This is a genomic window from Streptomyces sp. NPDC051109 (assembly GCF_044455885.1).
Classification (GTDB): domain Bacteria; phylum Actinomycetota; class Actinomycetes; order Streptomycetales; family Streptomycetaceae; genus Streptomyces.
Window position 1 is genome coordinate 1 of sequence record NZ_JBITFF010000022.1, and the last position, 113,156, is coordinate 113,156.

104 protein-coding genes, 1 tRNA gene and 1 pseudogene (1 of these 106 running past the window's edge) are annotated in these 113,156 nt (G+C 72.5%); 61 read left to right on the plus strand and 45 right to left on the minus strand.

Annotated features, from left to right (window positions below; translation table 11 throughout):
* The first annotated feature begins 210 nt into the window (after positions 1–210).
* Both ACIBAD_RS30505 and ACIBAD_RS30510 read left to right on the plus strand, forming a co-directional pair.
* A complete protein-coding gene (locus ACIBAD_RS30505; RefSeq protein ID WP_398909854.1) occupies positions 211–924 on the plus strand; it encodes a response regulator transcription factor in 714 nt (237 codons plus the stop codon).
* On the plus strand, positions 921–2,312 hold the full coding sequence (locus ACIBAD_RS30510) for a sensor histidine kinase (protein ID WP_398909856.1): 1,392 nt from the start codon (positions 921–923) through the stop codon (positions 2,310–2,312). Before ACIBAD_RS30505 ends, ACIBAD_RS30510 begins: the two co-directional genes overlap by 4 nt.
* Before the next feature lie 65 nt (positions 2,313–2,377).
* Here ACIBAD_RS30510 and ACIBAD_RS30515 read toward each other — a convergent pair whose 3' ends face one another.
* Positions 2,378–3,430 (minus strand): mechanosensitive ion channel domain-containing protein, encoded by a 1,053-nt coding sequence (locus tag ACIBAD_RS30515; RefSeq protein ID WP_134075055.1) that lies wholly within the window; start codon positions 3,428–3,430, stop codon positions 2,378–2,380.
* A 64-nt stretch (positions 3,431–3,494) separates the two neighbouring features.
* Here ACIBAD_RS30515 and ACIBAD_RS30520 point away from each other — a divergent pair, with 64 nt between their 5' ends.
* Entirely contained in the window at positions 3,495–4,064 is a 570-nt protein-coding gene (locus ACIBAD_RS30520; RefSeq protein WP_134075054.1) for a dienelactone hydrolase family protein, read from the plus strand.
* A gap of 81 nt (positions 4,065–4,145) precedes the next feature.
* Here ACIBAD_RS30520 and ACIBAD_RS30525 read toward each other — a convergent pair whose 3' ends face one another.
* The 5 genes from ACIBAD_RS30525 to ACIBAD_RS30545 form a co-directional block, all read right to left on the minus strand.
* Positions 4,146–5,090 (minus strand): zinc metalloprotease, encoded by a 945-nt coding sequence (locus ACIBAD_RS30525; protein ID WP_134075804.1) that lies wholly within the window; start codon positions 5,088–5,090, stop codon positions 4,146–4,148.
* A gap of 233 nt (positions 5,091–5,323) precedes the next feature.
* On the minus strand, positions 5,324–6,991 hold the full coding sequence (locus ACIBAD_RS30530) for an alkaline phosphatase D family protein (protein ID WP_398909859.1): 1,668 nt from the start codon (positions 6,989–6,991) through the stop codon (positions 5,324–5,326).
* Between the two features lie 108 nt (positions 6,992–7,099).
* Positions 7,100–7,894, minus strand: coding sequence for a thioredoxin domain-containing protein (locus ACIBAD_RS30535; RefSeq protein WP_398909861.1), 795 nt, complete (start codon positions 7,892–7,894; stop codon positions 7,100–7,102).
* A 51-nt stretch (positions 7,895–7,945) separates the two neighbouring features.
* Complete coding sequence (locus ACIBAD_RS30540; RefSeq protein ID WP_134075051.1) at positions 7,946–8,635, minus strand: hypothetical protein; 690 nt, start codon at positions 8,633–8,635, stop codon at positions 7,946–7,948.
* Between the two features lie 94 nt (positions 8,636–8,729).
* Positions 8,730–10,055 (minus strand): DUF2252 domain-containing protein, encoded by a 1,326-nt coding sequence (locus ACIBAD_RS30545; RefSeq protein ID WP_398909863.1) that lies wholly within the window; start codon positions 10,053–10,055, stop codon positions 8,730–8,732.
* Between the two features lie 221 nt (positions 10,056–10,276).
* On the opposite strand from ACIBAD_RS30545, the gene dnaE reads away from it, so the two are divergent.
* On the plus strand, positions 10,277–13,819 hold the full coding sequence (gene dnaE, locus ACIBAD_RS30550) for a DNA polymerase III subunit alpha (protein ID WP_398909865.1): 3,543 nt from the start codon (positions 10,277–10,279) through the stop codon (positions 13,817–13,819).
* Positions 13,820–13,925: 106 nt separating this feature from the next.
* Here the strand turns inward: dnaE and ACIBAD_RS30555 are convergent, their stop codons facing one another.
* The gene (locus ACIBAD_RS30555) at positions 13,926–14,093 is read right to left on the minus strand and encodes a hypothetical protein (protein WP_166663183.1); all 168 of its coding nucleotides are present in this window, start codon (positions 14,091–14,093) and stop codon (positions 13,926–13,928) included.
* Between the two features lie 223 nt (positions 14,094–14,316).
* On the opposite strand from ACIBAD_RS30555, the gene ACIBAD_RS30560 reads away from it, so the two are divergent.
* From ACIBAD_RS30560 to ACIBAD_RS30575, 4 genes are all read left to right on the plus strand, one after another.
* Positions 14,317–15,627, plus strand: coding sequence for an NYN domain-containing protein (locus ACIBAD_RS30560; RefSeq protein WP_398909867.1), 1,311 nt, complete (start codon positions 14,317–14,319; stop codon positions 15,625–15,627).
* A gap of 175 nt (positions 15,628–15,802) precedes the next feature.
* Positions 15,803–16,804, plus strand: coding sequence for an ABC transporter ATP-binding protein (locus ACIBAD_RS30565; protein ID WP_134075802.1), 1,002 nt, complete (start codon positions 15,803–15,805; stop codon positions 16,802–16,804).
* Positions 16,801–17,598: an ABC transporter permease gene (locus tag ACIBAD_RS30570; protein WP_398909869.1), complete on the plus strand. Its 798-nt coding sequence runs from the start codon at positions 16,801–16,803 to the stop codon at positions 17,596–17,598. The genes ACIBAD_RS30565 and ACIBAD_RS30570 overlap by 4 nt, the downstream gene beginning before the upstream one ends.
* A gap of 100 nt (positions 17,599–17,698) precedes the next feature.
* Positions 17,699–18,376, plus strand: a complete 678-nt coding sequence (locus tag ACIBAD_RS30575) for a hypothetical protein (protein WP_398909871.1) — start codon at positions 17,699–17,701, stop codon at positions 18,374–18,376.
* 95 nt (positions 18,377–18,471) lie between these two features.
* On the opposite strand, the gene ybaK is transcribed toward ACIBAD_RS30575, so the two are convergent.
* From ybaK to ACIBAD_RS30590, 3 genes are all read right to left on the minus strand, one after another.
* Positions 18,472–18,963, minus strand: coding sequence for a Cys-tRNA(Pro) deacylase (gene ybaK / locus ACIBAD_RS30580; protein ID WP_398909872.1), 492 nt, complete (start codon positions 18,961–18,963; stop codon positions 18,472–18,474).
* A gap of 13 nt (positions 18,964–18,976) precedes the next feature.
* On the minus strand, positions 18,977–19,717 hold the full coding sequence (locus ACIBAD_RS30585) for an LON peptidase substrate-binding domain-containing protein (protein WP_134075047.1): 741 nt from the start codon (positions 19,715–19,717) through the stop codon (positions 18,977–18,979).
* A 62-nt stretch (positions 19,718–19,779) separates the two neighbouring features.
* Positions 19,780–21,381: an oxidoreductase gene (locus ACIBAD_RS30590; protein ID WP_398909875.1), complete on the minus strand. Its 1,602-nt coding sequence runs from the start codon at positions 21,379–21,381 to the stop codon at positions 19,780–19,782.
* Between the two features lie 124 nt (positions 21,382–21,505).
* Between ACIBAD_RS30590 and hisD the strand changes: the two genes are divergently transcribed.
* Genes hisD through hisF form a run of 8 tightly spaced genes read left to right on the plus strand, consistent with a single transcriptional unit; the run spans position 21,506 to position 27,213 of the window.
* The gene (gene hisD, locus ACIBAD_RS30595) at positions 21,506–22,828 is read left to right on the plus strand and encodes a histidinol dehydrogenase (RefSeq protein WP_134075045.1); all 1,323 of its coding nucleotides are present in this window, start codon (positions 21,506–21,508) and stop codon (positions 22,826–22,828) included.
* The gene (locus tag ACIBAD_RS30600; RefSeq protein ID WP_134075044.1) at positions 22,825–23,934 is read left to right on the plus strand and encodes a histidinol-phosphate transaminase; all 1,110 of its coding nucleotides are present in this window, start codon (positions 22,825–22,827) and stop codon (positions 23,932–23,934) included. Before hisD ends, ACIBAD_RS30600 begins: the two co-directional genes overlap by 4 nt.
* Positions 23,931–24,524: an imidazoleglycerol-phosphate dehydratase HisB gene (hisB, locus tag ACIBAD_RS30605; RefSeq protein ID WP_099893196.1), complete on the plus strand. Its 594-nt coding sequence runs from the start codon at positions 23,931–23,933 to the stop codon at positions 24,522–24,524. The genes ACIBAD_RS30600 and hisB overlap by 4 nt, the downstream gene beginning before the upstream one ends.
* A gap of 2 nt (positions 24,525–24,526) precedes the next feature.
* Positions 24,527–24,694, plus strand: coding sequence for a hypothetical protein (locus ACIBAD_RS30610; protein WP_030155934.1), 168 nt, complete (start codon positions 24,527–24,529; stop codon positions 24,692–24,694).
* Positions 24,691–25,341, plus strand: coding sequence for an imidazole glycerol phosphate synthase subunit HisH (hisH, locus tag ACIBAD_RS30615; RefSeq protein ID WP_134075043.1), 651 nt, complete (start codon positions 24,691–24,693; stop codon positions 25,339–25,341). Before ACIBAD_RS30610 ends, hisH begins: the two co-directional genes overlap by 4 nt.
* The gene (gene priA / locus ACIBAD_RS30620; RefSeq protein ID WP_134075042.1) at positions 25,341–26,072 is read left to right on the plus strand and encodes a bifunctional 1-(5-phosphoribosyl)-5-((5-phosphoribosylamino)methylideneamino)imidazole-4-carboxamide isomerase/phosphoribosylanthranilate isomerase PriA; all 732 of its coding nucleotides are present in this window, start codon (positions 25,341–25,343) and stop codon (positions 26,070–26,072) included. The genes hisH and priA overlap by 1 nt, the downstream gene beginning before the upstream one ends.
* Positions 26,069–26,461 (plus strand): RidA family protein, encoded by a 393-nt coding sequence (locus ACIBAD_RS30625; RefSeq protein WP_134075041.1) that lies wholly within the window; start codon positions 26,069–26,071, stop codon positions 26,459–26,461. Before priA ends, ACIBAD_RS30625 begins: the two co-directional genes overlap by 4 nt.
* Complete coding sequence (gene hisF / locus ACIBAD_RS30630) at positions 26,458–27,213, plus strand: imidazole glycerol phosphate synthase subunit HisF (protein ID WP_134075040.1); 756 nt, start codon at positions 26,458–26,460, stop codon at positions 27,211–27,213. The genes ACIBAD_RS30625 and hisF overlap by 4 nt, the downstream gene beginning before the upstream one ends.
* A 90-nt stretch (positions 27,214–27,303) precedes the next feature.
* Here hisF and ACIBAD_RS30635 read toward each other — a convergent pair whose 3' ends face one another.
* A complete protein-coding gene (locus tag ACIBAD_RS30635) occupies positions 27,304–27,936 on the minus strand; it encodes a TIGR03085 family metal-binding protein (RefSeq protein ID WP_134075039.1) in 633 nt (210 codons plus the stop codon).
* 84 nt (positions 27,937–28,020) lie between these two features.
* Between ACIBAD_RS30635 and hisI the strand changes: the two genes are divergently transcribed.
* From hisI to lgt, 11 genes and pseudogenes are all read left to right on the plus strand, one after another.
* Positions 28,021–28,383 carry a phosphoribosyl-AMP cyclohydrolase gene (hisI, locus tag ACIBAD_RS30640; RefSeq protein WP_053786912.1) on the plus strand — a complete coding sequence of 121 codons (363 nt, stop codon included), beginning with the start codon at positions 28,021–28,023 and terminating at the stop codon, positions 28,381–28,383.
* A 19-nt stretch (positions 28,384–28,402) separates the two neighbouring features.
* A complete protein-coding gene (locus tag ACIBAD_RS30645) occupies positions 28,403–29,893 on the plus strand; it encodes an anthranilate synthase component I (RefSeq protein ID WP_398909880.1) in 1,491 nt (496 codons plus the stop codon).
* A 22-nt stretch (positions 29,894–29,915) separates the two neighbouring features.
* Entirely contained in the window at positions 29,916–30,554 is a 639-nt protein-coding gene (locus tag ACIBAD_RS30650) for a TIGR02234 family membrane protein (RefSeq protein WP_398909882.1), read from the plus strand.
* A gap of 81 nt (positions 30,555–30,635) precedes the next feature.
* On the plus strand, positions 30,636–30,887 hold the full coding sequence (locus tag ACIBAD_RS30655; protein WP_134075036.1) for an HGxxPAAW family protein: 252 nt from the start codon (positions 30,636–30,638) through the stop codon (positions 30,885–30,887).
* A gap of 60 nt (positions 30,888–30,947) precedes the next feature.
* Complete coding sequence (locus tag ACIBAD_RS30660) at positions 30,948–31,448, plus strand: DUF2752 domain-containing protein (protein ID WP_134075035.1); 501 nt, start codon at positions 30,948–30,950, stop codon at positions 31,446–31,448.
* A 172-nt stretch (positions 31,449–31,620) separates the two neighbouring features.
* The gene (gene trpC, locus ACIBAD_RS30665) at positions 31,621–32,430 is read left to right on the plus strand and encodes an indole-3-glycerol phosphate synthase TrpC (protein ID WP_134075034.1); all 810 of its coding nucleotides are present in this window, start codon (positions 31,621–31,623) and stop codon (positions 32,428–32,430) included.
* Between the two features lie 8 nt (positions 32,431–32,438).
* Positions 32,439–32,663: a tryptophan biosynthesis modulator TrpM gene (trpM, locus tag ACIBAD_RS30670; RefSeq protein WP_398909885.1), complete on the plus strand. Its 225-nt coding sequence runs from the start codon at positions 32,439–32,441 to the stop codon at positions 32,661–32,663.
* 222 nt (positions 32,664–32,885) lie between these two features.
* Positions 32,886–34,130: a tryptophan synthase subunit beta gene (gene trpB / locus ACIBAD_RS30675; RefSeq protein WP_134075033.1), complete on the plus strand. Its 1,245-nt coding sequence runs from the start codon at positions 32,886–32,888 to the stop codon at positions 34,128–34,130.
* On the plus strand, positions 34,127–34,942 hold the full coding sequence (trpA, locus tag ACIBAD_RS30680; protein WP_134075032.1) for a tryptophan synthase subunit alpha: 816 nt from the start codon (positions 34,127–34,129) through the stop codon (positions 34,940–34,942). Before trpB ends, trpA begins: the two co-directional genes overlap by 4 nt.
* A gap of 122 nt (positions 34,943–35,064) precedes the next feature.
* Positions 35,065–35,856 (plus strand): annotated as a pseudogene (locus tag ACIBAD_RS30685) (thioredoxin domain-containing protein); the annotation flags it as partial.
* A 347-nt stretch (positions 35,857–36,203) separates the two neighbouring features.
* A complete protein-coding gene (gene lgt / locus ACIBAD_RS30690; protein WP_398909887.1) occupies positions 36,204–37,283 on the plus strand; it encodes a prolipoprotein diacylglyceryl transferase in 1,080 nt (359 codons plus the stop codon).
* A gap of 71 nt (positions 37,284–37,354) precedes the next feature.
* On the opposite strand, the gene ACIBAD_RS30695 is transcribed toward lgt, so the two are convergent.
* From ACIBAD_RS30695 to ACIBAD_RS30725, 7 genes are all read right to left on the minus strand, one after another.
* Entirely contained in the window at positions 37,355–38,176 is an 822-nt protein-coding gene (locus tag ACIBAD_RS30695) for a CoA ester lyase (protein ID WP_134075030.1), read from the minus strand.
* Positions 38,173–39,405 (minus strand): CaiB/BaiF CoA transferase family protein, encoded by a 1,233-nt coding sequence (locus ACIBAD_RS30700; RefSeq protein ID WP_398909890.1) that lies wholly within the window; start codon positions 39,403–39,405, stop codon positions 38,173–38,175. Before ACIBAD_RS30700 ends, ACIBAD_RS30695 begins: the two co-directional genes overlap by 4 nt.
* On the minus strand, positions 39,402–40,373 hold the full coding sequence (rbsK, locus tag ACIBAD_RS30705; RefSeq protein ID WP_134075028.1) for a ribokinase: 972 nt from the start codon (positions 40,371–40,373) through the stop codon (positions 39,402–39,404). Before rbsK ends, ACIBAD_RS30700 begins: the two co-directional genes overlap by 4 nt.
* On the minus strand, positions 40,370–41,785 hold the full coding sequence (locus ACIBAD_RS30710) for an ADP-ribosylglycohydrolase family protein (protein WP_398909987.1): 1,416 nt from the start codon (positions 41,783–41,785) through the stop codon (positions 40,370–40,372). Before ACIBAD_RS30710 ends, rbsK begins: the two co-directional genes overlap by 4 nt.
* Positions 41,786–41,856: 71 nt before the next feature.
* Entirely contained in the window at positions 41,857–43,002 is a 1,146-nt protein-coding gene (locus ACIBAD_RS30715) for an ADP-ribosylglycohydrolase family protein (RefSeq protein WP_398909892.1), read from the minus strand.
* Between the two features lie 7 nt (positions 43,003–43,009).
* Positions 43,010–44,275 carry an ADP-ribosylglycohydrolase family protein gene (locus tag ACIBAD_RS30720; RefSeq protein ID WP_398909894.1) on the minus strand — a complete coding sequence of 422 codons (1,266 nt, stop codon included), beginning with the start codon at positions 44,273–44,275 and terminating at the stop codon, positions 43,010–43,012.
* Positions 44,272–45,258, minus strand: coding sequence for an ADP-ribosylglycohydrolase family protein (locus ACIBAD_RS30725; protein WP_134075026.1), 987 nt, complete (start codon positions 45,256–45,258; stop codon positions 44,272–44,274). The genes ACIBAD_RS30720 and ACIBAD_RS30725 overlap by 4 nt, the downstream gene beginning before the upstream one ends.
* Positions 45,259–45,538: 280 nt before the next feature.
* On the opposite strand from ACIBAD_RS30725, the gene ACIBAD_RS30730 reads away from it, so the two are divergent.
* From ACIBAD_RS30730 to ACIBAD_RS30750, 5 genes are all read left to right on the plus strand, one after another.
* A complete protein-coding gene (locus tag ACIBAD_RS30730) occupies positions 45,539–46,270 on the plus strand; it encodes a VIT1/CCC1 transporter family protein (protein ID WP_398909897.1) in 732 nt (243 codons plus the stop codon).
* Between the two features lie 344 nt (positions 46,271–46,614).
* Entirely contained in the window at positions 46,615–51,156 is a 4,542-nt protein-coding gene (gene gltB / locus ACIBAD_RS30735) for a glutamate synthase large subunit (protein ID WP_398909989.1), read from the plus strand.
* Positions 51,149–52,609 carry a glutamate synthase subunit beta gene (locus tag ACIBAD_RS30740; protein WP_134075024.1) on the plus strand — a complete coding sequence of 487 codons (1,461 nt, stop codon included), beginning with the start codon at positions 51,149–51,151 and terminating at the stop codon, positions 52,607–52,609. The genes gltB and ACIBAD_RS30740 overlap by 8 nt, the downstream gene beginning before the upstream one ends.
* 212 nt (positions 52,610–52,821) lie before the next feature.
* Entirely contained in the window at positions 52,822–53,658 is an 837-nt protein-coding gene (locus ACIBAD_RS30745; RefSeq protein ID WP_398909899.1) for a Scr1 family TA system antitoxin-like transcriptional regulator, read from the plus strand.
* Entirely contained in the window at positions 53,643–53,843 is a 201-nt protein-coding gene (locus ACIBAD_RS30750) for a DUF397 domain-containing protein (protein WP_398909900.1), read from the plus strand. The genes ACIBAD_RS30745 and ACIBAD_RS30750 overlap by 16 nt, the downstream gene beginning before the upstream one ends.
* Positions 53,844–53,878: 35 nt before the next feature.
* Here the strand turns inward: ACIBAD_RS30750 and ACIBAD_RS30755 are convergent, their stop codons facing one another.
* A complete protein-coding gene (locus ACIBAD_RS30755) occupies positions 53,879–54,295 on the minus strand; it encodes a hypothetical protein (protein ID WP_398909902.1) in 417 nt (138 codons plus the stop codon).
* A gap of 286 nt (positions 54,296–54,581) precedes the next feature.
* Here ACIBAD_RS30755 and ACIBAD_RS30760 point away from each other — a divergent pair, with 286 nt between their 5' ends.
* Positions 54,582–55,904 (plus strand): DUF1906 domain-containing protein, encoded by a 1,323-nt coding sequence (locus ACIBAD_RS30760; protein WP_398909904.1) that lies wholly within the window; start codon positions 54,582–54,584, stop codon positions 55,902–55,904.
* On the opposite strand, the gene ACIBAD_RS30765 is transcribed toward ACIBAD_RS30760, so the two are convergent.
* From ACIBAD_RS30765 to ACIBAD_RS30775, 3 genes are read right to left on the minus strand one after another with little or no spacing between them, the layout of a single operon-like run.
* Entirely contained in the window at positions 55,897–56,409 is a 513-nt protein-coding gene (locus ACIBAD_RS30765) for a pyridoxamine 5'-phosphate oxidase family protein (protein WP_134075020.1), read from the minus strand. The two genes, ACIBAD_RS30760 and ACIBAD_RS30765, sit on opposite strands and share 8 nt — an antisense overlap.
* Before the next feature lie 36 nt (positions 56,410–56,445).
* A complete protein-coding gene (locus tag ACIBAD_RS30770; RefSeq protein ID WP_134075019.1) occupies positions 56,446–57,174 on the minus strand; it encodes a VWA domain-containing protein in 729 nt (242 codons plus the stop codon).
* Between the two features lie 14 nt (positions 57,175–57,188).
* Positions 57,189–57,773, minus strand: a complete 585-nt coding sequence (locus tag ACIBAD_RS30775; RefSeq protein WP_398909991.1) for a PadR family transcriptional regulator — start codon at positions 57,771–57,773, stop codon at positions 57,189–57,191.
* 89 nt (positions 57,774–57,862) lie between these two features.
* Between ACIBAD_RS30775 and ACIBAD_RS30780 the strand changes: the two genes are divergently transcribed.
* Both ACIBAD_RS30780 and ACIBAD_RS30785 read left to right on the plus strand, forming a co-directional pair.
* Complete coding sequence (locus ACIBAD_RS30780; protein WP_398909907.1) at positions 57,863–58,588, plus strand: glucose 1-dehydrogenase; 726 nt, start codon at positions 57,863–57,865, stop codon at positions 58,586–58,588.
* Positions 58,585–59,544 (plus strand): alpha/beta hydrolase, encoded by a 960-nt coding sequence (locus tag ACIBAD_RS30785; protein WP_398909909.1) that lies wholly within the window; start codon positions 58,585–58,587, stop codon positions 59,542–59,544. The genes ACIBAD_RS30780 and ACIBAD_RS30785 overlap by 4 nt, the downstream gene beginning before the upstream one ends.
* A gap of 102 nt (positions 59,545–59,646) precedes the next feature.
* Here the strand turns inward: ACIBAD_RS30785 and ACIBAD_RS30790 are convergent, their stop codons facing one another.
* The gene (locus tag ACIBAD_RS30790; protein WP_398909911.1) at positions 59,647–60,537 is read right to left on the minus strand and encodes an NAD(P)H-binding protein; all 891 of its coding nucleotides are present in this window, start codon (positions 60,535–60,537) and stop codon (positions 59,647–59,649) included.
* Positions 60,534–60,995, minus strand: a complete 462-nt coding sequence (locus ACIBAD_RS30795; protein WP_134075014.1) for a nuclear transport factor 2 family protein — start codon at positions 60,993–60,995, stop codon at positions 60,534–60,536. Before ACIBAD_RS30795 ends, ACIBAD_RS30790 begins: the two co-directional genes overlap by 4 nt.
* Positions 60,996–61,172: 177 nt before the next feature.
* On the opposite strand from ACIBAD_RS30795, the gene ACIBAD_RS30800 reads away from it, so the two are divergent.
* The 3 genes from ACIBAD_RS30800 (at position 61,173) to ACIBAD_RS30810 (ending at position 62,848) form a co-directional block, all read left to right on the plus strand.
* Positions 61,173–61,505, plus strand: a complete 333-nt coding sequence (locus ACIBAD_RS30800) for a hypothetical protein (protein WP_398909913.1) — start codon at positions 61,173–61,175, stop codon at positions 61,503–61,505.
* A gap of 49 nt (positions 61,506–61,554) precedes the next feature.
* A complete protein-coding gene (locus ACIBAD_RS30805; RefSeq protein WP_134075012.1) occupies positions 61,555–61,929 on the plus strand; it encodes a hypothetical protein in 375 nt (124 codons plus the stop codon).
* Between the two features lie 184 nt (positions 61,930–62,113).
* Positions 62,114–62,848, plus strand: coding sequence for a class I SAM-dependent methyltransferase (locus ACIBAD_RS30810; protein ID WP_398909915.1), 735 nt, complete (start codon positions 62,114–62,116; stop codon positions 62,846–62,848).
* Here ACIBAD_RS30810 and ACIBAD_RS30815 read toward each other — a convergent pair.
* Both ACIBAD_RS30815 and ACIBAD_RS30820 read right to left on the minus strand, forming a co-directional pair.
* On the minus strand, positions 62,841–63,917 hold the full coding sequence (locus ACIBAD_RS30815) for an acyl-CoA dehydrogenase family protein (protein ID WP_398909917.1): 1,077 nt from the start codon (positions 63,915–63,917) through the stop codon (positions 62,841–62,843). The two genes, ACIBAD_RS30810 and ACIBAD_RS30815, sit on opposite strands and share 8 nt — an antisense overlap.
* Positions 63,917–65,062, minus strand: a complete 1,146-nt coding sequence (locus tag ACIBAD_RS30820; RefSeq protein WP_134075009.1) for an acyl-CoA dehydrogenase family protein — start codon at positions 65,060–65,062, stop codon at positions 63,917–63,919. Before ACIBAD_RS30820 ends, ACIBAD_RS30815 begins: the two co-directional genes overlap by 1 nt.
* 105 nt (positions 65,063–65,167) lie before the next feature.
* Here ACIBAD_RS30820 and ACIBAD_RS30825 point away from each other — a divergent pair, with 105 nt between their 5' ends.
* The 5 genes from ACIBAD_RS30825 (at position 65,168) to ACIBAD_RS30845 (ending at position 69,994) form a co-directional block, all read left to right on the plus strand.
* Complete coding sequence (locus ACIBAD_RS30825; RefSeq protein WP_398909920.1) at positions 65,168–65,956, plus strand: SDR family oxidoreductase; 789 nt, start codon at positions 65,168–65,170, stop codon at positions 65,954–65,956.
* A 15-nt stretch (positions 65,957–65,971) separates the two neighbouring features.
* Complete coding sequence (locus ACIBAD_RS30830; RefSeq protein ID WP_398909922.1) at positions 65,972–66,607, plus strand: TetR/AcrR family transcriptional regulator; 636 nt, start codon at positions 65,972–65,974, stop codon at positions 66,605–66,607.
* 20 nt (positions 66,608–66,627) lie between these two features.
* Positions 66,628–67,785 (plus strand): acetyl-CoA C-acetyltransferase, encoded by a 1,158-nt coding sequence (locus ACIBAD_RS30835; protein WP_134075007.1) that lies wholly within the window; start codon positions 66,628–66,630, stop codon positions 67,783–67,785.
* A 215-nt stretch (positions 67,786–68,000) separates the two neighbouring features.
* Positions 68,001–68,207 (plus strand): cold-shock protein, encoded by a 207-nt coding sequence (locus ACIBAD_RS30840; protein ID WP_030292052.1) that lies wholly within the window; start codon positions 68,001–68,003, stop codon positions 68,205–68,207.
* A gap of 101 nt (positions 68,208–68,308) precedes the next feature.
* Positions 68,309–69,994 carry a DEAD/DEAH box helicase gene (locus tag ACIBAD_RS30845; RefSeq protein WP_134075006.1) on the plus strand — a complete coding sequence of 562 codons (1,686 nt, stop codon included), beginning with the start codon at positions 68,309–68,311 and terminating at the stop codon, positions 69,992–69,994.
* A gap of 114 nt (positions 69,995–70,108) precedes the next feature.
* Here ACIBAD_RS30845 and ACIBAD_RS30850 read toward each other — a convergent pair whose 3' ends face one another.
* Genes ACIBAD_RS30850 through ACIBAD_RS30870 form a run of 5 tightly spaced genes read right to left on the minus strand, consistent with a single transcriptional unit; the run spans position 70,109 to position 74,552 of the window.
* Positions 70,109–71,050, minus strand: a complete 942-nt coding sequence (locus ACIBAD_RS30850; protein ID WP_134075005.1) for a tyrosine-protein phosphatase — start codon at positions 71,048–71,050, stop codon at positions 70,109–70,111.
* Between the two features lie 29 nt (positions 71,051–71,079).
* Positions 71,080–72,147: a nitronate monooxygenase gene (locus ACIBAD_RS30855; protein WP_134075791.1), complete on the minus strand. Its 1,068-nt coding sequence runs from the start codon at positions 72,145–72,147 to the stop codon at positions 71,080–71,082.
* Positions 72,148–72,169: 22 nt separating this feature from the next.
* On the minus strand, positions 72,170–72,934 hold the full coding sequence (locus ACIBAD_RS30860; protein WP_398909924.1) for a CoA-transferase subunit beta: 765 nt from the start codon (positions 72,932–72,934) through the stop codon (positions 72,170–72,172).
* The gene (locus tag ACIBAD_RS30865) at positions 72,931–73,782 is read right to left on the minus strand and encodes a CoA-transferase (RefSeq protein WP_134075004.1); all 852 of its coding nucleotides are present in this window, start codon (positions 73,780–73,782) and stop codon (positions 72,931–72,933) included. Before ACIBAD_RS30865 ends, ACIBAD_RS30860 begins: the two co-directional genes overlap by 4 nt.
* Positions 73,779–74,552: an enoyl-CoA hydratase family protein gene (locus ACIBAD_RS30870; RefSeq protein ID WP_398909927.1), complete on the minus strand. Its 774-nt coding sequence runs from the start codon at positions 74,550–74,552 to the stop codon at positions 73,779–73,781. Before ACIBAD_RS30870 ends, ACIBAD_RS30865 begins: the two co-directional genes overlap by 4 nt.
* Positions 74,553–74,608: 56 nt before the next feature.
* Here ACIBAD_RS30870 and ACIBAD_RS30875 point away from each other — a divergent pair, with 56 nt between their 5' ends.
* Together ACIBAD_RS30875 and ACIBAD_RS30880 are read left to right on the plus strand one after the other, a co-directional pair.
* Positions 74,609–75,373 (plus strand): SDR family oxidoreductase, encoded by a 765-nt coding sequence (locus ACIBAD_RS30875; protein ID WP_134075002.1) that lies wholly within the window; start codon positions 74,609–74,611, stop codon positions 75,371–75,373.
* Position 75,374: 1 nt separating this feature from the next.
* Positions 75,375–76,283, plus strand: a complete 909-nt coding sequence (locus ACIBAD_RS30880; protein WP_134075001.1) for an SDR family oxidoreductase — start codon at positions 75,375–75,377, stop codon at positions 76,281–76,283.
* A 55-nt stretch (positions 76,284–76,338) separates the two neighbouring features.
* On the opposite strand, the gene ACIBAD_RS30885 is transcribed toward ACIBAD_RS30880, so the two are convergent.
* Entirely contained in the window at positions 76,339–76,821 is a 483-nt protein-coding gene (locus ACIBAD_RS30885) for a MarR family transcriptional regulator (protein WP_134075000.1), read from the minus strand.
* A 109-nt stretch (positions 76,822–76,930) separates the two neighbouring features.
* Here ACIBAD_RS30885 and ACIBAD_RS30890 point away from each other — a divergent pair, with 109 nt between their 5' ends.
* Positions 76,931–78,424 carry an MFS transporter gene (locus ACIBAD_RS30890; RefSeq protein WP_134074999.1) on the plus strand — a complete coding sequence of 498 codons (1,494 nt, stop codon included), beginning with the start codon at positions 76,931–76,933 and terminating at the stop codon, positions 78,422–78,424.
* Positions 78,425–78,631: 207 nt separating this feature from the next.
* On the opposite strand, the gene ACIBAD_RS30895 is transcribed toward ACIBAD_RS30890, so the two are convergent.
* Entirely contained in the window at positions 78,632–79,525 is an 894-nt protein-coding gene (locus ACIBAD_RS30895) for a hypothetical protein (RefSeq protein ID WP_134074998.1), read from the minus strand.
* An 86-nt stretch (positions 79,526–79,611) separates the two neighbouring features.
* Between ACIBAD_RS30895 and ACIBAD_RS30900 the strand changes: the two genes are divergently transcribed.
* From ACIBAD_RS30900 to ACIBAD_RS30935, 8 genes are all read left to right on the plus strand, one after another.
* Complete coding sequence (locus ACIBAD_RS30900) at positions 79,612–80,430, plus strand: serine protease (RefSeq protein WP_398909930.1); 819 nt, start codon at positions 79,612–79,614, stop codon at positions 80,428–80,430.
* A 223-nt stretch (positions 80,431–80,653) separates the two neighbouring features.
* Entirely contained in the window at positions 80,654–81,310 is a 657-nt protein-coding gene (locus tag ACIBAD_RS30905; protein ID WP_398909932.1) for a response regulator, read from the plus strand.
* On the plus strand, positions 81,307–82,470 hold the full coding sequence (locus ACIBAD_RS30910) for a histidine kinase (protein WP_134074996.1): 1,164 nt from the start codon (positions 81,307–81,309) through the stop codon (positions 82,468–82,470). The genes ACIBAD_RS30905 and ACIBAD_RS30910 overlap by 4 nt, the downstream gene beginning before the upstream one ends.
* A gap of 68 nt (positions 82,471–82,538) precedes the next feature.
* Positions 82,539–82,892 carry a chorismate mutase gene (locus ACIBAD_RS30915; protein WP_134074995.1) on the plus strand — a complete coding sequence of 118 codons (354 nt, stop codon included), beginning with the start codon at positions 82,539–82,541 and terminating at the stop codon, positions 82,890–82,892.
* A 248-nt stretch (positions 82,893–83,140) separates the two neighbouring features.
* Complete coding sequence (gene pepN, locus ACIBAD_RS30920) at positions 83,141–85,642, plus strand: aminopeptidase N (RefSeq protein WP_398909935.1); 2,502 nt, start codon at positions 83,141–83,143, stop codon at positions 85,640–85,642.
* Between the two features lie 279 nt (positions 85,643–85,921).
* On the plus strand, positions 85,922–87,364 hold the full coding sequence (locus ACIBAD_RS30925; protein WP_398909937.1) for a pyridoxal phosphate-dependent decarboxylase family protein: 1,443 nt from the start codon (positions 85,922–85,924) through the stop codon (positions 87,362–87,364).
* Positions 87,361–88,770 (plus strand): lysine N(6)-hydroxylase/L-ornithine N(5)-oxygenase family protein, encoded by a 1,410-nt coding sequence (locus ACIBAD_RS30930; RefSeq protein ID WP_398909939.1) that lies wholly within the window; start codon positions 87,361–87,363, stop codon positions 88,768–88,770. The genes ACIBAD_RS30925 and ACIBAD_RS30930 overlap by 4 nt, the downstream gene beginning before the upstream one ends.
* A 180-nt stretch (positions 88,771–88,950) precedes the next feature.
* On the plus strand, positions 88,951–90,111 hold the full coding sequence (locus tag ACIBAD_RS30935; protein ID WP_398909941.1) for an ALF repeat-containing protein: 1,161 nt from the start codon (positions 88,951–88,953) through the stop codon (positions 90,109–90,111).
* A gap of 91 nt (positions 90,112–90,202) precedes the next feature.
* On the opposite strand, the gene ACIBAD_RS30940 is transcribed toward ACIBAD_RS30935, so the two are convergent.
* A complete protein-coding gene (locus ACIBAD_RS30940; protein WP_398909943.1) occupies positions 90,203–92,014 on the minus strand; it encodes a bifunctional metallophosphatase/5'-nucleotidase in 1,812 nt (603 codons plus the stop codon).
* Between the two features lie 180 nt (positions 92,015–92,194).
* Here ACIBAD_RS30940 and ACIBAD_RS30945 point away from each other — a divergent pair, with 180 nt between their 5' ends.
* From ACIBAD_RS30945 to pyk, 4 genes are all read left to right on the plus strand, one after another.
* Complete coding sequence (locus ACIBAD_RS30945) at positions 92,195–93,445, plus strand: ricin-type beta-trefoil lectin domain protein (RefSeq protein ID WP_398909994.1); 1,251 nt, start codon at positions 92,195–92,197, stop codon at positions 93,443–93,445.
* 685 nt (positions 93,446–94,130) lie between these two features.
* Positions 94,131–94,835 (plus strand): SIMPL domain-containing protein, encoded by a 705-nt coding sequence (locus ACIBAD_RS30950; protein ID WP_134074989.1) that lies wholly within the window; start codon positions 94,131–94,133, stop codon positions 94,833–94,835.
* On the plus strand, positions 94,832–95,347 hold the full coding sequence (locus ACIBAD_RS30955) for a GNAT family N-acetyltransferase (RefSeq protein ID WP_398909945.1): 516 nt from the start codon (positions 94,832–94,834) through the stop codon (positions 95,345–95,347). Before ACIBAD_RS30950 ends, ACIBAD_RS30955 begins: the two co-directional genes overlap by 4 nt.
* Before the next feature lie 150 nt (positions 95,348–95,497).
* Positions 95,498–96,925, plus strand: a complete 1,428-nt coding sequence (gene pyk, locus ACIBAD_RS30960; protein WP_134074987.1) for a pyruvate kinase — start codon at positions 95,498–95,500, stop codon at positions 96,923–96,925.
* A 60-nt stretch (positions 96,926–96,985) separates the two neighbouring features.
* On the opposite strand, the gene ACIBAD_RS30965 is transcribed toward pyk, so the two are convergent.
* Positions 96,986–97,735 carry a helix-turn-helix domain-containing protein gene (locus ACIBAD_RS30965; RefSeq protein ID WP_134074986.1) on the minus strand — a complete coding sequence of 250 codons (750 nt, stop codon included), beginning with the start codon at positions 97,733–97,735 and terminating at the stop codon, positions 96,986–96,988.
* A gap of 110 nt (positions 97,736–97,845) precedes the next feature.
* Positions 97,846–97,920, minus strand: a tRNA-Leu gene (locus tag ACIBAD_RS30970).
* Between the two features lie 99 nt (positions 97,921–98,019).
* On the opposite strand from ACIBAD_RS30970, the gene ACIBAD_RS30975 reads away from it, so the two are divergent.
* The gene (locus tag ACIBAD_RS30975; protein WP_208329134.1) at positions 98,020–98,670 is read left to right on the plus strand and encodes a response regulator; all 651 of its coding nucleotides are present in this window, start codon (positions 98,020–98,022) and stop codon (positions 98,668–98,670) included.
* Positions 98,671–98,743: 73 nt separating this feature from the next.
* Here the strand turns inward: ACIBAD_RS30975 and ACIBAD_RS30980 are convergent, their stop codons facing one another.
* From ACIBAD_RS30980 to ACIBAD_RS31015, 8 genes are all read right to left on the minus strand, one after another.
* A complete protein-coding gene (locus tag ACIBAD_RS30980; RefSeq protein ID WP_134074984.1) occupies positions 98,744–99,460 on the minus strand; it encodes an ABC transporter ATP-binding protein in 717 nt (238 codons plus the stop codon).
* Positions 99,457–100,524, minus strand: a complete 1,068-nt coding sequence (locus tag ACIBAD_RS30985; RefSeq protein ID WP_398909948.1) for an ABC transporter ATP-binding protein — start codon at positions 100,522–100,524, stop codon at positions 99,457–99,459. The genes ACIBAD_RS30980 and ACIBAD_RS30985 overlap by 4 nt, the downstream gene beginning before the upstream one ends.
* Positions 100,525–100,529: 5 nt before the next feature.
* Positions 100,530–102,263 (minus strand): branched-chain amino acid ABC transporter permease, encoded by a 1,734-nt coding sequence (locus tag ACIBAD_RS30990; RefSeq protein ID WP_134074983.1) that lies wholly within the window; start codon positions 102,261–102,263, stop codon positions 100,530–100,532.
* Between the two features lie 5 nt (positions 102,264–102,268).
* Positions 102,269–103,201: a branched-chain amino acid ABC transporter permease gene (locus tag ACIBAD_RS30995; RefSeq protein WP_030155821.1), complete on the minus strand. Its 933-nt coding sequence runs from the start codon at positions 103,199–103,201 to the stop codon at positions 102,269–102,271.
* Positions 103,202–103,312: 111 nt separating this feature from the next.
* A complete protein-coding gene (locus ACIBAD_RS31000; RefSeq protein ID WP_134074982.1) occupies positions 103,313–104,551 on the minus strand; it encodes a branched-chain amino acid ABC transporter substrate-binding protein in 1,239 nt (412 codons plus the stop codon).
* Positions 104,552–105,083: 532 nt separating this feature from the next.
* Positions 105,084–105,494, minus strand: coding sequence for a hypothetical protein (locus tag ACIBAD_RS31005; protein ID WP_398909951.1), 411 nt, complete (start codon positions 105,492–105,494; stop codon positions 105,084–105,086).
* A gap of 228 nt (positions 105,495–105,722) precedes the next feature.
* A complete protein-coding gene (locus ACIBAD_RS31010; protein ID WP_134074980.1) occupies positions 105,723–106,193 on the minus strand; it encodes a hotdog fold thioesterase in 471 nt (156 codons plus the stop codon).
* 58 nt (positions 106,194–106,251) lie between these two features.
* Entirely contained in the window at positions 106,252–108,522 is a 2,271-nt protein-coding gene (locus tag ACIBAD_RS31015) for an FdhF/YdeP family oxidoreductase (RefSeq protein ID WP_398909953.1), read from the minus strand.
* A 133-nt stretch (positions 108,523–108,655) separates the two neighbouring features.
* Here ACIBAD_RS31015 and polA point away from each other — a divergent pair, with 133 nt between their 5' ends.
* The gene (gene polA, locus ACIBAD_RS31020) at positions 108,656–111,376 is read left to right on the plus strand and encodes a DNA polymerase I (RefSeq protein WP_134074979.1); all 2,721 of its coding nucleotides are present in this window, start codon (positions 108,656–108,658) and stop codon (positions 111,374–111,376) included.
* A gap of 27 nt (positions 111,377–111,403) precedes the next feature.
* Here polA and ACIBAD_RS31025 read toward each other — a convergent pair whose 3' ends face one another.
* Positions 111,404–112,267, minus strand: a complete 864-nt coding sequence (locus tag ACIBAD_RS31025) for a DUF4184 family protein (RefSeq protein WP_398909956.1) — start codon at positions 112,265–112,267, stop codon at positions 111,404–111,406.
* A gap of 164 nt (positions 112,268–112,431) precedes the next feature.
* Between ACIBAD_RS31025 and ACIBAD_RS31030 the strand changes: the two genes are divergently transcribed.
* On the plus strand, positions 112,432–113,156 hold the 5' portion of the coding sequence (locus ACIBAD_RS31030) for a lytic transglycosylase domain-containing protein (RefSeq protein WP_398909958.1). 538 nt of this gene lie beyond the right edge of the window; 725 of the gene's 1,263 nt are visible here — the first part of the coding sequence; its start codon is at positions 112,432–112,434; its stop codon lies off the right edge, out of view.

The window sequence follows — 113,156 nt, forward strand, 5'->3', positions numbered from 1 at the left end:
ACGGGACAGACCCGGGCGTCCTGGAATGAGACAGGCGCAAGCAGGCCTCTGCCCCACCCGTCACACCACTGGCCTCACCAGGCAGAGTCGCCACTGCAGCCCCCACCGGCAACACAGCGACGGAGAGGACAAACAGTTCCAAACAATGATACTCAAGATGAAAACGACCTCTAAGAGGTTCTCTCAGAACTGTTTGGCAGGCTTTGCCCCATGAGCAGCACGAGCAGCGCGGGCGGCACGGGCGCGCAACGGATCCTGGTCGTGGACGACGAGCCCGAGGTACGCGCCGCCGTCCAGGACGGGCTGGCCGTCGAAGGGTACGAGGTACGGGGAGCCGGCGACGGCCTGGCCGCACTGTCGGAGGTGGCGGCCTGGCAGCCCGACGCGGTGGTCCTCGACGTGATGATGCCCGTGCTCGACGGGCTCGGGGTCTGCCGGCGGCTGCGGGCCCTTGGCGACCGTACGCCCGTGCTCGTCCTGACCGCGCTGGACTCGGTGAGCGAGCGGGTCGACGGCCTGGAGGCCGGCGCCGACGACTACCTGGTCAAGCCGTTCGCGCTGGACGAGCTGGTGGCCCGGGTCCGGGCCCTGCTGCGGCGGGCCGCGCCCGATCCGGCCGGTACGGCCGTACTCGGCTTCGCGGACCTCGTACTGGACCCCGAGACGCGCACCGGACGGCGCGGCGGGCGGCCGCTGGAGTTCAGCCGGACCGAGGCGGCGCTGCTCGAGCTGCTGCTGCGCCACCCCGGCCAGGTGCTGCCGCGGGAGCTGATCCTGGAGCTGGTGTGGGGGCGGGACTTCGGCCCGGACTCCAATTCCCTCGCCGTGTACGTCGGCTACCTGCGGCGGAAGCTGGAGGCGGCCGGCGAGCCGCGGCTGGTGCACACCGTCCACGGGGTCGGCTACCGGCTGGGCCCGGCGTGAGCGCCGCCCGGCGGGGGCGGCGCCGGCTCGGGGCGCCCTGGCGCAGACGCCGCCCGCTGCGGACCCGGCTGGCGCTGGCGGCCACCGCGGCGGTGGCGCTGGTCGCGGTCGGGGTGTGCACGGCGGCGTTCTTCGTCGTACGGAGCGCCCTGTACGAGCAGCTGAACCTGAGCCTGACCCAGTCCGCGCGGCTCGCGGCGCAGCGCAACCCGGACTCCGGGCCGGACACCCTGGCCGGGGAGTGCCGGTTCCTGGCGGCGCCCGCCTGCGCGGAGGTGGTGCCGGCCGACCCGTCGAACGACCCGGCCGCGCCCTACCTGCTGCCGGTGGACGCCGCGACGCGGGCGGTGGCGGCCGGGCGGCGCGCGCCCTTCTACACGGACATCGTGCACGCGGGGCACCCGACGCGGATGCTCACCACCGACTACGCGAAGGGGCGGGCGCTCCAGGTGGCGCTGCGGGCCGACACCGTCGAGGACGGGATCGAGGAGGCGGCGTGGTGGCTGGCACTGATCGGCGCGGCCGGCGTGCTGGTCGCCGCCGGGCTGGGGTACTGGGTGTCGCGGACCGGCCTGGCCCCGGTGACCCGGCTCACGGCCACCGCCGAGCGGATCGCGGCGACGCGGGATCCGCGGCACCGGATCGAACTGCCGCCGCCGGGGAGGGAGGACGAGATCACGCGGCTGGCCGGGAGCTTCAACACCATGCTGGGCGAGCTGGAGCAGTCGGTGACGGCGCAGCGGCGGCTGGTCGCCGATGCCTCGCACGAGCTGCGGACCCCGCTGACGGCCCTGCGGACCAACGCGGAGCTGCTGGCGCGGGGGGAGCGGCTGACGGCGGAGCAGCGCGAGCGGGCTTCGCTCGCGCTGGGGCGGCAGCTGAGGGAGGTGACGGGGCTGGTGAACGACCTGATCGAGCTGGCCCGGGACGAGGAGCCGCAGCCGCTGGTGGAACAGGTGCGGCTGGCTCCGCTGGTGGAGCACTGCGCTGAGGCGGCCCGGGCGCACTGGCCGTCGGTGCCGGTACGCGTCCGCGTGGACGAGGTGGTGGTGCCGGGGGTGCCGGCGCGGCTGACCCGACTGGTGTCGAACCTGCTGGACAACGCGGCGAAGTTCAGCCCCGCCGGGGCTCCGGTCGAGGTGGAGCTGGCGGTCCTGGGCGGCGGCGCCGGCCGGGCCGAGCTGACGGTACGGGACCACGGACCCGGCATCGCGGCCGAGGACCTGCCGTACGTCTTCGACCGCTTCTACCGGGCCGGGGCGGCGCGCGCCCTGCCGGGCTCGGGGCTGGGCCTGGCGATGGCCCGCCAGATCGCCCGGGCGCACGCCGCGGAGCTCGTGGCCGAGCCGGCCCCGGGCGGCGGAGCCCTGTTCCGGCTGACGTTCTGACCCGGGATCCGGCCGTCAGGACGCGACGGGGCGCGACGGGGCGCGCCGGGACGCGCCGGGACGCGTCAGGTCGCGTCCGGGCGGGGGTCCGCCGGGGAGGTGGCGATGCGGGGCAGGGCGTACGGGTGGTGGGCCAGGAGCCAGGCGATCAGGCGTTCGCGGACCTGGCAGCGGACCGTCCAGATGTCCGTCGCGTCCTTCGCCGTGACCACCGCCCGGACCTGGATGGTGTGCGGGGTCGTGTCCGTGACCGCGAGGCTGCCGGTGCGGCCGTCCCATTCCGGGACCGCCTTCAGGATCTCCTGGAGCTGCTCCCGCATCAGGTCCAGCGGTGCGCTGTGGTCCAGGTGCCAGAACACGGTCCCGGTCATCTGCGCGCCGCCGCGCGACCAGTTCTCGTACGGCTTCCCTGTGAAATACGACACAGGCATCGTGATCCGGCGCTCGTCCCAGGTGCGGACCACCAGGAAGGTCAGGGTGATCTCCTCGACCGTCCCCCACTCCTCGTCCACGACCACCGTGTCCCCGATCCGCACCGTGTCGCCGAAGGCGATCTGCAGTCCGGCGAACAGGTTGCCGAGCGAGGACTGGGCCGCGATGCCCGCCACGATGCCGAGCAAGCCCGCCGACGCCAGCATCGAGGCGCCCACCGCCCGCATCGGCGGGAAGGTGAGCAGCATCGCCGCCACCGCGACCACCACGACCACCGCCGTGACCACCCGGTGGATCAGCGTCACCTGGGTGCGGACCCGCCGCACCCGCGCGTCGTCCGGGTTCTGGGCCGCGTAGCGGGCGTACGAGGAGTCCACGACCGCCGTCGCGATGCGCACCAGCAGCCATGCCGCGGAGCCGATCAGAACGAGGGTCAGGGCGCGGCCCACGGCGAAGAGGTACTCCGGCGCGATGCCCGCCCGCCGCTGGGACCCGTACAGCAGCGTCGTGCACAGCACGAGCTGGAACGGCAGGCGGCAGTGGCGCAGCAGCCCCCACAGCGGGGTCTCGCTGTGCCGGGCGTCGGCGCGGCGCAGCAGCAGGTCCAGCAGCCATCCGGCCAGCAGGGTGACGACCAGGGCGCCGCCGACGACGGCGATCGGGCGCAGAACGGTGTCCGTGTCCATGCACGTCAACGTAACCGGAACGAGCCCTCGGGCCCTCCCGTTCGACGAATGGCACGATGGGTGCATGAACATCGTGCTCTTCCATTCGACGTACGGGCTGCGGCCCGCGGTGCACGCGGCGGCCGACCGGCTGCGCGCGGCCGGTCACCGGGTCCAGGTGCCGGATCTCTTCGAGGGGCGCACCTTCGAGACCGTCGAGGAGGGCATGGCACACCGGGACGAGATCGGCCGCGACGAGCTGCTCAAGCGTGCGGTGCTGGCCTCCGCCCCCTACTCCGACCAGGGTCTGGTCTACGCGGGCTTCTCCTTCGGCGGCTCCGTCGCCCAGCACCTGGCCCTGGCCGACGAGAAGGCGCGCGGGCTGCTGCTCCTGCACGGGACGGCGGACCTGGAGGAGGACACTGCCGTCGACGAACTGCCGGTGCAGCTGCACATCGCCGATCCGGACCCGTTCGAGCCGCACGACTGGCTGACGGCCTGGTACCTGCGGATGCAGCGCGCGGGTGCGGACGTGGAGGTGCACCGCTACCCGGGCGCCGGGCACCTGTTCACGGACCCGGACCTCGACGACTACGACGCACAGGCCGCGGAGCAGACCTGGAGGGCCGCGCTCGCCTTCCTCGACTCCCTGTAGCCGCAGGCGCGGACGCCGGAGGGAACGGTGAGGGGCGGGGCACCAACCGCGTGCCCCGCCCCTCGACGCTCCGCGCGGTGACTAGCCGCGGTAGGCGCTCCACATGCTCTTCATGCGGGACACCTGACCAGCGGTGAACTGGTACATGCAGGAGTCGTACGTGTAGTCCATGAAGTTGTGGATCGGGTCGACGCCCGTCTTGTTGGTGCAGCTGTCACGGCCGGTCGGGCACTCGAACGCGGCGCTCTTCTCGGCCGGGGTGTCGGAGACGGAGTCGCCGCTGCCCGAGCAGCCGCCCTGGAAGGTGTGGTAGAGGCCCATCCAGTGGCCGACCTCGTGGGTGGCGGTGTCGCCCTCGTTGTAGTTGGCGGCGGAACCGCCCGGCAGCGAGGTGTTGAGGATGACCACGCCGTCCATCTTGGGCTGCGAGGCGTAGGAGCTCGGGAAGGTCGCCCAGCCGAGCAGGCCGCCGCCGAGGTTGGCGGTGTAGAGGTTGAGCGCGTTCGCGCCGCCCTTGCGCAGGGCGTTCTTCATGTCCTTCTCGGCCTGGGTGCCGTCCGAGACGTTGTACCAGGCGGCGTTGTCGGTGTAGTCGGTGGAGACCAGCGAGAACTGGTAGCCCGAGTCGACGTTGCCGGTGCCGTTGCCGCTGTACGCGGCGTTGAGGACCGCGATCTGGTTGTTGACGTCCGTGGCGGTCAGCTTGCCGGCGGTGCCGGAGGTGATGACGTGGACGTAGACCGGGATGGTCGTCGCCGCGGTGGCCTCTGCGGCGCGCATCTGGCGCTGCGGACCGAGCTCGGCGCTCTTCTTGGCCAGGTCGGCGTCCATGGCCTTGACCTGGGCGTCCGTCACCTCGTTGGGGTCGGCCGCGTGCTGGTCCTTCGGACGGGCGACACGGGCGTTGGCGGAGGCGGCGGTGGCCTCGGCACAGGCCTCGGAGCCGGTCTTGGGCGCCGCGGCCACGGTGGTGGGGGCCGTGAGCGGGGCGAACGCCAGGGTTCCGGCCAGAACGGCCGTACCCATGAGGCGGCGGCGGAGCATGGGGGATATGCGGGCGGAAGCGCGCACGTTGACTCCTCGCGAAGCGTGGTGGGGGGTGAGGGTTTTCCTCACGCTGGCGCGAAGCTTATGTGTCCATGTCATGCACTGAGCAAGCCCTTTGCGTAAAAGATTTGTTGCTTCTGATGCCGGAGGGGTGCCTGGTCTGCACCAGGCACCCCTCCGCGCGAAAGATTTGACATACAGTCAGGAGATCGTCAGCCCACCGGCTGGTACGCCCGCTCCACCTTCTGCGTGCCGTTCGGCGTGCGGTACGAACGGGCCCACGCGGTGGTGGCGGCCGGATTCCGCTTGTCGGACACCACGTAGTAGTCCATCTGTGACCGCTCGGCCGTCACGTCCAGCACCCCGTAGCCGTGTGCGTCCATGTCCAGCCACTTCACGTGCCAGTTGGCGGCCTTGACCGCCGCTTCCGCTACGAGCGACGCGGTGTCGGCCGGCACGTGCAGGAGGTCGTCGATGTTGTCCGAGGTCACCGACGTCACGACGAACTCAGTGGCCGCCGTACCCGAGCCCGGATACGTCGCCATGTTCATCGGGACCTCGTTCGCCCACGCCATGTGGATGTCGCCCGTGAGGAAGACCGTGTTCTTGATCTTCTGGTCCTTGAGGTGGGCCAGCAGCTCCTTGCGGTCGTCCGTGTAGCCGTCCCACTGGTCCACGTTGACCGCGAGGCCGCCCTCGGGCAGGCCCAGCAGCTTCGTCAGCGGCGCCAGCAGATGGGCGGGCAGCGAGCCGAAGGCCACCGGCGAGATCATCACCGAGGTCCCGACCAGCTTCCAGGTCGCGTTCGAGTTCGCGAGGCCCGACTTGAGCCAGTCCAGCTGGGCCCGCCCGGTGATGGTGCGCTCCGGGTCGTCGACCGAGCCGCTGCCTATCTTGACCTGCTGGGAGCGGAAGGTGCGCAGGTCCAGCAGGTGCAGGTCGGCCAGGTTGCCGAAGCGCAGGCGCCGGTAGACGGTGCCGGCCGTGGAGGTGCGGACCGGCATCCACTCGAAGTACGCCTGCTTGGCGGCGGCCGCGCGGGCCGCCCAGTCGCCCTCGGCGCCCGGGGTGTGGTTCTCGGCGCCGCCCGACCAGGCGTCGTTGGCGAACTCGTGGTCGTCCCATATCGCGACGATCGCGTGCGCGGCGTGCAGCGCCTGGAGGTCGGCGTCGGTCTTGTACGTGCCGTGCCGGGTCCGGTAGTCGGCGAGGGTGAGGATCTCGTGCCGCGGCTCGTGCGCGCGCACGACGTACTTCGCCTCGGGGTAGGCCCCGTTCGCGTACTCGTAGATGTAGTCGCCGAGGTGCAGGATCGCGTGCAGGTCGCTGCGGGCGGCCAGGTGGCGGTACGCCGAGAAGTAGCCGGCTTCCCAGTTGGCGCAGGAGACCACGCCGAAGCGGACCCCGGGGGTCGTCGCGTCGTGGCCCGGGGCGGTCAGGGTGCGCCCGACCGGGGAGACGGCGCCGCCGGCGGTGAACCGGTAGAAGTACGCGGTCTGCGGCCGCAGTCCGCGGACGTCCGCCTTGACCGTGTGGTCGGAGGCGGCGGTCGCCGTGACGGAGCCGCTCAGCACGATCCGGGAGAAGGCCTTGTCCTCGGCCACCTCCCAGGTCACCGGGGTGGCCGGGCCGACGCCGGAGCCGGGCACGGCCTCGGGGGCCGGGGTGACGCGGGTCCACAGCAGGATCCCGTCGGGCAGCGGGTCGCCGGAGGCGACACCGTGCAGGAAGGCGGGCCCGTTCGAGGCCGCCGACGCGGGGGAGATGCCCAGGGCGGCCGTCGCGAAGGGCGCGAGGGCGGCGGTGGCCGCAGCGGCCTTGACGACCGTACGGCGGCGCGGAGTTGCCGCAGCGGAGGGGGAGGGGAGATGACTGGTCACGGACCGGCATATTACTGACCGGTATAACCGCCGGTACACCCCTGGGAAGGCAACGGGCAGGCGAACTCTCGGAGTTCGCCTGTCCGTGTGCGGGTCCGGTGTGCCGGGTCAGCCCGCGATGGCCTTGTCGACCTCGGCCGTGAACTCCCCCGGGGTCATCTTGACCTCGATCTTCTTGCCGCCCATCTTCAGCGACGGGGTGCCCGTCATCCCGCTCTTGTCGAAGACCTTCGACATCTCGATCGCCCAGCGGTTGTACGTGCCGTCCTCGACGGCCTTCTTGAACTCGGCGTTGCCCTTGAGCGCCGGCACCTGGTCCGCGATCTTCAGCAGGTAGTCGTCCTTGCCGAACTTGTCGTCGCGCTCCTCCGGGTGGTTCTCCTTGGAGTACAGGGCGGTCTTGTACTCCAGGAACGCCTCGGGGCTGACGTTCAGCGCCGCGCCCAGCGCGCTCAGCGCGTTCTTCGCGCCGGTGCCGCCGAAGCCCTTGTCGAGGAAGGTGGCGCCGATGTACTGGATCTTGTACTTGCCGGCGTCGACGTCCTTCTTGATCTGCGGGCCCACGGCCTGCTCGAACTGGGAGCAGACCGGGCAGCGCGAGTCCTCGTAGACCTCCAGGGTCTTCTTGGCCTCCGCCTTGCCTATGACGACCGTGGTGCCGTTGTCGCCCGTGGTGTTCTTCGGGGCGACCAGCGTCGCGTCGGCCGCCTTCTCCCACTCGCTCGGCTGGTTGGCCTGTACGACCAGGTAGCCGACGCCGCCGGCCAGGGCGAGGACGGCGACGACCGCGCCGGCCACCAGCACCTGGCGGCGCGCCTTGGCCTTCTTCGCCTGCTTCTCGCGCTCGGCGCGCAGCCGCTCGCGGGCCGCCGCCTTGTTGGCCTGGCTGTTGCGTGAACTCATGGTGATCTCCGTGGGGTGCGACTCAAGGGAAAGGGGACTGCGTACGCGGGGTCAGGCGCAGACGAGTGCGCCGCGTACGGGAGGCCCCCGGCGTCCCACGGAGTGGGCGGGGAAGCGGGTACGGGCCCCCGCGCCCGCAAGGGCCGGGCGCGGCATCCGCCGCACCGGACCGCAGGCCGCGGCCACCGAGGCCGCGGCCAGCAGAAGCGGCCGGAAGGCGGAGGCGGCCACCGCGCGCAGCAGCTGGCCCAGCGCCCGCTCCCCGTACCGCAGCCAGGCCGCGGCAAGCAGCCCGACCGAGACGTGGGCGCCGAGCAGCAGCCACGGGGTCCAGGGGCCGGGCGAGGCCAGCAGGGCCACCGGGTCGGGGACGGCCCCGGGCACCTCGGCCAGCGGCCCGCCCAGCGGCGGGCCGCCGCACAGGGCGTCGAGGCCCAGCGCCCGCAGCGGCCCGGCGACGGGCCCGCCGGCCGGTCCGTAGCAGACGTGCTGCCCGGTGGTGAAGACCGTGTCGGCCGCCAGCTCCAGCGGGACCAGCAGTCCGGCGATGGGGCCGAAGCCCCGCTCGCGGCCGGCCAGCGCGTACGTGAGCAGGAACACGCCGGCGAAGGCCCCGGCCACGGTGGCGGGGGGCAGCGGGACGCGGGACATCAGGACGTGCGAGCCGGCCGAGAGCAGCACGACGAGTGCGCTGAACAGCGCGGCTCGCAGCCCTCTCAGTCCTGCCCTCGATATGTCCATCGGCGCGAGTCTGCCACGAGACCCTGTGAAGAGGGGTCCCCGGTCCCGGAACGGCCGGTTCCTGCGGCCCCGCCCGTACCGGCCGGTGGTCCGGTCAGCGCATGATGCGGCCGTTGCGGAACAGGTCCACGAAGATCTGGTGGTCGGCGCGCGCCCGGGCCCCGTACGCGTGCGCGAAGTCGACCAGCAGCTCGGCGAAGCCCTCCTCGTCGGCGGCGATGGCCGCGTCGATGGCCCGCTCGGTGGAGAACGGCACCAGGGATTGCCCGCTCTCGGCCTCGTCGGCAGAGGCGTGCATGGTCGCCGTCGCCCGGCCGAGGTCCCCGACGACGGCCGCGATCTCCTCCGGGTCGTCCAGGTCCGACCAGTCCAGGTCCACCGCGTACGGGGAGACCTCGGCCACCAGCTGCCCGGACCCGTCCAGCTCGGTCCAGCCCAGCCACGGGTCGGCGTGGGCCTGGAGGGCGCGCTGGGAGATCACCGTGCGGTGCCCCTCGTGCCGGAAGTAGTCCCGGACGGCCCGGTCGGTGATGTGCCGGGAGACGGCCGGCGTCTGCGCCTGCTTGAGGTAGATCACGACGTCGTTCTCCAGGGCGTCGCTGTGCCCCTCCAGCAGGATGTTGTACGAGGGCAGGCCGGCCGAGCCGATGCCGACGCCGCGGCGGCCCACCACGTCCTTGACCCGGTAGGAGTCGGGCCGCACCAGGGACTCGTCCGGCAGGGTCTCCAGGTACCCGTCGAAGGCGGCGAGCACCTTGTAGCGGGTGGCCGCGTCCAGCTCGATCGAACCCCCGCCGGGGGCGAAGCGGCGCTCGTGGTCGCGGATCTCGGTCATCGAGTCCAGCAGGGAGAAGCGGGTGCGGGAGCGGGCCGAGCGCAGGGCGCCCAGCAGCGGGCCCTCGGCCGTGTCCAGGGTGAAGGAGGGGACCTCCTCGTTCTTGGCGCCGGTGGCCAGGCGGTGGATCCGCTCCCGGTAGGCGCCCGCGTAGGTCCGCACCAGCTCGCTGATCTGCTCGTCGCTGAGGGCCTTGGTGTAGCCGATCAGGGCGACGGAGGCCGCGAACCGCTTGAGGTCCCAGGTGAAGGGGCCGACGTACGCCTCGTCGAAGTCGTTGACGTTGAAGATCAGGCGGCCGTTGGCGTCCATGTACGTGCCGAAGTTCTCGGCGTGCAGATCGCCGTGGATCCAGACCCGGCCGGTCCGCTCGTCCAGGTAGGGCCCGCCGTGGCGGTCGCGCTCCAGGTCGGCGTAGAAGAGGCAGGCCGTACCGCGGTAGAAGGCGAAGGCCGAGGCCGCCATCTTGCGGAATTTGACCTGGAAGGCCGCGGGGTCGGCGGCGAGCAGCTCACCGAATGCGGTGTCGAACACGTCGAGTATCTGCTCGGCGCGCTGCTCGTTCGTCGTCTCGGGGACCGCCATGGCGGGTGCCTCCTGGTGCACGGGGTGGTACAGGTTCTGACCGACTGGACGTCGGGCGGGTCGTCCTGGTTCTGCAACGCCCGACCGTACCCGTCCGTGCCCGCCCACCCGTCACCCGACCGCCACCCCCCATCGAGCGCTTCGCGCGCCCCCGCTGTCTGTCACTCCCGGGACGTAGGATTCATAGCTGCCGCCGCCCCCACCGTCAGGAGCCACCCGCCGTGACCAAGCCGCCGTTCACGCACCTGCACGTTCACACCCAGTACTCGCTGCTGGACGGTGCCGCGCGGCTGAAGGACATGTTCAACGCGTGCAACGAGATGGGCATGACGCACATCGCCATGTCCGACCACGGCAACCTGCACGGTGCGTACGACTTCTTCCATTCCGCCCAGAAGGCCGGGGTCACCCCGATCATCGGGATCGAGGCGTATGTCGCCCCCGAGTCCCGGCGCAACAAGCGGCGCATCCAGTGGGGCCAGCCCCACCAGAAGCGCGACGACGTGTCCGGTTCCGGTGGTTACACGCACAAGACGATCTGGGCGGCGAACGCCACCGGCCTGCACAACCTCTTCCGGCTGTCCTCCGACGCGTACGCCGAGGGCTGGCTGACCAAGTGGCCGCGCATGGACAAGGAGACGATCAGCAAGTGGTCGGAGGGCCTGATCGCCTCCACCGGCTGCCCCTCCGGCGAGCTCCAGACCCGCCTTCGCCTCGGCCAGTTCGACGAGGCCCTGAAGTCGGCCTCCGAGTACCAGGACATCTTCGGCAAGGACCGGTACTTCCTGGAGCTGATGGACCACGGCATCGAGATCGAGCGCCGGGTCCGCGACGGGCTGCTGGAGATCGGCAAGAAGCTCGGCATCCCGCCGCTGGTCACGAACGACTCGCACTACACCTACGCCAGCGAGGCCGGCGCCCACGACGCCCTGCTCTGCATCCAGACCGGCAAGAACCTCTCGGACCCCGACCGCTTCCGCTTCGACGGCACCGGCTACTACCTGAAGTCGACCGACGAGATGTACGCGATCGACTCCTCGGACGCCTGGCAGGAGGGCTGCGCCAACACGAAGCTGGTCGCGGACCAGATCGACACCGAGGGCATGTTCAAGTTCCGCAACCTGATGCCGAAGTTCGACATCCCGGAGGGTCACACCGAGGTCAGCTGGTTCCGCGAGGAGACCATGCGCGGCATGCACCGCCGCTACCCCGGGGGCATCCCGGACGACCGGATGAAGCAGGCCGAGTACGAGATGGACACGATCATCTCGATGGGCTTCCCGGGCTACTTCCTCGTGGTCGCCGACTTCATCATGTGGGCCAAGAACCAGGGCATCGCGGTGGGCCCCGGCCGAGGCTCCGCGGCCGGCTCGATCGTCGCGTACGCCATGGGCATCACCGACCTCGACCCGCTCACCCACGGCCTGATCTTCGAGCGGTTCCTGAACCCCGAGCGCGTCTCGATGCCCGACGTCGACATCGACTTCGACGAGCGTCGGCGCGTCGAGGTGATCAGGTACGTGACCGAGAAGTACGGCGCCGACAAGGTCGCCATGATCGGCACGTACGGCACCATCAAGGCCAAGAACGCGATCAAGGACTCGGCGCGCGTCCTCGGCTACCCGTACGCCATGGGCGACCGGCTCACCAAGGCCATGCCCGCCGACGTCCTCGGCAAGGGCATCCCGCTCTCCGGCATCCTCGACCCCTCGCACCCCCGCTACGGCGAGGCCGGCGAGATCCGCGGGATGTACGAGAACGAGCCGGACGTGAAGAAGGTCATCGACACCGCCCGCGGTGTGGAGGGCCTGGTCCGCCAGATGGGCGTGCACGCGGCCGGCGTGATCATGTCCAGCGAGACGATCACCGACCACGTACCCGTCTGGGTGCGGCACACCGACGGTGTCACCATCACCCAGTGGGACTACCCGAGCTGCGAATCGCTCGGCCTGCTGAAGATGGACTTCCTCGGCCTGCGCAACCTCACGATCATGGACGACGCCGTCAAGATGGTGAAGGCCAACAAGGGGATCGACATCGACCTCCTGGCCCTCCCGCTCGACGACCCCAAGACCTTCGAACTGCTCGGCCGCGGCGACACCCTCGGCGTCTTCCAGTTCGACGGCGGGCCCATGCGCTCCCTGCTGCGCCTGATGAAGCCCGACAACTTCGAGGACATCTCCGCCGTCTCGGCCCTGTACCGGCCGGGTCCGATGGGCATGAACTCGCACACGAACTACGCCCTGCGCAAGAACAAGCAGCAGGAGATCACCCCGATCCACCCGGAGCTGGAAGAGCCGCTGCGGGAGGTCCTGGACGTCACCTACGGCCTCATCGTCTACCAGGAGCAGGTCCAGAAGGCAGCCCAGATCATCGCCGGCTACTCGCTCGGCGAGGCCGACATCCTGCGCCGCGTGATGGGCAAGAAGAAGCCCGAGGAGCTGGCGAAGAACTTCGTCATCTTCGAGGAGGGCGCCAAGAAGAAGGGCTTCAGCGACCAGGCGATCAAGGCCCTCTGGGACGTCCTGGTCCCCTTCGCCGGGTACGCCTTCAACAAGGCGCACTCCGCCGCGTACGGCCTCGTCTCGTACTGGACCGCCTACCTCAAGGCGAACTACCCGGCCGAGTACATGGCGGGCCTGCTCACCTCGGTCAAGGACGACAAGGACAAGTCCGCGATCTACCTGAACGAGTGCCGGCGCATGGGCATCAAGGTGCTCCCGCCGAACGTCAACGAGTCCGAGCCGAACTTCGCGGCCCAGGGCGACGACGTGATCCTCTTCGGGCTGACCGCGGTGCGCAACGTCGGCCAGAACGTCGTCGAGTCGATCATCAAGACCAGGAAGGCGAAGGGGAAGTACTCCACGTTCCCCGACTTCCTGGACAAGGTCGAGGCCGTCGTCTGCAACAAGCGAACCGTCGAGTCGCTCATCAAGGCCGGCGCCTTCGACGAGATGGGCCACACCCGAAAGGGCCTGGTCGCCCACCACGAGTCGATGATCGACAACGTGGTCGCGGTCAAGCGCAAGGAGGCCGAGGGCCAGTTCGACCTCTTCGGCGGAATGGGTGACGAGGGCGCGAGCGACGAGCCGGGCTTCGGCCTCGACGTCGAGTTCTCCGACGTGGAGTGGGAGAAGTCCTACCTGCTCGCCCAAGAGCGCGAGATGCTCGGCCTGTACGTCTCCGACCACCCGCTCTTCGGCCTGGAGCACGTCCTCTCCGACAAGACGGACGCCGGCATCTCCCAGCTGACCGGCGGCGAGCACTCCGACGGCGCCGTCGTCACCATCGGCGGCATCATCTCGGGCCTCCAGCGCAAGATGACCAAACAGGGCAACGCCTGGGCCATCGCCACCGTCGAGGACCTCGCCGGATCCATCGAGTGCATGTTCTTCCCCGCGACCTACCAGCTCGTCTCCACCCAGCTGGTCGAGGACACCGTCGTCTTCGTCAAGGGCCGCCTCGACAAGCGCGAGGACGTCCCCCGGCTCGTCGCCATGGAGATGATGGTTCCCGACCTCTCCTCGGCCGGGACGAACGCACCCGTCGTCCTCACCATCCCGACGGTCAAGGTCACTCCTCCGATGGTCACCCGGTTGGGGGAGATCCTGCGGCACCACAAGGGCAACACCGAGGTCCGGATCAAGCTCCAGGGGCCGCGGTCCACCACCGTGCTGCGCCTCGACAAGCACCGGGTCCAGCCCGACCCGGCGCTCTTCGGCGACCTCAAGGTGCTCCTCGGGCCGTCCTGCCTGGCCGGATGACGCCGGTCGCGGGGGCCCTCGGACCGGCCCCCGCCCGCGGCCGAGCGTGAAGAAGGGCGCGCCCAGAGCTCTGGGCGCGCCCTCGTGCGCGGTGCTCGCGGAGGCGTCAGTTGTGGCCGAACTTCTTCTGCTTGCCCTTGCGAGCCATGTCCATCGGACTCGGGGAGCCGCCCGAGGGCTCGGACACCGATTCCGTCGAGCTCTTCGACGGATCCTGCGAGGACGAGCGGGCCTGCTGCTTCTGTTCGTGCTGGCGGTTCTTGTTCTTGGCCATGGTGGAGCCTCCGTGAGGGTCTAGGGGCCAGGACCGCCTTCACCCTCACACGGCGCCGCAAACCGCGCATTTTGGATCTTTACTGCGCGTAGCCGGCCGCCCGTCCCGTCGGTGCGGGTGAAACATCCGCCACGCCGATGATCGAGTTCCGGCCGTCAACACCCTTGCGGTCGGGCAGACTCGGGGAACCCGCGACACACACAGAGGATCCCCAGGGAAGAGGGTGGTACGCGTGGACCGCTGCGTCGTCCTGGTGGACGCCGGCTATCTGCTGGGCGCCGCCGCCAGTCTTCTCGCCGGGGAGCCCTCCCGCTCCCGCATCACCGTCGACCATGCGGCCCTCATCCAGGGCCTGCGCGAGCGCGCCGAGGCCGACACCGAGCAGCCCCTGCTGCGCATCTACTGGTTCGACGGTGCACCCGACCGGGTGCCCCAGCCCGAGCACCGGCGGCTGCGCGTGATGCCCCGCGTCACCGTCCGCCTCGGCGCGCTGACCCGCAGCGACGGCCGCTGGGCGCAGAAGGGCGTGGACGCCGCCATGCACGCCGAGCTCACCGAGCTGGCCCGCAACCGCGCCTGTTCGGACGTCGTGCTCGTCACGGGCGACGGGGACCTCCTGCCCGGCCTGATGTCCGCCAAGGAGCACGGCGTCGCCGTCCACCTGTGGGCCGTCCAGGCCGCCGACGGCGACTACAACCAGTCCGAGGACCTCGTCGCCGAGGCCGACGAGCGCCGCGTCCTGGACCGGGCCTGGATCACCCGGGCCGTCCGCGCCAAGGACCTCGCCGGACTGTGCGCCCCGCCGCCCGCCCCGCGCCCCGAGATCGCCGCCATCCTCTCCGCCCCGCTCCCCGAGGCGGCCCTCGCCGAGGCCGCCCGCAGCGCCGGTGCCAACGGAGCCGCGGCCGCCGCCCCCGCCGAGCCCGAGGGCGGCGGCGCCCCCGTGCCCGCCCCCACCCTCGGCGGCAAGACCGTACCCACGCCCAAGGACCTCGCCGGCTCGCTGCGCGCACCCGGCCAGCAGCCCGGCTCCGCGGGCGGCCACGGCCACGCCGGCGCCCAGCCCCCGGCCGGCAGCGCCCTGCGCTGGTCCTCCGACAAGGGCTGGATCGACCGGGCCGGACCGCTGGGCGAGCCCGCCGAGACCGCCTCGCTGCCCACCCTCGCCCAGCTCACCAGCGCGGAGCAGCGCTGGGCGGACCGCGAGGAGGACATCACCACCGTCGGCGGCGACCCCTTCGAGGTGGGCCAGGTGTTCGCCCGGCGCTGGATGGAACGCCTCCCGGAAACCGTCCACCTGCAGAAACTCGCCACGATGTACCCGCGGATCCCGCACCGCATCGACGGGGAGCTGCTGCGCTACGCCGCCCGGTTCGGGCTGCTCGCGCACAAGGACGACCAGATTGACGAGCACGACCGCTACGCCATCCGCGCCGGGTTCTGGCGGGAGATCGACGTCCGCGCGGCCGCCGAACACGTCGCCGGCACCCCCGCCGCCGTGCCCGCGGGACCGACGGGACCGGCGGCCGAGTAGGACGCGGGCCGGGCAGCCGGCAGGGCGGCCGGCGGGGCGCGGGGAGGCGCGGGCGGGGCGCGCGCATCCGTGCCACCGGGGCGTCGGCGGCACCTCCCGGCGGTGGCCGGACGAAAGCCGCGTAGGCTGCTCCCTCGTGAGTACGGGCACAGCATCAGCACAACCGAACACGGCAGTGGCCGCGGACGCGGCCTCGGACGTGGTCTGCGCGGTGCGTGACCTGGTCAAGACGTATCCCGCGGTACGGGGTCGGCGCGGGGCTCCCGCCCTGCCCGAGACCCGGGCCACCGACGGGGTCTGCCTGGACGTCCGGCGCGGCGAGATCTTCGGCCTGCTCGGCCCCAACGGCGCCGGCAAGTCCACCCTGGTCCGCCAGCTCACCGGCCTGATGCGGCCCGACTCCGGCTCCGTGACCCTGCTCGGCCACGACCTCGTACGCCACCCCGAGCGGGCCTCCCGGCTGCTCGCCTACCTGGGGCAGGAGTCCACCGCCCTCGACGAGCTCACGGTGGCCCTGGCCGCCGAGACCACGGGGCGGCTGCGGGGGCTCGACGTACGGGCGGCGCGCGCCGAGCGGGACGCCGTACTGGAGGAGCTCGGGCTGACCACGATCGCCGGGCGGCCCCTGAAGAAGCTCTCCGGCGGACAGCGGCGCCTCGCCTGCTTCGCCGCCGCGCTCGTCGGGGAGCGGCCGGTGCTGGTCCTCGACGAGCCCACCACCGGCATGGACCCCGTGGCCAGGCGGGCCGTGTGGGCGGCCGTGGACCGGCGGCGCGCCCGGAACGGGGCCACCGTCCTGCTCGTCACGCACAACGTCATCGAGGCCGAGACCGTCCTGGACCGGGTCGCCGTCATCGACCAGGGCCGGGTCATCGCCTGCGACTCCCCGGCCGGACTGAAGGCCCGGGTCTCCGGCGAGGTCCGGCTGGAGCTGGTGTGGCGCACCGCCCCGCCGCTGGAGGTGGCGGAGGTCGCGGCGCTCGCGCCGGCGGCGGCCGGGGCCGGGCGCCGGTGGGTGCTGCGGCTGGCGCCCGACGAGGCGCGCGCGGCGGTGGCAGCGGTGACCGGCGGCCCGGCCTTCGCCGCCCTCGACGACTTCACGCTGGCGACCCCGAGCCTGGAGGACGTCTACCTCGCGCTGGGCGGGCGTGCCTCGAAAGGTCTGGTGAAGTCGTGAGCACGACTGCCGTCGGCACCGCTGCCGGCACCCCTGCCGCAGGGGTGCTCGCACCTCAGGCGCGGCTGTTCCCCGCGCTGGCCGCCGTCTACCGGGCGCAGCTGTCCCGGGCGCGGGTGTCCCGTATCCCGCTGCTGTTCGTGGCCACCTTCCAGTCCGTCGGGATCATGATCCTGATGCGGGGCGTGGTGGACGGGGGCTCGGAGGCCCGGGCCGTCGTCGCGGGTTCGTCCGTCCTGGTCGTCGCCTTCGTCGCGCTGAACCTGCTCGCCCAGTACTTCGGGCAGCTGCGGGCCAGCGGGGGGCTCGACCACTACGCCACGCTGCCCGTGCCGCCCGCCTCGGTGGTGCTGGGCGCGGCCGCCGCGTACGCCTCCTTCACCCTGCCGGGCACGCTGGTCACGGCGGTGTTCGGATGCCTGCTGTTCGGGCTGCCGATGGGCGGGCTGTGGATCCTGGCCGCGGTGGTGCCGCTGGCCGGCGCCGCGCTGGCCGGGCTGGGGGCGGCCCTCGGGCTGCTGGCCCCGCGGCAGGAGCTGGCCACACTGGCCGGGCAGCTCGGCATGTCGGCGGCGCTGCTGCTGGGTGTGCTGCCGCCGGAGCGGATGCCCGAGGTGATCGTGTGGGCACGGGACCTGCTGCCGTCCACGTACGGGGTGGAGGCGTTCGCGCGGACCTTCGCCCCGCGTCCGGACTGGGCGGCGGTCGGGCTGGACCTGGGGGTGTGCGCGGCGGTGGGCGTGCTCTCGCTGGCCGTGGCGACGTGGGCGTACCGGCGCGCGGCCGTTCGCTGAGGCGGTGCTCGTCCGCCGGAGCGGCGGCCGCCGCAGGCGCGGTCGGCCCAAGCGGCGGTCCGCTGACGCCGGCGCCGTCGGCACCTGGCACGATGTGGGGGTGACCGAAGCCGTGACCACGCCCTCCCCGCACGAACCTCCGCCGCCGCCCGAGAAGCGGAGCGGCTCCGTCGGGGGCATCACCCTGGCGGACATCCGCGACGGGGCCGCCACGGCCCTGGTGATCGGGGTGGCCGGCGTGCTGCTCGGAGTGCTGTGGGCGTGGCTGGCGCCGAAGGCGCAGTACGTCTCGAACGGCGAGGCCGTCTTCCTGCGGAACTCCGAGAGCGAGGCCCGGATCGGGTCCGACGGGACGTTCTTCCTGCTGTCGGTGGGATTCGGCGTGCTGAGCGCGGTGCTCTTGTTCCTGTGGCGGCGCCGGGGCGGTGTCCCGCTGGTCGTCGGGCTGGTGCTCGGATCCTGCTTCGCCGCGCTGGCGGGATGGCGGACGGGGCTGTGGCTGGGGCCGTCCTCGGACGTGGCCGCCGCCGCGGTGAAGGCGGGCAAGGGGGTGCCGTTCGATGCGCCGCTGCAGTTGCTGGCGCAGGGGGTGCTGCTGGTCTGGCCGATGGTCGCCGTGGCCGTCCACCTCGGCCTGACGGCCCTGTGGACCCCGCACGACCCGGACCCGTCCGCGGAGGCGGACTGGGCGTCCTACCCCCCGCCCCACGTCCACGCGACCCCCTCGGCCCCGTCGGCCCCGTCGGACCCCTCCGCGCCGGAGCCTCCGCGAGCCTGAGCGCGGGGCCGGGCCCGCCCCGGCGGGAGCGGTGAGCAGGACCCGGGCTCGGGTCGCGTCGTCGGCGTCCCGTCCGGCCGGCGGGGTCGGCACTCCTAGGAGCGGCCGATGGGGGCCAGGGTGGCGTCCGTCAAGGCCGTCAGGGTGGCGGGCGGGAGTTCCACCTCCAGGCCGCGGCGGCCGGCCGAGACGCAGATCGTGGTGTGCGCCGCCGCCGACTCGTCCACCACAGTGCGGAGCCGCTTGCGCTGGCCCAGCGGGGAGATGCCGCCCCGTACGTAGCCCGTCGTGCGCTCCGCGAGCGCCGGGTCGGCCATCGCCGCCCGCTTCCCGGCGACCGCGGTCGCCAGCGCCTTCAGGTCCAGGCTTCCCGACACCGGGACCACCGCCACCGTCAGCACCCCGTCCACCTCCGCGACCAGGGTCTTGAAGACCCGGTCCGGGGAGACACCCATGGCCTGCGCCGCCTCCTCGCCGTACGAGGGGTGCGCCGGGTCGTGCTCGTACGCGTGCACCGTGAACTCCGCCCGCGCGGAGGTCAGGGCCGCGATCGCCGGCGTCCCCGCCGGGGCCTTCTTCTTCGCCATCAGTCCTTCGCCGTCAGTTCGGGCTCGTGGGCGCGCGCGTCAGGTCCACCGCCGGCAGCGACGGCAGGTGGCGGATGACCGCCGTCTCCGCGCGCAGCAGCTTCAGTTCCTCCGCGAGCCGCGTCGCGGTGTCCGGCGCCTGGAGCAGCCGCTGCTTCGCCGGGATGTCCAGTACGGCCGCGGCCGCCACCAGGTACGAGACCACCGACGGCTCGTCCGGCAGGTCCGCCCCCGAGGTCAGGGACCGCTCCCGGGCTCCGGCCAGCCGCTTCTGGTAGTTCCGGAAGGCCCGCAGGACCCCCTCCGCCAGCGCGCCCGCCCCGTCGCCCGAGTCCTCCGGGAGCTCCTCCAGCTCCGCGACCAGGTACGGGCCCGAGGCGTCCACCGACAGCAGGCGCACCCGCGCCGTACCGGTGGCCAGGACCTCGAAGCTGCCGTCCTCCCGTTCCCGGATCGTCGCCGCGTCCGCGATGCAGCCCACCCGGTGGAAGGCCTGGACGGGGTCCGGGCCGAAGCCCGCCGTCGGGCCCCGCTCGGGCAGCGCCGTCTGGTCCGGCAGGCCCGGCGCGGTCGGCGCGACCTCCCGGCCGTCTCGGATCGCGACGACCGCGAAGCGGCGCGGCTCGTCATCGCCCGTCTTCAGCAGCTCGCGCATCATGGCGCGATAACGCTCCTCGAAGACGTTCAGCGGGAGGACGAGTCCCGGGAACAGCACCGAGTTCAGCGGGAAGAGGGGCAGGCGAACGGTGGTCACGAGGCACAGGGTAGTGGCCGGGGCCCAGGGCCTGTCACCTCCGTTGTTCGCGCTCCTCCCGGTCACCCCCGCCGCAGCAGCCGCGAGGCTCCCGCCGCCACCGTCGTCGCCAGGGTCCAGCCCAGCAGGACCAGCGCCGCCGAACCCCACTGCCAGCCGCCCTCCACGTCCCACTGGCCGTCCTGTCCGAGATCGATCACGGGGAGCAGCAGGTCCAGGGCGTAGAGCGCCGGGTCCCAGTGCGGGTGCTCGTCCGCTTTGATCGGGGGCGGCTGGTGCCCGAAGAAGAGCAGGGCGCCCGCCGCCCACAGCACCGCCATCCACAGCGCGGCCCGCCCGGGGCGGTACCCGTACGCCACCGTCCAGTCCTGGAGGTACCCCCAGGCCTTGAGCGCAGGCGGCAGCGTGGCCCGGCGCCGGCGCTGCTTGGCCAGCAGCACCTCGCGGGCGTCCGCGTCCTCGCCGCTGGCGCGCAGTACGGAGGCCAGCCGCTCGTACGGCTCCGGCGAGTACTCGGGCGTGGCCGCCGCCACCCAGTCCAGCCGGCGCGCCAGCGGGAAGTGGCCGCGGGGCGCGAGGTTCTCGTACACGAACCCCTCCATCGACACCCCGCCGGGGCCGGGCCAGCTGGTGGAGGTGTCGACCAGCTTGACCACCTTCGCCCCCGACAGCACCACCCGCCCCCGCTCCGGCCGCTCCCCGACGAACCGCAGCTCCGGGGTCTGGATCCGGCGCAGCGAGACCTCCTGCTCCTCGGTGAGGACGAACCGGGCGCCGTAGAAGTCGACCGCGTCGCCGAAGCGGCCGTCGTCCAGGCGCAGCCCGCCCCGGCACTCGAAGCGCTGGGCCCGCTGCCCGCGCGTGGGCGTCTGACCGAGCCCGTACGGGGGAGTGGAGGAGCCCGAGTCGCCGGGGACGTAGTCGAGGGCGATCGAGGTCAGGTACAGGGTCCGCTCGACGGTCAGCTGCGGGGCGTTCAGCGCGCGCCGCCCGTGCGGATTGCGCAGCCGGGCCCCGCGCAGGTTCATCGACACGCCGACCTTCGCGCCGCGCAGGCTCACCTCGCCGTCCGTCTCCAGCAGCTCGCCCTGGAAGTCCTGGGCGACCGACATCCCGTCCGCGGCGATGGCCCGCCCCTTGCTGTCCCGCCGCACCACGGCCTGGCTGATCAGCAGGTCGGTGCCGATCTGGGCGTCGGTCAGCCGGATCCCGCGGGCGACGCGGCAGCGCGGCAGGTGCAGATCGCCCTCGGTGTGCAGCCGGGAGGCGTCCAGCCGCGGTATCGCGCAGTTGACCAGGCGCAGGGTGATGAACCGGGTCTCGGACAGCTGGATCTCACTGTCGAAGCGACAGGACTGGAGTTCGACGTACGGCTGTACGGTCCCGCCGGACAGGTCAAGCCGCCCCGTGATCCGCACGCCGCGCAGCTTCAGCGAGGCCACCCGGCCCGGCACCGGCGGCGGCCCGTGGAGCAGCAGCAGCGCCACCACCTGGGCGCGGACGCTGCGCCCGGAGCCCCAGATCCGCCCGCTGTCGTGCGGATCGTCCTCGTTGGCGGCGCGGGCGCTCAGATCGCACAGGCTGCCCGTCCGGTACGCCTGCCACATGCGGCGTTCGGGATCGGTGAGATCCGCGGGCTCCTCGCCCGCCCGTGGCTCCGCCATGGCGGCCCCCCCTCCGCTGTGGATACGTGTAGGGGAACGCTAGTGGGCGCCGGTGACAGCGCGGCGTGTATCAGCCAGTGATACGGGCGAACGGTGGCGGGAGACGGTCTGAGAGAATTGGGAGGTGATCTCTCGTATCGACCTGCGCGGTGACGCCCTCCCCGAGGGCGGCGCCCTGCGCGATCTGCTGCCCCGTGCCGAGTTCGACGTGGAAGCCGCCCTGGAGAAGGTGCGGCCCATCTGCGAGGACGTCCATCATCGCGGAACGGCGGCGTTGATCGAGTACGCGCAGAAGTTCGACGGCGTCACGCTGGAGCAGGTCAGGGTGCCCGCGGAGGCCCTCAAGACCGCCCTCGCCGAGCTCGACCCGGCCGTCCGCGCCGCGCTGGAGGAGTCGATCCGGCGTGCCCGGATCGTCCACCGCGAGCAGCGCCGCAGCGAGCACACCACCCAGGTGGTCCCCGGCGGAACCGTGACCGAGAAGTGGGTTCCGGTCGAGCGCGTGGGCCTGTACGCCCCGGGCGGCCGCTCCGTGTACCCGTCCTCCGTCGTCATGAACGTCGTACCGGCACAGGAGGCGGGCGTCGAGTCGATCGCGCTCGCGTCCCCGCCGCAGAAGGAGTTCGGCGGGCTGCCGCACCCGACGATCCTCGCCGCCTGCGCGCTCCTCGGCGTGGACGAGGTGTACGCGGCCGGCGGGGCCGTGGCCGTCGCGATGTTCGCGTACGGCACGGAGGACTGCCTGCCGGTCAACATGGTGACCGGCCCCGGCAACATCTGGGTGGCCGCCGCCAAGCGCTACTTCACCGGGAAGATCGGCATCGACACCGAGGCCGGCCCCACCGAGATCGCGGTCCTCGCGGACTCCACGGCGGACCCGGTGCACGTCGCCGCCGACCTGATCAGCCAGGCCGAGCACGACCCGCTGGCCGCCGCCGTGCTCGTCACGGACTCCGCGGAGCTCGCGGACGCCGTCGAGAAGGAGCTGGAGCCGCAGGTCGCGGCCACCAAGCACGTCGAGGACCGGATCAAGCCCGCCCTCGCCGGCAAGCAGTCCGCGATCGTCCTGGTCGACAGCCTGGAGGACGGCCTCAAGGTCGTCGACGCGTACGGCGCCGAGCACCTGGAGATCCAGACCGCCGACGCCGCGGCCTGGGCCGCCCGCGTACGGAACGCCGGCGCGATCTTCGTCGGCCCCTGGGCGCCGGTCTCCCTCGGCGACTACTGCGCCGGGTCGAACCACGTGCTGCCCACCGGCGGCTGCGCCTGCCACTCCTCCGGCCTGTCCGTGCAGTCCTTCCTGCGCGGCATCCACATCGTCGACTACACGCGCGACGCCCTGGCCGAGGTCACCCACCACGTGGTGACGCTGGCCGAGGCCGAGGACCTGCCGGCGCACGGCGCGGCCCTCAAGGCGCGCTTCGGCTGGAAGGTGCCGACCCGGTGAGCTTCGGAATCGACGACCTCCCCATCCGGGACGAACTGCGCGGCAAGACCCCGTACGGCGCCCCGCAGCTCGACGTGCCCGTCCAGCTGAACACCAACGAGAACCCGTACGAGCTCCCCGAGGCGCTGGTCCGGCGCATCGCCGAGCGCGTCGCCGAGGCCGCCCGCACGCTCAACCGCTACCCCGACCGGGACGCGGTCGAGCTGCGGACCGAGCTGGCCGCGTACCTCACCCGCACCGGCAAGCACCCGGTCGCGCGGGAGAACGTGTGGGCCGCGAACGGCTCCAACGAGGTCATCCAGCAGCTGCTGCAGACCTTCGGCGGGCCCGGGCGCACCGCGATCGGTTTCGAGCCCTCGTACTCCATGCACGCGCTGATCGCGCGCGGCACCGGCACGGGCTGGATCTCCGGCCCGCGCCGCGAGGACTTCACCATCGATCTGGAGGCGGCCGAGCAGGCCATCGCCGAGAACGCACCCGACGTCGTCTTCATCACCTCGCCCAACAACCCCACGGGTACCGCGGTCGAGGCGGAGACCGTCCTCGCGCTCTACGAGGCCGCGCAGGCGGCCAAGCCCTCCCTGGTCGTCGTGGACGAGGCGTACGTGGAGTTCAGCCACCGGGACTCGCTCCTGCCGCTGATCGAGGGCCGGCCGAACCTGGTGGTCTCCCGGACCATGTCCAAGGCCTTCGGCGCCGCCGGGCTGCGCCTGGGCTACCTGGCCGCGCACCCGGCCGTGGTCGACGCCGTCCAGCTCGTACGCCTGCCGTACCACCTGTCGGCCGTCACCCAGGCGACCGCGCTGGCCGCCCTGGAGCACACCGACACCCTGCTCGGCTACGTCGAACAGCTCAAGGCCGAGCGGGACCGCCTGGTGACCGAACTGCGGGCCGCCGGCTACGAGGTCACCGAGTCCGACGCGAACTTCATCCAGTTCGGGAAGTTCGAGGACTCGCACACCGCCTGGCAGAAGATCCTCGACCAGGGTGTCCTGGTCAGGGACAACGGCGTACCGGGCTGGCTGCGGGTCACCGCCGGCACCCCGGCCGAGAACGACGCGTTCCTGGAAGCGGTTCGCGCACTGAAGAAGGAGCAGCACGCATGAGCCGCATCGGACGGGTCGAACGGACCACGAAGGAGACCTCGGTCCTCGTCGAGATAAACCTCGACGGCACCGGCAAGGTCGACGTCTCGACGGGCGTGGGCTTCTACGACCACATGCTCGACCAGCTCGGCCGCCACGGCCTCTTCGACCTCACGGTCAAGACGGACGGCGACCTGCACATCGACAGCCACCACACCATCGAGGACACCGCGCTCGCGCTCGGCGCCGCCTTCAAGCAGGCCCTCGGCGACAAGGTCGGCATCTACCGCTTCGGCAACTGCACCGTGCCGCTCGACGAGTCCCTCGCCCAGGTGACCGTCGACCTGTCCGGCCGCCCGTACCTCGTGCACACCGAGCCCGAGAACATGGCGCCGATGATCGGCGCGTACGACACGACGATGACCCGGCACATCTTCGAGTCCTTCGTCGCGCAGGCCCAGATCGCCCTGCACATCCACGTCCCGTACGGCCGCAACGCCCACCACATCGTGGAGTGCCAGTTCAAGGCCCTGGCCCGGGCCCTGCGCTACGCCGCCGAGTTCGACCCGCGCGCCGCCGGAATCCTGCCCTCCACGAAGGGCGCCCTCTAGCCGTGAACGGCCTGAACACCATCCTGATCGTCGTCGGCCTCTTCCTGGCCGGCGGCGTCTACTCCTTCCAGAAGCAGAAGATGCCCGCATCGGTCGTCATCCTGCTCGCCATCGGCTCCGCGATGTGCCTCGCCGCCGGAGTCCTGCGGATCCAGGGGATTTGGGAATGAGCGCAGCCCGTCCGACCAAGACGGTCGTGGTCTTCGACTACGGCTTCGGAAACGTACGTTCCGCCGAGCGCGCGCTGGCGCGGGTCGGGGCGGACGTCGAGATCACCCGCGACTACGACAAGGCCATGGACGCCGACGGGCTGCTCGTGCCCGGCGTCGGGGCCTTCTCGGCCTGCATGCAGGGGCTCAAGGACGTCCGCGGCGACTGGATCATCGGCCGCCGGCTCTCCGGCGGGCGGCCCGTCATGGGCATCTGCGTCGGCATGCAGATCCTCTTCGAACGCGGCATCGAGCACGGCGTGGAGACGGAGGGCCTCGACGAGTGGCCCGGCACCGTCGAGCCGCTGCGCGCCCCGGTCGTGCCCCACATGGGCTGGAACACCGTGGACGCCCCGGCCGACAGCCAGGCATTCAAGGGCCTGGACGACGAGGCCCGGTTCTACTTCGTGCACTCGTACGCGGTGCGCGGCTGGAGCCTGGAGGTCACCAACCCGGTGATCCGCGCCCCGAAGGTCACCTGGGCCACCCACGGCGAGCCCTTCGTCGCGGCGGTGGAGAACGGGGCACTGTGGGCGACCCAGTTCCACCCCGAGAAGTCCGGCGACGCCGGAGCCCAGCTCCTCACCAACTGGATCGAGACCCTCTGATGACCGCCAGCAAGCTCGAACTGCTGCCCGCCGTCGACGTCCGCGACGGCCAGGCCGTCCGCCTCGTGCACGGGGTGTCCGGCAGCGAGACCTCCTACGGGTCCCCGCTCCAGGCCGCCCTCGCCTGGCAGGCCTCCGGCGCCGAGTGGCTCCACCTCGTCGACCTCGACGCCGCCTTCGGCACCGGTGACAACCGTGCGCTCGTCGCCGAGATCACCGGCGCCATGGACATCAAGGTCGAGCTGTCCGGCGGCATCCGCGACGACGCCTCGCTCGCCGCGGCCCTCGCCACCGGCTGCACCCGCGTCAACCTCGGCACCGCCGCCCTGGAGACCCCCGAGTGGGCCGCCAAGGCCATCGCCGAGCACGGCGACAAGATCGCGGTCGGGCTCGACGTACGCGGTACGACGCTCAAGGGCCGCGGCTGGACCAGCGAGGGCGGGGACCTCTACGAGACCCTCGCGCGCCTGGACTCCGAGGGCTGCGCCCGGTACGTCGTCACCGACATCGGCAAGGACGGCACGCTGACCGGCCCCAACCTGGAGCTGTTGAAGAACGTCTGCGCCGCCACCGACCGGCCGGTCGTGGCCTCCGGAGGCATCTCCTCGCTGGACGACCTGCGGGCGCTGGCCGGGCTGGTGCCGCTGGGCGTCGAGGGCGCGATCGTCGGCAAGGCCCTGTACGCGAAGGCCTTCACCCTGGAAGAAGCCCTGAAGGTGGTCTCCGCATGAGCACCGACGTACGCCGCATCTCCTCCGGCGGCGCCTACGAGGACGTCATCGGCTACTCGCGCGCCGTGCAGCTCCCGAACGGCCTCGTGCTGGTCTCCGGCTGCACCGCCGCCGACGCCAACGGCCCGTACGACCAGGCCATGGGCGCCTTCGGCGTCGCCTTCAAGGCCCTCGCCCAGGCCGGTCTCGGCCCCGAGCACGTGGTCCGCACCCGGATGTACCTCACGCACGCCCGGGACGTGGACGACGTGGGCCGCGCCCACAAGCAGCTGTTCGACGCCGTCCGCCCCGCCGCATCGATGATCATCGTTTCCGGCTTCGTCGACCCCAGCATGGTCGTCGAGGTCGAGGTCGAGGCGTACGGCCCGGTGCAGGAGGCATCCGCATGACCCTCGCCGTACGAGTGATCCCCTGCCTCGACGTGGACAACGGCCGCGTCGTCAAGGGCGTCAACTTCCAGAACCTGCGGGACGCCGGCGACCCGGTGGAGATGGCCAAGCTGTACGACGCCGAGGGCGCCGACGAGCTGACCTTCCTCGACATCACCGCGTCGTCCGGGAACCGCGAGACCACGTACGACGTGGTGCGGCGGACCGCCGAGCAGGTGTTCATCCCGCTGACCGTGGGCGGCGGCGTCCGCACCGCGCAGGACGTGGACAGGCTGCTGCGGGCCGGTGCGGACAAGGTCGGCGTGAACACCGCCGCCATCGCGCGGCCCGAGCTGATCCGGGAGATCGCGGAGCGCTTCGGGCGGCAGGTGCTCGTGCTGTCCGTGGACGCCCGGCGCACCGCCGCCGGCTCCTTCGAGGTCACCACGCACGGCGGCCGCCAGGGCACCGGAATGGACGCGATCGAGTGGGCGCACCGGGCGGCCGAGCTGGGCGCCGGGGAGATCCTGCTGAACTCGATGGACGCGGACGGCACGAAGGACGGGTACGACACCGAGATGATCGCGGCCGTGCGCAAGCACGTCACGGTCCCGGTGATCGCCTCGGGCGGCGCCGGGCGGCTGGAGCACTTCGCCCCGGCGATCGCGGCCGGCGCCGACGCGGTGCTCGCCGCCTCGGTGTTCCACTTCGGCGACCTGCGGATCGGCCAGGTCAAGGGAGCCCTGCGCGAGGCGGGCCACCCGGTCCGCTGACGCCCTGGCCGGCGGACGGGGTCCGACGCCGGCCGCCCGGAGCCCGGCCGGCCCGCAAGGGGCCGGCCGGGCTCCGGGCACCGGGGAGGATCAAATGCCGAGCTTGGCCACCGTCAGCTTGGCGACGGCCTCCTTCGGGCCGTCCAGCTCCACCGCGGCCGCGTCCTGGCGGCCGAAGCAGAAGAGGGTCAGCTCGCCGGGCTCGCCGGTGACCGTCACCACCGGGGTGCCCTTGTGCGCCACCGCCGTCTGGCCGTTCGGGCGGCGCAGCACCAGGCCCACCGGTGAGCGGCGGCCCGTCAGCCGGGCCAGCTTCTCCAGGCGCGCCCACAGGGAGTCCGAGAACACCGGGTCCAGCGTGCGCGGCGACCAGTCGGGCTGGGCGCGCCGTACGTCCTCGGAGTGGACGTAGAACTCCACCGCGTTGGCCGCCTCGTCGATCTGCTTCACCGCGTAGAGGGACATCTTCGGCGGGCCGGTGCGGATCAGCTGGATCAGTTCCTCGTACGGCTTGGCCGTGTACTCGGCCATCGCCTTGTCCAGCCGGTCCTTCAGGACGTTGAGCAGCAGGCCGCCCGCCGCGTCCGGGCGGCGCTCCCGGACCACCACGTGCGCCGCCAGTTCCCGGGCCCGCCAGCCGTCGCACAGCGTGGGCGCCTCCGGCCCCGCCGCTTCCAACAGGTCCGCCAGCAGCAGGCGTTCGCGCTTCGCATGGGTAGACATGGGGGCCACCATACGACCGGAAGCCGTGCTTTGCCCGCTCATCAGGCGGACGGTGATCTCCCGCGGCCGTCCGGGCGCGGCACAATGGCCCCCATGAGTACGTCCTCCCTCGATCCCGCCATCGCCGCCCGGCTCAAGCGCTCCGCCGACGGCCTGGTCCCGGCCATCGCCCAGCAGTACGACACCGGTGAGGTGCTCATGCTCGGCTGGATGGACGACGAGGCCCTGCACCGCACCCTGACCACCGGCCGCTGCACGTACTGGTCCCGCAGCCGCCAGGAGTACTGGGTGAAGGGGGACACGTCCGGCCACTTCCAGCACGTGAAGTCCGTGGCCCTCGACTGCGACGCCGACACCCTCCTCGTCAAGGTCGACCAGGTGGGCGCCGCCTGCCACACGGGCGCGCGTACGTGCTTCGACGCCGATGTCCTTCCGCTGGCCGAATAGGTAGATAGGGTCCCACCCCATGGATCTTGAGACGTTCCGCAAGCTCGCGGCGGACCGCCGCGTCATCCCCGTGAGCCGCAAGCTGCTGGCCGACGGCGACACCCCCGTCGGGCTCTACCGCAAGCTGGCCGCCGAACGCCCGGGCACCTTCCTCCTGGAGTCCGCCGAGAACGGCCGCTCCTGGTCCCGCTACTCCTTCGTCGGCGTCCGCAGCGCCTCCACGCTGACCGTCCGCGACGGCCGCGCGCACTGGATCGGGACCCCGCCCGTCGGCGTCCCGACCGACGGCGACCCGCTCGAAGCCCTGCGCGCCACCGTCCAGGCCCTGCACACCCCCCGCGACCTCGCCGCCGGGATGCCGCCCTTCACCGGCGGCATGGTCGGCTACCTCGGCTACGACATCGTGCGCCGCCTGGAGCGCATCGGCGAGCACACCGCCGACGACCTGCGGCTGCCCGAGCTGACCATGCTGCTCACCTCCGACCTGGCGGTCATGGACCACTGGGACGGCACGGTCCAGCTCATCGCCAACGCCATCAACCACAACGACCTCGACACGGGGGTGGACGAGGCGTACGCGGACGCGGTGGCCCGGCTCGACGCGATGGAGGCAGACCTCGCGCGGCCCGCCCCGTACACGCCCACCCCGCTGCCCGCCTCCGAACTGCCGGAGTTCTCGGCGCTGTGGGGCGGGGAGAAGTACCAGGAGGCCGTCGAGGACATCAAGGAGCGCATCCGGGCCGGCGAGGCCTTCCAGGTGGTGCCCTCGCAGCGGTTCGAGACCCCCTGCGCCGCCTCCGCGCTGGACGTCTACCGGGTGCTGCGGGCCACCAACCCGTCCCCGTACATGTACCTGTTCCGCTTCGAGAACGGCTTCGACGTCGTCGGGTCCAGCCCCGAGGCCCTGGTCAAGGTCGAGGACGGGCGGGCCATGGTCCACCCGATCGCCGGCACCCGCCACCGCGGGGCCACCCCGCAGGAGGACCACGAGCTCGCCGAGGAGCTGCTGGCCGACCCCAAGGAGCGCGCCGAGCACCTGATGCTCGTGGACCTGGGCCGCAACGACCTGGGCCGGGTCTGCGAGCCGGGATCGGTCGAGGTCGTCGACTTCATGTCGATCGAGCGGTACTCGCACGTCATGCACATCGTCTCCACCGTCACCGGCCGGGTCGCCGAGGGCCGGACCGCCTTCGACGTGCTGACCGCCTGCTTCCCGGCGGGCACCCTCTCGGGCGCGCCCAAGCCGCGCGCCATGCAGATCATCGAGGAGCTGGAGCCCTCCCGGCGCGGCCTGTACGGCGGCTGCGTGGGCTACCTCGACTTCGCCGGGGACTCCGACACGGCCATCGCCATCCGCACGGCGCTGCTGCGCGACGGCACGGCCTACGTCCAGGCGGGCGCCGGAGTCGTCGCGGATTCCGTGCCCGAGCTGGAGGACCGGGAGTGCCGCAACAAGGCCGCCGCCGTGCTGCGCGCGGTGGGAGCGGCGAACCGGCTGAACGGCGCGTGAGCGCGTAGGGGATAGTGGGTACGTGAGTGCCGTACCCCCACCCCGAACCGACGCCGCCGCCCCCGAGGCCCCGGACGGTCGCGGCGGCCGCCGCAGCGTGGCCGTCGCCCTGCTGCTCGGCGCGCTCGGCGCCACCGTCGTCCTGCTCGCCTCCGGCCGCGTCTGGGCCCGGGGCACCGCCGCCGTGGGGGGCGGCTCGCTGCCGCTGACCGTGGACGGGCGGGCCGTCACCGGCCTGCCGGCGGCCCTGGCCATCGTGGGCCTCGCGGCCCTGGTGGCCGTGTTCGCCGTACGCGGCAGGAGCCGGCTGCTGGTCTCCGGGCTGCTCGCGCTGAGCGGCCTGGGCGCGGCCCTGGCCGCCGTACTGGCCGCCGACGACCGGCAGGCGCTGGACGCGCAGGCCGCCCGTACGACGGCGGACACCGCGGCGCACGTGGCGGCGCTGACCCATACGGCCTGGCCGTACGTCACGGCCGCCGGCGCGGCCCTGATCCTCGTCGCCGGACTGCTGGCGCTGCGGTTCGGCAGCGGCTGGCCCGCGATGGGCGGGCGCTACGAGCGGGACGGCAGCCCCCGCAGCCGCAAACCGGCGGCGGTGGACCCCGACCGGCCCGAGGACCTGTGGAAGGCCCTGGACCGCGGTGAGGACCCGACCCGCTGACCATGCACCGCGCCCCGTGCGGGACAATGAGCACCGAGCATTTCTGATCAGCACCGCGACAGAGCAAACGAGGAGCAACTCATGGCGGGCACTAACCACGGACACACCCCGGCCGCCTGGACCGGTGTCATCATCGCCTTCATCGGTTTCTGCATCTCCGGCGCCTTCATGGTGATCGCCAACCCGATCGGGTTCTGGGCGGGTCTCGTCGTCGTCGCGCTCGGCGGTGTGGTCGGCCTGGCGATGAAGGCCGCGGGCATGGGTGCGCCGAAGGCCGCCCACCAGGACCTGGCCGTGGTCATCGCCGCCAACAAGGCCGCCGCCAAGGTCTGACCGGTCGGTGCCGGTGAACGGTTTCGAAAGGCGCGGCCCCGTTGGGCTGCGCCTTTTGTCATGAGCGGAGAGAATCAGCGCGTGGACGCCCCTCGCAGCCCCTACGCCGTGCCCGCGCAGCCGCCCGGGCAGCCCGCGCCCGGGCAGCCCGCGCCCGCCCAGAGCCGGGCCCGGCGGCTGGCCGCGCCGGGGCTCACGCTGGCCGCGGCGGCCCTGGCGTTTGCGTACGTGGGCACCGTGGATCCCAATGAACCCGGCCACTATCCGGTCTGCCCGCTATTTCGCCTGACCGGAATCCTGTGCCCCGGATGCGGTGGTCTGCGCAGCGCGCACGCGTTCGCCCAGGGCGACCTGATCGCCGCTTTGGGGGCAAATGCCCTGGCCGTCGTCGGCTACTTCGTCTTCGCCGGCTTCATGATTCTTTGGCTTGTTCGCGCGTGTCGCGGCGGTCCGACCCCGCGCTTTGCCCTGCGGCGGCCGCACTGGTGGGTCATCGGGGTACTGGCCCTGGTCTTCGCGGTGGTCCGAAACCTGCCGTTCGGAGCCGCACTGGCCCCGTGAGGACCGGGGGATTCCCTTATGAATCCCGGATTCCGAATGTCCATTCCATGGGACGCCGTCAACCGCGTGCGGAGGGCAAGGCCTCCTGCGGATACCATTTGATTGCTGACCTTGCAGTTGTACGTGTCTGCAAGGCGGCCGACCGTCATCGACCCGGAAGGGGGCCGCTCGCGTGAGTGTGCTCGACGAGATCATCGAAGGGGTCCGCGAAGACCTTGCCGAACGGCAGGCCCGCGTGAGCCTCGACGAGCTCAAGGAGCGTGCCGCCAAGGCGCCCCAGGCCAAGGACGGCGTCGCGGCCCTGCGCGGCGACGGCGTCAAGGTGATCTGCGAGGTCAAGCGCTCCAGCCCCTCCAAGGGCGCGCTGGCCGCGATCGCGGATCCGGCAGGACTCGCCGCCGACTACGAGGCGGGCGGTGCGGCGGTCATCTCCGTCCTCACCGAGCAGCGCCGTTTCGGCGGTTCGCTGGCCGACCTGGAGGCCGTCCGCGCACGCGTGGACATCCCGATCCTGCGCAAGGACTTCATCGTCACGGCGTACCAGCTGTGGGAGGCCCGCGCCTACGGCGCCGACCTCGTGCTGCTGATCGTCGCGGCCCTGGAGCAGGAGGCCCTCGTCTCCCTGATCGAGCGGGCCGAGTCCATCGGCCTCACCCCGCTCGTCGAGGTCCACGACGAGGACGAGGTCGAGCGCGCGGTTGCGGCCGGCGCCAAGATCATCGGCGTCAACGCCCGCAACCTCAAGGACCTCAAGGTCGACCGCTCCACCTTCGAGCGCGTCGTCGGCGAGATCCCGGCCCACATCGTCAAGGTTGCCGAGTCCGGCATCCGCGGGCCGCACGACCTGATCGCCTACGCCAACGAGGGCGCCGACGCCGTCCTCGTCGGGGAGTCCCTGGTCACCGGACGCGACCCGAAGGCGGCCGTGGCCGACCTCGTCGCCGCCGGCGCCCACCCCGCCCTGCGCCACGGGCGGAGCTGACCCGTCCCATGGCCACCGACCGCCCCTCCGTCCGCACGCAGCACGTGCCGCAGGCAGCTCGCCGCGGTCCGCTCGGCGTGCCGACGGCGTACGCGCCCCTGGCGCGCGGCTGCCGCCCCCGCGGCTGCCGCGCCCCGGCCCGGCGGGTGCACGGGCGGCGGGTCAGGTACGTGATCGGCTCCGAGCCCGGTCAGGTCAACGGCATGCGATGGCGCACCGCAGGCGCGCTGTGACGAGGGCCGCCCGGGCCCGGTACGCCTGACGCCACCGTCCCGACGGCGGCGGCGTACCGCCCCCGGCGGTGTTCGCTCACGGTCCGCAGCCCCGGGCCGCCGGCTCCGGGCGCGGGCCGCTGCGCCCGTACGCACCCCCACCCCCGCAGCGGGGTGCGCGTGCGGCGGGCCCGCGGCGCAATACGGTGCACCCATCCCATCGCACCCGTAGGAGTACTGGGCATGTCCAGCAGCTCGTTCTTCATTCCGGACCCGGAGGGTCACGTCCCCAACGCCGAGGGTTACTTCGGCGACTTCGGCGGCAAGTTCATCCCGGAGGCGCTCGTCGCCGCCGTGGACGAGGTCGCCGTCGAGTACGAGAAGGCCAAGGGCGACCCGGCCTTCGCGGCCGAGCTCAACGACCTGATGGTCAACTACACCGGCCGGCCCAGCGCCCTCACCGAGGTGCCGCGGTTCGCCGAGCACGCCGGCGGCGCCCGGATCTTCCTCAAGCGCGAGGACCTCAACCACACCGGCTCGCACAAGATCAACAACGTGCTGGGACAGGCGCTGCTCACCAAGCGCATGGGCAAGACCCGCGTCATCGCCGAGACCGGAGCCGGCCAGCACGGCGTGGCCACCGCCACCGCCTGCGCCCTGTTCGGCCTTGAGTGCACCGTCTACATGGGCGAGATCGACACCCAGCGCCAGGCCCTGAACGTGGCCCGGATGCGGATGCTGGGCGCCGAGGTCATCGCCGTGAAGTCCGGCTCCCGGACCCTCAAGGACGCCATCAACGAGGCGTTCCGCGACTGGGTCGCCAACGTGGACCGCACCCACTACCTGTTCGGCACCGTCGCGGGCCCGCACCCTTTCCCGGCCATGGTCCGCGACTTCCACCGGGTCATCGGCGTCGAGGCCCGCCGCCAGATCCTGGAGCGCGCCGGCCGGCTGCCCGACGCCGTCGCGGCCTGCGTCGGCGGCGGCTCCAACGCCATCGGCCTCTTCCACGCCTTCATCCCGGACACCGGGGTCCGCCTCGTCGGCTTCGAGCCCGCCGGGCACGGGGTCGAGACCGGCGAGCACGCGGCCACGCTGACCGCCGGCGAGCCGGGGATCCTGCACGGCTCCCGCTCCTACGTCCTCCAGGACGAGGAGGGCCAGATCACCGAGCCGTACTCGATCTCGGCCGGCCTGGACTACCCGGGCATCGGCCCGGAGCACTCCTACCTCAAGGACAGCGGGCGCGGCGAGTACCGCGCCGTCACCGACGACGCCGCGATGCAGGCCCTGCGCCTGCTCTCCCGCACCGAGGGCATCATCCCGGCGATCGAGTCGGCGCACGCGCTGGCGGGCGCCCTCGACCTCGGCAAGGAGCTGGGCAAGGACGGGCTGATCGTGGTCAACCTGTCCGGCCGCGGCGACAAGGACATGGACACGGCGGCCCGCTACTTCGGGCTGTACGACGGCGAGGGGGAGACCAAGTGAGCACGGGGAACATCCAGCTGCTGAGCGACACCCTCGCCAAGGCGAAGTCCGAGGACCGGGCGGCCCTCGTCGCCTACCTGCCGGCCGGCTTCCCGACCGTCGACGGCGGCATCGAGGCCGTCAAGGCCGTCATCGCGGGCGGCGCGGACGTGGTCGAGGTCGGCCTCCCGCACAGCGACCCGGTCCTGGACGGCGCGGTCATCCAGACCGCCGACGACATCGCCCTGCGCGGCGGCGTCAAGATCGCCGACGTGCTGCGCACCGTGCGCGAGGCCCACGCGGCGACCGGGGCGCCGGTCCTGGTGATGACGTACTGGAACCCCATCGACCGCTACGGCGTGGAGCGGTTCGCCACCGAACTCGCCGCGGCGGGCGGCGCGGGCTGCATCCTGCCCGACCTGCCGGTCCAGGAGTCCGCGCCGTGGCGCGAGCAGGCCGACAAGCACGGTCTGGCGACCGTCTTCGTCGTCGCTCCGAGCAGCAAGGACGAGCGCCTGGCGACCATCACGGCCGCCGGTTCCGGCTTCGTGTACGCCGCCTCGCTGATGGGCGTCACCGGCACCCGCGAATCGGTCGGCAACGAGGCCCAGGAGCTGGTCCGCCGTACGCGTGCCACCACCGAGATCCCGGTCTGCGTGGGCCTCGGCGTCTCCAACGCCGTGCAGGCCAAGGAGGTCGCGGGCTTCGCCGACGGGGTGATCGTCGGCTCGGCCTTCGTGAAGCTGCTGCTGGACGCGCCGGACCTGCCGGCCGGGCTGGCCGCCGTACGGGCGCTGGCGGGCGAGCTCGCGGAAGGCGTCCGCAGGAGCTGACGAGCCGGCGGACCCGTGCGTTCGATCGGCGGAGCGAACCCCTGAACGGGTTCTGTAGCCCGATCGGGTGGAAGTGGGAGCGGGGAGGCACGCGAGTGCCTCCCCGCTTCGTTTGGCCGAACGTGAGCGAGAAGAACGACGGTGCGAACCGCGATGCGAAACGATCGGCCCGCGAGCGGCTCCAGGTGGAGCGCGAGCGCGAGAAGAAGAGGGAGAAGCGGCGGCGGACCATCGTCGTGGCGTCGGCGGTGGTCGGCGTCCTCGGCCTGGCGGCCGTCGTCGGCCTGATCGCGGCCAACACCGGCAAGGGCGACAAGTCCGCGGCCGGAGGCCCGGTGACGGCCCCCTCCGGGGCCACCGGCAAGGACGCGCTCGCCATCCAGGCCGGCAAGCCCGAGGCCAAGTCCACGCTGACGGTGTGGGAGGACTTCCGCTGCCCGGCGTGCAAGTCCTTCGAGACCAACTACCGGGACACGATCCACGAGCTGGAGGCCAAGGGCCTGCTGAAGGTCGACTACCACCTGGTCACCCTGATCGACGGGAACATGGGCGGCAGCGGCTCGCTGAAGGGCGCCAACGCGGCCGCCTGCGCGCAGGACGCCGGGAAGTTCCCCGCCTACCACGACGTCCTGTTCGAGAACCAGCCGCAGGAGACGGACGACGCATACGGGAACAACGCCAAGCTGCTGGAGCTGGCCGGCAAGGTGGACGGTCTGGTCACCCCGGAGTTCCGCAAGTGCGTCGAGGACGGGACGCACAACAGCTGGGTGGGCAAGTCCTACGAGGCCTTCCGCGCCGGGAAGTTCCGGGGCACCCCGAGCGTGCTGCTGAACGGCAAGGACATCTTCGCCGACCAGGCCAACCCGGTGACCCCGCAGAAGCTCAAGGAGCAGGTCGAGGCCGCCGCGAAGGGCACGGGCGGCGGTAGCGCCTCGTCCTCGCCGTCCGCCTCTGCCTCCCCGTCGCACTCCGCCTCGCCGAGCGCCTCCGCGAAGGGGGCGAAGACGACGGGATCCGGAGCGCCGTCGGCCTCTTCCTCGGCCGTGGCGAAGTCCTCCTCCACCGGGACGGGATCGCGGGCCGGCTCGGCCGGGGTCGCCAAGGGGGCCGGCGAGGATTAGGCGGTGCCGGGCGGGTCAGGGCCGGGCGGGCCGGGCCCGGCCCTGGTCGGCGGACGCGCCCGGGGCCCGTCTCGATTTGGCGCCAGGTTGCCGGGCGGGTTGCGGTCCGTACCGCCCGGCAGGGTAGCGTCGGCTCTGCCATGAACCTTGCCTATATCCCCAGCCCGTCGACCGGCGTGATCCATCTCGGACCGATCCCGCTGCGCGGCTACGCGTTCTGCATCATCATCGGCGTCTTCGTCGCCGTCTGGCTCGGCAACAAGCGGTGGATCGCGCGCGGCGGAAAGCCGGGCACGGTCGCGGACATCGCCGTGTGGGCCGTGCCGTTCGGCCTGGTCGGCGGTCGCCTCTACCACGTGATCACCGACTACCAGCTGTACTTCGGCGAGGGCCGCAACTGGGTCGACGCCTTCAAGATCTGGGAGGGCGGCCTCGGCATCTGGGGCGCCATCGCGCTGGGCGCGGTGGGCGCCTGGATCGGCTGCCGCCTGCGCGGCATCCCGCTGCCGGCCTGGGCCGACGCCCTGGCCCCCGGCATCGCGCTGGCCCAGGCCTGCGGCCGCTGGGGCAACTGGTTCAACCAGGAGCTGTACGGGCGGGCCACCGACCTGCCCTGGGCCGTCGAGATCAGCGACGGCCCCAACCGGGTCGCCGGCACCTACCACCCGACCTTCCTGTACGAGTCGCTGTGGTGCCTCGGCGTCGCGGCGCTCGTGATCTGGGCGGACCGCCGCTTCAAGCTCGGCCACGGCCGGGCGTTCGCCCTCTACGTCGCCGCGTACTGCGTGGGCCGCGGCTGGATCGAGTACATGCGGGTCGACGAGGCCCACCACATCCTCGGCGTCCGGCTGAACGTGTGGACCTCGATCGTGGTCTTCATCCTGGCCGTGGTCTACCTCGTGCTGTCCGCGAAGCTGCGGCCGGGCCGCGAGGAGGTCGTGGAACCGGACCGCGGGCCCGCGGCGTCCGACCCCGCGACCAAGGACGAGGCCAAGGACGCGGACAACGACGACGCGAAGGACGCGGCCAAGGACGAGGCGAAGGACGGCGCCGCCGAGGCGAAGGACCCCGAGGACGGGGAATCCGAGCCGAAGGCGGACGCCGGGGCCGGGGCCGTGACCGACGTCGAGACCGTCAAGGCCGAGGCCGCTTCCGCCGAAGCGGCCGAGGACGCCGGGGCGGCGGACGCCGAGGCTCCGAAGACCGCCAAGAAGCTCTGACCGGGTCTCCCGGACCGGGGGAGGGGCGCCGCGCACACCGCGCGGCGCCCCTCCCCTCTTGCGTCCGGGGGTCAGGAAAGGACGGGCGATTCCCGGCGCGCGAGGGCGACGACCCGTTCCGCCCCCGCCAGCACCGCAGGGTCCACGAAGCGGCCGTCCGGCAGGGCCACCGCCCCCGGTGTGCGGCGGGCGGCCGCGACGATCTCCTGCGCGGCGGTGACCTCCGCCGGGCCGGGCAGGTAGGCCCGCTCGATCACCGGCAGCTGGCGCGGGTGGATCGCCGCCCGGCCCAGGAGGCCCAGCGCCCGGCCGCGCGCACACGAGACGGCCAGCGCCTCCAGGTCCCGGATGTCGGGGAAGACCGACTGCGCGGGCGGGGCCAGTCCCGCCGCCCGGGCCGCGACCACCACCCGCGAGCGCGGCCAGTCCAGCCCCGCCTCCGCGCTGATGCCCAGGTCGGCCCCGAGGTCGGCCTCGCCGAGGGAGAGCCCGCGCAGGGCGGGGTGCGCGCGGGCGATCTCGTACGCGCGCTCCACGCCCAGGGCGGACTCCAGCATGGCGTGGAGCGCCACCCCGCCGGTGCGGTCGGCGACCGCGGCGATCTGCTCCGGGGCCGTGATCTTCGGCAGCCGCAGCCCCGCCAGGCCGCGCAGCCCGGTCAGGGCGGTCAGGTCGGCGCCGGCCCAGGGGGAGTCGAGGGCGTTGACGCGGACGAACACCGGGAGCGGGGGCCGCTCGGCCAGCCGTTCCGCGGTGGCGGCGCGGGCGTACTCCTTGCGGGAGGCCGACACCGCGTCCTCCAGGTCGACGATGACGGCGTCGGCCCCGGAGTGCAGGGCCTTGGCGACCACCTCCGGGCGGTCGCCGGGTACGTAGAGCCAGGTCAGGATCACAGGGCCCCCTCCATCCGGAGTGCGCTGATCTCGGCCTCGGACAGGCCGAGTTCGGTGAGTACGGCGTCGGTGTCCGCGCCGTGCGGGCGGCCCGCCCAGCGGATCCCGCCGGGGGTCTCGGAGAGCCGGAACAGGACGTTCTGCATCCGCAGCGGCCCGAGTTCGGGGTCCTCGACCTCGGTGACGCTGTCCAGGGCCGCGAACTGCGGATCGGCCATGACGTCCCGTACGTCGTAGACCAGGGCCACGGCGGCCTCGGCCTCCTCGAAGGCGGCGACCACGTCGTCGGCCTTGTGGCGGCCGATCCAGCCCCCGACCGCCTCGTCGAGGACGGGCGCGTGCGCGGCCCGGCCGGAGCCCGTCGCGAACCACGGCTCGGCGATCAGCTCGGCCCGGCCGACGAGCCGCATGACGCGCTCCGCGATGGACTGCGCGGAGGTGGAGACCGCCAGCCAGCGGCCGTCGGCGCTGCGGTAGGTGTTCCGTGGGGCGTTGTTGGTGGAGCGGTTTCCGGTGCGCGGCTGGACGTAGCCGAGCTGGTCGTACCAGAGCGGGTGCGGGCCCAGCACGGTCAGGATCGGCTCGATGATGGCCAGGTCCACCACCTGCCCCGGTCCGGTGCGCCCGCGCCCGGCGAGCGCGGTCATCACGGCGTACGCGGTGGTCAGCGCGGCGATCGAGTCGGCGAGTCCGAAGGGCGGCAGGGTCGGCGGACCGTCGGGCTCCCCGGTGATCGCGGCGAAGCCGCTCATCGCCTCCGCGAGGGTGCCGAAGCCGGGCCGGTGGGCGTACGGGCCCTGCTGGCCGAAGGCGGTGACGCGGGCCAGGACCAGCCGCGGGTTGGCGGCGGACAGCTCGGGCCAGCCCAGCCCCCACTTCTCCAGGGTGCCCGGGCGGAAGTTCTCGATGACCACGTCGGCGGTGGCGGCCAGCCGCAGCAGGGTCTCGCGCCCGCCGGGGGTGGACAGGTCGAGGGTCATCGTCCGCTTGTTCCGGCCGAGCAGCTTCCACCACAGGCCGATGCCGTCCTTGGCCGGGCCGTGGCCGCGCGAGGGGTCGGGGCGCTCGGGGTGCTCGACCTTGACGACGTCGGCGCCGAAGTCGCCGAGCAGGGTGGCGGCGAGGGGCCCGGCGAAGAGGGTGGCGAGGTCCAGGACGCGCAGCCCGTCGAGGGGGCCGCCGGTGGCGGCGGCGCCGGGGGAGGGCCGCGTCGCGTCGGCAGGGGTCACGAGGCGGCTCCCGCGGCCGGTTCGCCGGCGAGGTCGTTCCCGGTACCGGTACCCGTACCGGTACCGGGCGCGGAGGCGGAGGCGGCGAAGGCGTCGGTCTCCGCGCGGGTCGGCATCGAGTCCTGCGCCCCGGGCCGCTGGACGGAGAGGGCGGCCGCCGCCGAGGCCCAGCGCAGCGCCTCCGGCATCGGGCGGCCCTCCCCGAGGGCCACCGCCAGCGCGCCGACGAAGGTGTCCCCGGCGGCGGTGGTGTCCACGGCCCGGACCGGGAGCGCCGGCACCGCAAGCGGCTTCCGGCCCCGCGCCGCGTACAGCACCCCGGCCGCGCCCAGGGTGAGCACCACCTCCGGTACCTCGCGCAGCAGCGCCTCGGCGGCTCCCAGCGGGTCGGTGAAGCCGGTCAGGGCCGCCGCCTCGTGCTCGTTGGGCACCAGGAGGTCCACCAGCTCCAGCAGTTCGCGCGGCAGCGGCCGGGCCGGGGCCGGGGTGAGGACCGTACGGACCCCCTGGGCGCGGGCGGCCGCGGCGCCCGCGAGGACGGCCTCCATCGGGAGTTCGAGCTGGAGCAGCAGGAGGTCGACGGCGCCGATCCGGGCCGCGTCGCCCGCCTCCAGCCCGGTGACGGAGCCGTTGGCGCCGGGGATGACGATGATGCTGTTGCCGCCCTCGTCGTCGACGGTGATGTGCGCGGTGCCGCTGGCGCCCTCGACGGTGCGCAGGGCCGCCGTTTCGACCCCGGCCGCGGTGAGCGCGGAGCGCAGCCGTACGCCGAACCCGTCGGCGCCGACGGCGCCGATCATCACCACCTCCCCGCCGCTGCGGGCGGCGGCGACGGCCTGGTTGGCGCCCTTGCCGCCGGGGACGGTGCGGAACTCGCGGCCGGTGACGGTCTCCCCGAGGCGGGGGGCCTTGGGGACGTAGGCGACGAGGTCCATGTTGGTACTGCCGAGCACGGCGATGGCCGTCATGGGCGGGCTGCCTCCTGTGCGGTGAGGTGGGCGAGGGTGTCGAAGCCGATGCCGTCGAAGCCGGGGACGGTGGTGGCGAGGCGGTTCTTGAGGGGGGCGGACCAGCGGTGCGGGACGCCGTGCGGGTCGACGAGCGCGGCGAGGGAGCCGGCGGTGGCGCCGTTGGAGTCGGTGTCCCAGCCACCGGACACGGCGCGGCAGACGGAGTGGGTGAAGTCCCCGTCGGCATGGGTGAGGGCGGCGGCGATGAGGGCGGTGTTGGGGACGGCGTGAACCCAGTGGTAGCGGCCGTACCGCTCGTGGAGGTGGTCGACGACGCGGTCGAAATCGGTGTACCGGTGCGCGGTGTCGACGGCGTGGCGGACGGCCTCGGCGAGGCGCGAGCGCGGCGGTACGACGGCCAGCCCGGCCCGGAGCGCGGTGTGGACGTCGGCCCGGCCGCCGGCGGCCTCGGCGATGGCGGCGGCGCTGAAGAGGGCGGCGTAGAGGCCGTTGGCGCTGTGGGTGAGGGCGGCGTCCCGGTACGCCTGGGCCGCGGCGGCGGCCGGGTCGCCGGGGTGGGTCCAGCCGTGGACGTCTGCCCGGATGAGGGCGCCGATCCACTCGCGGAAGGGGTTGTGGTGGGTGGCGGTGGCCGGGGGCTCCAGCCCCTGGAGGAGGTTGCGGTACGCGAGGCGCTCGGCGGTGAAGGTCCGCCCGGCGGGCAGCTCGTCGAGCCAGAGCCGGCCGACGTCGGCGGTGGTGAAGCCCTTGCCGTGGCGCCGGAGCAGCCGGAGCCCGAGGAGGGGGTAGTTGAGGTCGTCGTCCTCGGGCATGCCGTCGATGTTCTCAGCGAGGGAGGTGCCCGCGGAACGCCGGTTCCAGGGGTGTGCGGCCAGGAGCTCCGCGGGGACGCCGCGCGCGGTGAACCAGTCGCCCGGCGGCCAGTTCCCGGCGGCCCGGCCCAGCGCCCGGATCGCGTGCAGCGGCAGCTTCTCGACGGGCTTGCCGAGCAGGCACCCGACGGCCCGCCCCGTCCAGGCGGCCTCCAGCCGGCGGCGCAGCTGCGGATCCGCACCGGTTCCGGCCCCGGGCTCCGGCCGCGCGGGACGGTCCGCCGGGCGGGGGCGCGCGGCGGCCGGCCCGTCGGCGGCCGGGGATGCGGGCCAGGTCGCGGTGATCGCGGGCCAGGAAGCCGGTTCCGCCGCGGCCGAGGGGACCGGGAGGGAGGCGAGTTCGTCCAGGAGGCGCAGGGCCAGGGCGCGCAGTTCCGGTGGGGCCGGGGCGGGGGAGGCGCCGGCCCGGGAGGGAGCCGGGTGGCCGCCCGCCGCCGCCCAGGCCCGCGCCGCCGGCCCGGCGTCCCGGCCGTCCTCCGCCGCCTGTCGCAGCTCGTGGCCGACCAGGTCCTCCGGCTGCGCCCAGGTCAGCCGCAGGGTCCCGGCCGGACCGCCGCCCGGGGCCGGCGCGGGCGACGGCCCCGCGGGCGCGGCGGGCGGGGCGGGGGTCACCGCGGGCCGGCGATCGAGGCGAAGGCCGCTTCGTGGGCCCGGCGGCGGGCCCGGTCCCGCGTGAAGACCTCTCGGGTCACCGCGGCCAGTGCCGTCGCCGGGGCGTGCAGGTCGAGGCGGCTGGCCTCGGCCACCTCCTTGGCCCAGGCCGGCGGGACCGCCGAGACGCCCGACAGGGCTCCGGCGATCGCCCCCGCCATCGTGGCGATGGAGTCGCAGTCACGGCCGTAGTTGACGGCGCCGAGCACCGAGCCCTCGTACACCCCGTCGGAGACGACCAGCATGCCGAGCGCGATCGGCAGTTCCTCGATCGCGTGGAGGCGGGAGGGGCGGCGGGCGCCGAGCGAGGGGGTGCGGTAGTCCGGCCCGACGGAGTCGAAGGGGGCCACCGCCGCGCGGAGCGGGGCCAGGGCCGATTCGAAGTCCCGGTGGCGCGAGGCCGCTTCGCACACCGCCGCGATGGCGGCCCGCGTGCCGTCCTTGGCCAGCGCGAGGGCCGTGTCCACCACCGACGAAGCCGTCGCCCCGGGCACGCAGGCCGCGGCCACCGCCGCCGCGAAGACGCCCGCCGCCTCCCGCCCGTACGAGGACTGGTGCGCCCCGGCGACGTCCAGGGCCTCCGCGTACGCGCCCGCCGGATTCCCCGCGTTGACGATGCCGACCGGCGCCATGTACATCGCCGCCCCGCAGTTGACGATGTTGCCGCTGCCCGCCTCGCGGGGGTCGACGTGCCCGTAGTGCAGGCGGCTGACGATCCACTTCTCGGCGAGGAAGATCCGCTGCAGGGGCAGGGCCTCCGCCTCCAGTTCGGGGATCCAGCGCGGGTTCGTCATCAGGTCGGGGACCAGGTGATCGGCGATCGCGTACGCGTCCAGGTGGTCCCGTACGGCCGCGTAGACCCGTACCAGGGCGTGCGTCATGAGGGTGTCGTCGGTGACGTGGCCGTCGCCCTTGTGGTACGGGGCGATGGGGCGGGCCGTGCGCCAGTCCTCGTGCCACGGGCCGACGATGCCGTGGACGCGGCCGCCGTGCCGTTCCACGATCTGGTCCGGGGACCAGCCCTCGACCGGGCCGCCGAGCGCGTCGCCGACGGCGGCTCCGACGAGGCAGCCGGCCGCCCGGTCTTCGAGAGTGAGCGTCATGTCCGAATCATCCCTTGGGTGAGGTGAGTTCCGTACGAGCGAGCAGCGCGGCGAGTTCGACGAGATCGGTGCCGGCGAGGCGGGGGAGGGCGCAGCCGGAGAGGGTGCGGCAGGCCTCGCGCCAGGCGGTCGGGATGGAGTCGCCGCCGCCGAGGGCGCCGGTGAGCGCGCCGGCGAGGGCGGGGGCGGAGTCCGCGACGCGGGACAGGCAGGCCGCGGCGGGTACGGCCTCGGCGGCCCGGCCGCGGGCGGCGGTGGCCAGGGCGAGGGCGACGGGGACGGTCTCGGCGGCGGCGATGCCGTAGCTGTAGACGTGGTCCACGATCTCGTGTTCGAGGGTGGGGACGATGGCGAAGGCGCCGCCCTCGGTGTGGACGCGGGCGAGCTTGACGGCGTGGCGGGCGTTGCGGCCGATCTCGGTGGCCTCGGGGAGCAGGTCGAGGGCGGCGTCGACGGCGGTGTCGGTGTCGGCGCCGGCAAGGGCGGCCGCGATGGCGGCGGCCATGGCTCGGGCACCGTGGACCCCGTCGCCGTCCTGGGTGTAGCGGGCGTCGAACTCGGCGAGGTCCGCGGCCGCGGCCGGGTCGCCGGGGTGGACGACGGCGAGGACGCAGGCGCGGATGCAGGCGGCGTCGTCGAAGTAGTGCGGGTTGTCGTGGCCGGTGGCGGGCGGGCGCAGGCCGGCGGCCAGGTTGCCGAGGCCGGCCCGGACGGAGATCCGGGCGCGCAGGGGCAGGACGGCGGACTCCACCTCGGGGGCGCGCTCCGCCGCCGCGGCGATCTCGCTGGCCAGGGCGTTCCAGGCGAGGTCGATGGCGGCCCGCATGCGGCGGGACCGGCTGAGGTCGCTGAGCAGCACGCCGGCCGCGGTGAGCACGGACTCGGCGGCGAAGGCGGCCCATTCGGCGTCGTCGGAGGGGCCGAGGCGCAGGGGTTCCGGGGGCTGGTTGAGGGCGATGGGGACGGGGAGGGTGGTGGTCTGGTTGTGCTCGGCGAAGGTGTCGAGCTCGCGGGTGAGGCGGCGGGTCCACTCGGGCATGCGGCTGGCGCGGTGCCGGGCGGCGGGCCACCCGGCGGCGTCTCCCGCGGCGAGCCCGAGCAGCAGCCCCTCGATCCGCCGGACCCCGGCGGGGGGCTGGGGAACGCGGTCCTCCCCGGCCCCCGCGAGGGGCTGGGGGCGGGCCCACGCGGCCTCCGCGGGGGCGGTGCACACCTGCGCGCCCGGCGCGGCGTCGACCGCCGCAGGGGTCGGGGGGACGGCGGGGGGCGTCACCGGGGGGTCTCGGATTCCGGGGTGAGGAGGTCCGCGATGTCCAGTACGTGGTAGCCGCGCATGGAGGGGAGGCAGGAGCCGCGGACCGGGCCGATGGCCTTGGCCCACTCCTCCGGGATCGCGGTGACGCCCGAGAGGGCGCCGGAGAGGGCGCCCGCCACCGCCGCCGTGGTGTCCGCGTCCCGGCCCATGTTCACCGCCGTCAGGACCGAGGAGGTGAACTCGCCGCCGCAGGTGGCGAAGGCGCCGAAGGCCAGGCCCACCGCCTCCGGGGCCAGGTCCGTCCAGGGGTAGCCGCCGATCACCACGGCGGAGCGCACGGCCCGCTCGCCCCGCGGGGCCGCCGTCACCGCCCGGCGCAGGGAGCGGGCCGTCCACGAGTCGGACGGGATCACGGACAGGGCCGCGGAGATGACGGAGGCGGGCGGGCCGCCCGCCATCGCCGCCGCGACACCGGCGGCGACCGCCTGGCCGCCGTAGATGCCCTCCCCCTCGTGGCTGACCGAGCCGTCGATGGCGACGAGCCGGGCCGCTTCCGCCGGGCGCCCGGCCGCGAAGACTCCGAAGGGGGCCGCCCGCATGGCCAGGCCGTCCGACCAGGCGTGGCGGTGCTGGGCGGAGATGGGGGCGGCGAGGCCCCGGCGGAGGTTCTCCAGCGTGCCGCGCTCGCTGAAGCCCGCGCCGCGGAACGGCCCCTCGTCGAGGTCGGCGATCCAGTGGTGCCAGGCCCGCTCGACGTGCGAGACGGTCAGCGCCGACCCGTGGCGGGCCAGCAGCAGGCCCGAGAAGATCGCGTACTCGGTGTCGTCGGTGCCCGCCGGATCGTCCGACACGAAGCCCTCGATGCGGCCCCATTTCGCCCGGATCTCCGAGGGCTTCATGTTCTCGGCGGGGGCGCCGAGCGCGTCCCCCGCCGCGAGGCCGAGAAGAGCGCCCCTGGCCCGTTCGAGGAGGACCTGCGGATTGCATGCAATCAGCTTCATCGGCTCCATGGCGCGCCTCTCCCACTGTGGATGGGGCTCATCATGAGCCCTTGGGGGATTTGTGCCATGGCATATGGTTTGTCGCTTGCCGCGAAACACCCCGCCCAGGCCCCCGTCACCCGGTCGCCGACCCGCGAAACCCCAGGTAAGTACGGCCTTCCTTGCTGGCGGACGGCAGAAATCGTGCGTAGTTTCGAGGTGTTCCAGGGGAGTGGGTGCCTGCGCGTCGCGCATGGCGTGGTTCCGCGTACCCGCTCGTACAAAAGGGGAGGAATCCGTCATGTCCATCATCGACATCGAAGCGCCGCTGCACACCGCCCACCGCGACAACCACACCCATCGCGATGTCAACGGCGGATGGCTGCGACCGGCCGTCTTCGGCGCCATGGACGGGCTGGTATCCAACCTCGCGCTGATGACCGGCGTGGCCGGCGGCGCCGTCGCCCCGCAGACCATCGTGATCACCGGGCTGGCGGGCCTCGCGGCCGGAGCCTTCTCGATGGCGGCCGGCGAGTACACCTCCGTCGCCTCCCAGCGCGAGCTGGTCCTCGCCGAACTCGACATAGAACGACAGCAGTTGCGCAAGCACCCCGTCGACGAGATGGAGGAGCTGGCCGAGCTGTACGTATCGCGCGGCGTCGAGCCGTCGCTCGCCCGCGAGGTCGCCGTGCAGCTGTCCCGGGACCCCGAGCAGGCGCTGGAGATCCACGCGCGCGAGGAGCTCGGGATCGACCCCGACGACCTGCCCTCGCCGGCGGTCGCCGCCGTCTCGTCCTTCGGCTCCTTCGCGCTGGGCGCTCTGCTCCCCGTACTGCCGTACCTGCTGGGTGCCACGTCCCTGTGGCCGGCGGTGCTGCTCGCGCTGGCCGGGCTCTTCGCCTGCGGCGCGATCGTCTCCCGGGTCACCGCGCGGACCTGGTGGTACAGCGGCCTGCGGCAGCTGCTGCTGGGCGGTGCGGCCGCGGGTGTGACGTACGTCCTGGGAACCTGGATCGGCGGAGCCGTAGGCTGACCGCGCAAGCAGTGAGACACTATGCAGCCCGCGACATAAGTAGTCCGTTACCCGGCGGTTTCGATCCCATGTCCGCCGGGCATCAGACCAGGGCGCCGCGCACCGGGCAAAGATGCGCGCCCCGCTGCGAATGTCTGCACTTTCTGCTGCGTGCAGTGTCCGCATGGTGAAACGCCGTATCCGCTTCTCGGGATTGCCGTCATCATGTAACCTGCACGAAATTTCGCAGAGGGCCAACGTCGTCCCTCGGCTATGACACATATGCCGCTACGACGACGGGAGAGCCGATGCGTTCCGCATCCACGCACTCCGCGACCGGCCTCAGCAACACCGCCTGGTCGCCCATGGACGGTCGCCCCGCCCAGCAGGGCATGTACGACCCGCGCAACGAGCACGACGCCTGCGGCGTCGGCTTTGTGGCCAACCTCAGCGGCGAGGCCAGCCACACGCTGGTCGAGCAGGCGCTGACCGTATTGCGGAACCTCGAACACCGAGGCGCCACCGGATCCGAGCCCGACTCGGGCGACGGCGCCGGAATCCTCTCCCAGGTCCCCGACGCGTTCCTGCGCGAGGTGGCCGGATTCGAGCTCCCCGAGGCCGGCGCGTACGCCGTCGGCATCGCCTTCCTCCCCGCCGACGGCACCGCACAGGCCGTCGCCGTGGAGCAGATCGAGGCCATCGCCGCCGAAGAGAACCTGACGGTTCTCGGCTGGCGCGAGGTCCCGGTCACCCCCGACCTGCTCGGCAACGGCGCCCGCGCCACCATGCCGGCCTTCTCCCAGCTGTTCGTGTCCAACGGCACGACGGGCATCGAGCTGGACCGCAAGGCGTTCGTGCTGCGCAAGCGCGCCGAGCGCGAGGCCGGCGTGTACTTCCCGTCGCTCTCCGCCCGCACCATCGTCTACAAGGGCATGCTGACCACCGGCCAGCTGGAGCCCTTCTTCCCGGACCTCTCCGACCGCCGCTTCGCCTCGACGCTGGCCCTGGTCCACTCGCGGTTCTCGACCAACACCTTCCCGTCCTGGCCGCTGGCCCACCCGTACCGCTTCGTCGCGCACAACGGCGAGATCAACACGGTCAAGGGCAACCGCAACTGGATGAAGGCCCGCGAGTCCCAGCTGGCCTCCGACGTCTTCGGCGACGGCGCCCTGGAGCGGATCTTCCCGATCTGCACCCCCGACGCCTCCGACTCGGCCTCCTTCGACGAGGTCCTGGAGCTCCTGCACCTCGGCGGCCGCTCGCTGCCCCACGCGGTGCTGATGATGATCCCGGAGGCGTGGGAGAACCACACCTCCATGGACCCGGCCCGCCGCGCGTTCTACCAGTACCACTCCACGCTGATGGAGCCCTGGGACGGCCCGGCCTGCGTCACCTTCACCGACGGCACCCAGGTCGGCGCGGTCCTCGACCGCAACGGTCTGCGCCCCGGCCGCTACTGGGTCACCGACGACGGCCTCGTCGTCCTCTCCTCCGAGGTCGGCGTCCTCGACATCGACCCGGCCAAGGTCGTCCGCAAGGGCCGCCTCCAGCCCGGCAAGATGTTCCTCGTCGACACCGCCCAGAAGCGGATCGTCGAGGACGACGAGATCAAGGCCGGCCTGGCCGCCGCCGCGCCGTACGCGGACTGGCTGGAGTCCGGCGAGATCGAGCTGACGGACCTGCCCGAGCGCGAGCACATCGTCCACACCCACGCCTCGGTCACCCGCCGCCAGCAGACCTTCGGCTACACCGAGGAAGAGCTGCGCGTCATCCTCGCGCCGATGGCCCGTACCGGCGGCGAGCCGCTCGGCTCCATGGGCACGGACTCCCCGATCGCGGCCCTGTCCGAGCGCCCCCGGCTGCTCTTCGACTACTTCACGCAGCTCTTCGCGCAGGTCACCAACCCGCCGCTGGACGCCATCCGCGAGGAGCTCGTCACCTCGCTGCTGTCCTCGCTGGGCCCGCAGGGCAACCTGCTGGACCCGACCGCCGCGTCCTGCCGCAGCGTCACCCTGCCCTTCCCGGTGATCGACAACGACGAGCTGGCCAAGCTCATCCACGTCAACGCCGACGGCGACATGCCGGGCATGAAGGCCGCCACCCTCTCGGGCCTCTACCGGGTCTCCGGCGGCGGCGAGGCGCTGGCCGCCCGCCTGGAGGAGATCCGCGGCGAGGTCGACGCGGCCATCGCGGGCGGCGCCCACCTGATCGTCCTCTCGGACCGCCACTCGGACGCCGAGCACGCCCCGATCCCCTCGCTGCTGCTCACCTCCGCCGTGCACCACCACCTCATCGCCACCAAGCAGCGCACCCAGGTGGGCCTGCTGGTCGAGGCAGGCGACGTCCGCGAGGTCCACCACGTCGCGCTGCTCATCGGCTACGGCGCCGCCGCCGTGAACCCGTACCTCGCCATGGAGTCCGTCGAGGACCTGCTGCGCGCCGGTACGTTCCTGTCCGGCCTGGAGCCGGAGCAGGCCATCAAGAACCTGATCTACGCGCTCGGCAAGGGCGTCCTGAAGGTCATGTCCAAGATGGGCATCTCCACCGTCGCCTCCTACCGCGGCGCCCAGGTCTTCGAGGCCGTCGGCCTGAACGAGGAGTTCGTCGCGGCGTACTTCCAGGGCACCGCCACCAAGATCGGCGGCGCGGGCCTGGACGTCATCGCCAAGGAGGTGGCCGCCCGCCACGCCAAGGCGTACCCGGCCTCCGGCATCGCGGCCACGCACCGCGCGCTGGAGATCGGCGGCGAGTACCAGTGGCGCCGCGAGGGCGAGCCGCACCTGTTCGACCCGGAGACGGTCTTCCGCCTCCAGCACGCCACCCGCAACCGCCGGTACGACATCTTCAAGAAGTACACGGACCGGGTGAACGAGCAGTCCGAGCGCCTCATGACGCTCCGCGGGCTCTTCGGCTTCAAGACGGAGGACCGGCCCTCGATCTCCATCGACGAGGTCGAGTCGGTCGCCGACATCGTCAAGCGCTTCTCCACCGGCGCCATGTCGTACGGCTCCATCTCGCGCGAGGCGCACGAGACCCTCGCCATCGCCATGAACCAGCTGGGCGGCAAGTCCAACACGGGTGAGGGCGGCGAGGACCCGGACCGCCTGTACGACCCGGCGCGGCGTTCGTCGATCAAGCAGGTCGCCTCCGGCCGCTTCGGCGTGACGAGCGAGTACCTGGTCAACGCGGACGACATCCAGATCAAGATGGCGCAGGGCGCCAAGCCCGGCGAGGGCGGCCAGCTGCCCGGCCACAAGGTCTACCCGTGGGTCGCCAAGACCCGGCACTCCACCCCGGGCGTCGGCCTGATCTCCCCGCCGCCGCACCACGACATCTACTCCATCGAGGACCTGGCTCAGCTGATCCACGACCTCAAGAACGCCAACCCGGCCGCGCGCATCCACGTGAAGCTGGTGTCGGAGGTCGGTGTCGGCACCGTCGCCGCGGGTGTCTCCAAGGCCCACGCGGACGTCGTCCTGATCTCCGGCCACGACGGCGGCACGGGCGCCTCCCCGCTGACCTCCCTCAAGCACGCGGGCGGCCCCTGGGAGCTCGGCCTCGCCGAGACCCAGCAGACGCTGCTGCTCAACGGGCTGCGCGACCGCATCGTGGTCCAGACCGACGGCCAGCTCAAGACCGGCCGCGACGTGGTCATCGCCGCGCTGCTCGGCGCCGAGGAGTTCGGTTTCGCGACCGCGCCGCTCGTCGTCTCCGGCTGCGTCATGATGCGCGTCTGCCACCTGGACACCTGCCCGGTCGGCATCGCCACGCAGAACCCGGTCCTGCGCGACCGCTTCTCCGGCAAGCCCGAGTTCGTCGTGAACTTCTTCGAGTTCATCGCCGAGGAAGTCCGCGAGATCCTCGCCGAGCTGGGCTTCCGTACGATCGAGGAGGCCGTCGGCCACGCCGAGCTCCTCGACACCAGCAAGGCCGTCACGCACTGGAAGGCACAGGGCCTCGACCTGGAGCCCCTCTTCCACGTGCCGGCGCTGCCCGAGGGCGCGGTCCGCCACGCCCTGATCGAGCAGGACCACGGTCTGGAGAAGGCCCTCGACAACGAGCTGATCAAGCTCGCGGCCGATGCGCTGAACGCCGAGACCGCCGAAGCCGCCCAGCCGGTCCGCGCGCAGGTCGCCATACGGAACATCAACCGGACCGTCGGCACCATGCTCGGCCACGAGGTCACCAAGAAGTTCGGCGGTGCGGGCCTGCCCGACAACACCATCGACCTGACCTTCACGGGGTCCGCGGGCCAGTCCTTCGGCGCCTTCCTGCCGCGCGGCGTGACGCTGCGCCTGGAGGGCGACGCCAACGACTACGTCGGCAAGGGCCTGTCGGGCGGCCGGGTCGTGGTCCGCCCGGACCGCGGCGCCGACCACCTCGCCGAGTACTCGACCATCGCCGGCAACACCATCGGCTACGGCGCCACCGGCGGCGAGATGTTCCTGCGCGGCCGCACCGGCGAGCGCTTCTGCGTCCGCAACTCCGGCGCCCTGGTCGTCTCGGAGGGCGTGGGCGACCACGGCTGCGAGTACATGACCGGCGGCCGGGCCGTCGTCCTCGGCGAGACGGGCCGCAACTTCGCGGCCGGCATGTCGGGCGGCGTCGCGTACGTCGTCGACCTCGACACCGACAACGTCAACGTCGGCAACGCGGGCGCGGTCGAAGCCCTCTCCGACACCGACAAGCAGTGGCTGCACGATGTGGTGCGCCGCCACGAGGAGGAGACCGGCTCGACCGTGGCCGCGAAGCTCCTGGCTCACTGGGACGCCGCGGCGGCCCGCTTCAGCAAGATCATCCCGACCACGTACAAGGCAGTGCTCGCCGCCAAGGACGCCGCTGAGCTGGCCGGACTCTCCGAGTCCGAGACCACGGAGAAGATGATGGAGGCGGCGACCCATGGCTGACCCGAAGGGCTTCCTCACCACCCCGCGCGAGACCGCCTGTTCCCGTCCGGTCGCCGACCGGCTCAAGGACTGGAACGAGGTCTACGTCCCGGGCTCGCTGCTCCCGATCATCAGCAAGCAGGCCGGCCGCTGCATGGACTGCGGCATCCCGTTCTGCCACAACGGCTGCCCGCTCGGGAACCTGATCCCGGAGTGGAACGACTTCGCGTACCGCGAGGACTGGTCGGCGGCGTCGGAGCGGCTGCACGCCACGAACAACTTCCCGGAGTTCACGGGCCGGCTGTGCCCCGCTCCGTGCGAGTCGGCGTGCGTGCTCGGCATCAACCAGCCGGCCGTCACGATCAAGAACGTCGAAGTCTCGATCATCGACAAGGCGTGGGACAACGGCAACGTGACCCCGCAGCCGCCGGAGCGGTTGTCGGGCAAGACGGCGGCCGTCATCGGTTCGGGCCCGGCCGGCCTGGCCGCGGCCCAGCAGCTGACCCGGGCCGGGCACACCGTGGTGGTGTACGAGCGCGCGGACCGCATCGGCGGGCTGCTGCGGTACGGCATCCCCGAGTTCAAGATGGAGAAGGTGCACATCAACCGCCGCATCGAGCAGATGCGCGCGGAGGGCACCAAGTTCCGCACGGGTGTGGAGATCGGCCGCGACCTGGACGCCGTACAGCTGCGCAAGCGGTTCGACGCCGTCGTCATCGCGGCGGGCGCCACGGTCTCCCGCGACCTGCCGGTGCCGGGGCGCGAGCTGCGCGGGATCCACTTCGCGATGGAGTACCTCCCCCTCGCGAACAAGGTCCAGGAGGGCGACTTCGTGGCGCCCCCCATCACGGCCGAGGGCAAGCACGTGGTCGTCATCGGCGGCGGCGACACGGGCGCGGACTGCGTGGGCACGGCCCACCGCCAGGGCGCCCTGTCCGTCACGCAGCTGGAGATCATGCCGCGCCCGTCGGAGGACCGGCCCGCGGGCCAGCCGTGGCCGACCTTCCCGATGCTGTACAAGGTCACCTCGGCGCACGAGGAGGGCGGCGAGCGGATCTACTCCGTCTCCACCACCCACTTCGAGGGCGACGAGGACGGCAACGTCCAGGCGCTGCACCTGGTCGAGGTGGAGTTCAAGGACGGCAAGCTGGAGCAGAAGCCGGGCACCGAGCGGGTCCTCCCGGCCCAGCTGGTCACCCTGGCGATGGGCTTCACCGGCACCGACCAGGCCAACGGCCTGGTGGCCCAGTTCGGCCTGGAGCTGGACGGCCGCGGCAACGTCGCGCGCGACGCCTCGTACGCGACCAACGTCGACGGCGTCTTCGTGGCCGGCGACGCCGGCCGCGGCCAGTCGCTGATCGTCTGGGCGATCGCGGAGGGCCGCTCGGCGGCCCGAGGCGTCGACCGCTACCTGACGGGCGCCAGCGCCCTCCCGTACCCGGTCAAGCCGACGGACCGCTCCCTGATGGTGTAACCGTCAGGCCCCCTCCCTGCGGGGAGGACCCCTCATACGGTCCGTACAACGGTGTGCGGAACTCTGACACAGCGCCCGCCATGTCCCCGACCAGGGATGGCGGGCGCTGTGGCGTCGTGTAGTCGTATCAATGCGTTCCGTTGTTCCGGCGCGGCGCCGAGGACTACGCTCACTCGCGGAGCGAGGGCACTGCGGAAGCGGGGAGTTGGCTCATGGCCAAGCCGAAGGTCGAGGGTGGAGCGCAGACGCCGGAGGAGTTCGCCCGTGAGGAGCTGCGAAGGCACCGAGAGGCGGCCGGGCTGTCTCAGGCGGGGCTCGGTGAGCTGATTTTCACGAGCGGCGCGTACGTCGGACTGATGGAGTGCGGGACACGGCGGCTGCGCCCGGAGCTGGCGATGCTGATCGACAAGGAGCTTGGCACAGGCGACTATTTCTTCCGTCTGTCCAGGGCGTTCAAGTCCAAGTACGAGGAGTACTTCGCCGAAGCTGCCGAGCTGGAACGTCTGGCGACGGCAATCTACGAATACGCCTCCACCTTGGTCCCCGGGTTGTTCCAGACGGCGGACTATGCCCGGGCGGTGATGCGGGGCGGCAACCCCACCGCGCTTGCCGAGTACGTTGATGGCCTGGTCGCGTTTCGTCTGGAGCGCGCACGGCTCCTCGACCATCCGACGACCCCAGAATTGTGGGTCGTCCTGCATGAGGCGGTACTGCGGACGGTGGTCGGGGGGCCTGGTGTGATGGCAGCCCAGTTGCGGCACGTCTCCGCTTACGCTCGCGCCCATCGGATCACGCTGCAGGTGGTGCCGTTCTCGGCGGGGGCTCAAGGCGCCCTGGGCTCCTTGGTGAGCATCATGCAGTTCGCCGACGCGCCCGATGTCGTGTACACCGAGGGGCCCCGCGTGGGGCAGTTGCTCGACTATCCGGCGCTGGTGCACCGTCACTGGAAACTCTACGATCTGGCCAGGGCCGCCGCGCTGTCGCCGGATGCGTCCCTGGCCTTGATCGAGTCGGTGGCGGAGGAATACGCGAAATGCGCACAGACGTGAACGGCTTGTCCTGGCGGAAGTCCTCCTACAGCAACTCTGAGAGCGCCAGCTGCGTAGAGGTGTCCGACGGCCTCCCCGGTGTCGTCCCCGTCCGCGACAGCAAGCTGGCCGGTGCCGGTCCCGTTCTCGTGTTCCCGGCCGCCGTGTGGTCCTCGTTCATCCTGGACGTGAAGGCTCAGGCCTGACCAGTGCCACGGCGCCCGCCGCGGTGTTTTCGGGGCTACTCGGGCTGGGTGACCGTGGCGCCCCAGTGGGTGGTCGGGGTCGAGGCGGTCACCCACGCGGTGAATCCACCGTGCAGGCCGGTGCCGAGGGGGAGCGTGACGACCGTCGGGTCCGTGCCGGGGCAGTCGACGGTGAAGGGGGCCGGGTCGCGGTCCGGGTGCTCCTGGAGCCGGAACGACACCTCGATGCTCCCGCCGTCGGCGCAGCCGAACGTGATGAAGGTGTCCAGGTGCGGGGAGAGGCCGCCCGAGACGAAGCCGCTGGAGCCGGCCTGGTCGGCGATCCAGATCAGGCCGTCGGGGCCCGGGTAGCCGATGATCTCGTCCGTCGGCGCGGCCTGGGCCGGGGTTGCCGCGAGGGTCAGGGCGAGTGCCGGGGCCAGGGCCGCCAGGGCGGTCGCGCGCTTGTTCATGTCGTCCCCCAGGTTGTCGTGTCGTCCGTACGTCGGACAGCCGCGAGGCTACCCAGTGCTACTGACATCCGCCTGAGTCCGCGTACTCACCCGCACGCTCTCCTGCGGGCTCCGGCCGTACGGGTCGATCGCGCGCCTGGCGTACGGCCTGACGGGCCCGGGCCCGTGTCACTCGTGCAGGTGACGCACGCCGACCGGCACGGCGGGGCCGGACTGGGCCGGACGGGCCAACTCCACTCGGAGCGCGCGCAGTTCACGGGTCCGGAGTCTGGTACCCATCTGGATCATGGTCCCCATCCGAACCCTGCTGAGCGGCCTGCTCGGCGCCGCCGCCCTGCTGATTCCCGTTCATCCCACCACGGCCACGGCCCCGGCGACGGCCACCGCCACCGCCGCCGAGGACGGGCGGACCGTCGATTACCACGGGCTGCGCCTCACCGTCCCCGGGCACTGGCGGGTCGTCGACCTCGACCGGAATCCCGGCGCCTGCCTGCGGCTGGACCTGCCCACCCTGTACCTCGGGCCCGCCGGCACCCAAGCGGAATGCACCGGCCGGGCCGTCCGCAGCCGCGCCGACACCCTGCACCTGGAGCCGCTCGAAGGGGCCCCGCAGCGGGCCGACATCCCGACCGTGCGCGTCGAGGTCCCCGGCGCGATCCCGGAGCCGCAGAGCGACAGCAACGAGGTCCGGTACGCGCTGCGCCGGCCCGGGGTGATGGCCACCCTCTCGTACGGGACCACCCCCGACGCCGTACGCGGCCTCCTGGCGGGGGCCCGGACCGGGGACTCCGCCGCCCCCGGGGCCCCCGGCGCACCCGCTGACCCAGCGTCGGCCGTCACCGGCCCGAAGCCCGTCCGGGCCCAAGAGCCCTTCACCGGCGCTGGTTTCGACGCCTGCACCGCCCCGACCCAGCGCGCCATGGACGGCTGGCGGGCCGCCTCCCCCTTCGGCGCCGTCGGCATCTACATCGGCGGCCGCGCCCGGGCCTGCGCCCAGCCGCGGCTCACCGCCGGCTGGGTCCGGCGGCAGGCCGAGGCGGGCTGGCACCTCATGCCGCTCTGGGTCGGCCCGCAGCCCTGGAACAACCCGGCCACCGGCCTGTCCGCCGATCCCTCCCGGGCGAACCAGGAGGGCATGGAGGCCGCCGAAGGCGCCGTCACGGTGGCCCGCTCCCTGGGCCTGACGGAGGGCACGGTGCTCTACAACGACCTGGAGAGCTACACCGACCGCACCACCTGGGACCCGCCGGTCGTCGCGTACCTCACCGCCTGGACGGTCCGGCTGCACGAGCTCGGCTACCGCGCCGGCGCCTACGTCGCGGCGAGCTCCGGGGCCAAGGCGCTCGGCGCCCACCACGACCAGGCGCCGGAGGCCATGCCAGACGTGCTGTGGGTCGCCGTCTGGAACGGCAGGGCGTCGGTCTCCGACGCCGACACGGGCCTGCCCGCCGGTACGCACCAGTGGGCCGGCCGCCGCCGCGCCCACCAGTACCTCGGCAACCACGACGACACCCACGACGGGGTCACCCTCAACATCGACAGCAGCTGGATCGACATCGACCCGGCCGCGTCGAGTGGCCCCGCCCCACGCCGGCCCCTCTTCAGCTAGCCGGGTCCTCGCGCGGGGGCTCGTCGTCGTTGCCCCGGCGGAGGGTGCGCAGGCCGTGCGCCGGGGTCCAGGTGCGGACCACCAGGTCGTCGCCGTCGACGCCGATGTGGACCACCTCCGTCAGGTCCGCGTGGAAGAGGTGGAAGGGGTGCGGGGTCTCCGTCTCCTCCGCGTACCGGTGCAGCTCGGGCGGGTCCAGCAGCTCGATCGCCCGCCCGGAGATCCGTACGTCCCCGTCCGGCATCGTCTCGCCCTCGCCGGGGTTCGTGTGCAGGGCGAAGCGGGGGTCGCGCTGGAGGTCCTTGGCCTTCATCGAGCCCGGCATCATCCCGAGCCACAGCTCGCCGCCGCGGATGTCGACGTTCAGTCCGGCCAGCCGCGGGGAGCCGTCCTTGCGGAGGGTGCCGAGGACGTGGTGCGGGTACTGCGCGAAGCGGGCCCGGACGGTAGCCGCGAGTTCCGGTTCCTGTTTCTCGAACGCTGCCCAGTTGTTCGTGGTCGTCATACGTCCATCAAAGCGTGTGGCACCGGCGGCCGCCGCTCAGGCGCGCACGATGCCGGCCGCGCGCGCCGACGCCAGCCAGGACGGGAACTCCATGACCAGGCGGTCGAAGAGCACCGGGTCCGGGACCTCCCGCGGGTCCGGACCCGCGTGGAAGTAGCCCGCGTTGTCCACCACCCGCCGGGTCGGTACGGGCAGTTCGTCCAGCCTCCGCAGGAAGTCGAACTGCCGGCTGCGCGTCTGCCCGAAGCCGACGAACTGCCAGAACAGCGGGAGCCGGGCCGCCTTGCACAGGTACCGCTCCGCCGCCGGCTTGTTGATCGGGCCGCCGTCCGTCTGGAAGACGACGAGTGCCGGATCGGCCGACCCCGAGTCCAGGTAGTGGTCGATCACCGCGTCCATCGCCGCGTCGTACGCCGTCTTGCCCATGTGGCCCAGGCGGGAGGTGATCGCGGCGATCCGCCCCTGGTGCCCGGCGAGCGGGATCTCCTCCATCGCGTCGACCTCGGTCGAGAAGAACACCGCCGGTACGCGGCCGTCGTCGTCGAGGTGCGCCGAGAGGCCCAGCACCCGGTCGGCGAAGGCCTGCACCGTGCCGTCCCGGTAGTACGGGCGCATCGACCCCGAGTGGTCCAGGACCAGGTACACCGCGGCACGCACGCCTTCCAGGCCGTGCTTGCGGAGCGAGATCCCGGCGCTCTTGTAGAGGTTCACGAGCGCGGGGGCGGTCGCTTCCATCGTGCGGAGGTCGATCGCGCTGCCCGTCATGGCCCGAGGGTACGTCAGCCGCCGCTCTCCAGGGCGGCGATGTCGTCGAGCATCGCGGCCGCGAGGGCTCCCTCGGAGGCGTAGTGGCGCTCCGCCCACTTGAGGGTGAGCGCGGGGTAGGCCCAGGCGGGCTCGTCCAGGGCGGCCTCCGCGTCGGCCACCGCGCGCAGGCGCATCTCCTCCGCGAACTCCTGGTGCCGGAGCAGGACTTCACGCAACTGCCCGGGTTCCAGAAGGTGGCCCAGCCACAGTCGCAGCATCGGCCCGTGCTTGAGGACGGGCGGGTCGGCCGGGGTCTCCCGGGCCCATTGCCGTGCGGCCGCCATGCCCTCGTCGGTGATCCGGTACACCCGCTTGTCGCGGGTGCCGGTCTCCTGGGCGACCAGTCGGGAGGAGGCGTAACCGGCCTGCTCCAGGCGCTTGAGCTCGCTGTAGATCTGGCTGAAGGACGGGCTCCAGTAGAAGAAGCGCAGGGACCGGTCCGACCACTTCTTCAGGTCGTAGCCGGAGAGCTCCTCCCCGAAGGAGAGCAGCCCGAGCACCGCCCAACCGGTCGCCGGGAGGGTGCGCTCGCTCTTCTCGTCTGCCACGCAGCGCAGTCTACGACCGGTGTCCGTGCCATCCCTTCCTCCGTCCAGGTGTGACTGCTAGAAGTATTTCTATTAGGTCTATCTGGAGGAGTGGGCGGATGGTCTCGCTGGACGGAAAGGTCGTCGTCATCACGGGCGCCGGCCGCGGGCAGGGCGCGGCCGGCGCCCGGTTGTGCGCGCAGGCCGGTGCCCGGGTGGTCGTCACGGACGTACGGGAGGAGGAGGGCCGGGCGGTCGCGTCCTCGCTGGGGGACCAGGGGCTGTTCGTACGGCACGACGTGGCCGAGGCGGAGGGCTGGGCGGCGGTCGTGCGGGAGGCCGTACGGGCCTTCGGCACGATATCGGCGCTGGTCAACAACGCGGCGGTGTGGCGCACGGCCCATGTGGAGCAGCAGCGGCCCGAGGAGTTCGAGGAGCTGCTGCGGGTGAACCTGCTGGGGCCGTTCCTCGGCATCCGGGCGGTGGCGCCGGTGCTGCGGGCGGCCGGGGGCGGCTCGATCGTGAACGTCTCCTCCGCGGCCGGACTGGTCGGCGTCCCCGGCCACGCGGCGTACGGGTCCACCAAGTTCGGGCTGCGCGGGCTGACCCGCTCGGCGGCGCTGGACCTGGCGGGGGACCGGATCCGGGTCAACTCGGTGCATCCGGGGGCGATCGACACGCCGATGGTGTCGGCGGTCGCCGGGCAGGACTGGTCGCACGTGCCGCTGGGACGGATGGGGCGGCCGGAGGAGGTCGGGGAGCTGGTGCTGTTCCTCTGCTCGGACGCGTCCTCGTACGTGACGGGAACGGAGTTCGCGGTGGACGGGGGGATGACGGCGCGATGAGCGGGGGTGCGGTGGGCGAGGGCGTGGTGGGCGGAGGTGCGGTGAGCGGTTCCCTGTCCCCCGCGGCCCGGGCGCTGTGCGATGCGATGGCGGCGTCCTTTCCGGGGCCGGGGGACGTGGCGGCCCTGCGGGCGGCGGCCGCCCACGGCCGGTCGGCGGGGCCGGAGGTGGCCTCGGTCCGGGACGGCGAGGCCTCGGGCGTCCCGGTCCGGGTCTACGATCCCGCGCCGGGCGGGGCGGGCCGGCCGCTGGTGGTGTTCTTCCACGGCGGGGGCTGGGTGATGTGCGGGCTCGGCACGCACGACGCGACGTGCCGGTCGCTGGCCGCCGCGTCGGGCGCGGTGGTGGTCTCCGCCGACTACCGCCTGGCCCCCGAACACCCCTGGCCGGCGGCGCCGGACGACGCGCTGACGGTACTGCTGTGGGCGAGGGCGCAGGCCCCCGCGCTGGGCTGCGATCCGGGCCGGGTGGTGCTGGCGGGGGACTCCAGCGGAGGCAACCTGGCGGCGGTGACCGCGCTGCGGGCGCCGGAGCTGGTGGCGGGGCAACTGCTGGTGTACCCCCCGCTGGACGCGGCGGCGGCGACGGCGACCGGTACGGCGACGGCGACCGCGTCCACGGCCGCGTCCACGGCCGCGTACGGCGAGGGCCACTTCCACACCGCGGCGCACATGGCCTGGTACTGGGAGCAGTACGGCGGCGACCCCGCGCACCCGCATGTCTCGCCGCTGCGCGCCCCCGACCTCTCCGGCCTTCCGCGCACGCTGCTGGTGCTCGCGGACTGCGATCTGCTGCGGGACGAGGGCCTGGCGTACGCGCGCCGGCTGGGCGCGGCCGGGGTGGACTGCGCGGTGCACCTTTACCCGGGGGTCTTCCACGGGTTCCTGGGCCTGCCGCTCCCCGCCGGGCGGGCGGCCCTGACGGCCGCCGCGGCCTGGCTGCGGGCCACGGGGTAGGGAGAAGCCACGGCGTACCCGGGCGGGGGCGGGCCGCGCCCCGCGACGGCCGCCCAGGGGGTGTCTCGCCGATCATGCCGGGCTCGCGGCGGCGGGCGCCCCCTAGCGCGAGGTCTGCGGCGCCGCCCGAACGGCCCGCTTCCGTACGGCCAGTTCTCGTTCGGCGACTGCCCGGAAGCCGCGGGGCGGGCGGCCGGTGAGGCGCTCGACGGTGTCGGTCGTACGGTCCTCCGCCCCCTCGGCGATGGCGCGCTCCATGCCGGCCAGCAGCGCGGCGAACTCCGCCGGGATGACCGCGGCCAGCCGTTCCCGCACGGCGTCGTACGTCAGGTGGTGGTGGACCACCGGGCGGCCGGTGACCTCCGTGAGGATCGCGGCGATGTCGTCGTGGCTGAGCGCCTGCGGCCCGGTGAGCACCAGCTCGGCGTCGGGCGCGCGGTCGTCGGTGAGGGCCCGTACGGCGACGGCGGCGATGTCCTCGGCGTCGACGAAGCCGACCCGGCCCGTCCCCGTCGCGGTCAGGATGGCTCCTTCGGCCCGGATGCTGTCGGCGTGGGCGTGCGCGCCGGTGAAGTTCTGCATGAACCAGGAGGGGCGCAGGACCGCCCACTCGTCGAACAGGCCGGGCAGGGCCTGGTGCACCGTCCCCACCGCCGGGCCGCCCGCGGGGACGGCGGAGGAGCTGAGGAGTACGGCGCGGCGCACGCCGGCGGCGCGGGCCCGTTCCAGGAAGGGCAGCATGACCGCGGCCGGGTCCGGGTCGCCGATGGGCGGGACGAGGTAGACGCCGTCGGCTCCGCCGAGCGCGTCGCCGTACGTGGCGGGGTCGTACCAGTCGAAGCGGACCGGCTCGGCGCCGGGGAGCGGGGTGGCCGCGCGGCCGGCCGCCTTGACGCGCCGGCCGGCGGCGATCAGCTGCGCGGCGGTACGGCTGCCGGTGGTGCCGGTCGCGCCGATGACCAGGGTGGTGCCGGTGGTGGGGGCGGTCGTCACGCGGCGCTCCTCATGTCGTCCGCCGGGAAGTCCAGCCCCGGCCCGCGGGCCGCGAGCGGATTCCAGTAGTCGCGGTACGAGGCGAACCGGCCGTCCCGGACGGTCACGACGGCGATGTACGTCATGTCGAAGGGGCTCCCGGTCGCGACGACGCGGCCCACACCGCGCATCTCGACCACGATCGTCGCCGGGTCGGCCGTCTCGTGGATCCGCAGGTCGGGGAAGTCGTGCAGGTCGATGTGGTCAGGGTAGTCGCGCATGTAGCCGGCGATGGCCGCCCGCCCCTCCAGCCGCCCGGGCCAACCGGGCGGGGCGAACGGGAACTCCATGGAGCCGTGTTCGGACCACAGGCCGACCCAGGAGGCGATGTCCTTGTCGAGGAGCAGGCGCAGGCTGTGGCGGTAGAGATCCGCGGGTGAGGAGGGGGCGGGTGGTGCGGGCGAGGTGCTCGCGGGCATGGCGGTTCTCCGTTCGGGCGCGATTCGGACCGATGGTCCGCTTATCCCGTCCGAAGATACGGACCGTCAGTCCGCATTGCAACCCGAGATGCCGCCGCGGGAGGGAAATGCGGCGGGGCCGGGCGGGGTTCACCGCCGCGCCGCTCGGCCCCGGGGTTCGGCGGGCATGATGTGCCCATGTCGATGTTGCTCCGCTACGTGCTCGTCCTGGCAGTGGAGTTCGGCGCCGCGCTGATGCTGCGCGAGCCGGACGCCCCGTGGATCCCGGTGCTGCTAGCCGTCTTCGTCGTCGGCTCGGGAGTCCTGCACGGCACCGAGGCCGAGTTCGTACCCCGCTTCCTGGTCGCGCTGACCGCGGTGGGCGTCGCCGAACTGGTCGGCCGGGCCTGGGCCTCGCCCGACGCCCTTACGACGGCCGGAACCGGGGCCGCGATCCTGCTGGCGGTCCAGACGCTGATCATGGTCCGCTACTCCCTCCGGCGCCGCCGCCCCCGCCGCCGCCCCGCCTGACCCGAACCCGGTGGCCAGGAGGGCACCCCTGCGCCTAGGGTCGCTCCTCATGTCCCCGACGACCGCGAACGCGAGCACGACCACCACGACGACCACGCTCTGGCGCCCGACGGGTCCGGTGGAGCTCGACCTCGTCCGCGCGCTCGACTGGCGGGCCTGGCCGCCGCGGCTCCCGGAGCAGCCGATCTTCTACCCCGTCCTGAACGAGGACTACGCGATCCGCATCGCCCGCGACTGGAACGTCAAGCACGACGGCGCGGGCTTCGTGACGCGCTTCGAGGTCGACACCGGGTTCCTGGCCCGGTACCCGGTCCGGCAGGCGGGCGGGGAGACGATTTTGGAGCTGTGGGTGCCGGCGGAGGAGCTGGACGAGTTCAACGCCCACCTCGTGGGCCGGATCGAGGTCGTCCGCGAGTTCCGCTGAGCCGGGCGCCGGGCCGGACGCTGAGCCGGGCGCCGGGCCGGGCGCCGGGCCGGACGCTGAGCCGGGCGCCGGGCCGGGCGCCGGGCCGGGCGCTGAGTCGGACGCCGGGAGCCGGGCGCTGAGCCGGAGCCGGAAGGGCCGCCGGGGCCTGGTCCGGGGAGCCGTGATCGAAAACAATGGCGACATGACGTCCACGCCCCGCACCCGTGCCCGGTCCTTCGACGACGCCGCCGCGCTGTACGCGGCGAACCGGCCCGGGTATCCCGGAGAACTGTTCGACGCCCTGGAGGCGCTCGCCGGGCGGGGCCTGCGCGGGGCCAGGGTGGCCGACGCGGGGGCCGGGACCGGGATCGCCACCGGGATGCTGCGCGCCCGCGGGGCGGACGTGCTCGCCGTCGAACCGGGCGCCGGCATGGCCGCCGAATTCCGGCGGGCGAACCCCGGGATCCCGCTCGTGCGCGGCGACGGCGACCATCTGCCGCTGGCCACCGCCGGGTTCGACTTCCTCACGTACGCCCAGGCCTGGCACTGGACCGACCCCGCCCGCTCGGTCCCCGAGGCCCGCCGCGTACTGCGGCCCGGCGGCGCGCTCGCGCTCTGGTGGAACGACATGGACCCCGCCGTCCCGTGGATCGCCGAGCAGGACGAGCGGATCCGGACCCTGTTCGACGCCGGCGGGCTCGGCCACCGCACCCTGCCTCCCGGGTTGGCGTTCACCACGCGGGAGGTCCGCTGGTCACGCCGGATCCCGCTCGACGTCCACCTCGCCAACCACGCCAGTCATTCCGCCTTCCTGATGCTCGGCCCGGCCGGCACCCAGGAGTTCCTCGACGCGGAGCGGGCCCGGCTGGCCGCCCTGTTCCCCGACGGGACGGTCGAGGAGCGCTACGTCGTCACCCTCGGCGTGGCCGTCATGTGAGCCGGCCTCCGCCACCGCGCTCCTGGAGCACCGCCGCCCGGCAGGCGGCCGGCGAGCCCCACGCGTCGCGCAGCGGCCGCGCCTTGCGCAGCCACACGGAGAGGTCGAGCTCCTCCGTGTAGCCCACGGCCCCGTGGAGCTGCAGCGCCGTCATGGCCGCCGCGTACGCCGCCTCGCCCGCCGCCAGCTTCGCCGCCGCGACCTCCCACGGCGCCAGGCCCAGGGCCGCCGCCCACACCAGCGGCCGCGCGAACTCCAGGGCCAGGAGCGTGTCCGCCAGCCGGTGCTTCACGGCCTGGAAGCCGCCGACCGGCGTGCCGAACTGCGTGCGCTGCTTCACGTACCGCACCGTGCTCGCCAGCAGGGCCTCGCCGACCCCCAGGCACTGGGCCGCCGTCAGCAGCCGCGCCCAGAGCAGGGCGGTCCCCGCCGCCGCCAGGACCCGGGGTCCGGCGGCCAGCAGCTCCCCCTCCGCCGCGGGCCGGGACAGCCGGCGCGCCGGGTCCGTGGACCGCAGCGGTTCACCGGCGCCTGCGCCTGCGCCGCGTGCCAGCCGGAGCTCGCCCGCCGCCGACACCGTGAAGCAGTACTCCGCCGCGTCCGCGTCCAAGGCGTACGGACCCCCGCCCGGCAGGATCAGCGTGGCCAGGGCCTCGCCCGCCACCAGCCCCGGCAGGAAGCGTTTCGCCGGCCCGTCCTCCCCGTTCTCCGCGTTCTCCCCGTCCCTTCTCTCCTCCCCCTCCTGCCCGGGCCGCGCCAGCTCCGACAGCAGCACGGCCGCCGCGGCCGTCTCGACCACCGGCCCCGGCACCCCCGCCCGCCCCAGCTCCACGAAGCCGAGCGCCAGCTCCACCGGCAGCGGCCCCAGTCCCCCCAGGTCGCCGTACGCCTCCTCGTCCGCCGCGAGCGCGAACAGGCCCGTCCCCGCGAGCCGCGACCACAGGGCCCGCCCCGGTCCGTGCTCCCCGGCGCCCCAGGCCCGTACGGCCGCCGGGACCTCCGAGGCGCCGAGCAGGGCGTGCAGCGTACGGGCGAAGTCCGACTGTTCGCCGGTCGGCAGGAAGCGCATCAGCGGCGGCCCTTCGGGAGACCGAGCAGCCGCTCGGCGATGATGTCGCGCTGGATCTCGTTCGTGCCCGCGTAGATCGGCCCGGCCAGCGAGAAGATCCAGGGCTCCGCCCACGCCCCCTCCGCCAGCTCCGCGTCCGGGCCCAGCAGGTCCAGCGCCGTCTCGTGCAGGGCGATGTCGTACTCCGACCAGAACACCTTGTTCAGGCTGGACTCGGCGCCGATCCGCCCACCCGCCGCGAACCGCGAGGCGGCCGCCCAGGTGAACAGCTCGTACGCGCGCGCCCCGACCACCGCGTCCGCCACCCGGCCGCCCAGCGCGGTGTCCGCCGGATCCCCCTGCGCCCGCCACAGCGCGGCCAGCCGGTCCGCCGCCGCCAGGAACCGCCCCGGCGAGCGCAGCGTCAGCCCGCGCTCGTTGCCCGTCGTGGACATGGCGATCCGCCAGCCCTGCCCCGGCTCACCGATCACGTCCGCGTCCGGCACGAAGACCTCGTCCAGGAAGAGCTCCGCGAAGGCGGGCTTCCCGTCCAGCCGGCCGATGGGCCGCACGCTCACCCCCGGCGCGCGCAGGTCGAACATCAGGTACGTCAGCCCCTGGTGCGGCTTCCCGGCCGCCGGATCCGTACGGAAGATGCCGAAGGCCCGGTCCGCGAAGGCCGCCCGCGAGGACCAGGTCTTCTGTCCCGACAGCAGCCAGCCGCCCTCGGTGCGCACCGCCCGCGATGTCAGCGAGGCCAGGTCCGAGCCCGACTCCGGCTCCGACCAGGCCTGCGCCCAGATCACCTCGCCGCTCGCCATCGGCGGCAGCACCCGCGCGCGCTGCTCGGCGCTCCCGTGGTCGAAGAGGGTCGGTGCGAGGAGGCTGATGCCGTTCTGCGAGACCCGGCCGGGCGCGCCCGCAGCCCAGTACTCCTCCTCGAAGACCAGCCACCGCTCGATGTCCACGCCCCGGCCCCCGTACTCGGCGGGCCAGGACACCGCCGACCAGCGGTCCGCGTGCAGCCGGGCCTCCCACGCGCGGTGCTCGGCGAAGCCCTCCGCCGTCTCCAGGGAGGGGAGGGGGGAGTCCGGGACGTGCTCGGCGAGCCAGGCGCGGGCCTCGGCCCGGAAGGCCGTCACCTCCGGTGCGTGGGTCAGGTCCATCAGCTGTCCGCCTCCGTCGCAGGGGCTTCGCGGGAGTTTCCCCGACACGTCGAGTCCGCTCGACAAGTGTTCCCTAACAAGTGTTTGGTAGGTTAACGTACCGCCATGAGCGTGAACACCCCCGACTACGTGCCGGGTCACGGGTTGCTCCGAGGCCGCACGGCCGTCATCACCGCCGCCGCCGGAGCCGGGATCGGCGGGGCCACCGCCCGCCGCTTCCTGGAGGAGGGCGCCCGCATCGTCATCGGCGACGCGCACGCCCGCCGACTGAAGGAGACCGAACAGGCCCTCGGCGCCGAGTTCGGCGCCGGCCGCGTCACCTCCCTGCCCTGCGACGTCACCGACGAGGACCAGGTCGGGGCCCTGTTCGCGCTCGCCGAGCAGACCCACGGCGGCCTCGACGTCGTCGTCAACAACGCCGGCCTCGGAGGCACCGCCGCCCTCGTCGACATGACCGACGAACAGTGGGGCAACGTCCTCGACGTCACCCTGAACGGCACCTTCCGCTGCACCCGCGCCGCCCTGCGCTCGCTGAAGGCCTCCGGCCGGGGCGGGGTCGTCGTCAACAACGCCTCCGTCGTCGGCTGGCGCGCCCAGACCGGCCAGGCCCACTACGCCGCAGCCAAGGCCGGGGTGATGGCACTGACCCGCTGCGCCGCGCTGGAGGCGGCCGAGTTCGGCGTACGGGTCAACGCGGTCGCCCCGAGCCTCGCCATGCACCCGCACCTGGTGAAGGTCACCAGCGAGGAACTGCTGACCGAGCTGACGGCCCGCGAGGCCTTCGGCCGGTACGCCGAGCCCTGGGAGGTCGCCAACGTCATCGTGTTCCTGGCCAGCGGCTACTCGTCGTACATGACGGGCGAGACCGTCTCCGTCAGCAGCCAGCGCGCCTAGGCCCAGAATGGGCTCGTGCCAACGAACAAGCCGACAGCCAAATCGCCAGCCAGGAAGCCCCAGGTGAGCGCCTCTCCCGAGCGCCGCCGCGAGCTCCTCGACACCGCCGCCGAGGTCTTCGCCGCGCAGGGCTACAACGCCACCACCGTCCGCAAGATCGCCGACGCCGCCGGCATGCTCGCCGGCAGCCTCTACTACCACTTCGATTCCAAGGAGTCGATGCTCGACGAGATCCTCTCGGCCTTCCTGAACGAGCTGTGGCAGGGCTACGACGCCGTCCTCGCCGCCGGCCTCGGCCCCCGGGAGACCATCGAGGCCCTCGTCACCGAGTCCTTCCGCGAGATCGACCGGCACCGCGCCGCCGTCGCGATCTACCAGAAGGAATCCCGGCACCTGTCCGCGCAGCCCCGCTTCCACTACCTCTCCGACTCGCAGCAGAAGTTCGAGAAGGCCTGGCTGGGGACGCTGGAGCGCGGGGTCGCCGCCAAGGTCTTCCGGGCCGATCTCGACGTCCGCCTCACCTACCGCTTCGTCCGCGACACGGTGTGGGTGGCGGCGTCCTGGTACCGGCCGGGAGGACAGCACAGCCCCGAGGAGATCGCCCGCCAGTACCTGTCGATGGTGCTGGACGGGATCGCCGTACGCAGCTGACCCCCGAAGGAGCACCCGCCATGCCCGAGGCCTACATAGTCGAAGCCGTACGCACCCCCGTGGGCCGGCGCGGAGGAGGCCTGTCGGGCGTCCACCCGGCCGACCTGGGCGCGCACGTCCTGAAAGCCCTGGTGGAGCGCTCCGGAGTGGACCCGGCCGCCGTCGAGGACGTGGTCTTCGGCTGCCTGGACACGGTGGGCCCGCAGGCCGGGGACATCGCGCGGACGGCGTGGCTGGCGGCGGGGCTGCCCGAGGAGGTGCCGGGGGTCACGGTGGACCGCCAGTGCGGCTCCTCGCAGCAGGCCGTCCACTTCGCCGCGCAGGGCGTGCTCTCCGGGACCCAGGACCTGGTCGTCGCGGGCGGGACCCAGAACATGTCGATGATCCCGATCGCCTTCGCCTCGCGGCAGGCCGCGGAGCCGCTCGGCCTCACGGAGGGCCCGTACGCGGGCAGCGAGGGCTGGCGGGCCCGGTACGGGGACGCGCCGGTGAACCAGTTCCACGGCGCGCAGCTCATCGCGCAGAAGTGGGGGATCACGCGGCGCGACATGGAGGAGTTCGCGCTCCGCTCGCACCGGCGGGCGATCCGGGCCCTCGACGAGGGCCGTTTCGCGCGCGAGACGGTGGCGTACGGGGACGTACGCGTGGACGAGGGCCCCCGCCGGGACACCACCCTGGAGAAGATGGCGGGCCTAAGGCCGGTGGTCGAGGGCGGCACGATCACGGCGGCCGTCTCCTCGCAGGTCTCCGACGGGGCGGCGGCCATGCTGATCGCCTCCGAGCGGGCGGTGGCGGAGCACGGCCTGCGGCCGCGGGCCCGCATCCACCACCTGTCCGTACGGGGCGAGGACCCGATCCGGATGCTCTCGGCCCCGATCCCGGCCACGGCGCACGCCCTGAAGAAGACCGGCATGTCGCTGGACGACATCGACCTGGTCGAGATCAACGAGGCCTTCGCCCCGGTCGTCCTGGCCTGGCTGAAGGAGACCGGCGCCGACCCCGAACGGGTGAACGTCAACGGCGGAGCCATCGCACTGGGCCATCCGCTGGGCGCCACGGGGGTGAAGCTGATGACCACCCTGCTCCACGAACTGGAGCGCACGGGCGGCCGGTTCGGCCTCCAGACCATGTGCGAGGGCGGCGGCCAGGCCAACGTCACCATCATCGAGCGGCTGTAACCGGAAGCCATCCGGGGGCGGTGCCCCCGGATCTATCCCGCCCCGGGTGCAGGCGGGGCTGGGTGTCGGCGCCGAGGTGTGCTAGCTTGGAGAGCGTTGCAGTTGTGGTACCCATGAACTTTATGTGCGCCTGACGGGAATGTTCCTCAGGCGCTTTTATTGTTTTGCCGGAATCTCCGGATGGGGCCCTTTGCCGCCTATTCAGGAGATTTAAAATGGCACTTGGCACCGTGAAGTGGTTCAACTCGGAAAAGGGCTTCGGCTTCATCGAGCAGGACGGTGGCGGCCCGGACGTCTTCGCCCACTACTCGAACATCGCCACCCAGGGCTTCCGTGAGCTCACCGAGGGTCAGCGCGTCTCGTTCGACGTGACCCAGGGCCAGAAGGGCCCCCAGGCGGAGAACATCCTCCCCGCCAACTAAGTACTTCAGCATGCCGGGGTCCGCACCGCGAGGTGCGGGCCCCGGCTTGTCTGCTGTCTCGATCTTTGTTTTACCTGCCGGTTTCAGGAGGGCTTTCTCGCATGACCAGCTCCAGCTCCGCACGACCCAGCCGCCGCCCCACCCGGGGTCGAGGTCCGGCTCAGGGACGTCCGAAGGCTGGCGCGGGACGGCAGAAGTCCGCCCCCGTCGCCCGGCCCCAAGAATTCACCATGCCCGAACCGCTGACCCCGGCCCTGGAGCCGGTCGCCGCGTTCGAGGACATGGGCATGCCCGAGGCGCTGCTGAAGACCCTCGCCGCCCAGGGCGTCACCGAGCCGTTCCCGATCCAGGCCGCGACGCTGCCGAACTCGCTCGCCGGCCGTGACCTGCTCGGCCGCGGCCGTACCGGCTCCGGCAAGACGCTGGCCTTCGGCCTGGCGCTGCTGGCCCGCACCGCCGGCCGCCGCGCCCAGCCGAAGCAGCCGCTCGCGCTGGTCCTCGTACCGACCCGTGAGCTCGCGCAGCAGGTGACCGACGCGATGGCCCCGTACGCCACGTCCGTCAACCTGCGGATCACGACCGTCGTCGGCGGCATGTCGATCAACCGGCAGTCCGGCGCCCTGCGCCGCGGCGCCGAGGTCCTCGTCGCCACCCCCGGCCGCCTGAAGGACCTCATCGACCGCGGTGACGCCGACCTCTCCCAGGTCGCGATCACGGTCCTCGACGAGGCCGACCAGATGACCGACATGGGCTTCATGCCGCAGGTCACCGCGCTGCTCAAGCAGGTCCAGCCCGAGGGCCAGACCATGCTGTTCTCGGCGACCCTCGACAAGAACATCGACAAGCTCGTCAAGATGTTCCTGCACGACCCGGTCGCCTTCTCCGTCGACCCGTCCGCCGGCGCGGTCAGCACGATGGAGCACCACGTCCTGTACGTCATGGACGAGACCGACAAGAAGGCCGTGGCGACGCGCATAGCCGCTCGCGACGGCCGGGTGATCATGTTCGTGGACACCAAGCGCGGTGTCGACCGCATGGTCAAGAAGCTCCTGGCCGACGGCGTCCGCGCCTCCGGCCTGCACGGCGGCCGCTCGCAGCCGCAGCGCAACCGGACCCTCGACTGGTTCAAGACGGGCGAGGTCACCGCGCTGGTCGCCACCAACGTGGCCGCCCGCGGCATCCACATCGACGACCTCGACCTGGTCGTCAACATCGACCCGCCCACCGACCACAAGGACTACCTGCACCGCGGCGGCCGTACCGCGCGCGCCGGCGAGTCCGGCAGCGTGGTCACCCTGGTGCTCCCCGACCAGAAGCGGGACATGTCCCGCCTGATGTCGGACGCCGGCATCTCCCCGCGCACCGCGCAGATCAAGTCCTCCGACGAGGAGCTGTCCCGGCTGACCGGCGCCAAGGAGCCCTCGGGCATCCCCGTGGTGCTGGAGGTGCCGCAGCAGCCGGCCCCGGCCAAGGCGCGCTCCGGCTCGGGCTCCGGCTCCTCCCGCCGCCGTTCGAGCGGCCCGCGCACCGGCTCCGCCACGGGCGGCGCCCCCGCGGCCGGCGGCCGCGGCCGCCGCTCCGGCGGCGCGGGCTCCGGCCAGGCCCCGGCGGCGGCCTCCGGGTCGGGCCAGTCCCGGCGCGGCCAGGGCGGCTCCGGCGGCTCGGGCAACGGCGGCCAGTCCCGGCGCGGCGCGGGCAGCGCCTCCGCCTCGGCCGGCGGCGCGGCCGCGGCCTCGTCGCGCAGCCGCGTCGGCTCCGCGGGCCAGGGGCGGCGCCGGGCGGTCTGATCCGCCCCCGTACGCGCGATGACGCCGGGCAGCACCTGCGGGTGCTGCCCGGCGTCGTGCTGCCCGGCATCGTGTTGCCCGGCGTCCGTGCCGGTGCCCGCGGGGCGGGTCGGTTCAGCGGACCAGCTTGTCCTGGAGCTTCGCGAGCGTCCGCAGGTCCAGGCCGAGGCCGTCCGTGAGGTAGCCGTAGAAACCGCCGTACTCCGCCTCCATCTGCGCGGTCGCCGCGTCCAGGTAGTCCTGGCGGACCTCTTGGAGCGGGATCAGCAGGTCCGGGTTCTGCATCCGCCCGGACTGCTTCAGACCCGCCCGCACCTGGGCGTCGTACGCGGCGCGGAAGGTGTTCGACGCGAGGTAGTCGCGCGTGGCCGCGTCCTCGGGAACGGCCAGGGCGCGCAGCAGGACGTAACTCATCCAGCCGGTCCGGTCCTTGCCCGAGGTGCAGTGGAACAGGAGCGGGCCCTGGCCGCCGTCCGCGATCTCCCGCAGCGTCGTCGCGAACTGCGCCCGGTTCTCGGGGCTGGTCACGAAAGTGCGGTAGATGTCGCGCATGTAGGCCTCGGCGCGGCCGCCCCCGAGCATCTGCTCCTGCGTGGCGGGATCGCCGCTGGATATCGCGCCGAGCAGGGTCCCGTACAGGCCGAGGTCGCTGACGGGGCGGGAGGTGGCGGTGAGCCCGGCGGGCAGCCGGTCGGCGCCGTCGTACTGGAGCTCCATCGGGATGCGGAAGTCGACGACCTTCCGCAGGCCGAGACCCGAGAGGGCGGTGGTGTCCGCCGGGGTCAGCTTCCCGAGGGCGTCGGAGCGGTAGACCAGCCCCTGGCGGACCTGCCCACCGGTCCAGGTCCGGTAGCCGCCCAGGTCGCGGACGTTGACAGCGCCCTGGAGCGGGATCTGGCGAATCGTTTCCGCCAGCTGGTGGTGGCGGCCGGCGGCGGTGGTCGCGGCGCTGGTGGTGCGGTGCGCCGGCGCGGCGTGCGCGGCGGCGGGCAGGGTCCCGACGGCGAGGGCGGACGCGAGCACCGCGATCGCCAGGCGGATTCGGGCACGGCTCATCTGGCGGCTCCTGCAACGGAGAAGGAGGGTCACCCTGGTGGTGGCAGGGTGTCGAGCGACTGCAGGTGTGCGAGCACACCGTGTGCCTCGGCCATGACGCGGGCGACGAGCTCCGCACAGGACGGCAGATCCTCGATCACCCCCGCGACCTGGCCCGATGCCATGACGCCGAGGTCCGTACGGCCCTCGACCATGGACGCCCTGAGGAGCATGGGGGTGTTCGCGGCGAGCAAGACCTGGCTCCAGGACAGGTCCTTGCCGTGTTTCATCGCGAGGCCGTCGCGCACCATCTGCGGCCAGGACAGGCCCGACAGCCCGCGGAACGCGGCCGCGTGCCGGACCGCCCGGGCCAGCGCCCGCGTACGGCCGGCCCGCTCCAGGGAAGCGACGAGCTCCGTGCGGAGCATCCGGTGCGGCAGCCCGTCCACGGCGGTCGTGACGGTGACGTCCTTGACCCCGGCCGCCAGGTACCGGGCCTTGACCGCGTCCGGGACGGTGGAGTCCGAGGTCAGCAGGAAGCGGGTGCCCATGGCGATGCCCGCGGCCCCGTACGACAGGGCCGCGACCAGGCCGCGGCCGTCGTGGAAGCCGCCCGCCGCGACCACCGGGATGTCCACCGCGTCGACCACCTGCGGCAGCAGCACCGTCGTGGCCACGTCCCCGGTGTGCCCGCCGCCCTCGCCGCCCTGCACGATCACCGCGTCGGCCCCCCAGGCCGCGACCTTCTCGGCGTGCCGGCGGGCCCCGATCGAGGGGATCACCACGACGCCCGCGTCCTTGAGCCGGGCGATGAGCTCCTTCGACGGGGCGAGCGCGAACGAGGCCACCCGTACGCCCTCGTCGATGATCAGCCGGACCCGCTCGGCTGCGTCCCCCGCGTCCGCCCGCAGGTTCACCCCGAACGGGGCGTCCGTACGGGAGCGGACCTCGCGGACCGCCGCCCGCAGCTCCTCCACGGTCATCGTCGCCGAGGCCAGGATGCCCAGGGCTCCGGCCGCAGCCGCGGCCGACACCAGCCGCGGGCCGGCCACCCAGCCCATGCCCGTCTGCACGATCGGGTGCTCGACACCGACCAGTTCGGTGAAAGCCGTCCGTATCGCCATCGCCGCCGCCACCCCCTCAGGCCCGCACTTCCCGGTCGCGCAGCCCCCTCGGGTCGATCACCTCGCGGATCAGCCGCAGCTCCTCGGCGGTCGGCTCCCGCGTGTACGGGACCTCGCCGGTGACCGCCGGCTCGAACCCGGTGGCCGCCCGGACCTGTTCGACGGTGACGCCCGGGTGCACGGAGGCCAGGCGCATCGAGTGGTCCGGGCCCTCGAAATCGAAGACGGCGAGATCGCTGACCACCCGCGGGAGCCGGTGGAAGCGGGTCACCCCGGCCGCCCCGGCCCGGTCGTAGCCCACCCCGCTCACCATGTCGACGCGCTCGACGAACACCCGCGGCGAATGCCTCGGAACCCAGTAGCTCACCGGGTTGTTCAGCGTGTTGACGGGCGCGCCGCGCACTCCGAGGAGCTGGCGGGCGGGCCGCGCCCAGTCGCCGATGCAGGAGATGTTCTGATTGCCGAACCGGTCGATCTGGCTGGCGCCCATCATCACGTGCCGCCGGCCGCCGGTGACCATCGTGAGGTGGCGCCGGTACGGGAGCCAGCCCTCCGTCTCCCCGTCGAGCCCGACGAGCAGGGCTTCGCCATCGGTCAGCAGGAGGTCGGGGGAGAAGGTCCGCTTCGCCAGCCGGGCCCCGAAGGACGGGATCAGGCCCATCGGGCTGGCGAGCACCTCCCCGTCGCCGCGCCAGGCCTCGGCGCAGGCGATCACGCAGTACTCCGCCCGGGAGGCGTCCGTCGCCGTGCCCGCTGCACCCACCGCACCCACTGCGCTCACCGCTGCTCCTCGTGCCAGGCCCGGACGGCCGACTGGTAGGCGTGCTCGCTGCCCCCGGAGAGGAAGCGGGCGGAGAACTCCGGCCAGGGAGTGGCCGCGTACAGCTTCTGGAAGGCCTCGTCCCGCCCGTAGTCGGGGGCGCAGGAGGTGAAGTGCGCGCCGTTCGGGGTCTCGACGACGCCCGTGACGGAGTGCCGGCTGACCAGCAGGGACTGCGGGGGCCCGGCCTTGGAGAGCTCGGCGGTCTCCACGAGCTGCTCGCAGGAGACGTACGCGGCGTCGGCCGCCTCGCAGAACAGGTCGTCGAAGTACGGGTCCGGGCCCAGGTACTGGGCGTTGCCGAGGCGGTCGGCGCGGTTGAGGTGGACGAGGGCGGCGTCCAGGCGCAGGGCGGGGACGGCGACGAACTCCTCGCCGTCGGCGTAGGGGGAGGTGACGGTCCGCAGCTCGGGATTGACCCGCATGACGTCGGAGCCGAGGCCGGCGCGGACGGGGAGGAAGGGCAGCCGGTTGGCGGCGGCGTGCAGGCCCCACATGAACATGGCCTCGTCGTACTCGGTGAGGGCGAAGGCGCCGCTCTCGCGGGCGGCCCGGAAATGCGGCTCCAGCGGGATCGAGTCGAGCGTGGCGAAGGGGGCGACGAGCCGGCGGATCCGGCCGGCGGCCGCGAGCACGCCGACGTCGGGGCCGCCGTACGAGACCACGGTGAGACCGGTGATCTCGGACCGGAGCAGCGCCCGCACCAGGGCCATCGGTTTGCGCCGCGATCCCCAGCCGCCGATGCCGAGGGTCATCCCGCTCCGCAGCTGCCCGACCACCTCTTCGGGGGTCATCGTCTTGTCGGTCATGAGCGCTCCTTCCCCGCGGTCGCTCCCGCTGCGGACTCTCCGAAGGTGTCGCGGACCCGGTCGGCGACCCCGCTGAGGTTGGCCTCGAAGGTGAACCCCTGCTCGAAGCGGTAGCTGCGCCGTACGTCGACGGGGTCGATGCCGTTGATGGCCGCCTTGGCCAGCCGGATCAGGTAGCCGTCCTTCCGCGCGATCTCGGAGGCCAGCTCCAAGGCGGCGTCCCGCAGCTCCGCGCGCGGGACCACCTTCCACACCGAGCCGTGCGCGTGCAGTTCGGCGGCGGTCGCGGTGCGGGAGGTGTAGTAGAGGGCGCGCATCAGGTGCTGCGGGACCAGGCGGGCCAGGTGGGTGGCGGCGCCGAGCGCGCCCCGGTCGAGCTCGGGGAGCCCGAAGGTCGCGTCCTCGCAGGCCACGATCGCGTCGGCGTTGCCGACGAGGCCGATGCCGCCGCCCAGGCAGAACCCGTGCACGGCCGCGACGACGGGCACCTCGCACTCGTACACGGCGGCGAAGGCCTCGTAGCAGCCCCGGTTGGCGCCGATGAGGGCGCCGTGGGCGGTGTCGCGCTGCATCTCCTTGATGTCGACGCCGGCGTTGAAGCCGCGGCCCTCGGCGGCCAGGACGACGCACCGGGTCCCGGGGTCCCGGCCGGCGGCGCGCAGGGCGTCGGCGAGCTCGTACCAGCCCCGTACGGGAAGGGCGTTGACGGGCGGGAAGTCGACCGTGACCAGTGCGACGCCCTCGTCGGGGCTTGAGGTGGAGACACCCATGAGAGGATCAGCTACCTTTCCACCAAACATTTGTTAGGTGAGGAAGGTAGCAGCCTATGGAGCTCGACGGGAGGGTTGCAGTCGTCACCGGCGGAACCCGCGGCGTCGGCGCCGGCATCGCCCGGTCGTTCCTCGAAGCGGGCGCGGAAGTCGTCGTCTGCGCCCGCCGCCCGCCGCGGGAACCGGTGTCCGCGGACGGCCGCACGGCCTCGTTCGCCGCGCTGGACCTGCGCGATCCGGCTGCCGTCGAGGAGTTCTTCGAGGCGGTCGAGCGCCGGTACGGGCGGCTCGACTGCCTGGTCAACAACGCGGGCGGGACCCCGTACCGGCTGCTGGGGGAGGGCGGGGCGGAGCGGCACGCACGGGTCGTCGAGCTGAACCTGCTCGCCCCGCTGACCGCCTCGCTGGCGGCCTACCCGAGGCTGCGCGAGACGCAGGGCTCGGTGGTGATGATCGGCAGCGTCAGCGGAACCCGGCCATCGCCCGGGACGGCGGCGTACGGGGCGGCGAAGGCCGGCCTGGAGAACCTGGCCCGGTCCATGGCCGTGGAGTGGGCGCCCGAGGTACGGGTGAACTCGCTGGTCCTGGGCATGGTGCGGACCGAGCTGGCGCACCTGCACTACGGGGACGAGGCGGGGATCGCGGCCGTCGGGGCGACGGTTCCGCTGGGCAGGCTGGCGGATCCCTCGGACGTCGGGGCGGCGGCGGTGTTTCTGGCCTCCGGTCGGGCGGGGTATGTCAGCGGGGCGAGCCTGCTCGTGCACGGGGGCGGGGAGCGACCGGCTTTTCTGGATGCGGCAACGGTCAACAAGGAGGACTGAGATGGGACTTGCCGAGGGTCGAGTGGTCATCGTGACGGGCGCGGGGCGGGGACTGGGCAGGGCCCACGCGCTGGCCTTCGCGGCCGAGGGGGCCAAGGTCGTGGTCAACGACCTCGGGGTGGGCCTGGACGGGCAGCCGGGGGAGGACAGCCCGGCCGGGCAGGTGGTCGCGGAGATCCGGGCCCTGGGCGGCCAGGCGGTGGCGCACGGCAAGGACATCGCGTCCCCGGAGGGCGCGTCCTCGCTGGTCGGGGCGGCACTGTCGGCGTTCGGCAGGCTGGACACGCTGGTCAACAACGCCGGGTTCCTGCGGGACCGGATGCTGGTGAACCTGGAGGAGGCGGACTGGGACGCGGTGATGCGGGTGCACCTGAAGGGGCACTTCCTGCCGCTGAAGTACGCGGCGGCGTACTGGCGTGCGGAGGCGAAGGCGGGCCGGGCGGTGGCGGCGCGGGTGGTCAACACCTCGTCGGGGGCGGGCCTGCTGGGCTCCGTCGGGCAGGGCAACTACAGCGCGGCGAAGGCCGGCATCCTCGGCATGACGCTGGTCGCGGCGGCGGAGATGGCCCGGTACGGGGTCCAGGTCAACGCGATCGCCCCGGCGGCGCGGACACGGATGACGGAGCAGACGTTCGCCGAGACGATGGCGGAGCCGGGGGAGGGGGGCTTCGACGCGATGGCCCCGGAGAACGTGTCGCCGCTGGTGGTGTGGCTGGGCTCGGACGCCTCGGCGGGGGTCACGGGCCGGGTCTTCGAGGCGGAGGGCGGCCGGATCACGGTGATGGAGGGCTGGCGTCCGGGCCCGACGGCGGACCGCGGGGCCCGCTGGACCCCGACGGAGGCGGGCGAGGCGGCCACGAAACTCCTCGCGGAATCCGAACCCCCGCACCCGGTCTACGGGGCGGAGTAGCGGCGTCGGGCCGGTGCGGGGCGGGGCGGCCGGGGCGGGATGTGCCCGGGTCGGGTCAGGACTCCGTCAGGCGGGCCGCCGCGCGCAGTTGGCGGGCGTTGGAGCCCTGGAGGAAGCGGATCACCGTTTCCAGTTCCGCCGTCGTGAACTCCTCGCACAGCTCGGCCACCTCGCGGGCCCAGTCTTCGAACAGGGGGCGGATCTCATCCAGCCGCTCCGGCAGCGCCTCCACCAGGACCCGCCGCTTGTCCGTCGGGTGCTTGACCCGGCGGACGAAGCCCTTGCGCTCCAGCCGGTCGACCAGGCCCGTCACCGAGGCCGGGGCCAGCCCCGACTGCTGGGACAGCTCCTTCGCGGTGAGCGGCCCGCGTCGCATGAGCAGGTCCAGGGTCTTCGTCTCGGTCGCGCTGAGGCCCCGCTTCGCGGCCGCCGCCTCGTGGAACACCACGGTCGCCGCACTGGTCTCCCGGCCCGTGCGGTTCAGTTCGGCCAGCACCGCCTCCCGGCGGGGGTCCTTCTCGTCGGTCGTGTCGGTCATGCGTCCACCGTACCAAGTATTTAGTTCGGACGAACGAAAGAGTCGCGCTCGCGCACGCCTCCGTGCAAGTCTTTCGTTCGTCCGAACGAAATATATGTGGAGGCCCGTCATGACCGCGCCCGCGCCCGCCCCGCCCCCGCCCCCGCCCTCGGATCCGAACCCGGCCCCGACTCCGACCCCCTATCCGCGCCGCTGGGCCGCCGCCGCCGTGATGATGGTCGCCGCGCTCATGGACCTGCTCGACACGACCGTCGCCAACGTCGCCATCCCCTCCATAGGCCGGGACCTGCACGCCTCGCAGGGCGCCCTCCAGTGGCTCGTCTCCGCCTACCTCCTCGGCTTCGCCTCCACGCTGATCGTCTCCGGGCACCTCGGAGACCGGTACGGCCGCAAGGCCCTCTTCCTCGCCGGAACCGCCGGTTTCGGCCTCGCCAGCCTCGGCTGCGGCCTCGCCCAGAGCCCCGGCCAGCTGATCGCCGCCCGCGCCGTGCAGGGCGTCATGGCCGCGCTGCTGATGCCCCAGGTGCTCGGCTCGTTCCGCACCCTGTTCCACGGCAAGGAGCGCGGCGCCGTCTTCGGGGTGTACGGGGCCGTCGGCGGCTTCGCCGCCGCCGTCGGACTGCTGCTCGGCGGCCTGCTCACCGGCGCCGACCTGTTCGGCTGGGGCTGGCGGTCCGTCTTCCTCGTCAACGTGCCCGTCGCGGCAGCCGCCTGCCTGGCCGCAGCCGTCCTCGTCCCCGCCACCCGAGAGCGCGGTGCCGGCCGGCCCGACCTGGCCGGCAGCCTCGTGCTGGCCGCCGCCCTGAGCGCCATCGTGCTCCCGCTCGTCCAGGGCGAGGCCAACGGCTGGCCGCTGTGGGGCTGGCTGTGCCTGGCCGCCGGAGTCCTCGCCGTCATCGGCCTCGGCTTCCTCGAAGCCCGCCGCCGCGGGACGGCGACCGTGCCGCTGCTGCCCGCCCGAGCCTTCGGCCTGCCCGCCTTCTCCGTCGGCCTCGCCGTCCAACTGCTCTTCGCCGTCGGCATGCAGGGCTTCTTCCTGGTCTTCGCGATCTGGCTCCAGGGCAGCGAGGGCTACACCCCGATGCAGGCCGGCGTGCTCACCGCCGCCTTCTCCGTCGGCGGCTTCCTGACCGCCCCCGCCGCCGACGCCCTCGCCGTCCGCTTCGGCCGCCTCGTCCTCACCGGCGGCGCGCTGCTGATGGCGGGCGGGTTCGCGGGGGTCTGGTACGCCGTCTCCGCGTCCGGTGCCGCGCGCACCGGGGCGTGGCCGCTGGTACCGGGCCTGCTCCTCGCGGGCGCCGGGCTCGGCTTCCTGGTCGTACCGCTGGTGAACGTCGTGCTGTCCGCCGTCCCCGCCGACATCGCGGGCGGCGCCTCCGGGATCTTCTCCACCGCCCAGCAGTTCGGCGGAGCGCTGGGCGCGGCCGTCATCGGCAGCGTCTTCTTCGGCTCCCTCGCGGACGGCGGCCCCACGCGCGCCCTGACCGCCGCGATGCCCTGGGTGTGCGCCGGCTTCCTGCTCAGCGCGGCGCTCTGCCTGGCCCTGCCGCGCACGGCGGTGTCCCCCCAACCGGCTCCGGCCGCCGAGCCGGTGGCGGCGTAAGGGGTCCTCGGGAAGGGGGTGTGACGCAAGAACGGCCCCGGCCCCCTGGCGGGGGGGTCGGGGCCGGATCCTTCACTCGTGCGATGGGATATGACTACCCACGCCGGCCGTGCTTTGAACCGCTCTCAACGCGACAACTTGTCCCTCCTCCGCGCCGCGTTCGCCGAGCCCCGGCCCGACCCGAACCCGGCCCCCGCACGGCCCCGGTCACGTATCGCAGTCCAGCACCGAGCGGCACAGCCCGCACCGGGCGCGCACCGGCCCGCGCACGGGCAGCCGCAGCCGCTGCCCGCACACCGGGCACGGGAAGCCCACCCGCATCCCCGTCCCCGCCGGGTCCGGTTCGAAGCGGTACGAGGCCCCCGGCGCGGCGGCGCCCGCCCGCCGGTGGCGGGCGTAGCGGCGCCGCTCGGCGCGGTCCGCGGCCGCCAGGGGGGCCCGGCGCAGCTCCCGCTCGGCGAGCGCGCGGCCGCGCACGTACGCCTCGTACGCCTGCGGGCTGGTGAACCAGGCGGACGGGTCCTCGCCGAGCAGCAGGGCGCGCCGGGCGAGGACGTACCCGAACTCCTCGGGGGTGAGGTAGCCGAGCTTCTGGTGGGTGAGCTCGTCCTCGCGGTAGGCGTCGAGGAGCAGCCAGCCGGTCCCGAGGTAGGCGGCGGCGGTGTCGGTGAGGATCTCGTTGTCGGCGGTGACCGGGAAGCGCAGGTCCAGCCGGTGCAGCAGGACGTGCGTGACCTCGTGCGCCAGGGCGGCCGCCAGATCGCGGCGGTGGGTGCGGAAGCGGTCGTTGACCTCGATGAAGTACTCGGGCCCCGCGGTCAGTTCGACGGTGGCCGCCTGCTCCATCGCCCGGAAGCAGACCACCATCCGGGCGTCGGGCAGCCGCAGCGCCCCCACGATCGCGGAGGCCACGCGGTGCGCGCCGAGGTGGAGGTCCTCATCGGCGGCGAAGGCGGCGTCGGCGGGGGAGAAGCTCGTGCCGTAGGTCCGGATCCCCTCGTACGACAGCCGCCGGAACAGGGCGGTGAGCGCGGCGCGGACGGTGTCGAGATGCGGAAATCCGTGCTCGACGGGGCTGGTGCGGCGGCCATTGCGCGTCATGGCGCCCCCTGCGCCGCAGATTGTCCGAAAACGCGTTCTTGATGTCCGGTGAGGGGTGGGTGTGACATGTGCATGTCATTCACCCGATGGCGCGCACAGCCCAACCCCCCACGAAAGGCAGTGTGTTGACCGTGCCCACCCTTGCCGCACTCCTCAAGCGCACCCTCGCCGTCGGCGCGGTGGCGCTCGCCGCCGTCAGCCTCCAGCCCGGCGCGGCCAACGCCTCCCAGGCCCCCGTCGTCGGCGGCACCCGCGCCGCCCAGGGCGAGTTCCCCTTCATGGTCCGCCTCTCCATGGGCTGCGGCGGCGCCCTCTACACCCAGCAGATCGTCCTCACCGCCGCCCACTGCGTGAACGGCTCCGGGAACAACACCTCCATCACCGCCACCGCCGGAGTCGTCGACCTCAACAGCTCCAGCGCCATCAAGGTCAAGTCCACCAAGGTCCTCCAGGCCCCCGGCTACAACGGCAAGGGCAAGGACTGGGCCCTCATCAAGCTCGCCAAGCCCATCAACCTGCCCACCCTCAAGATCGCCGACACCAAGGCCTTCGACAACGGAACCTTCACCGTCGCCGGCTGGGGCGCCACCCGCGAGGGCGGCGGCCAGCAGCGGTACCTGATGAAGGCCACCGTGCCCTTCGTCTCCGACGCCAGCTGCCAGAGCTCGTACGGCAGCGACCTCGTCCCCAGCGACGAGATCTGTGCCGGACTGCCCCAGGGCGGCGTCGACACCTGCCAGGGTGACTCCGGCGGTCCGATGTTCCGCCGCGACGACAACAACGCCTGGATCCAGGTCGGCATCGTCAGCTGGGGCGAGGGCTGCGCCCGGCCCAACTTCCCCGGCGTCTACACCGAGGTCTCCACCTTCGCCACCGCCATCAAGAACGCGGCCGCGACCCTCTGAGCCCAGCGCCCCCGGCATCCCCCGCACCCCCTCCACCTCGTCCTTCCGGCCCAATGCACCCGGGCCGGAAGGACGAGGCGCCGGCCACGGTACGTGCGTAAGGCCGGCCGCAGTCGCACACGGCCGGCACCCCGCCGGCCCCGCCCCGCCCGGTTGCGGCCCGACGCGCCCGCCGGTCCCATGGGAGGGCACACGCAGCGGGCGACAGTGGGGCAGGCAGCGCATGGCGATCAGAGTGGTCATCGCCGACGACCAGGAGATGGTCAGGACCGGATTCCGGATGATCCTCGAAAGCCAGCCGGACATCGAGGTCGTCGCCGACGCCCCCGACGGCGAGGCCGCCCTCGCGGCCGTCGCCGCACACCGGCCGGACGTCCTCCTCCTCGACATCCGCATGCCGAAGCTCGACGGCCTCGAAGTCACCCGGCGACTCGCCGACCGGGACGGTCCGCGCATCGTGATCGTCACCACCTTCGACCTCGACGAGTACGTCCACGCCGCGCTCCACGGAGGAGCATCGGGCTTCCTCCTGAAAGACGCCAGCCCCGCGATGCTGGTTGAGGCGGTCCGCGCGGCAGCCGTCGGCGACTCCCTCGTCTCACCCGCCATCACGGTACGGCTGCTGCGCGAAATGGCCCCCCGGGCCGCCGGCGCCCAGACCGCCCGCCGCCCCTGCGAGCCCCTGACGGAACGCGAACAGGACGTCGTACGGTGCGTCGCCCGCGGCCGGACGAACGCCGAGATCGCGGGAGACCTCTTCATCTCCCTGTCCACCGTCAAAACCCACCTGGCCAACGTGCAGACGAAACTCGACGCCCGCAACCGCGTGGAGATCGCCGCCTGGGCCTGGGAATCCGGCCTGACCGCGCCCCCGACGTGAGCCCGCTCGCCTCCTGGGCCCGGCGCCACCCGCACGCCGCCGACGGGGTCCGGCTCACCCTCTCCCTCACGCTGCTCGCCCTCGTCACCTTCGAGGGCGTCGTCCTCGCCCGCCAGCCCAGCCTCCCGCACGCCGCCGTGTGGATCTCCGGCGTCCTCGTCTGCCTCAGCGCGGCGCCCTGGCCCGCCGTACCCCTCCTCACCCGCGCCTGGTTCGCCGCCGCCGTCACCTGGACCGTCACCCTCCTGCTCGTCTTCGGCAACCACCCCCTCATCGTCTGGGGCGGCGGCGAGGCCATCGCCCTCCTGGTCCTCCTCTCCCAGGTCCTGCTCCGCGCCCCCGCCCGCACCGCCGCCGTCCTCGGCCCCCTCCTCGGCCTCGGCTGCATGGCCGTGCCCGTCCGCGACACCAACCCCGGCCGGTTCACGCTCCTGTTCTCCGTACTGGCCGTCGTCGTCGGCGCGTACTCGGTCCTGCTGCGCCTCCAGTCCGTCCAGCGCGTGCGCGAGCTGAGCGCCGTACGCACCGCGGAACGCCTGGAGCTCGCCCGCGAGCTCCACGACCTCGTCGCCCACCACGTCACCGGCATCGTCGTGGAGGCCCGCGCCGCCCGCTTCACCCAGGTCTCCGCCGAACGGGCCGCAGAGATCTTCGGCCGCATCGAGACCGCCGGGGACGAGGCTCTGGGCTCCATGCGCCGCCTCGTCAAGATCCTCCGCGAGAGCGAGGACCAGCCACCCGCCGGCGGACGGCCCGGCACCGCGCCCGTCGCCGGCCTCGCCGACATCCGCACGCTCACGGAGCGGTTCTCCGCCACCGGCCCGCCCGTCGCCCTGTACGTGGAGGAGGGGCTGGCGGACCGGCTCCCCGGCGACGTCGCCGCCACCGCCCACCGCATCGTCCTCGAAGCCCTCACCAACACGGCCAAGCACGCCGCGACCGCCACTGCCGTCCGCGTCGGCCTGCGCACCGTCCCCGCCGGGCTGGAGGTCCGCGTCGCCGACGACGGGGGCCGCCCGGCCCGCCTCTCCGAGACCGCCCGGGGCGGCGGCTACGGCCTCGTCGGCATGGCCGAACGCGCCGAGGCCCTCGGCGGCTCCCTCACCGCCGGACCCGCCCCGGAGGGAGGCTGGCTGGTCACCGCCGTCCTCCCGCTCTGAGGAGGGCCCCGTCTCACGGATCGGCTCGCCGAGGAACCACACGCGCCCGCCACGTATTCTCGGGAACCATGAACAACAGCGCCCCCGACGAAGCCGCCACCGCAGCCACCGCCACCCCCGGCGCCGTCGACGAGACCGTCGCCGCCGAACTGGCCCGCCTGCGCGACAGCATCGACAACATCGACGCGGCCGTGGTCCACATGCTCGCCGAGCGCTTCAAGTGCACCCAGCAGGTCGGCCACCTCAAGGCCAAGCACCAGCTGCCCCCCGCCGACCCGACCCGCGAGGCCGACCAGATCGCCCGGCTCCGCCAGCTCGCCGAGAACGCCAAACTCGACCCCGCGTTCGCCGAGAAACTCCTCAACTTCATCATCGCCGAGGTCATCCGCCACCACGAGACGATCGCCGCGGGCGAAGAGTAGGGCGCGTCGTCACACCACCGTCCCGCTGTCGGGGCCCGGCACGCACGCTCGCCGCGCAGTCGTCGCTCACTGCCGTCCCCCGGCCACCGCCGGGAGGCGCCCCCACCGCGTCGATTCCCTCCTCCGCCTCGCGACCGCACGCACCAGACCCCGACAGCCCCGCCCCTCCGGCGGCCCGACGCCACATCGACGACCCTCCCTCGCCGGGAGCGGACGAACGCGGCCCGCCCTTCGGGCAGCATGGCCCCATGTCCGCACTGACGCGCAACGAAGCGCAGCTCCGAGCCCAGCTCCTCGACGTCCAGCACTACGCCGTCACCCTCGACCTCACCGGCGGCGAAGACACCTTCGAGTCCACGACCGTCATCCGCTTCACCGCCCGCAGCGCCGGGGACACCTTCGTGGAGCTGAAACCGGACGAACTGCACTCCGCCGAACTCGACGGCAGCCCCCTCGACCGCGCCGGCCTCGACGGCAACCGCCTCCCCCTCACCGGCCTCGGCGAAGGCCCCCACGAACTGCGCATCGCCGCCCGCATGCGCTACTCCCGCACCGGCGAGGGCCTGCACCGCTTCACCGACCCCGCGGACGGGGAGGCGTACGTGTACAGCCAGATGTTCATGGACGACATCCAGCGCGTCCTCCCGGCCTTCGACCAGCCCGACCTCAAAGCCGTCTTCGAGTTCACCGTCACCGCCCCCGCCCACTGGACCGTCCTCGCCAACGGCATCACCGAACGCGTCGGCGACCGCGACACGGACGGCGCCGGCATCTGGAAGTCCGCCCCCACCCCCGTCATCTCCACCTACCTCGCCGCCGTCGCCGCAGGCCCCTGGCACAGCATCCGCACCGAGCACGCCGGACTCCCCTTCGGCATCCACTGCCGCCGGTCCCTCGCCCCCCACCTCGACGCCGACGCCGAGGAAATCCTCTCCATCACCACCGACTGCTACGACCGCTACCACGAGAAGTTCTCCGAGCCCTACCCCTTCGACTCCTACGACCAGGCCTTCGTCCCCGAGTTCAACGCCGGCGCCATGGAGAACCCCGGCCTGGTCACCTTCCGCGACGAATTCGTCTTCCGCTCCGCCGTCACCGACACCGAACGCCAGACCCGCGCCATGGTCATCGCCCACGAGATGGCCCACATGTGGTTCGGCGACCTCGTCACCCTGCGCTGGTGGGACGACATCTGGCTGAACGAGTCCTTCGCCGAGTACATGGGCTACCAGACCCTCACCGAAGCCACCCGCTTCACCGGCACCTGGACCGAATTCGGCGTCAACCGCAAGTCCTGGGGCTACGACGCCGACCAGCGGCCCACCACGCACCCCGTCGCCCCCGACCCCGACGCCGTACCCGACACCGCCAGCGCCCTCCTCAACTTCGACGGCATCTCCTACGCCAAGGGCGCCTCCGCCCTGCGCCAACTCGTCGCCTGGCTCGGCGAGAAGGACTTCCTCGCCGGCATCAACACCCACTTCACCCGCCACAAGTTCGCCAACGCCTCACTCGCCGACTTCGTCGAATCCCTCGCCGCGCACACCGACCGCGACGTCCACGCCTGGGCCGACATCTGGCTGCGCACCACCGGCATCGACACCCTCGTCCCGCGCATCGAGGAGAGCCACGGCGGCTGGACCCTCACCGTCGACCACCAGGGCACCCGCCCCCACCACATCGGCGTCGGCCTCTACGACCGCGACCCCGACAACACCCTGGAGCCGCGCGAGCTCCTCACCATCGACGTCCCCTCCGACGAGATCGTCTCCGTCAGCGGCCCCCGCCCGGCCCTCCTCGTCCTCAACGACGGCGACTTCGGCTACGCCAAGGTCCGCCTCGACGAGACCTCCGTCGAGACCGCCCTGCGCGAACTGTCCGCCATCCCCGGCCCCCTCACCCGGGCCGTCGTCTGGAACTCCCTGCGCGACATGGTCCGCGACGGCGAACTCGAACCCGCCGCCTACCTGGCCACCGCCGCCGCCCACCTGCCCGGGGAAGCCGACCTGGCCATCGTCCAGGGTGTCCTCGCCTTCGCCCGCCACCACGTCGCCGACCGCTACCTCGCCCCCGAGGACCGCGCCGAAGCCCTCGCCACCCTCACCCTCATCGCCCGCGGCCTGCTGCGCCGCACCGAGGACGGCTCCGACCCCGGGCTGCGGCTCGCCGCCGTACGCGCCCTCATCGACGCCGCCACCCAGCCCGACACCCTCGCCGCCTGGATCGAGGACGACACCGTGCCCGGCGGCCCCGAACTCGACCCCGAACTGCGCTGGCGCATCCTCGCCCGGCTGTCCGTCCTCGGCGCCGTCGGCGAGCGCGAGATCGACGCGGCCCTGGCCGCCGACCCCAGCGCCACCGGTGAGGAGGGCGCCGCCCGCTGCCGCGCCGCGCTCCCGACCGCCGAGGCCAAGGCCGCCGCCTGGCAGCGCCTCTTCCACGACGACTCCCTCTCCAACTACCTCTTCAGCGCCACCGCCCAGGGCTTCTGGCAGCCCGAACAGGCCGACCTGGTACGGGAGTACGTACCGCGCTTCTACGCCGAAGCCATCGCCCTCGGCGCCCGCCGCGGCCCCGCGATCGCCGAAGCCGCGGGCCGCTACGCCTTCCCCGGCCACGCCGTCGACGAGGACAACCTCCGGGCCGGCCACGCCGGCATCGACGACCCCGCCATCGTCCCCGCCCTGCGCCGCAAGCTCGTCGACCAGCTCGACGACCTGGCCCGAGCCCTCCGCGTCCGCGCCTCCTGACACCGGTCCCACGCCGCGCGCCCCGGCCGCCGCCCCCACCGGCGGGAGCGGCGGCCGGCCGCGTTCCCGGGGTCCACCGGCGGGCGCGTTCGGGGGGACCACCGGCCGCACACGCAGAACAACAAGCCGACAAACCCCGACGGTTACCCCGTTCGGGTCTGATCGTTGTACCCGTCGGGCCCCCAGGCTGTCACCGCAGCAGCGCCCGCCGCCAAGCCCCTCGGCACCCCACGACAGGGCGGGCCCCCTGCCGCAGACCCGTTCCCGTGAGGACACCGCATGACCGCGCCGCCCGGCAGCCCGCCCCCACCGCCCGCACCCCCACCGCCCGCACCCCCACCGCCCGCACCCCCCGCGCACCCGCTCGCCGGCGGCCGCCTCGGCGCCGAAGCCCTGCGGCCGCTCCTCGACACCGTCCTGGAGGCCCTGCACACCGGAGCCGCGGAGCGCGGCGGGCCGATTCCGGCCGGCGGCCCCGACGCCCTCGCGGCCCGCGTCGCCGCCGCGCTGGGCGACGTACTCCCCGAAAAGGGTCACGGCGATCACGAAGCGCTCCGGACCCTCGTGCACACCCTCGCCGCGGGCGCCGCCGACCCCGCCGACCCCCTGTGCGCCGCCCACCTCCACGGCCCGCCCCTCGCCGTCGCGGCCGCCGCCGACCTCGCAGCCTCCGCTCTCAACCCCTCCCTCGACTCCTGGGACCAGGCCCCCGCCGCCTCCGCGGTCGAAGCGCTCCTCACCCGCACCCTCGCCGCCGAGTTCTACGACACCCCCCACCCCGACGCCCTCGTCACCACCGGCGGCACCGAAGCCAACCAACTCGCCCTGCTCCTCGCCCGCGAACGCCACGGACCGGGCCTGGCCGTCCTCCACGGAGCCAACGCCCACCACTCCGTCCCCCGCGCCGCCTGGCTCCTCGGCCTGCCCCCCGCCACCTCCCTGCCCGCCCCCGCCGGCACCCTCGACCCCGCCCGCCTCGCCGAAGCCCTCGCCGCCGCCCCCGGCCCCGTGCTCGTCACCGCCACCGCCGGCACCACCGACGCAGGCCTCATCGACCCCCTCGAACCCATCGCCGACCTGTGCGAGCAGTACGGCGCCGACCTCCACATCGACGCCGCGTACGGCGGCCTCCTCGCCCTCAGCCCCCGCCACCGCCCCCGCCTCGCAGGCCTGGCCCGCGCCCACTCCCTCACCGTCGACCTGCACAAACTCGGCTGGCAGCCCGTAGCCGCAGGCCTCCTCGCCGTCCCCGACACCGCCCTGCTGGCCCCCCTCGCCCACCAGGCCGACTACCTCAACGCCACCGACGACACCGAAGCCGGCCTCCCCGACCTCCTCGGCCGCTCCCTGCGCACCACCCGCCGCCCCGACGCCCTCAAGATCGCCGCCACCCTGCGCTCACTCGGCCGCGACGGCCTCGCCCACCTCATCGACCGCACCTGCGAACTCGCCCACCACCTCGCCCGCCTCCTCGACGCGCACCCCCGCTTCGAACTCCACGCGCCCCCCACCATCAGCACCGTCCTCTTCCGCCCCACCCACACCGACGACACCGATCTCGCCGCCCTGCGCCGCACCCTCCTCCTCGGCGGCCGCGCCGTACTCGGCCGCGCCACCGCCGACGGCCGCCTCTGGCTCAAGGCCACCCTGCTCAACCCCCACACCACCGAACGGGACCTGGACACCCTCGTCACCCTCCTGGAAGGCAGCAGCCACCGATGACCGCCCAGCTCGATGCACCCCACGACCTCGTCGGAATCGGCATCGGCCCCTCCAACCTGTCCCTCGCCGCCCTCGCCCACGGCCTCCCCCGCCAAGGAGCCGGCGAACTCGCCACCGCCTTCTACGACCAGCGCCACGACTTCCGCTGGCACCCCGGGCTGCTCATCGACGGCACCACCCTCCAAGTCCCCTTCCTCGCCGACCTCGTCACCCTCGCCGACCCCTCCAGCCCCTGGACCTTCCTCAACTACCTCAAGCACAAGGAACGGCTCTTCCCCTTCTACTTCGCCGAGCAGTTCCACATCCAGCGCGCCGAGTACGACGCCTACTGCCGCTGGGTCGCCGGACGCCTGCCCGGACTCCACTTCGGCCACCAGGTCGACGCCGTCCGCTGGAACCCCGAACACGACCTCTTCGAAGTCGACTACACCCAGCTCGACACCGACGGCGAGGCCGAAGCCCTCGGCCGCACCTACACCCGCAACCTCGCCCTCGGCATCGGCACCGCCCCCTACGTCCCCGAACCGCTGCGCCCGCTCGCCGAGGCACCGGCCGTCCCCGTCATCCACTCCGCCGAGTACCTCGACAACCGGCAGCGCATCCTCGGCGCCGAACACGTGACGGTGATCGGCTCCGGACAGTCCGGGGCCGAGGTCTTCCTCGACCTGCTCCGCTCCCGCCCCGCCGGCCGCGAACGCCTCGCCTGGCTCGCCCGTACGCCGTCCTTCGCCCCCATGGAGTACTCGAAGCTCGGCCTCGAACACTTCACGCCCGACTACACCCGCTACTTCCACGCCCTGCCCGAGCCCGTACGAGACCAGCTCGTCCCCGCGCAGTGGCAGCTCCACAAGGGCATCGACGCCGGCACCATCGCCGCCATCCACGAGGAGCTCTACCGGCGCACCGTCGGCGGAGGCTGGCCCGACGCGGTCCTGACGCCGGGAGTCAGCGTCCGTACCGCCGGCCGCGTCGCCACCACCAAGGTCGAACTCCACCTCGACCACGCCCAGCAGGGCACCCGCTCGCGCCTCACCACCGACGCGGTCGTCCTCGCCACCGGCTACCGCGAGCGCCCGCTCACCGGCCTCCTCGCCGGCCTCGACCCGTACCTGCGCAAGGACTCCTCGGGCCGGCCGCGGATCGACGAACGCCACCGCATGATCCTCGACCCCGGCGTCACCGGCAGCATCTTCGTCCAGAACGGCGAACGCCACAGCCACGGCGTCGGAGCCCCCGACCTCGGACTCGCCGCCTGGCGCAGCGCCGCCATCCTGAACACCCTCACCGGCAAGGAGCCCTACCCGCAGCCCGCCCGCACGGCCTTCACCACCTTCGGCCTCGAACAGCGGGAGCACACCCGGCCCGCTCCCACGGTCGAGCTGCTCCCGCTGGTCGAACACCCCTGATCGGCCCCGCCGTCCGGCGACCGGACCCCGCGACCGGACCCCGCGACCGGACCCCGCGACCGGACCCCGCCCCCGCACGCCGCGAGGCCAGCACCCGGGGCGGGAAACGTTCCCGGTACAACCATCGGGGCAGACCGAATGTCTCTTCTGCCGAAGAAACGTTTCCAGGGGGTTTTGTCTGTGAAGTTTTCCCGGATCGCCGCAGCGGTGACCACCGCTGCCCTTGCTCCGGCCGTCCTCATGGCCTCACCGGCGTTCGCCGCCGGCTCCGACGCGCCGGCCGCCGGCAAGCAGCCGGCGCCGACCGCGCCCGACCAGGCCGTGCCCGACCACACCGCGCCCGCGCCCGACCAGGGCGAAGAGGACCGCAAGACCATCCTCGCGATCATCGCCGACCCGATGGCCAGCGAGTACATGAAGGAAGCCGGCCGCAAGGCCATCGCCGACGGCCCACAGGCCATGCGGAAGTTCATCGAAGTCGACCAGCACAAGATCCGCATGGACGACTACCGCATCGCGATCCTCCGCCTCCTCCCGAACGCCGGACCCGGCCTGAAGGAGGGCATCAACAAGGTCCTCGACAACGGCGACACCATCGAAAAGCTGCGCCACTTCTACGACGTCACCCAGCACGAGCTGCGCGACGACGACAACAAGGTCGAGATCTCCCGACTGATCGGCGCCGGCGGTCCGGCCGTGAAGGAAGCCGGCAAGAAGGCGCTCAAGGGGACCCCCGCCGACCGCGCGCAGTTCCTGAAGACCGGCCGGTTCCTCGCCCAGGCCTCGGACGACCGGGTCGAACTGGCCCGCATCGACGAAAGCTGGGACGGCCCGATCCTCAGCGAGGCGATCGGCAAGCTCCTGAGCGGATCGCCCACCCCGGCCGAACTGCGCCACTTCCTGGAAGTGACCCAGTACGAGCTGCGCGACCAGGACAACCGCGTCGCCATCGCCAAGATCATCGACGGTGGTGGTCCGGAGCTCGTCAAGGCCGGCCGCGCCGCGCTCGCCGGCACCGCCGCGGACCGGGCCGAATTCCTGAAGACGGGCCAGCACGAGGCCCGCGCCAAGGACCAGGCCGCCAAGGACAAGGAGAAGCCCACCCCCGGCAAGGACGGCAAGGACGGCGACGCCAAGGGCGACGGTTCCGGCACCGGCACCGGCGCCGCCACCACGGGCAACACCGCCACCACCGCCCAGGGCCGCACCGGCGCCCCCCTCGCCACCACGGGCGCGGGCGACCAGACCACCCTGATCGCCGGCGGCGCGGGCACCGCGCTCGTCGCGGGGGCCGGACTGCTGCTCGCCGCCCGGATGCGCCGCGCCGGCGCGAAGGGCTGACTCCACCCGCACCACGAAAGGGCGGCCGGCCGCGGCACACCGCGACCGGCCCCCCGCCGGCCTGGAACCCGCGACCGGCCACCCCGCCGGCCTAGAACACCGCGACCCCGCCGCGGGTCAGCTTCCAGTCCACGGAAGCGAACTGCGCCGGGTCGATCGTGCCCTTCGCCTTCACCCACTGGATGATCGTGTTGCGGATCTCCTCCGAATTCGCCCACAGCTGCTTGGCCTGCGGCACGTGCGGGAAGTTCCCGCCGCCCGCCGCCCGGTAGTTGTTCACCGCCAGCACGAACCGCTGCGCCGGATCCACCGGCTTCCCCTGGAAGGACAGCGCCGAGATCCGCGAACCCGCCGGCTGCGAGACGTCGATGTCGTACGCCAGCCCGTAGACGGCGTCGTAGTTGTAGTCCGGTATGTTCTCGGCGTTCGTGAGCTTCGCCGGGTCCACCGGAGCGCCCGCGGCCGTCTGCACGTAATACCGCGCCGAGAACTCCAGGTAGTCCTTCAGCTGCGCGCCCGTCAGCAGTCGCGCCTCAAGGGTGTTCTCGAACGGGTACAGGCCCGCCGCGTCCTTGATCGTCACCTGACCAGCCGGGATCGCCGCGGTCCGGGAGAAGCACGACGCCTGCGACAGCACCGGCAGCGCCGCCCACTCCGTACCGGCCAGCGCGCCCTTCACCGTCTCCGCCTGCACGTGGCTGATCAGGTCGATGATCGCGACGTCCTTGACCGGGCCGTCCGCCGAGGACATCGCCTGCGTCGACGTACCGATCACCTGGTTCACGTACGCCACGACCTTGCGGTGCTCGTCCGAGAGCAGAGCGGTGATCTTGGGGTCCTCGGCGGCCGTGTTGGAGTTCAGCACCCGCGCCGACACCTTCGCCACCGACCAGCACCCCTTCGACCAGGTCAGCTCGAAGTCGAACAGCGTCAGGCGCTGCCCCCACTTCAGCGGCTCCGACAGGACCACGTCCTTGCCGGTCGCCTTGTTCTTCACCTGGTACTCCGGGATCTCCGTGTGCGCGTGCCCGACCAGGATCGCGTCGATCCCCGGCACCTGCTCGGCCACCAGAGCGGCCGCGTTCTCGATGTACGGCAGCTGGTCGCCGTACGAGGACGTGCCGCTCGAACCGGAGTGCGCGGACACGATCACCACGTCCGCACCCATGGAGCGGAGCTTGGGCACGTACTTCGCCGCCTGCTCCTCCAGACCCGGGAAGGTCATCTTCCCCTGCACGTTGGCCTTGTCCCAGATCGCGATGCCCGGGTTCGTCAGCCCCAGCACCGCCACCTTCACGTCCCGCCCGTGCGGGGTCCGCAGCCGGTGCATGCTGTACGGCGGGAACGCCGGGCGCAGCGTCTTCGCGTCCAGTGCGTTCGCCCCCAGAAGCGGGAAGTCGCACTGCTCCTCGAACTTGCGCAGCACCGGGATGCCGTAGTTGAACTCGTGGTTCCCGAGCGCCGCCGCGTCGTAGCCGATCGCGTTCATCGCCTGCGCCATCGGGTGGACCGGCCCGCGGCGTGCGGTGATCGGGTCCACCTTCGCGTAGTAGTAGGACAACTGCGTGCCCTGGATCGTGTCGCCGGCGTCGATCAGCAGGGTGTTGCAGTGCCCCTTCTGCGCCCGCACCTGGTTCACGAGCGTCGAGATCTTCGCAAGGCCGACGTCGTTGTGCGCCTTGTCGTCGAACTCCTTGTCCGTGAAGTAGTCCCAGTTGAAAACGTTTCCGTGCAGGTCGGTCGTACCCATCACCGTGAACGAGTACGTCCGCGGCCGGGCGGTTGCCTCGGCTGCCCCGGTGGGCTCGGCCGCGGCGGCCGGAGAGCCGGCGGCCCCCGTCAACGCGACGGCCGCACCCGTGGCGGCCGAAGTTCCCAGAAACGTCCTACGGTCGAACGCCATGCCATCTCCCCTGATCAGCGTGAACAACGCGCGTAGATTCTGACTGATGGGGCACGGGCAGCAACACCCCCGCCGGGTGCCGATCTCTTGACGCGGCACCGTCATGAGCCTTCAATCAAGTGTTGAACTAAGGCAGTTGAGGTGAGTCCCCCCACTCTGAATTGATGTGATCGCATGGTCATGCGCACCACCTGGCGCCACCGCACCGCGCTCGGCGCCCTTGCCCTGCTCTGCTGGAGCGGCCTCGCCGCCCCACCCGCCGGCGCCGCGGAAACCCCCACGGCCGCAGCCGCCGCGGCCACCTTCTCCGACGAATTCGACGGGCCGGCCGGAGCCGCCGCCGACCCCGGCACATGGCAGACCGAGACCGGCGACAACGTCGCCAACCACGAACGGCAGTACTACACGGCGGGCAACCGGAACGCCGCCCTCGACGGCCAGGGCCACCTCGTGATCACCGCCCGCCGCGAAAACCCCGGCAACTACGCATGCTGGTACGGGCGGTGCGAGTACACCTCCGCCCGGCTCAACACCGCCGGCCGCTTCACCCAGGCGTACGGACACGTCGAAGCCAGGCTCAAAGTCCCGCGCGGCCAGGGGATGTGGCCCGCCTTCTGGATGCTCGGCAACGACATAGGCCAGGTCGGCTGGCCGAACTCCGGCGAGATCGACGTCATGGAGAACGTCGGATTCGAACCCTCCACCGTCCACGGAACGCTCCACGGCCCCGGATACTCCGGCTCCGGCGGCATCGGCGCCGCCTACACCCTCCCCGGAGGCCAGGCCTTCGCCGACGCCTTCCACACCTTCGCCGTCGACTGGGCCCCCGACTCCATCAGCTGGTCCGTCGACGGCGCCGTCTACCAGCGGCGCACCCCCGCCGACCTCGGCGGCCGCACCTGGGCCTTCAACAAGCCGTTCTTCCTGATCCTCAACCTCGCCGTCGGCGGCTACTGGCCCGGCGACCCCGACGCCGGCACCGCCTTCCCCCAGCAACTCGTCGTCGACCACGTACGGGTCACCACCTCCGACACCGGCACCGGCCGCACCGGCCCGATCACCGGCCTCGCGGGCAAATGCGTCGACGTCGCCGGGGCCAACCCCGCCAACGGAACCCCCGTCCAGCTCTACGACTGCAACGGCACCCCCGCCCAACAGTGGACCGCCGCCGCCGACGGCACCCTGCGCGCCCTCGGCAAATGCCTCGACGTCACCGGCGGCGCCACCGCCGACGGAACCCCCGTCCAGCTCTACGACTGCAACGGCAGCCCCGCACAACGCTGGGCCCTGCCGGCGGCCCGCGACATCGTCAATCCGCAAGCCGACAAGTGCCTCGACGTCACCGGCAACAACGCCGCCAACGGAACCCGCCTCCAGATCTGGACCTGCGGCGGCACCCCCAACCAGAAATGGAACCTCCCGCCGAACTGACGACCGCCGCCGGGCCCGCCCAGGTCGGCGCGGGCCCGGCGGCGCAGGCTACACACCGGCCGCCTGCCCGATCAGGCCGGTGACCTCGTCGGGCCGGCACACGTACACGCAACGGCTCGCCAAAACCTCCACCACCGCCGCCCCGATCCGCATGGCCATCGCCCGCCGCGCCGACGGCGGCCGCACCGGACCCCTCGGCTCAGCCGTCGCCGCCGCGCACCACCACCACCTCCTCAGCGGCGAGCGCTCTCCACCCCCGCCGCCGACCTCCAGGCCCTTCGACCGCGCCCGCATCCCACTCGCCTACCTGGAGCACCTCCGACGGGAACGGCCCGCCGCCGAGGCCCGCACCCGCCTCGCCGACGCACTCGACACCCTCCAACGCCTCGGAGGCCGCCCCCGCGCCGCCCGCACCGCGGCCGGACCCCGGGCGACAGGACACACCGCAGGGCACGCCGACAGCTCCGGAGCCGCCGCGCTCACCCCGCAGCAGCGCGAAATCGCCCATCTCGGCGCCGCAGGCCTCACCAACCGTCGGCGAACGCCTCCACCTCTCCCCGCGGACCGTCTCCGGCCACCCCCACCAGCCCTTCCCCACACTCGGCACCACCTCCCGCGCCGCCCTCCGCGACGCGCTGGCAAAACCCACGCGGCACACCGCCGACGACAATGCGACAGTGAAACCATGACCCAGGACTCCGCACCCCAGCCCTACGGAACCCCCGAAGTCCCACGCGTCGCCGTCCGCGGCGAGGCCCACCTCGAAGTCGACCCCGAAATCGCCCGCATCGGCATCACCGTCACCGCCCGCGGCACCGACCGGCGCACCGCACTCGAAGACCTCACCCGCCGCAACAACACCGTCCTCGACCTCGTCAAGAGCTACGGCAACGCCGTCGAGAAGCTCGAAACCGGCGCCTTCTCCATCAACCCCGAACTCACCCGCCACGGCCGCGCCGAACGCGTCCGCGCCTACCACGGCCGTGTCCACGTCACCGCCGAACTCGGCGACTTCACCGCCCTCGGCGAACTCACCACCCGCCTCGCCGACCTCGAACTCACCAGCATCGACGGCCCCTGGTGGGCCCTGCGCCCCACCTCGCCCGCCCACGGCGAGGCCCGCCGCCAAGCCGTACTCGAAGCCGTCCAGCGCGCCCGCGAATACGCCGCTGCCCTCGGCGCCGACCTCGCCGCCCTCGTCGAACTCGCCGACCTCGGCGCCGAGAACGCCCTCCAGGCCTACCCGCAGGCCGCCCCCGGCGGCGGTATGCGCACCATGGCCTTCAGCGCCTCCGAGGACACCGCCCCGCCCCTCGACCTCGAACCCCAGCGCCAGACCGTCCACGCCCAGGTGAACGCCCGCTTCACCATGACCCGGCCCCAGCTGTGAACGCCCCCGCCCCGAAGGGCGAGTGGACCCTGGAGAGCCTCCGCGCCGACCACGCCCCCGCCCTCCTCGCGTTCGAACGGCGCAACCGGTCCTACTTCGCCCGCTCCGTCCCCGACCGCGGCGACGCCTACTTCGCCTGCTTCGCCGACCGCCACCGAGCCCTCCTCGCCGAGCAGGAGACCGGGCTGTCCCGGTTCCACGTCCTCGTCACCGGGCACGGCGCCCTGGCCGGCCGCGTCAACCTCGTCGACATCGAGGACGGCAGCGCCGAACTCGGCTACCGCATCGGCGAACGCGCCGCCGGCCGGGGCCTGGCCACCGCCGCCGTCGCGGAGATCTGCCGCATGGCGCAGGGCGCGTACGGGCTCTCCCGGCTCACCGCCGTCACCACCCTCGACAACCCGGGCTCCATGACCGTGCTCCAACGCAACGGATTCACCCAGGTCGAGACCATGACCGTCGACGGCCGACCGGGCCTCCGCTACGAGCGCCCGCTGACCCCCGCCGACTGATCCAAAACACGTACCGGCAAGCCCCCGGGGGTGCTCATCAGAGCACCCCCATGCACATTCAACAATTGTCAACAACCTTTTCCCCAACGGTTGTTGAGTGGACACCCGGAACCAATTTCCTACTGTCTGGTAGGGGCATACGCTCGCCCCATGCGCCGAGCAAAAATCGTATGCACCCTGGGCCCCGCCACCGACTCATACGACCAGATCAAAGCCCTGGTCGAAGCCGGAATGGACATCGCCCGCCTCAACCTCAGCCACGGCACCTACGCCGAACACGAGGAGCGCTACCAGCGCGTACGCAAAGCCTCCGACGAAACCGGCCGCAGCGTCGGCGTCCTCGCAGACCTTCAAGGCCCGAAGATCCGCCTCGGCCGATTCGCCGAAGGCCCCGTACTCCTTGAACGCGGCGACGAATTCACCATCACCGTCGAAGACCTCGAAGGCGACCGCCACGCCTGCGGCACCACCTACAAGGGCCTCGCCGCCGACGTCACCACCGGCGAACGCATCCTCGTCGACGACGGCCGCGTCACCCTCGAAGTCACCGGAGTCGACGGCCCCCGCGTCCAGACCCTCGTCATCGAAGGCGGCATGGTCTCCGACCACAAGGGACTCAACCTCCCCGGCGTCGCCGTCTCCGTCCCCGCCCTCTCCGACAAGGACATCGACGACCTCCGCTGGGCCCTGCGCACCGGCGCCGACGTCATCGCCCTCTCCTTCGTCCGCAGCGGCCGCGACATCGAAGACGTCCACCGCATCATGGACGAGGAAGGCCGCCGCCTCCCCGTCATCGCGAAGATCGAAAAGCCCCAGGCCGTCGAGAACATCGACGACATCGTCGCCGCCTTCGACGGCATCATGGTCGCCCGCGGCGACCTCGGCGTCGAAATGCCCCTGGAACAGGTCCCGATCGTCCAGAAGCGCGCCGTCAAACTGGCCAAGCGCAACGCCAAGCCCGTCATCGTCGCGACCCAGATGCTCGACTCGATGATCGACAACTCCCGGCCCACCCGCGCCGAAGCCTCCGACGTCGCCAACGCCATCATCGACGGCACGGACGCGGTCATGCTCAGCGGCGAAACCAGCGTGGGCAAGTACCCCGTCGAAACCGTCAAGACGATGTCCCGCATCGTGGAAGCCGCCGAAGAGGACATCCTCGCCAAGGGCCTGCCCCCGCTCACCGACCGCAGCAAGCCCCGCACCCAAGGCGGAGCCGTCGCCCGTGCGGCCGCCGAGATGGGCGACTTCCTCGGCGCCAAATTCCTCGTCGCCTTCACCCAGAGCGGCGACACCGTCCGCCGCCTCTCCCGCTACCGCTCGCCCATCCCCCTCCTCGCCTTCACCCCCGACCCCGCCACCCGCTCCCAGCTCAACCTCACCTGGGGCGTGGAAACCTTCCTGGGCCCGCACGTCGACTCCACCGACGCCATGGTCGCCCAGGTCGAGGAAGAGCTCCTGCGCATCGGCCGCTGCGTACGCGGCGACATCGTCGTCATCACGGCCGGCTCGCCCCCCGGAGTCACCGGCTCCACCAACCTGGTCCGCGTCCACCACATCGGCGACCCGGTCCGCTGACGCCGCCCGGCAGCACCCCCGCGTCGGGCCAGCCCCGCCCGACGCGGCCACGGCCGGCGGCTAGTACTTGGGCCCGACGTGCGCGTCCATGAGCGCGACGGAGCCCTTGCGGGCGACGGAGACGTTGAAGGGATCGCTGCCGCGGGCCAGGACCGTCCACTCGACGCCGAGCGCGGTCAGCGTGTCGGTGCACAGCTTCCGGATGTCGTCGGACTTGTTGGTGAAGAAGTACCGCGGGTACTCGTACCGCTTGCCGTTGCGCACGGTCCAGTTGGTGATCCGGCACCCGTCGGAATGGATCAGCCCCCGTACGAACTCCCACGGATGGGCATCGACGAACTCCTGCTGCCAACCTTCGAGCACGATCCGCCGCTCGTGCTTCTTGCCCGGCCCGTGCTGCGGGAACATGCACGTCCAGTGGCGTCCGTAGCTGGTGACGGCTACGCAGCCCTGCTTCTGCAGCAGGTAGACCTTGTCGTCGGGCCGGACGGCCTTGATCGCCGCGCGGCACAGTTCGATGAGCCCGGGCCATGCGTCGGCGCAGGCGATCCGGAGGTGGTGCCCTCCGCGGGGGTGCGGGCTGATACAGCCGTCACCGAGATAGAGGCCCAGTAGGTAGGCGTACGAGGCCTTGTCGGTAGGCGCTGCGCACGGGAGGGCGTGGGGGAGCATGCGTGGAAGGGGCTCCAGGCGGGACTTCCACGCCCGGATCGCGGCGCGGGATATCCCGGTTTCCTTGCTGACGGAGTTCATGCTGCGCCCGTCGGCGAGCAAGTCCAGCGCGTGCCTGCGGGTGGCGATGTCGTACACGTGGTCGACGCTGCCGTGCGCAATTCGCTCACGTGGCGCATTTTGGCGAGCTTCGCTGGAACGAGTGAAGGTCACGCGATAATCGCGTGACCTTGGAAAATGAGGAAAAGTGCCCCGGGTCGGACTCGAACCGACACTGAATGGGTTTTGAATCCATCGCCTGCTGCCAATTGGGCTACCGGGGCCCAGCGAATCGAAGGTTGCCTCCGACCCGCTGCGAGTCCACCTTACCGTAGCTAGGTAGGCTCGGGGGAGCTTGTATGCCCCGCAACGAGGAGCCATCCGTGACCGCCGAGCACGAGTCGACGCCCACGCCCGACGCCGACCAGTCGCACGTTCCGCCGCTGACGACGCGCGTCGTCATCGCCGAGGACGAGGCGCTCATCCGTCTTGATCTCAAGGAGATGCTGGAGGAGGAGGGCTACTCCGTCGTCGGCGAGGCCGGGGACGGGCAGACGGCCGTCGAGCTGGCCCGCGAGCACCGGCCCGACCTGGTCATCCTCGATGTGAAGATGCCCGTCCTGGACGGGATCTCCGCGGCCGAGAAGATCGCGGAGGAGTCCATCGCCCCCGTACTGATGCTGACGGCGTTCTCGCAGCGCGACCTCGTCGAGCGGGCGCGGGACGCCGGGGCCATGGCGTACCTGGTGAAGCCGTTCAGCAAGAGCGACGTCGTGCCGGCCATCGAGATGGCGGTGTCGCGGTTCGCGGAGCTGAAGGCGCTGGAGAAGGAGGTCGCGGACCTCTCGCTCCGGTTGGAGACCCGCAAGCTCGTGGACCGCGCGAAGAGCATCCTGCAGACGCAGTACGGGCTGACCGAGCCGGCCGCGTTCCGGTGGATCCAGAAGACGTCGATGGACCGCCGCATGTCCATGCAGCAGGTCGCCGAGGCGGTCATCGAGGACGCCGAGGAGAAGAAGAACGCCGCGAACTAGCCGAGCGGCACCGGGTATGCGTGAGGCCCGCCACCGGGGGAAGGTGGCGGGCCTCAGGCATGAGGTGAGGGGATCAGTCCTCGCCGAGGTAGGCCTTGCGGACGTCCTCGTTGTGCAGGAGCTCCTGGCCGGAGCCGCTGAGCACGATCTTGCCGATCTCCATCACGTGGGCCTGGTCGGCCAGCGAGAGGGCGGCCTGGGCGTTCTGCTCGACGAGCAGGATGGTGGTGCCGGTGGCCTTAAGTTCGGCGATGGTCGCCATGATCTTCTGCATCATCAGCGGGGAGAGGCCCATGGAGGGCTCGTCCAGCATGAGCAGCTTGGGTCGGGACATCAGGGCCCGGCCCATGGCGAGCATCTGCTGCTCACCGCCCGAGAGGGTGCCGGCGGCCTGCTTTCGGCGTTCGCCCAGGATGGGGAACATCTCGTAGGCGCGCTCGACGTCCTTCTCGATGCCCTCCTTGTCGGTGCGCAGGAAGGCGCCGAGCTGGAGGTTTTCGGCGATCGTCAGCCGGGGGAAGATGTGGCGTCCCTCGGGGGAGTGGGCGAGGCCCAGGGAGACGATCTTGTGGGCGGGGACCTGCGCGAGCGGCTTGCCGTCGAAGGTGATGGTGCCGGCGGCGGGCTTGAGGAGGCCGGAGAGGGTGCGCAGGGTGGTGGTCTTGCCGGCGCCGTTGGTGCCGACGAGGCAGACGATCTCGCCCTGGTTGACCTCGAAGGAGATGCCCTTGACGGCTTCGATCTTGCCGTAGGCGACCTTGAGGTCCCGGACCTCTAGCAGTGCGGTCACTTGGCTTCTCCGTCCGTGCTGGTGGTGCTGTCCGAGTCCGCGGCCGTCTCGGTGTCCGCGGCCGTCTCGGTGTCCGGCTCGGCGGCCGGCTCCGCGTCGGCGTCGGCTTCCGCCGGTGCCTCGGCCTCGGCTGCTTCCGCTGCCGGTGCCTCGGCTTCGGCTTCCGCCGGTGCCTCCGCGTCGGCTTCCGCCGGTGCCTCGGCCTCGGCCGCTGCCGCCGCCGCGTGCTCCTCGGCGGCTTCGACCCCGGCGGCCTCGGCCGCGCCCGGGTCGCCTTCGAAGGGCTCTCCGAGGTAGGCGGCGATGACGCGCTCGTCGCCCTGGACTTCGGCCGCGGTGCCCTCGATGAGCTTCTCGCCCTGGACGAGGCAGGCGACGCGGTCGCAGAGGTTGAAGATGAAGCGCATGTCGTGCTCGATGACGAGTACGGCGATGCCCATGTCCCGGATGGCGAAGATGAGCTCTTCGGCCGCGCGGGTCTCCTGCGGGTTCATGCCGGCGGTGGGCTCGTCCAGGAGGATGAGGCCGGGGTCGCTGGCGAGGGCGCGGGCGATCTCCAGCTTGCGCTGCTCGCCGTAGGGGAGGTTCTTGGCGAGGTGCTGGGCCTTCTTCTCCAGGCCGATGAACTCCAGGAGCTCCATCGCCCGTGCCTCGCTGGCGGCTTCGGCCTTCTTGAAGCCGGGGCCGCGCAGGAGGGCGGACCAGAGGCCTTCCTTGGTGCGGGTGTGGCGTCCGACGAGGACGTTCTCCAGCACCGTCATGTTGTGGAAGAGCCGGATGTTCTGGAAGGTGCGGGCGATGCCGGCGCTGGTGACCAGGTGCGGCTTGGGCGGCAGGACCGTGCCCTTGTAGCTGACGGTGCCCTCGGTGGGGACGTAGAGCCCGGTCAGGCAGTTGAAGAAGGTGGTCTTGCCGGCGCCGTTGGGGCCGATGAGACCGACGATCTCGCCCGCGTTGACCTTGAGGTCCACGCCCTTGACGGCGGTGAGGCCGCCGAAGCGCATGGTGACGCCGCTGGCTTCGAGGACCGTGGTCACCGTGGTGGTGTCTGTGGTGGTGGTCATGGTGTTCACGCACCCGCCTTGGCGGTGGCCAGGTCCGCGGGGGCCTGGTCAATCGTCTCTTCGTCGTGGTACTCGAGCTGCGCGCGCTTGTTGGCGATGAGGCCTTCGGGGCGGAAGCGCATGAGCAGGATGAGGGCGATGCCGAACGCGAGGAGCTGGTAGTCCTGGAGGAAGGCCAGCTTCGCGGGGATCAGGAAGAGCAGTGCGGCGCCGAGGATGGGGCCGCGGATGGTGCCCATGCCGCCGAGGATGACGGCGGCGAGGAGGAACGCGGAGTTCGGCGGGACGGGCCCGGCGAAGACGTAGTTCTCGGGGACGACCGTGCTGTTGACGTGTGCCTGCACGGTGCCGGCGAGGCCGGCGAGGGTGGCGCCGAGGGCGAAGGCGATGAGCTTGACCTTGAAGCCGTTGATGCCCATGGCTTCGGCGGCCGTCTCGTCCTCGCGGATGGCGACCCAGGCGCGGCCGATGCGGCTGTTGCCGGCACGGGCGAAGACCAGGACGACCAGGGCCATCACGAGCAGCATCAGGAAGTAGTAGTTGGCGTAGGCGCCGAGGGTGATGCCGCCGACGTCGTGCGACTCCCCGAAGTTCCACCCGAAGAGTTCGAGGTGGGGGATGTTGGGGATGCCGTTGGGGCCGTTGGTGATGTCGGGGCCCGAGGTGCCGTCGAGGTTGCCCATGGCGATGCGGAAGATCTCTCCGAAGCCGAGGGTGACGATGGCGAGGTAGTCGCCGCGCAGGCGGAGGGTGGGTGCTCCGATGACCACGCCGAAGATGAGCGAGGCGAGGGCGCCGACGATGACCGCTGCCCAGAAGGGGAGCTGGAAGCCGAAGGCGGAGGCGGTGCTGCCGGAGACCAGGGCGGCGGCGTAGGCGCCGACGCCGAGGAAGGCGACGTAACCGAGGTCGAGCAGGCCCGCGAGGCCGACGACGACGTTGAGGCCGAGGGCGACGGTCGCGAAGATCAGGATGTTCACCGCGATGAGCGTGTACGTGTCGCCGCTCTGCTGGATGAACGGGAAGGCGATCGCGGCGGCCGCGGTGCCGATCAGGGTGACCTGGCGGTTGTTCGCCGTGATGGTGCTGAACCGGTCGAGGAGGCCGGACTTGAGCAGGGCGAAGGCCGCGAAGCCGACGATGATCAGGTACGTGACGAAGAGCTGGGGCTCCTTGTCGTCGGTGTCGATGCCGAAGGTGACCACGTAGAGGCCGACGGCGAAGGCGACGGTGATGACGAGGATCTCGGCCCAGGAGGGCAGCTTCTTGGCGGCGGCCGCCTTGTGGCTGTCGTCGGGGATCTTGTACGCGGCGAGGACCGGGACGAGCGAGCCGACGAGGGCGACGTACGCGCCGGGCTCCAGGTGGACGAATCCGCCGAGGACCCAGGCGATGGCGATGACGGTGAACCAGGTGCCGGCGAGGGTGCCGAGCGAGAGGATCCACACGGGCTTGCGGGCGCCGGTGGGGGTGAGCCAGCGCAGGCCCTTGACGCCGAGCGCGGAGAGCGCGAAGGCGGCGGTGAGGAGGGCGCCGACGAGGCTCAGGAACTGGATGGGGGCCGGGCTGCCGTAGTAGGTGAGGTCACCGGGGAACTCGGCGGTCCAGGTCCAGGCGAGGAAGGCGCTGACGACGGTCAGCAGGCTTCCGCCGATGACCGTGTAGAGCAGGGCGGTCCGGGAGACGGCACCGGTGGATGCGGTCTCGGCCTCGATCGGGAGGGTTGCTTCGTTGGTCATGGTTCTCACGCCCGATCCGCGACGCGCTCGCCGAGCAGGCCTTGTGGCCGCACGAGGAGGACGACGATGAGGAGTACGAACGCCCAGACGTTGGACCAGGCTCCACCGCCGAGCTGCGACATGCCGGGGATGTCTTCGATGTAGGCGATCGACAGGGCCTCGGCGAGGCCGAGGACGACGCCGCCGACCATGGCTCCGTAGATGTTGCCGATGCCGCCGAGGACGGCCGCGGTGAACGCCTTGAGGCCGAGGATGAAGCCCATCTCGAAGTTGATCTGGCCCTTGTCGAGGCCGTAGGCGACGGCGGCGACGGCGGCGAACGCGGCACCGATGGCGAAGGCCATGACGATGATGCGGTCGGTGTTGATGCCCATCAGCTTCGCGGTGTCCGGGTCCTGCGCGGTGGCCTGCATGGCGCGGCCGCTGCGGCTCTTCTGGACGAAGATGCCGAGGGCGAGCATGCAGAGCGGGGCGAGGATGAGGACGAAGAGGTCCGCGCGCTGGATGGCCAGGCTGTCGGTGATCTTGAAGGCTTCACCCTTGAACTCGGGGAAGCTGACGGCCTTCTTGGCATCCGGGTAGAACTGCCATACGAGCTGCTGGAGCGCGATCGAGAGGCCGATTGCGGTGATGAGGGGGGCGAGCCGGGGAGCGCTGCGCAGGGGACGGTACGCGAAGCGTTCGGCTGCGGTGGCTACGGCGACGGAGGCGAGTGCGCCTCCGACGATCATGACGGGGATCGCGATCAGCAGGGAGGTGCCGGTCGGGAGTGCGGCGTAGGCGGTGAGCGCGCCGAAGCCGCCGATCATGAAGATCTCGCCGTGGGCGAAGTTGATGAGCTGGACGATGCCGTAGACCATGGTGTACCCGATGGCTATGAGGCCATAAAGGGCACCGAGGGCAAGGCCGTTGGCCAGCTGTTGCGGCAGTTCGTGCACCGCAGGGCCTCCGATGAGCGTGTCGGATAAGACTCCGCGCGAGGGCGCTGTTGCGCCCTCGCGCGGTGGGTGTGGTTCAGGTGCGGCTGGTGATGCGGGGGTCCTACGGGATCACTGGTTGAACGTGTCGCTCTTGACGTCGACCCACTTGCCGCCCTCGACCTTGTAGACCGTGAGCTGCTTGTTGGTGGTGTCGCCGTACTGGTCGAAGGCGACCTTGCCGGTCACACCCTCGAAGGACACCTTGCCGAGAGCCTCGACGACCTTGGCGCGGGCGTCGGTGGGGAGCTTGCCGCCGTTGGCGGCGACGACGGCCTTGACGGCCTGGACGACGGACCAGCCGGCGTCGTAGGAGTAGCCGCCGTAAGCCGCGTAGGGGTCCTTGTAGCCGCCGGCCTGGTAGTCGGCGATGAAGGTCTTGGCGGTGGGCAGCTTCTCGACCGGGTAGCCGATGGAGGTGGAGAGGTCGCCCTCGTTGGCCTCGCCGGAGGCGGTGATGAAGGCGGGGTCCTGGATGCCGTCGCCGCCCATGAGCGGGATGTTGGCGCCGGTCTTCTTGACCTGGTCGGCGAGGAGGCCGCCCTCGGGGTACTGGCCGCCGAAGTAGACGGAGTCGGCGCCGGAGGACTTGACCTTGTCGGCGGTGGAGGAGAAGTCGGTCTCCTTCACGGTGACGTGGTCGGTGCCGACGACCTCGCCGCCGAGCTTCTTGAACTCGTCGGAGAAGATCGCGGCGAGACCGGCGCCGTAGGTCTGCTTGTCGTCGACGACGAAGACCTTCTTCTTGCCGGCGTCCTTGAAGAGGTACTGGGCGGCGAACTTGCCCTGGACCACGTCGGTGGCGGCGGTGCGGAAGTAGGTCTTGAAGGGGCGCTTGAACTCGCCCTTGCCCCAGTTGTCGCCCTGGCTGAGCGCGGGGTTGGTGTTGGCGGGCGAGACCTGCGCCAGGTTGGCGGTGGCGAAGACGCCCTGCATCTGCTGCGCGACGCCGGAGTTCAGCGGGCCGACGACGCCGACGACGTCCTTGTTGCCGACGAGCTTGGTGGCGTTGGCCTGGCCGGAGGCGGGGACCGCCTGGTCGTCGAGGGCTTCGACCTTGAACTCGATGCCGGGGACCTCGTTGTTCTTGTTGGCCGTCTTGGCCGCGAGGTCGACCGAGTTCTTGATGCCCTGGCCGAGCGCGGAGAGCGAGCCGGTGAGGGGGGCGTCAACGCCGATGACGACGACGGTCTTGGCGCCGTCGGCCTTGTCCCCGCCGGTCTTGGCCTCATCGCGCGATCCGCAGGCGGTGAGGGTCAGTGCTCCCGTGGTGATCACGGTGGTGAGGACGAGCAAAGAACGGTGTCGCACGATTCTTCCTTTCCCTGGCGCGGCCCCCTCATATGAGGTGCCGTTGGGTCGCCGGGCCGCACTGGGATGTCCACGGCCGTGCTGGGGTGCGCCCTGCGGCGCGGTGACTGGCCGTGACTCTAGGCCGAGGTGGCGAGCGCGGGGAGCAGGGAAAGGATGATGTGACTGTCTTGTTATGCCGAGGCCAAGAATGTGTGGCGGGAGTTCGGACAACTCGGACGTTTAGCCACTTCGGGGAATGTCCGCATGGTGAGAATTCCCCGTTCCCCTAAGGGGCTTGAGGGGTTCATGCTCCTGTCATAGATCAAAAGGGTCCGATTGTCGCTGGCTGTGTCCGAAAGAATCCGAGGGGTGGCATTCCGCAGGGGAATAACGGGATTCTGTAGGGCGTCGGCATTACTGAGGGTAATTTTTCCTCTTGATCCACTTCGGCCGGATCGATCTTGATCCGGGGCGCACAGGGCCTCCGACCTGCGGATCGGGCCCGCGCCCCGGTGCGACCGGAAGTCGGACAGCGTGCGCGGGAATCCGGTCACCCGGGCGGACTCGGGGGCCGCCAGTTCTCGGAGCTCCAAGTTGCCCCGTTCTGTTCGCCGCAGCGCTGCGCCACGAACCGGTCCACGAGCTCAAGTGCCTTGTCCAGACCGGCAGTTCGCTCCTCGGCGCGGCCTGCGGCGACGGCTTCCTCGTGGATCGTGTACTGGTCGTTGGACAGGCCCTTCTGCTCCCAGTCGAGCCCGGCCCACTTGCCGCCCTTGAGGGTCTCCTTCGCCCAGTAGGACACCAGACTTGTGCAGATCTGGGCGGGTGAGGAGGGGCTGGAAACGGGCGTTGGCGTGGTCCGCGGGGCGGGTGGGGCGGATGTGGAGCATCCGGGCAGGGCGAGTGCCGCCAGGAGTGCGGCGGCACCGCAACGGGCCGCGGTGCGTGGCTGGGTCCCCATGAAGGGAAGGTAGGCCGTCACCTTCGGTGACACAACAGTCGTCGCGGGGCCGGGCGCGGACTGGCGTATTCCGGGCGGTTGCCGGGCCTGTACGGGCGGGGGCCGGCCCGTACGCGCCCCCGGACCGGCTCCGTACGCGCCGCAGACCGGCTCCGTACACGCCGCAGGCCCGGACCCGGCCCCCGGGCGGGGGCGGGATCCGGGCCTGCGGGGGCTCGTCGGGGGCGGTCAGGCGCCGGCGGCGGGGTCCGCGTCGCGCAGCAGGCAGGTCAGGCGGGCGGTGCACACCCGGCGGTCCTGCTCGTCGCTGATGACGATCTCGTACGTGGCGGTGGAGCGGCCGCGGTGTACGGGGCTGGCGACGCCGGTGACCAGGCCGGAGCGGACGCCCCGGTGGTGGGTGCAGTTCAGGTCCACGCCGACGGCGACCTTGGTGATGCCGCCGTGCATCATGGCGCCGACCGAGCCGAGGGTCTCGGCCAGGACGGCGGAGGCCCCGCCGTGCAGCAGCCCGTAGGGCTGGGTGTTGCCCTTGACCGGCATGGTGCCGACGACCCGCTCGGCCGAGGCTTCGAGGATGCGGACGTCCATCCGCTCGCCGAGGTCGCCCGCCGAGAACAGCGCGGGCAGGTCGATGCCCAGGGCCGCGTACTCGTCGAGTACCTCCTGCGGGAACTTCACAGCGTGCTGCTCGCCCATGGGAAGGCTCCGTTCGTGTGTCAACGCTCGTTAACCGTCTTGTCCTGAGGTCGTTCTATCAGGCCGGTTCGAAGCGCACGACGACGGACTTGCTCGCGGGGGTGTTGCTGGTGTCCGCGGTGGAGTCGAGCGGGACCAGCACGTTCGTCTCGGGGTAGTACGCGGCCGCGCAGCCGCGGGCGGTCGGGTAGTGCACGACGCGGAAACCGGGCGCGCGCCGCTCGACTCCGTCCCTCCACTCGCTGACCAGGTCCGCGTACGAGCCGTCCGCGAGCCCCAGCTCCGCCGCGTCCTCGGGGTGCACCATGACGACGCGGCGGCCGCCGGTGATCCCGCGGTAGCGGTCGTCAAGGCCGTAGATGGTGGTGTTGTACTGGTCGTGGCTGCGCAGGGTCTGCAGGAGCAGCCGGCCCTCGGGGATCTTCGGGTACTCGACGGGCGCGGCGGTGAAGTTCGCCTTGCCGGTCTTGGTGGGGAAGCGGCGTTCGTCGCGCGGGGCGTGCGGCAGGCGGAAGCCCTCGGGGCGGGCCGCGCGGGCGTTGAAGTCCTCGAAGCCGGGGATCACCCGGGAGATCCGCTCGCGGATCGTGCCGTAGTCCCGCTCGAACTCCTCCCACGGGGTGGCGGAGGCGGCGCCGAGGACGGCGCGGGCCATGCGGGCGACGATGGCGGGCTCGGAGAGCAGGTGCGGGGAGGCCGGGGGGAGGTTGCCGCGGGAGGCGTGGACCATGCCCATCGAGTCCTCGACGGTGACGAACTGCTTGCCGCAGGCCTGGACGTCCTTGTCGGTGCGTCCGAGGGTGGGCAGGATCAGGGCGCGCCGGCCGGTCACCGCGTGGGAGCGGTTGAGCTTCGTGGAGACGTGGACGGTCAGGGAGGCGCGGCGGATCGCGGCCTCGGTGACGGCGGTGTCGGGGGTGGCGCCGACGAAGTTGCCGCCCATGGCGAAGAGGACCTTGGCCTTGCCGTCGCGCAGGGCCTCGATGGAGCGGACGACGTCGTAGCCGTGGCCGCGCGGCGAGGTGATGCCGAATTCCGCGTCGAGGGCGTCGAGGAAGGCCGGCGCGGGGCGTTCGAAGATCCCCATGGTGCGGTCGCCCTGGACGTTGGAGTGGCCGCGGACGGGGCAGACGCCGGCGCCGGGGCGGCCGATGTTGCCGCGCAGCAGGAGCAGGTTGACGACCTCGCGGATGGTGGCGACGGCGTGCTTGTGCTGGGTGAGGCCCATGGCCCAGCAGACGATGGTGCGCTTCGAGGCCAGGACCATGGCCAGGGCCCGCTCGATCTCGGGTCGGGTGAGGCCGGTGGCGGTGAGGGTCTCGGCCCAGTCGGCTTCCCGGGCGGCGGCCGCGAGCTCCTCGTAGCCGTGGGTGTGCTCGCGGATGAAGACCTCGTCGGTGGCGCCGTCGGTCTCTATGACGAGCTTGTTGAGGAGCCGGAAGAGGGCCTGGTCGCCGCCGATGCGGATCTGGAGGAAGAGGTCGTTGAGGGCGGTGCCCCTGAGCATGCCGATCGGGGTCTGGGGGTTCTTGAACCGCTCCAGGCCGGCCTCGGGCAGCGGGTTCACCGAGATGATCTTCGCGCCGGCGGACTTGGCCTTCTCCAGGGCGGAGAGCATGCGCGGGTGGTTGGTGCCCGGGTTCTGCCCGGCGACGATGATCAGGTCGGCCTGGTGGAGGTCTTCGAGGGAGACGCTGCCCTTGCCGATGCCGATGGTCTCGTTCAGCGCGGAGCCCGAGGACTCGTGGCACATGTTGGAGCAGTCGGGCAGGTTGTTGGTGCCGAACTCGCGGGCGAAGAGCTGGAAGAGGAACGCGGCCTCGTTGCTGGTGCGGCCCGAGGTGTAGAAGAGGGCCTCGTCGGGGGAGCCGAGGGCGTGCAGCTCCTCGGCGATGATCTCGAAGGCCCGCTCCCAGGGGACGGCCTGGTACCGGTCGGCGCCTTCGGGCAGGTACATCGGCTCGGTGATGCGGCCCTGCTGGCCCAGCCAGTACCCGGAGCGGTCGGCGAGGTCGGCCAGGGAGTGCTCGGCGAAGAAGTCCGGGGTGACCCGGCGCAGCGTGGCCTCCTCGGCGACGGCCTTGGCACCGTTCTCGCAGAACTCGGCGGTGTGCCGCTTGTCTCCCTCGGGCCAGGCGCAGCCCGGGCAGTCGAAGCCGTCCTTCTGGTTGACCTTGAGCAGGGTGCGTGCGGTACGGGCGACGCCCATCTGCTGCTGCGCGATCCGCAGGGTGTGCCCGATCGCGGGCAGGCCGGCCGCGGCACGCTTGGGGGGCGCCACCTGCGGCGCGTGCTGTTCGGGATCACCTGCGGGCGGCTTGGCGGCCATGTCGCTCCCCTTTGAGCAGTCGGGCATCGCGGCGTCGGCCGCTGTGGGTATTCGCGTGGACGTCCGATCCTGTCACGCCCTGCGGACATCTCCGACGCCGGAATTGTCAGCGGGGCCGCCTAGGATCGGGGGCGTGGCAGAGAACGCATCGAAGAAGACCGACCAGACGACCGCAGCGGACCGCCCCCGCCTGATGCTCATGGACGGGCACTCCCTGGCGTACCGGGCGTTCTTCGCGCTGCCCGCGGAGAACTTCACGACGGCGACCGGGCAGCCGACGAACGCCATCTACGGCTTCGCGTCGATGCTGGCGAACACGCTGCGCGACGAGGCGCCCACGCACTTCGCGGTGGCGTTCGACGTCTCGCGCAAGACGTGGCGCTCGACGGAGTTCCCCGAATACAAGGCGAACCGCTCCAAGACCCCCGACGAGTTCAAGGGGCAGGTCGAGCTGATCGGCGAGCTCCTGGACGCGATGAACGTGCCGCGGTTCGCCGTCGACGGCTTCGAGGCCGACGATGTGATCGCCACGCTGGCGACGCAGGCCGAGGCCCTCGGCTTCGAGGTGCTGATCGTCACGGGCGACCGGGACTCCTTCCAGCTCGTCTCCGAGCACACCACCGTGCTGTACCCGACCAAGGGCGTCTCCGAGCTGACCCGGTTCACCCCGGAGAAGGTCGAGGAGAAGTACGGCCTCACCCCGCAGCAGTACCCGGACTTCGCGGCGCTGCGCGGTGACCCGTCGGACAACCTGCCCGGCATCCCGGGCGTCGGCGAGAAGACCGCCGCGAAGTGGATCACCCAGTTCGGGTCGTTCGCGGAGCTGGTCGAGCGCGCCGAGGAGGTCAAGGGCAAGGCCGGGCAGAACTTCCGGGACCACCTGGAGTCCGTGAAGCTCAACCGGGTCCTGACCGAGATGGTCAAGGACGTCGAGCTGCCCAGGGCCGCGGCCGACCTGGCCCGCCTGCCGTACGACCGCTCCGCCGTCACGGGCGTGCTGGACGTGCTGGAGATCCGCAACGCCTCGCTGCGCGAGCGGCTGCTGGCGGTGGACCCGGGCGCAGCCGAGGAGCCCGCCCCGGCTCCGGCCGCCGGTGTGGAACTGGACGCGAGCGTGCTGGGCGCGGGCGAGCTGGCGCCGTGGCTGGCGGCCCGGGCGGGCGAGCCGCTCGGCATCTCGACCGTGGACAGCTGGGCGCTGGGCCAGGGCAATGTCAGCGAGATCGCGCTGGCCGCGGCCGGCGGGGCCGCCGCCTGGTTCGAGCCGTCCGCGCTGGACGAGGCCGACGAGCAGGCGTTCGCGGCCTGGGCCGCCGATGCCGCTAAGCCCAAGGTGGTGCACAACGCCAAGGGCCTGATGCGGGTCTTCCCCGAGCACGGCTGGAGCCTGGCCGGTGTCACCATGGACACCGCGCTCGCCGCGTACCTGGTCAAGCCGGGCCGCCGCTCCTTCGCGCTGGACGTGCTGTCCAACGAATACCTGCACCGCGAGCTCCAGCCCGCCGCGGCCGACGGCCAGCTCGCCTTCGGCGCCGACGAGACCGCCGAGGCGGAGGCGCTGATGGCGCAGGCTCGCGCCGTCCTGGACCTCGGTGAGGCCTTCACCGGCAAGCTGGAGGAGGTCGGCGCCACGGAACTGCTCCACGACATGGAGCTGCCCACCTCGGAGCTGCTGGCCCGGATGGAGCGGGCGGGCATCGCCGCCGACCGCGACCACCTGGAGGCCATGGAGCAGCAGTTCGCCGGAGCCGTGCAGCAGGCGGTGAAGGAGGCGCACGCGGCGGTCGGGCACGAGTTCAACCTCGGTTCGCCCAAGCAGCTCCAGGAGGTCTTCTTCGGCGAGCTGGACCTGCCGAAGACGAAGAAGACCAAGACCGGCTACACCACGGACGCGGACGCGTTGGCCTGGCTGGCCACGCAGACCGACCACGAACTGCCGGTGATCATGCTGCGGCACCGGGAGCAGGCCAAGCTGCGCGTCACCGTCGAGGGCCTCGTCAAGACGATCGCCGCCGACGGCAGGGTGCACACCAGCTTCAGCCAGACCGTCGCCGCGACCGGACGCCTGTCCTCCACCGACCCCAACCTGCAGAACGTGCCGGTGCGCACCGACGAGGGCCGGGCCATCCGCCGCGGCTTCGTCGTCGGCGAGGGCTTCGAATCCCTCATGACCGCCGACTACAGCCAGATCGAGCTGCGCGTCATGGCGCACCTCTCCGAGGACGAGGGCCTGCTGGAGGCGTTCACCTCCGGCGAGGACCTGCACACCACCGTCGCCTCCCAGGTCTTCTCCGTCGAGCGCGACCAGGTCGACGCCGAGATGCGCCGCAAGATCAAGGCCATGTCCTACGGCCTGGCGTACGGGCTGTCCGCCTTCGGCCTCTCCCAGCAGCTGAACATCGAGCCCGCCGAGGCGCGCGGCCTGATGGAGACGTACTTCGAGCGGTTCGGCGGGGTCCGCGACTACCTGCACCGCGTGGTCGAGGAGGCCCGGGCCACCGGGTACACGGCGACGGTCTTCGGCCGCCGCCGCTACCTGCCCGACCTCAACAGCGACAACCGCATGCGCCGCGAGTCCGCCGAGCGCATGGCGCTGAACGCCCCGATCCAGGGCACCGCGGCCGACATCGTCAAGGTCGCGATGCTGCGCGTGGACAAGGCGATCACCGAGGCCGGGCTGAAGTCGCGGATGCTGCTCCAGGTCCACGACGAAATCGTGCTGGAGATCGCCCCGGGCGAGCGCAAGAAGGTCGAGGAGCTGGTGCGCCGCGAGATGGCCGCCGCCGTCGAACTCCGGGCCCCGCTGGACGTGTCGGTGGGCGTGGGCGCCGACTGGGAGTCGGCGGCGCACTGAGGCAGGATCGCCGGACGCCCGTTCCCGCTATGCGGTGGGGACGGGCGTTCGCGCGTCCTCGTCCGTACGGGACGGCTCCTCGCGCCGGCGCGCGAGGAGCCGTACGAGGACCCCGTACAGCAGCAGGCCCACGGCGAGGCCGCCGCCCGCGCCGAAGCAGACGGTCGGGATGATGTCGAGCGGGGTGCGGATCCGGTCGAAGAACGTGAAGAAGCGCAGCACGCGCACGGTCACCCCGACGGCCACGCACAGCGCGACCAGCGCGACCGCGCCCAGCAGCTCCGCCCGGCCGAGCACCGGTACGGCCGCGGGGGCGGGGCGGTCGGGCAGGCGGCGTACGCCGGTCACCGTGAACCAGAGCAGGGCGCAGGCAGCGAGCGCCGAGGTTCCGTACTGCACGTACGTATAGAGGGGGAGCCCGCCCGCGAACGGCTCGCCGAGCACGGGCAGCGCGTCCGTCCCCCACCGGTGCGGGTGCGTGAAGCTGTCCCAGGCCACGTGCGTGAGCGAGCCGGCGACCGCCGAGAGGTAGAACCAGAGCGCGAGCGAAGGCCGCCCGCGGCCGCCGCCCCGCCAGTCCTCGCCGCGCACGAAGGCGTGTACCCGGCCCTGGCGGCGGCGCGGCAGGAGCGCGATCAGCGGTTCGCGCAGCAGCAGCCAGCAGGCCGCGAGCGCGGCGGTCAGCACGGCGTCCAGGGTGAACACCCCGGGCAGCGAGTGCGCGAACGCACCGTACGGCCAGAGGCCGGAGACGACGGCGTCCGCGAAGTAGAACGTGTCGGGCGCGAACGACCCGAGGACGAGCGCCGACGCGGCCAGCGGTCCGCGGGCGCGGCCCGCCCGGCGGACGGCCGGCAGGACGGCGGCCGCGTGGCTGAGGGTGAACGGCATGACACCACTTCCTTACTTCGGGCCAATGCGCCCCGAACGGTCCGGGTCAGTATGGGCGAGCCGCTCGACAGGTGGGGAAGTGGTGAATTCCGGGCTCCGATCGATGCAGGATGAAGGGAGTTGACGTAAGGTCACGCCGACGTCGAGGGGGAGGGGCCCGGCTCATGTCGGCTCGGATCGGAAGCAGGCTGCGCAGGGGAGGGACCGCGGTCCTGGTCTGCGCGCTCGTCGCCGCAGCGCTCACGGCATCCCAAGCCCCGCCGGGGGAGCGGATATCCGCGGCGGGCACCGAGAACGTCCCGCCCGTGCAGCCGTCCCGGCCGTCCGAGTCCGGCGGGGACTCCGACTACCTCACCGAACTCCCGCCCCTGGCGGCCGAGCTGCCGCAGGAGGACCCGGCCGCGCAGCCGTCCCAGCCGGCCACCGAGGCGGTGGCGCCGCACAACGAACCGGTGGCCATGGGCGGCGGGGAGGGTGCGCAGGGAATCCCGGCGACGGTCCTGGCGGCGTACCGGCTGGCCGAGCAGAAGGTGGGGCGGACCGACCCCGGCTGCGGACTGCGCTGGCAACTCCTCGCGGCGATCGGCAAGGTCGAGTCCGGGCAGGCCCGCGGCGGCCGGCTGGACACCGCCGGCACCACGCTGCGGCCGATCCTGGGCCCCGTGCTCGACGGCAACGGCTTCGCGAACATCCGGGACACGGACGGCGGGGCGTACGACGGGGACGCCGCGTACGACCGGGCGGTCGGCCCCATGCAGTTCATCCCGTCCACCTGGGCGGTCTGGGGCCAGGACGCGGACGGCGACGGCCGCCGCAACCCGAACAACGTGTACGACGCCGCCCTCGCGGCCGGCCGCTACCTCTGCGCGGGCACCCGCGACCTGCGCGT

Excerpts from the sequence above, each read along its gene's own strand:
- ACIBAD_RS30505 (WP_398909854.1), top strand. The coding sequence starts at position 211 with ATGAGCAGCACGAGCAGCGCGGGCGGCACGGGCGCGCAACGGATCCTG.
- ACIBAD_RS30515 (WP_134075055.1), bottom strand. The coding sequence starts at position 3,430 with ATGGACACGGACACCGTTCTGCGCCCGATCGCCGTCGTCGGCGGCGCC.
- ACIBAD_RS30520 (WP_134075054.1), top strand. The coding sequence starts at position 3,495 with ATGAACATCGTGCTCTTCCATTCGACGTACGGGCTGCGGCCCGCGGTG.
- ACIBAD_RS30525 (WP_134075804.1), bottom strand. The coding sequence starts at position 5,090 with ATGGGTACGGCCGTTCTGGCCGGAACCCTGGCGTTCGCCCCGCTCACG.
- ACIBAD_RS30535 (WP_398909861.1), bottom strand. The coding sequence starts at position 7,894 with ATGAGTTCACGCAACAGCCAGGCCAACAAGGCGGCGGCCCGCGAGCGG.
- ACIBAD_RS30540 (WP_134075051.1), bottom strand. The coding sequence starts at position 8,635 with ATGGACATATCGAGGGCAGGACTGAGAGGGCTGCGAGCCGCGCTGTTC.
- ACIBAD_RS30545 (WP_398909863.1), bottom strand. The coding sequence starts at position 10,055 with ATGGCGGTCCCCGAGACGACGAACGAGCAGCGCGCCGAGCAGATACTC.
- ACIBAD_RS30555 (WP_166663183.1), bottom strand. The coding sequence starts at position 14,093 with ATGGCCAAGAACAAGAACCGCCAGCACGAACAGAAGCAGCAGGCCCGC.
- ybaK (WP_398909872.1), bottom strand. The coding sequence starts at position 18,963 with ATGGCGAAGAAGAAGGCCCCGGCGGGGACGCCGGCGATCGCGGCCCTG.
- ACIBAD_RS30590 (WP_398909875.1), bottom strand. The coding sequence starts at position 21,381 with ATGGCGGAGCCACGGGCGGGCGAGGAGCCCGCGGATCTCACCGATCCC.
- hisB (WP_099893196.1), top strand. The coding sequence starts at position 23,931 with ATGAGCCGCATCGGACGGGTCGAACGGACCACGAAGGAGACCTCGGTC.
- hisH (WP_134075043.1), top strand. The coding sequence starts at position 24,691 with ATGAGCGCAGCCCGTCCGACCAAGACGGTCGTGGTCTTCGACTACGGC.
- priA (WP_134075042.1), top strand. The coding sequence starts at position 25,341 with ATGACCGCCAGCAAGCTCGAACTGCTGCCCGCCGTCGACGTCCGCGAC.
- ACIBAD_RS30625 (WP_134075041.1), top strand. The coding sequence starts at position 26,069 with ATGAGCACCGACGTACGCCGCATCTCCTCCGGCGGCGCCTACGAGGAC.
- hisF (WP_134075040.1), top strand. The coding sequence starts at position 26,458 with ATGACCCTCGCCGTACGAGTGATCCCCTGCCTCGACGTGGACAACGGC.
- ACIBAD_RS30635 (WP_134075039.1), bottom strand. The coding sequence starts at position 27,936 with ATGTCTACCCATGCGAAGCGCGAACGCCTGCTGCTGGCGGACCTGTTG.
- hisI (WP_053786912.1), top strand. The coding sequence starts at position 28,021 with ATGGCCCCCATGAGTACGTCCTCCCTCGATCCCGCCATCGCCGCCCGG.
- ACIBAD_RS30645 (WP_398909880.1), top strand. The coding sequence starts at position 28,403 with ATGGATCTTGAGACGTTCCGCAAGCTCGCGGCGGACCGCCGCGTCATC.
- ACIBAD_RS30655 (WP_134075036.1), top strand. The coding sequence starts at position 30,636 with ATGGCGGGCACTAACCACGGACACACCCCGGCCGCCTGGACCGGTGTC.
- ACIBAD_RS30660 (WP_134075035.1), top strand. The coding sequence starts at position 30,948 with ATGAGCGGAGAGAATCAGCGCGTGGACGCCCCTCGCAGCCCCTACGCC.
- trpM (WP_398909885.1), top strand. The coding sequence starts at position 32,439 with ATGGCCACCGACCGCCCCTCCGTCCGCACGCAGCACGTGCCGCAGGCA.
- trpB (WP_134075033.1), top strand. The coding sequence starts at position 32,886 with ATGTCCAGCAGCTCGTTCTTCATTCCGGACCCGGAGGGTCACGTCCCC.
- lgt (WP_398909887.1), top strand. The coding sequence starts at position 36,204 with ATGAACCTTGCCTATATCCCCAGCCCGTCGACCGGCGTGATCCATCTC.
- rbsK (WP_134075028.1), bottom strand. The coding sequence starts at position 40,373 with ATGACGGCCATCGCCGTGCTCGGCAGTACCAACATGGACCTCGTCGCC.
- ACIBAD_RS30715 (WP_398909892.1), bottom strand. The coding sequence starts at position 43,002 with ATGACGCTCACTCTCGAAGACCGGGCGGCCGGCTGCCTCGTCGGAGCC.
- ACIBAD_RS30725 (WP_134075026.1), bottom strand. The coding sequence starts at position 45,258 with ATGAAGCTGATTGCATGCAATCCGCAGGTCCTCCTCGAACGGGCCAGG.
- ACIBAD_RS30730 (WP_398909897.1), top strand. The coding sequence starts at position 45,539 with ATGTCCATCATCGACATCGAAGCGCCGCTGCACACCGCCCACCGCGAC.
- gltB (WP_398909989.1), top strand. The coding sequence starts at position 46,615 with ATGGACGGTCGCCCCGCCCAGCAGGGCATGTACGACCCGCGCAACGAG.
- ACIBAD_RS30740 (WP_134075024.1), top strand. The coding sequence starts at position 51,149 with ATGGCTGACCCGAAGGGCTTCCTCACCACCCCGCGCGAGACCGCCTGT.
- ACIBAD_RS30745 (WP_398909899.1), top strand. The coding sequence starts at position 52,822 with ATGGCCAAGCCGAAGGTCGAGGGTGGAGCGCAGACGCCGGAGGAGTTC.
- ACIBAD_RS30750 (WP_398909900.1), top strand. The coding sequence starts at position 53,643 with ATGCGCACAGACGTGAACGGCTTGTCCTGGCGGAAGTCCTCCTACAGC.
- ACIBAD_RS30755 (WP_398909902.1), bottom strand. The coding sequence starts at position 54,295 with ATGAACAAGCGCGCGACCGCCCTGGCGGCCCTGGCCCCGGCACTCGCC.
- ACIBAD_RS30760 (WP_398909904.1), top strand. The coding sequence starts at position 54,582 with ATGGTCCCCATCCGAACCCTGCTGAGCGGCCTGCTCGGCGCCGCCGCC.
- ACIBAD_RS30765 (WP_134075020.1), bottom strand. The coding sequence starts at position 56,409 with ATGACGACCACGAACAACTGGGCAGCGTTCGAGAAACAGGAACCGGAA.
- ACIBAD_RS30770 (WP_134075019.1), bottom strand. The coding sequence starts at position 57,174 with ATGACGGGCAGCGCGATCGACCTCCGCACGATGGAAGCGACCGCCCCC.
- ACIBAD_RS30780 (WP_398909907.1), top strand. The coding sequence starts at position 57,863 with ATGGTCTCGCTGGACGGAAAGGTCGTCGTCATCACGGGCGCCGGCCGC.
- ACIBAD_RS30785 (WP_398909909.1), top strand. The coding sequence starts at position 58,585 with ATGAGCGGGGGTGCGGTGGGCGAGGGCGTGGTGGGCGGAGGTGCGGTG.
- ACIBAD_RS30795 (WP_134075014.1), bottom strand. The coding sequence starts at position 60,995 with ATGCCCGCGAGCACCTCGCCCGCACCACCCGCCCCCTCCTCACCCGCG.
- ACIBAD_RS30800 (WP_398909913.1), top strand. The coding sequence starts at position 61,173 with ATGTCGATGTTGCTCCGCTACGTGCTCGTCCTGGCAGTGGAGTTCGGC.
- ACIBAD_RS30805 (WP_134075012.1), top strand. The coding sequence starts at position 61,555 with ATGTCCCCGACGACCGCGAACGCGAGCACGACCACCACGACGACCACG.
- ACIBAD_RS30810 (WP_398909915.1), top strand. The coding sequence starts at position 62,114 with ATGACGTCCACGCCCCGCACCCGTGCCCGGTCCTTCGACGACGCCGCC.
- ACIBAD_RS30815 (WP_398909917.1), bottom strand. The coding sequence starts at position 63,917 with ATGCGCTTCCTGCCGACCGGCGAACAGTCGGACTTCGCCCGTACGCTG.
- ACIBAD_RS30820 (WP_134075009.1), bottom strand. The coding sequence starts at position 65,062 with ATGGACCTGACCCACGCACCGGAGGTGACGGCCTTCCGGGCCGAGGCC.
- ACIBAD_RS30825 (WP_398909920.1), top strand. The coding sequence starts at position 65,168 with ATGAGCGTGAACACCCCCGACTACGTGCCGGGTCACGGGTTGCTCCGA.
- ACIBAD_RS30835 (WP_134075007.1), top strand. The coding sequence starts at position 66,628 with ATGCCCGAGGCCTACATAGTCGAAGCCGTACGCACCCCCGTGGGCCGG.
- ACIBAD_RS30840 (WP_030292052.1), top strand. The coding sequence starts at position 68,001 with ATGGCACTTGGCACCGTGAAGTGGTTCAACTCGGAAAAGGGCTTCGGC.
- ACIBAD_RS30845 (WP_134075006.1), top strand. The coding sequence starts at position 68,309 with ATGACCAGCTCCAGCTCCGCACGACCCAGCCGCCGCCCCACCCGGGGT.
- ACIBAD_RS30850 (WP_134075005.1), bottom strand. The coding sequence starts at position 71,050 with ATGAGCCGTGCCCGAATCCGCCTGGCGATCGCGGTGCTCGCGTCCGCC.
- ACIBAD_RS30865 (WP_134075004.1), bottom strand. The coding sequence starts at position 73,782 with ATGACCGACAAGACGATGACCCCCGAAGAGGTGGTCGGGCAGCTGCGG.
- ACIBAD_RS30870 (WP_398909927.1), bottom strand. The coding sequence starts at position 74,552 with ATGGGTGTCTCCACCTCAAGCCCCGACGAGGGCGTCGCACTGGTCACG.
- ACIBAD_RS30875 (WP_134075002.1), top strand. The coding sequence starts at position 74,609 with ATGGAGCTCGACGGGAGGGTTGCAGTCGTCACCGGCGGAACCCGCGGC.
- ACIBAD_RS30880 (WP_134075001.1), top strand. The coding sequence starts at position 75,375 with ATGGGACTTGCCGAGGGTCGAGTGGTCATCGTGACGGGCGCGGGGCGG.
- ACIBAD_RS30885 (WP_134075000.1), bottom strand. The coding sequence starts at position 76,821 with ATGACCGACACGACCGACGAGAAGGACCCCCGCCGGGAGGCGGTGCTG.
- ACIBAD_RS30890 (WP_134074999.1), top strand. The coding sequence starts at position 76,931 with ATGACCGCGCCCGCGCCCGCCCCGCCCCCGCCCCCGCCCTCGGATCCG.
- ACIBAD_RS30895 (WP_134074998.1), bottom strand. The coding sequence starts at position 79,525 with ATGACGCGCAATGGCCGCCGCACCAGCCCCGTCGAGCACGGATTTCCG.
- ACIBAD_RS30900 (WP_398909930.1), top strand. The coding sequence starts at position 79,612 with ATGGCGCGCACAGCCCAACCCCCCACGAAAGGCAGTGTGTTGACCGTG.
- ACIBAD_RS30905 (WP_398909932.1), top strand. The coding sequence starts at position 80,654 with ATGGCGATCAGAGTGGTCATCGCCGACGACCAGGAGATGGTCAGGACC.
- ACIBAD_RS30915 (WP_134074995.1), top strand. The coding sequence starts at position 82,539 with ATGAACAACAGCGCCCCCGACGAAGCCGCCACCGCAGCCACCGCCACC.
- pepN (WP_398909935.1), top strand. The coding sequence starts at position 83,141 with ATGTCCGCACTGACGCGCAACGAAGCGCAGCTCCGAGCCCAGCTCCTC.
- ACIBAD_RS30925 (WP_398909937.1), top strand. The coding sequence starts at position 85,922 with ATGACCGCGCCGCCCGGCAGCCCGCCCCCACCGCCCGCACCCCCACCG.
- ACIBAD_RS30930 (WP_398909939.1), top strand. The coding sequence starts at position 87,361 with ATGACCGCCCAGCTCGATGCACCCCACGACCTCGTCGGAATCGGCATC.
- ACIBAD_RS30940 (WP_398909943.1), bottom strand. The coding sequence starts at position 92,014 with ATGGCGTTCGACCGTAGGACGTTTCTGGGAACTTCGGCCGCCACGGGT.
- ACIBAD_RS30945 (WP_398909994.1), top strand. The coding sequence starts at position 92,195 with ATGCGCACCACCTGGCGCCACCGCACCGCGCTCGGCGCCCTTGCCCTG.
- ACIBAD_RS30950 (WP_134074989.1), top strand. The coding sequence starts at position 94,131 with ATGACCCAGGACTCCGCACCCCAGCCCTACGGAACCCCCGAAGTCCCA.
- pyk (WP_134074987.1), top strand. The coding sequence starts at position 95,498 with ATGCGCCGAGCAAAAATCGTATGCACCCTGGGCCCCGCCACCGACTCA.
- ACIBAD_RS30985 (WP_398909948.1), bottom strand. The coding sequence starts at position 100,524 with ATGACCACCACCACAGACACCACCACGGTGACCACGGTCCTCGAAGCC.
- ACIBAD_RS30990 (WP_134074983.1), bottom strand. The coding sequence starts at position 102,263 with ATGACCAACGAAGCAACCCTCCCGATCGAGGCCGAGACCGCATCCACC.
- ACIBAD_RS31005 (WP_398909951.1), bottom strand. The coding sequence starts at position 105,494 with ATGGGGACCCAGCCACGCACCGCGGCCCGTTGCGGTGCCGCCGCACTC.
- ACIBAD_RS31010 (WP_134074980.1), bottom strand. The coding sequence starts at position 106,193 with ATGGGCGAGCAGCACGCTGTGAAGTTCCCGCAGGAGGTACTCGACGAG.
- ACIBAD_RS31015 (WP_398909953.1), bottom strand. The coding sequence starts at position 108,522 with ATGGCCGCCAAGCCGCCCGCAGGTGATCCCGAACAGCACGCGCCGCAG.
- ACIBAD_RS31025 (WP_398909956.1), bottom strand. The coding sequence starts at position 112,267 with ATGCCGTTCACCCTCAGCCACGCGGCCGCCGTCCTGCCGGCCGTCCGC.